Origin of the sequence: Lactococcus garvieae (genome assembly GCF_016027715.1) — a bacterium.
Classification (GTDB): domain Bacteria; phylum Bacillota; class Bacilli; order Lactobacillales; family Streptococcaceae; genus Lactococcus; species Lactococcus garvieae_A.
In genome coordinates this window covers 461,371-576,713 of sequence record NZ_CP065691.1, presented here as the reverse complement: position 1 = coordinate 576,713, position 115,343 = coordinate 461,371, and the positions used below count along the sequence as shown (strand labels likewise).

103 protein-coding genes, 1 pseudogene and 1 other annotated feature (2 of these 105 only partly in view) are annotated in these 115,343 nt (G+C 38.8%); of the genes and pseudogenes, 20 read left to right on the top strand and 84 right to left on the bottom strand.

What is annotated here, in order from left to right; genetic code table 11:
- The 11 genes from I6G50_RS02970 to I6G50_RS02920 all read right to left on the bottom strand — a co-directional run.
- Positions 1-462 carry the beginning of a DUF3048 domain-containing protein gene (locus I6G50_RS02970; RefSeq protein WP_197909115.1) on the bottom strand. The gene continues 579 nt to the left of window position 1, outside the view, so the window shows 462 of its 1,041 coding nt (coding positions 1-462); the start codon lies at positions 460-462; its stop codon lies beyond the left edge, outside the window.
- A gap of 98 nt (positions 463-560) precedes the next feature.
- Positions 561-1,232, bottom strand: coding sequence for a beta-phosphoglucomutase (gene pgmB, locus I6G50_RS02965; RefSeq protein WP_197909114.1), 672 nt, complete (start codon positions 1,230-1,232; stop codon positions 561-563).
- Between the two features lie 9 nt (positions 1,233-1,241).
- Positions 1,242-2,390: a glycerate kinase gene (locus I6G50_RS02960; protein WP_197909113.1), complete on the bottom strand. Its 1,149-nt coding sequence runs from the start codon at positions 2,388-2,390 to the stop codon at positions 1,242-1,244.
- Positions 2,391-2,402: 12 nt separating this feature from the next.
- Positions 2,403-4,082, bottom strand: a complete 1,680-nt coding sequence (locus I6G50_RS02955) for a sugar phosphorylase (RefSeq protein WP_197909112.1) — start codon at positions 4,080-4,082, stop codon at positions 2,403-2,405.
- A gap of 8 nt (positions 4,083-4,090) precedes the next feature.
- A complete protein-coding gene (locus I6G50_RS02950; protein WP_197909111.1) occupies positions 4,091-6,271 on the bottom strand; it encodes a glycoside hydrolase family 65 protein in 2,181 nt (726 codons plus the stop codon).
- Complete coding sequence (locus I6G50_RS02945) at positions 6,261-7,298, bottom strand: Gfo/Idh/MocA family protein (RefSeq protein ID WP_197909110.1); 1,038 nt, start codon at positions 7,296-7,298, stop codon at positions 6,261-6,263. Before I6G50_RS02945 ends, I6G50_RS02950 begins: the two co-directional genes overlap by 11 nt.
- A 122-nt stretch (positions 7,299-7,420) precedes the next feature.
- Complete coding sequence (locus tag I6G50_RS02940; protein ID WP_197909109.1) at positions 7,421-8,218, bottom strand: sugar phosphate isomerase/epimerase family protein; 798 nt, start codon at positions 8,216-8,218, stop codon at positions 7,421-7,423.
- 11 nt (positions 8,219-8,229) lie between these two features.
- The gene (locus I6G50_RS02935) at positions 8,230-9,282 is read right to left on the bottom strand and encodes a zinc-dependent alcohol dehydrogenase (protein WP_003134750.1); all 1,053 of its coding nucleotides are present in this window, start codon (positions 9,280-9,282) and stop codon (positions 8,230-8,232) included.
- Between the two features lie 107 nt (positions 9,283-9,389).
- Positions 9,390-10,229, bottom strand: a complete 840-nt coding sequence (locus I6G50_RS02930) for a carbohydrate ABC transporter permease (RefSeq protein ID WP_197909108.1) — start codon at positions 10,227-10,229, stop codon at positions 9,390-9,392.
- On the bottom strand, positions 10,222-11,094 hold the full coding sequence (locus tag I6G50_RS02925) for a carbohydrate ABC transporter permease (protein WP_197909107.1): 873 nt from the start codon (positions 11,092-11,094) through the stop codon (positions 10,222-10,224). Before I6G50_RS02925 ends, I6G50_RS02930 begins: the two co-directional genes overlap by 8 nt.
- A 158-nt stretch (positions 11,095-11,252) precedes the next feature.
- Entirely contained in the window at positions 11,253-12,554 is a 1,302-nt protein-coding gene (locus tag I6G50_RS02920; protein WP_197909106.1) for an ABC transporter substrate-binding protein, read from the bottom strand.
- 377 nt (positions 12,555-12,931) lie between these two features.
- Between I6G50_RS02920 and I6G50_RS02915 the strand changes: the two genes are divergently transcribed.
- Positions 12,932-14,071, top strand: a complete 1,140-nt coding sequence (locus I6G50_RS02915; RefSeq protein ID WP_081165260.1) for an ABC transporter ATP-binding protein — start codon at positions 12,932-12,934, stop codon at positions 14,069-14,071.
- A 230-nt stretch (positions 14,072-14,301) separates the two neighbouring features.
- On the opposite strand, the gene lepA is transcribed toward I6G50_RS02915, so the two are convergent.
- From lepA to I6G50_RS02870, 8 genes are all read right to left on the bottom strand, one after another.
- Positions 14,302-16,125 (bottom strand): translation elongation factor 4, encoded by a 1,824-nt coding sequence (lepA, locus tag I6G50_RS02905; protein ID WP_197909105.1) that lies wholly within the window; start codon positions 16,123-16,125, stop codon positions 14,302-14,304.
- 113 nt (positions 16,126-16,238) lie between these two features.
- Positions 16,239-18,086 (bottom strand): BglG family transcription antiterminator, encoded by a 1,848-nt coding sequence (locus I6G50_RS02900; protein WP_197909104.1) that lies wholly within the window; start codon positions 18,084-18,086, stop codon positions 16,239-16,241.
- Between the two features lie 81 nt (positions 18,087-18,167).
- Complete coding sequence (locus I6G50_RS02895; RefSeq protein WP_197909103.1) at positions 18,168-19,622, bottom strand: glycoside hydrolase family 1 protein; 1,455 nt, start codon at positions 19,620-19,622, stop codon at positions 18,168-18,170.
- A gap of 28 nt (positions 19,623-19,650) precedes the next feature.
- Positions 19,651-20,904 (bottom strand): PTS sugar transporter subunit IIC, encoded by a 1,254-nt coding sequence (locus I6G50_RS02890; protein ID WP_081167696.1) that lies wholly within the window; start codon positions 20,902-20,904, stop codon positions 19,651-19,653.
- Positions 20,897-21,244, bottom strand: coding sequence for a PTS lactose/cellobiose transporter subunit IIA (locus tag I6G50_RS02885; protein WP_197909102.1), 348 nt, complete (start codon positions 21,242-21,244; stop codon positions 20,897-20,899). Before I6G50_RS02885 ends, I6G50_RS02890 begins: the two co-directional genes overlap by 8 nt.
- 31 nt (positions 21,245-21,275) lie before the next feature.
- Positions 21,276-21,590, bottom strand: a complete 315-nt coding sequence (locus I6G50_RS02880) for a PTS sugar transporter subunit IIB (protein WP_003135858.1) — start codon at positions 21,588-21,590, stop codon at positions 21,276-21,278.
- A 304-nt stretch (positions 21,591-21,894) separates the two neighbouring features.
- A complete protein-coding gene (locus I6G50_RS02875) occupies positions 21,895-22,575 on the bottom strand; it encodes an acetolactate decarboxylase (protein ID WP_197909101.1) in 681 nt (226 codons plus the stop codon).
- 21 nt (positions 22,576-22,596) lie between these two features.
- The gene (locus tag I6G50_RS02870; protein WP_197909100.1) at positions 22,597-23,328 is read right to left on the bottom strand and encodes an epoxyqueuosine reductase QueH; all 732 of its coding nucleotides are present in this window, start codon (positions 23,326-23,328) and stop codon (positions 22,597-22,599) included.
- Between the two features lie 390 nt (positions 23,329-23,718).
- Here I6G50_RS02870 and murT point away from each other — a divergent pair, with 390 nt between their 5' ends.
- Both murT and gatD read left to right on the top strand, forming a co-directional pair.
- Complete coding sequence (murT, locus tag I6G50_RS02865; protein ID WP_003135855.1) at positions 23,719-25,068, top strand: lipid II isoglutaminyl synthase subunit MurT; 1,350 nt, start codon at positions 23,719-23,721, stop codon at positions 25,066-25,068.
- Positions 25,068-25,859 carry a lipid II isoglutaminyl synthase subunit GatD gene (gene gatD, locus I6G50_RS02860; protein ID WP_197909099.1) on the top strand — a complete coding sequence of 264 codons (792 nt, stop codon included), beginning with the start codon at positions 25,068-25,070 and terminating at the stop codon, positions 25,857-25,859. The genes murT and gatD overlap by 1 nt, the downstream gene beginning before the upstream one ends.
- Before the next feature lie 40 nt (positions 25,860-25,899).
- Here gatD and I6G50_RS02855 read toward each other — a convergent pair.
- From I6G50_RS02855 to I6G50_RS02835, 5 genes and pseudogenes are all read right to left on the bottom strand, one after another.
- Positions 25,900-28,523 (bottom strand): annotated as a pseudogene (locus I6G50_RS02855) (ABC transporter permease).
- Positions 28,524-28,527: 4 nt separating this feature from the next.
- A complete protein-coding gene (locus I6G50_RS02850; protein WP_003135852.1) occupies positions 28,528-29,229 on the bottom strand; it encodes an ABC transporter ATP-binding protein in 702 nt (233 codons plus the stop codon).
- A 124-nt stretch (positions 29,230-29,353) separates the two neighbouring features.
- Positions 29,354-30,178: an ammonia-dependent NAD(+) synthetase gene (gene nadE, locus I6G50_RS02845; RefSeq protein ID WP_197909098.1), complete on the bottom strand. Its 825-nt coding sequence runs from the start codon at positions 30,176-30,178 to the stop codon at positions 29,354-29,356.
- Positions 30,179-30,180: 2 nt separating this feature from the next.
- Complete coding sequence (locus I6G50_RS02840) at positions 30,181-30,669, bottom strand: GNAT family N-acetyltransferase (protein WP_081167681.1); 489 nt, start codon at positions 30,667-30,669, stop codon at positions 30,181-30,183.
- A 4-nt stretch (positions 30,670-30,673) separates the two neighbouring features.
- Positions 30,674-32,137 carry a nicotinate phosphoribosyltransferase gene (locus tag I6G50_RS02835; RefSeq protein ID WP_081167679.1) on the bottom strand — a complete coding sequence of 488 codons (1,464 nt, stop codon included), beginning with the start codon at positions 32,135-32,137 and terminating at the stop codon, positions 30,674-30,676.
- A 249-nt stretch (positions 32,138-32,386) separates the two neighbouring features.
- Here I6G50_RS02835 and I6G50_RS02830 point away from each other — a divergent pair, with 249 nt between their 5' ends.
- Positions 32,387-32,971 carry a nicotinate-nucleotide adenylyltransferase gene (locus tag I6G50_RS02830; protein WP_197909097.1) on the top strand — a complete coding sequence of 195 codons (585 nt, stop codon included), beginning with the start codon at positions 32,387-32,389 and terminating at the stop codon, positions 32,969-32,971.
- A 16-nt stretch (positions 32,972-32,987) separates the two neighbouring features.
- Here I6G50_RS02830 and rnr (I6G50_RS02825) read toward each other — a convergent pair whose 3' ends face one another.
- The 6 genes from rnr (I6G50_RS02825) to I6G50_RS02800 form a co-directional block, all read right to left on the bottom strand.
- The gene (rnr, locus tag I6G50_RS02825) at positions 32,988-34,991 is read right to left on the bottom strand and encodes a ribonuclease R (protein ID WP_197909096.1); all 2,004 of its coding nucleotides are present in this window, start codon (positions 34,989-34,991) and stop codon (positions 32,988-32,990) included.
- Between the two features lie 264 nt (positions 34,992-35,255).
- Positions 35,256-35,771: a dihydrofolate reductase family protein gene (locus tag I6G50_RS02820; RefSeq protein WP_197909095.1), complete on the bottom strand. Its 516-nt coding sequence runs from the start codon at positions 35,769-35,771 to the stop codon at positions 35,256-35,258.
- 206 nt (positions 35,772-35,977) lie between these two features.
- Complete coding sequence (locus tag I6G50_RS02815) at positions 35,978-36,145, bottom strand: hypothetical protein (protein ID WP_180376136.1); 168 nt, start codon at positions 36,143-36,145, stop codon at positions 35,978-35,980.
- Positions 36,146-36,163: 18 nt separating this feature from the next.
- The gene (obgE, locus tag I6G50_RS02810) at positions 36,164-37,477 is read right to left on the bottom strand and encodes a GTPase ObgE (RefSeq protein WP_003135842.1); all 1,314 of its coding nucleotides are present in this window, start codon (positions 37,475-37,477) and stop codon (positions 36,164-36,166) included.
- Between the two features lie 278 nt (positions 37,478-37,755).
- Complete coding sequence (locus I6G50_RS02805; protein WP_197909094.1) at positions 37,756-40,893, bottom strand: SbcC/MukB-like Walker B domain-containing protein; 3,138 nt, start codon at positions 40,891-40,893, stop codon at positions 37,756-37,758.
- A 3-nt stretch (positions 40,894-40,896) separates the two neighbouring features.
- Positions 40,897-42,069 (bottom strand): exonuclease SbcCD subunit D, encoded by a 1,173-nt coding sequence (locus I6G50_RS02800; protein WP_197909093.1) that lies wholly within the window; start codon positions 42,067-42,069, stop codon positions 40,897-40,899.
- A gap of 327 nt (positions 42,070-42,396) precedes the next feature.
- On the opposite strand from I6G50_RS02800, the gene I6G50_RS02795 reads away from it, so the two are divergent.
- Positions 42,397-44,010 (top strand): hypothetical protein, encoded by a 1,614-nt coding sequence (locus I6G50_RS02795; RefSeq protein ID WP_197909092.1) that lies wholly within the window; start codon positions 42,397-42,399, stop codon positions 44,008-44,010.
- Positions 44,011-44,086: 76 nt separating this feature from the next.
- On the opposite strand, the gene I6G50_RS10540 is transcribed toward I6G50_RS02795, so the two are convergent.
- The gene (locus I6G50_RS10540; protein WP_257617276.1) at positions 44,087-44,215 is read right to left on the bottom strand and encodes a hypothetical protein; all 129 of its coding nucleotides are present in this window, start codon (positions 44,213-44,215) and stop codon (positions 44,087-44,089) included.
- Positions 44,216-44,340: 125 nt separating this feature from the next.
- Between I6G50_RS10540 and I6G50_RS02790 the strand changes: the two genes are divergently transcribed.
- On the top strand, positions 44,341-45,282 hold the full coding sequence (locus tag I6G50_RS02790; RefSeq protein ID WP_197909091.1) for a UbiA family prenyltransferase: 942 nt from the start codon (positions 44,341-44,343) through the stop codon (positions 45,280-45,282).
- 59 nt (positions 45,283-45,341) lie between these two features.
- Here the strand turns inward: I6G50_RS02790 and I6G50_RS02785 are convergent, their stop codons facing one another.
- The 20 genes from I6G50_RS02785 to I6G50_RS02690 all read right to left on the bottom strand — a co-directional run bounded on the left by I6G50_RS02785 (position 45,342) and on the right by I6G50_RS02690 (position 70,466).
- On the bottom strand, positions 45,342-48,017 hold the full coding sequence (locus tag I6G50_RS02785) for a cation-translocating P-type ATPase (protein WP_197909090.1): 2,676 nt from the start codon (positions 48,015-48,017) through the stop codon (positions 45,342-45,344).
- Between the two features lie 266 nt (positions 48,018-48,283).
- Complete coding sequence (locus I6G50_RS02780; RefSeq protein ID WP_197909089.1) at positions 48,284-48,619, bottom strand: DUF2200 family protein; 336 nt, start codon at positions 48,617-48,619, stop codon at positions 48,284-48,286.
- A gap of 83 nt (positions 48,620-48,702) precedes the next feature.
- Complete coding sequence (locus I6G50_RS02775; protein ID WP_197909088.1) at positions 48,703-49,599, bottom strand: ROK family protein; 897 nt, start codon at positions 49,597-49,599, stop codon at positions 48,703-48,705.
- Positions 49,583-50,962: a glycoside hydrolase family 1 protein gene (locus I6G50_RS02770; protein ID WP_197909087.1), complete on the bottom strand. Its 1,380-nt coding sequence runs from the start codon at positions 50,960-50,962 to the stop codon at positions 49,583-49,585. Before I6G50_RS02770 ends, I6G50_RS02775 begins: the two co-directional genes overlap by 17 nt.
- A 12-nt stretch (positions 50,963-50,974) precedes the next feature.
- Positions 50,975-51,772 carry a MurR/RpiR family transcriptional regulator gene (locus I6G50_RS02765; RefSeq protein WP_197909086.1) on the bottom strand — a complete coding sequence of 266 codons (798 nt, stop codon included), beginning with the start codon at positions 51,770-51,772 and terminating at the stop codon, positions 50,975-50,977.
- Positions 51,773-51,781: 9 nt separating this feature from the next.
- On the bottom strand, positions 51,782-54,400 hold the full coding sequence (locus I6G50_RS02760) for a glycoside hydrolase family 38 C-terminal domain-containing protein (protein ID WP_197909085.1): 2,619 nt from the start codon (positions 54,398-54,400) through the stop codon (positions 51,782-51,784).
- A gap of 57 nt (positions 54,401-54,457) precedes the next feature.
- Entirely contained in the window at positions 54,458-54,910 is a 453-nt protein-coding gene (locus I6G50_RS02755; RefSeq protein ID WP_197909084.1) for a PTS sugar transporter subunit IIA, read from the bottom strand.
- Positions 54,911-54,941: 31 nt separating this feature from the next.
- Entirely contained in the window at positions 54,942-56,417 is a 1,476-nt protein-coding gene (locus I6G50_RS02750) for a PTS fructose transporter subunit IIC (protein WP_197909083.1), read from the bottom strand.
- Between the two features lie 250 nt (positions 56,418-56,667).
- Positions 56,668-57,405: an MIP/aquaporin family protein gene (locus I6G50_RS02745; protein WP_081167634.1), complete on the bottom strand. Its 738-nt coding sequence runs from the start codon at positions 57,403-57,405 to the stop codon at positions 56,668-56,670.
- A gap of 43 nt (positions 57,406-57,448) precedes the next feature.
- Positions 57,449-59,278, bottom strand: a complete 1,830-nt coding sequence (glpO, locus tag I6G50_RS02740; protein WP_197909082.1) for a type 1 glycerol-3-phosphate oxidase — start codon at positions 59,276-59,278, stop codon at positions 57,449-57,451.
- 22 nt (positions 59,279-59,300) lie between these two features.
- Entirely contained in the window at positions 59,301-60,797 is a 1,497-nt protein-coding gene (glpK, locus tag I6G50_RS02735) for a glycerol kinase GlpK (protein ID WP_197909081.1), read from the bottom strand.
- A gap of 255 nt (positions 60,798-61,052) precedes the next feature.
- Entirely contained in the window at positions 61,053-61,397 is a 345-nt protein-coding gene (locus I6G50_RS02730) for a YxeA family protein (protein WP_197909080.1), read from the bottom strand.
- Between the two features lie 158 nt (positions 61,398-61,555).
- Complete coding sequence (locus I6G50_RS02725) at positions 61,556-63,022, bottom strand: helix-turn-helix domain-containing protein (protein ID WP_197909079.1); 1,467 nt, start codon at positions 63,020-63,022, stop codon at positions 61,556-61,558.
- A 158-nt stretch (positions 63,023-63,180) separates the two neighbouring features.
- Positions 63,181-64,392 carry a chloride channel protein gene (locus I6G50_RS02720; protein ID WP_003136369.1) on the bottom strand — a complete coding sequence of 404 codons (1,212 nt, stop codon included), beginning with the start codon at positions 64,390-64,392 and terminating at the stop codon, positions 63,181-63,183.
- A 49-nt stretch (positions 64,393-64,441) separates the two neighbouring features.
- A complete protein-coding gene (locus I6G50_RS02715) occupies positions 64,442-64,681 on the bottom strand; it encodes a DUF896 domain-containing protein (RefSeq protein WP_003136368.1) in 240 nt (79 codons plus the stop codon).
- A gap of 11 nt (positions 64,682-64,692) precedes the next feature.
- Positions 64,693-66,726: a glycine--tRNA ligase subunit beta gene (gene glyS, locus I6G50_RS02710; RefSeq protein ID WP_197909078.1), complete on the bottom strand. Its 2,034-nt coding sequence runs from the start codon at positions 66,724-66,726 to the stop codon at positions 64,693-64,695.
- Positions 66,726-67,694, bottom strand: coding sequence for a glycine--tRNA ligase subunit alpha (gene glyQ / locus I6G50_RS02705; protein ID WP_003136366.1), 969 nt, complete (start codon positions 67,692-67,694; stop codon positions 66,726-66,728). The genes glyS and glyQ overlap by 1 nt, the downstream gene beginning before the upstream one ends.
- Entirely contained in the window at positions 67,684-68,481 is a 798-nt protein-coding gene (locus tag I6G50_RS02700; RefSeq protein WP_003136365.1) for a formate/nitrite transporter family protein, read from the bottom strand. Before I6G50_RS02700 ends, glyQ begins: the two co-directional genes overlap by 11 nt.
- A 326-nt stretch (positions 68,482-68,807) precedes the next feature.
- Complete coding sequence (locus tag I6G50_RS02695) at positions 68,808-69,830, bottom strand: DUF475 domain-containing protein (protein WP_003136363.1); 1,023 nt, start codon at positions 69,828-69,830, stop codon at positions 68,808-68,810.
- Positions 69,831-69,842: 12 nt separating this feature from the next.
- Entirely contained in the window at positions 69,843-70,466 is a 624-nt protein-coding gene (locus I6G50_RS02690; protein WP_197909077.1) for a YigZ family protein, read from the bottom strand.
- Between the two features lie 228 nt (positions 70,467-70,694).
- Between I6G50_RS02690 and I6G50_RS02685 the strand changes: the two genes are divergently transcribed.
- Together I6G50_RS02685 and I6G50_RS02680 are read left to right on the top strand one after the other, a co-directional pair.
- A complete protein-coding gene (locus I6G50_RS02685; RefSeq protein WP_197909403.1) occupies positions 70,695-71,951 on the top strand; it encodes a DEAD/DEAH box helicase in 1,257 nt (418 codons plus the stop codon).
- Positions 71,948-72,592 carry a ComF family protein gene (locus tag I6G50_RS02680; RefSeq protein WP_197909076.1) on the top strand — a complete coding sequence of 215 codons (645 nt, stop codon included), beginning with the start codon at positions 71,948-71,950 and terminating at the stop codon, positions 72,590-72,592. Before I6G50_RS02685 ends, I6G50_RS02680 begins: the two co-directional genes overlap by 4 nt.
- 1 nt (position 72,593) lies before the next feature.
- On the opposite strand, the gene I6G50_RS02675 is transcribed toward I6G50_RS02680, so the two are convergent.
- The 11 genes from I6G50_RS02675 to I6G50_RS02625 form a co-directional block, all read right to left on the bottom strand.
- A complete protein-coding gene (locus tag I6G50_RS02675) occupies positions 72,594-73,055 on the bottom strand; it encodes a diacylglycerol kinase family protein (protein WP_269668695.1) in 462 nt (153 codons plus the stop codon).
- Positions 73,039-73,527, bottom strand: coding sequence for an rRNA maturation RNase YbeY (gene ybeY / locus I6G50_RS02670; RefSeq protein WP_003136350.1), 489 nt, complete (start codon positions 73,525-73,527; stop codon positions 73,039-73,041). The genes I6G50_RS02675 and ybeY overlap by 17 nt, the downstream gene beginning before the upstream one ends.
- A gap of 9 nt (positions 73,528-73,536) precedes the next feature.
- The gene (locus I6G50_RS02665) at positions 73,537-74,010 is read right to left on the bottom strand and encodes an NUDIX hydrolase (protein WP_003136348.1); all 474 of its coding nucleotides are present in this window, start codon (positions 74,008-74,010) and stop codon (positions 73,537-73,539) included.
- A 1-nt stretch (position 74,011) separates the two neighbouring features.
- Positions 74,012-74,971 (bottom strand): PhoH family protein, encoded by a 960-nt coding sequence (locus I6G50_RS02660; RefSeq protein WP_081167613.1) that lies wholly within the window; start codon positions 74,969-74,971, stop codon positions 74,012-74,014.
- 126 nt (positions 74,972-75,097) lie between these two features.
- A complete protein-coding gene (locus I6G50_RS02655; protein ID WP_197909075.1) occupies positions 75,098-76,204 on the bottom strand; it encodes an alanine dehydrogenase in 1,107 nt (368 codons plus the stop codon).
- Positions 76,205-76,516: 312 nt separating this feature from the next.
- On the bottom strand, positions 76,517-76,801 hold the full coding sequence (gene rpmA / locus I6G50_RS02650; protein ID WP_003136340.1) for a 50S ribosomal protein L27: 285 nt from the start codon (positions 76,799-76,801) through the stop codon (positions 76,517-76,519).
- Positions 76,794-77,138: a ribosomal-processing cysteine protease Prp gene (locus I6G50_RS02645; RefSeq protein WP_003136339.1), complete on the bottom strand. Its 345-nt coding sequence runs from the start codon at positions 77,136-77,138 to the stop codon at positions 76,794-76,796. Before I6G50_RS02645 ends, rpmA begins: the two co-directional genes overlap by 8 nt.
- A gap of 3 nt (positions 77,139-77,141) precedes the next feature.
- A complete protein-coding gene (rplU, locus tag I6G50_RS02640; protein ID WP_003136338.1) occupies positions 77,142-77,456 on the bottom strand; it encodes a 50S ribosomal protein L21 in 315 nt (104 codons plus the stop codon).
- A 33-nt stretch (positions 77,457-77,489) separates the two neighbouring features.
- Positions 77,490-77,562: a sequence feature (ribosomal protein L21 leader region), on the bottom strand.
- A 75-nt stretch (positions 77,563-77,637) separates the two neighbouring features.
- The gene (locus tag I6G50_RS02635) at positions 77,638-78,552 is read right to left on the bottom strand and encodes a diacylglycerol/lipid kinase family protein (RefSeq protein WP_197909074.1); all 915 of its coding nucleotides are present in this window, start codon (positions 78,550-78,552) and stop codon (positions 77,638-77,640) included.
- Between the two features lie 123 nt (positions 78,553-78,675).
- On the bottom strand, positions 78,676-79,845 hold the full coding sequence (locus I6G50_RS02630) for a DUF998 domain-containing protein (RefSeq protein WP_197909073.1): 1,170 nt from the start codon (positions 79,843-79,845) through the stop codon (positions 78,676-78,678).
- 2 nt (positions 79,846-79,847) lie between these two features.
- Positions 79,848-80,225 (bottom strand): DUF1934 domain-containing protein, encoded by a 378-nt coding sequence (locus tag I6G50_RS02625; RefSeq protein WP_081167605.1) that lies wholly within the window; start codon positions 80,223-80,225, stop codon positions 79,848-79,850.
- Positions 80,226-80,401: 176 nt separating this feature from the next.
- On the opposite strand from I6G50_RS02625, the gene I6G50_RS02620 reads away from it, so the two are divergent.
- Genes I6G50_RS02620 through I6G50_RS02610 form a run of 3 tightly spaced genes read left to right on the top strand, consistent with a single transcriptional unit; the run spans position 80,402 to position 82,896 of the window.
- Positions 80,402-81,700 (top strand): HD domain-containing protein, encoded by a 1,299-nt coding sequence (locus I6G50_RS02620; protein ID WP_003136330.1) that lies wholly within the window; start codon positions 80,402-80,404, stop codon positions 81,698-81,700.
- A gap of 22 nt (positions 81,701-81,722) precedes the next feature.
- On the top strand, positions 81,723-82,535 hold the full coding sequence (gene yidA, locus I6G50_RS02615; RefSeq protein ID WP_003136329.1) for a sugar-phosphatase: 813 nt from the start codon (positions 81,723-81,725) through the stop codon (positions 82,533-82,535).
- Positions 82,528-82,896, top strand: coding sequence for a hypothetical protein (locus I6G50_RS02610; protein WP_197909072.1), 369 nt, complete (start codon positions 82,528-82,530; stop codon positions 82,894-82,896). Before yidA ends, I6G50_RS02610 begins: the two co-directional genes overlap by 8 nt.
- Positions 82,897-82,916: 20 nt before the next feature.
- On the opposite strand, the gene I6G50_RS02605 is transcribed toward I6G50_RS02610, so the two are convergent.
- The 4 genes from I6G50_RS02605 to I6G50_RS02590 all read right to left on the bottom strand — a co-directional run bounded on the left by I6G50_RS02605 (position 82,917) and on the right by I6G50_RS02590 (position 85,326).
- Complete coding sequence (locus I6G50_RS02605) at positions 82,917-83,930, bottom strand: rhodanese-related sulfurtransferase (protein WP_003136326.1); 1,014 nt, start codon at positions 83,928-83,930, stop codon at positions 82,917-82,919.
- An 88-nt stretch (positions 83,931-84,018) separates the two neighbouring features.
- Positions 84,019-84,471, bottom strand: a complete 453-nt coding sequence (locus tag I6G50_RS02600) for a hypothetical protein (RefSeq protein ID WP_003136324.1) — start codon at positions 84,469-84,471, stop codon at positions 84,019-84,021.
- 107 nt (positions 84,472-84,578) lie between these two features.
- Complete coding sequence (locus I6G50_RS02595; RefSeq protein ID WP_003136322.1) at positions 84,579-84,956, bottom strand: pyridoxamine 5'-phosphate oxidase family protein; 378 nt, start codon at positions 84,954-84,956, stop codon at positions 84,579-84,581.
- 40 nt (positions 84,957-84,996) lie between these two features.
- Positions 84,997-85,326, bottom strand: coding sequence for an iron chaperone (locus tag I6G50_RS02590; RefSeq protein WP_197909071.1), 330 nt, complete (start codon positions 85,324-85,326; stop codon positions 84,997-84,999).
- A 174-nt stretch (positions 85,327-85,500) separates the two neighbouring features.
- On the opposite strand from I6G50_RS02590, the gene I6G50_RS02585 reads away from it, so the two are divergent.
- Together I6G50_RS02585 and I6G50_RS02580 are read left to right on the top strand one after the other, a co-directional pair.
- Positions 85,501-86,379 carry a phosphoesterase gene (locus tag I6G50_RS02585; RefSeq protein WP_232252369.1) on the top strand — a complete coding sequence of 293 codons (879 nt, stop codon included), beginning with the start codon at positions 85,501-85,503 and terminating at the stop codon, positions 86,377-86,379.
- A gap of 72 nt (positions 86,380-86,451) precedes the next feature.
- Positions 86,452-86,982, top strand: a complete 531-nt coding sequence (locus I6G50_RS02580) for a DUF402 domain-containing protein (RefSeq protein WP_081167591.1) — start codon at positions 86,452-86,454, stop codon at positions 86,980-86,982.
- A gap of 20 nt (positions 86,983-87,002) precedes the next feature.
- Here the strand turns inward: I6G50_RS02580 and I6G50_RS02575 are convergent, their stop codons facing one another.
- Both I6G50_RS02575 and I6G50_RS02570 read right to left on the bottom strand, forming a co-directional pair.
- A complete protein-coding gene (locus tag I6G50_RS02575; protein ID WP_197909070.1) occupies positions 87,003-88,643 on the bottom strand; it encodes an ABC transporter permease in 1,641 nt (546 codons plus the stop codon).
- Between the two features lie 12 nt (positions 88,644-88,655).
- A complete protein-coding gene (locus I6G50_RS02570; RefSeq protein ID WP_197909069.1) occupies positions 88,656-89,534 on the bottom strand; it encodes an ABC transporter ATP-binding protein in 879 nt (292 codons plus the stop codon).
- Between the two features lie 132 nt (positions 89,535-89,666).
- Here I6G50_RS02570 and I6G50_RS02565 point away from each other — a divergent pair, with 132 nt between their 5' ends.
- Entirely contained in the window at positions 89,667-90,233 is a 567-nt protein-coding gene (locus tag I6G50_RS02565) for a TetR/AcrR family transcriptional regulator (RefSeq protein WP_197909068.1), read from the top strand.
- Here I6G50_RS02565 and whiA read toward each other — a convergent pair.
- The 7 genes from whiA to I6G50_RS02530 all read right to left on the bottom strand — a co-directional run bounded on the left by whiA (position 90,230) and on the right by I6G50_RS02530 (position 98,191).
- On the bottom strand, positions 90,230-91,150 hold the full coding sequence (whiA, locus tag I6G50_RS02560) for a DNA-binding protein WhiA (RefSeq protein WP_042753254.1): 921 nt from the start codon (positions 91,148-91,150) through the stop codon (positions 90,230-90,232). The genes I6G50_RS02565 and whiA overlap by 4 nt on opposite strands.
- On the bottom strand, positions 91,134-92,132 hold the full coding sequence (locus I6G50_RS02555) for a gluconeogenesis factor YvcK family protein (protein ID WP_197909067.1): 999 nt from the start codon (positions 92,130-92,132) through the stop codon (positions 91,134-91,136). The genes whiA and I6G50_RS02555 overlap by 17 nt, the downstream gene beginning before the upstream one ends.
- Positions 92,129-93,019, bottom strand: coding sequence for an RNase adapter RapZ (rapZ, locus tag I6G50_RS02550; RefSeq protein WP_003136306.1), 891 nt, complete (start codon positions 93,017-93,019; stop codon positions 92,129-92,131). The genes I6G50_RS02555 and rapZ overlap by 4 nt, the downstream gene beginning before the upstream one ends.
- 55 nt (positions 93,020-93,074) lie before the next feature.
- Positions 93,075-94,520: a cardiolipin synthase gene (gene cls, locus I6G50_RS02545; protein ID WP_081167576.1), complete on the bottom strand. Its 1,446-nt coding sequence runs from the start codon at positions 94,518-94,520 to the stop codon at positions 93,075-93,077.
- Between the two features lie 320 nt (positions 94,521-94,840).
- Positions 94,841-96,334 carry an Lsa family ABC-F type ribosomal protection protein gene (gene lsa(D), locus I6G50_RS02540; protein WP_197909066.1) on the bottom strand — a complete coding sequence of 498 codons (1,494 nt, stop codon included), beginning with the start codon at positions 96,332-96,334 and terminating at the stop codon, positions 94,841-94,843.
- 77 nt (positions 96,335-96,411) lie between these two features.
- Positions 96,412-96,573, bottom strand: coding sequence for a hypothetical protein (locus I6G50_RS02535; protein ID WP_180376135.1), 162 nt, complete (start codon positions 96,571-96,573; stop codon positions 96,412-96,414).
- A gap of 283 nt (positions 96,574-96,856) precedes the next feature.
- Positions 96,857-98,191 (bottom strand): amino acid permease, encoded by a 1,335-nt coding sequence (locus tag I6G50_RS02530; protein ID WP_197909065.1) that lies wholly within the window; start codon positions 98,189-98,191, stop codon positions 96,857-96,859.
- Positions 98,192-98,663: 472 nt separating this feature from the next.
- Here I6G50_RS02530 and I6G50_RS02525 point away from each other — a divergent pair, with 472 nt between their 5' ends.
- Both I6G50_RS02525 and I6G50_RS02520 read left to right on the top strand, forming a co-directional pair.
- On the top strand, positions 98,664-99,473 hold the full coding sequence (locus tag I6G50_RS02525; RefSeq protein WP_197909064.1) for a Cof-type HAD-IIB family hydrolase: 810 nt from the start codon (positions 98,664-98,666) through the stop codon (positions 99,471-99,473).
- Positions 99,470-100,393, top strand: a complete 924-nt coding sequence (locus I6G50_RS02520; protein ID WP_197909063.1) for a LacI family DNA-binding transcriptional regulator — start codon at positions 99,470-99,472, stop codon at positions 100,391-100,393. The genes I6G50_RS02525 and I6G50_RS02520 overlap by 4 nt, the downstream gene beginning before the upstream one ends.
- 150 nt (positions 100,394-100,543) lie before the next feature.
- Here the strand turns inward: I6G50_RS02520 and I6G50_RS02515 are convergent, their stop codons facing one another.
- Positions 100,544-101,260 (bottom strand): DUF1295 domain-containing protein, encoded by a 717-nt coding sequence (locus tag I6G50_RS02515; protein ID WP_197909062.1) that lies wholly within the window; start codon positions 101,258-101,260, stop codon positions 100,544-100,546.
- A 122-nt stretch (positions 101,261-101,382) separates the two neighbouring features.
- Entirely contained in the window at positions 101,383-101,625 is a 243-nt protein-coding gene (locus I6G50_RS02510) for a GlsB/YeaQ/YmgE family stress response membrane protein (RefSeq protein ID WP_003136293.1), read from the bottom strand.
- Between the two features lie 214 nt (positions 101,626-101,839).
- Between I6G50_RS02510 and I6G50_RS02505 the strand changes: the two genes are divergently transcribed.
- Complete coding sequence (locus I6G50_RS02505; protein ID WP_197909061.1) at positions 101,840-102,379, top strand: hypothetical protein; 540 nt, start codon at positions 101,840-101,842, stop codon at positions 102,377-102,379.
- 71 nt (positions 102,380-102,450) lie between these two features.
- Here I6G50_RS02505 and I6G50_RS02500 read toward each other — a convergent pair whose 3' ends face one another.
- The 5 genes from I6G50_RS02500 to yjeM form a co-directional block, all read right to left on the bottom strand.
- Entirely contained in the window at positions 102,451-104,025 is a 1,575-nt protein-coding gene (locus tag I6G50_RS02500) for a zinc ABC transporter substrate-binding protein AdcA (RefSeq protein ID WP_197909060.1), read from the bottom strand.
- Positions 104,026-104,292: 267 nt separating this feature from the next.
- Complete coding sequence (locus I6G50_RS02495) at positions 104,293-104,874, bottom strand: isochorismatase family protein (RefSeq protein ID WP_197909059.1); 582 nt, start codon at positions 104,872-104,874, stop codon at positions 104,293-104,295.
- A 27-nt stretch (positions 104,875-104,901) separates the two neighbouring features.
- Positions 104,902-107,340, bottom strand: a complete 2,439-nt coding sequence (rnr, locus tag I6G50_RS02490; protein WP_197909058.1) for a ribonuclease R — start codon at positions 107,338-107,340, stop codon at positions 104,902-104,904.
- Between the two features lie 263 nt (positions 107,341-107,603).
- Positions 107,604-108,224 (bottom strand): NUDIX hydrolase N-terminal domain-containing protein, encoded by a 621-nt coding sequence (locus I6G50_RS02485; RefSeq protein ID WP_197909057.1) that lies wholly within the window; start codon positions 108,222-108,224, stop codon positions 107,604-107,606.
- 424 nt (positions 108,225-108,648) lie between these two features.
- A complete protein-coding gene (gene yjeM, locus I6G50_RS02480) occupies positions 108,649-110,178 on the bottom strand; it encodes a glutamate/gamma-aminobutyrate family transporter YjeM (RefSeq protein WP_197909056.1) in 1,530 nt (509 codons plus the stop codon).
- 155 nt (positions 110,179-110,333) lie between these two features.
- Here yjeM and I6G50_RS02475 point away from each other — a divergent pair, with 155 nt between their 5' ends.
- The gene (locus I6G50_RS02475) at positions 110,334-111,323 is read left to right on the top strand and encodes a hypothetical protein (RefSeq protein ID WP_197909055.1); all 990 of its coding nucleotides are present in this window, start codon (positions 110,334-110,336) and stop codon (positions 111,321-111,323) included.
- A 63-nt stretch (positions 111,324-111,386) separates the two neighbouring features.
- Here the strand turns inward: I6G50_RS02475 and I6G50_RS02470 are convergent, their stop codons facing one another.
- The gene (locus tag I6G50_RS02470) at positions 111,387-112,337 is read right to left on the bottom strand and encodes a DUF4822 domain-containing protein (protein WP_197909054.1); all 951 of its coding nucleotides are present in this window, start codon (positions 112,335-112,337) and stop codon (positions 111,387-111,389) included.
- A gap of 112 nt (positions 112,338-112,449) precedes the next feature.
- Here I6G50_RS02470 and I6G50_RS02465 point away from each other — a divergent pair, with 112 nt between their 5' ends.
- Together I6G50_RS02465 and I6G50_RS02460 are read left to right on the top strand one after the other, a co-directional pair.
- Positions 112,450-113,916 (top strand): sensor histidine kinase, encoded by a 1,467-nt coding sequence (locus I6G50_RS02465; RefSeq protein ID WP_197909053.1) that lies wholly within the window; start codon positions 112,450-112,452, stop codon positions 113,914-113,916.
- Positions 113,917-113,925: 9 nt separating this feature from the next.
- Complete coding sequence (locus tag I6G50_RS02460) at positions 113,926-114,615, top strand: response regulator transcription factor (protein ID WP_003136274.1); 690 nt, start codon at positions 113,926-113,928, stop codon at positions 114,613-114,615.
- Between the two features lie 45 nt (positions 114,616-114,660).
- Here I6G50_RS02460 and I6G50_RS02455 read toward each other — a convergent pair whose 3' ends face one another.
- Positions 114,661-115,343: the 3' portion of a VOC family protein gene (locus tag I6G50_RS02455; RefSeq protein ID WP_197909052.1), read on the bottom strand. 490 nt of this gene lie beyond the right edge of the window; only the last 683 of its 1,173 coding nucleotides appear in the window; its start codon lies off the right edge, out of view; the stop codon is at positions 114,661-114,663.

Genomic DNA, 115,343 nt, shown 5'->3' with positions numbered 1-115,343 from the left:
GTCCAAATCTGCCACGTAGTCTCCCGACTTCACCATATTTAGAGCTAACTCTGAGCCACCCACATGAGCCAAGCCCGCATCAAATCCTGCCGCCCACTCTACGAAGTAAGGACGAATCGAGCGAACGGGGCCGATCAGATCAGGCTGAGCTTCTTGATAGAGAGCAACAAAGCGTGTGATGCCCCCTTCAGCTACAGCTTCAAAAACGGCACCTGCTTCTTTGAGTCCTGACTGAGGCCTGGCTTCTGGCGAGTTCTCTATCATGACCGCAGTAATCGGGCGCTTTGCCTTTTCTGCAGTTGTTTCTAAACCTGTCAAAGCTGATCTGACAGGTTGTGCTTTTTCCTCTTCTTTAACTTCTTCCTGTGCCGTCTTTGGTGCAAAAACTTTAGACTGCCAAGCGAAAGCCCCAGCAGCTGCAACCAAAAGCACAGCAATGATAGCGATTACTTTTTTATTCATAACTTCATTATATCAAAAAAGAATTTTAACAAAAATGTTATGGGGTTATAAAAAAGCTTATGTACTATAAGACATAGGCTTTTATTTGAGGATAAAGTTTAGTACGTGTGTTTCTCCCAAACCTGAGCCAGATACTCAAGAGACAAATAGCTGGTATCCGCTACCAAAGCAATCTCTTTGCCTAAGTCAGCTGCCTGCCCCACCCCTACAGGAAGCGCCCCAGCTGCTTTAATAGCTGCAATACCAGCTTGAGCATCTTCGATACCTATTGTTTCAAAAATGGGCGTGTTGACTCCTGCGGCCGCTGCTAAAAAGATATCTGGAGCAGGCTTGGATGCTGCTACTTCTGCGGGGTTCGCTATATAGTCAAAATAGCTCATCAACTCCATCCGTTCCAGAAGAAATGGGCCATTTTTAGATGCTGAAGCTAATGCGACTTTGATTTCTTTCGCTTTCAAATCTTTGAGTAATTCGATAATCCCAGGATAAACTTCTTTTGGAGTAATTTTTTGAATCATTCTTACATAAGTATCATTTTTTTGTTTAGCCAAAGCTGCGAGTTCTTCATCTGAATAATCCCTCTCACCTTCTGCGAGTGTAAGGATTTTCTGCAGAGAGTCCTCACGTGATACTCCTTTTAGCTGTTCGTTGAACTTACGGTCAACACCTTGAATGTTAATAGACTCAGCCAAGGATTTCCACGCTTGATAATGATATTCTGCTGTATCCGTAATAACTCCGTCCAAGTCGAAAAGTACTGCTTTAAACATAATTTTCCTTTACTTAAGCAAGCTGAGCATGCCTGCAATATTTTTTCCAATCAATTCCAGATTACTTTTGGCATAATCTGGTGAAATCGCTATTTCTAAGGTTGTCACTTCGCGCTGGATAGCATAGGCAGCGATTAAGTGATTTTCTAAATCCCCAAGATCTTCATCCCGTCTACCAGCAACAGCAAGAGCAGGTATCCCCTGGTCTTTTGCCAAAGTCGCAACTTTCATCGGTACTTTGCCTTGCGCAGACTGAGCATCTAATGAGCCTTCCCCTGTAATGATCAAGTCAGCATCGGCCATTTTAACAGACAGTCCTGTCAAGTCAGCGATAATATCAAAGCCTGAGCGTGCCTTCCCTCCCAATAAAGCAAATGCTCCACCCAAACCTCCAGCTGCGCCAGATCCCTCATAAGTATTCAAATCAATATTGACTTGTGCTTTAAACAACTCATTTATAACGGTCATTTGTTTATTAAAATTAGTAATCTGTTCTGGAGTTGCACCTTTCTGTTTACCAAAAACTGCCTGCGCTCCATTTGGCCCCGTGTAGGGATTGGTTACATCTGAGCCAATAATGATCTCTAAGCCACTAAAGTCTTCTAAAACTTTTTCTAAGTTTTTAATATCTATAATATTTTGGGACAAAAGGTTTTTCCGACTGTGTACAATTTGCCCATCTTCCTCTAAAAAGTGGACGCCTAATGCCTGAAGGAAACCTCCTCCTCCATCACTGCTACCTGTGCCACCAAGAAAGACAATAATTTTTTCAAGACCATCTTCCTTAAGAGCCTGAATCAATAGCCCAAGACCATAGGAACTGGCCGCTTCTACCGATGTCGAATCAGCAGAGACCAAATTCAAACCTAGTAAATCAGCAGACTCCACGATAGCAGTCTTTTTGCCGAGATCCTGTCCAATCAAAACTTTAGATTCATATTCACGTCCTAATAAATCACAGGATATTATCGTCTGTACTGCAAAATCTGGACGAGCTGCAAGAATCGCAGATAGACTTCCTTCTCCACCATCTGCAATTTCTGAGTAAGCTACTTTTAACTGAGGATTTTTAGCCAGTAAGCCTACGGTCAAACTTTCGGCTACTTCTTTTGAGCTTACTGATCCTTTAAATGAATCAGAAGCGATAAAAATTTTCATATCAATAGTCCCTTATTTTATCCAAGCGTACGCATAAGCTGGCAAGTGTAACGTTCCTGTGGTTTTTTCTCCTGTCAGGAGATTTGTGCCCTGAATATTCATCAACGTTACTGCTTGATCTGAAACATTGGTCAAAGATAAGACGGTTGCTCCTGTCTTAGAATTGTGACGTTTGACCGCGAAAATACGTGCGTCCAAATCCAATATTTCTTGTGTCCCATAAGGATTAAAGGCAGTCTGTGTACTGCGCACATCTAACATTTCTATTAAGCCGTTGAAAATTCCTTTGCGATAAGGATTATGGAGAAGTTCTTCGGCCAGAGTTGGACCATCCAACTTCTCTCGGTTAATGCGGCGATTAATACCTGAGGATTCTAGTCCGACATAGTCATTGCGTGATCCAAAGAGAGAGTGGTAATAGATAGCAGGAACGCCTAAAACACTAAGCAGAATACTGTGTGCCGCCTTCATCTTCTGAACAGCTGTAGCATCATCTTCTCCTGCGTTACGCAAAGCATCCGAGTAGTTGATATTCATCTCGTAAACAGTTTGAGTGCCATCTGGGTTACTCTTATAGGAGATTCGTCCGCCCTGCATTTTGACTTTGGCAACGAGCGTTTCACGCTCTTCTTCGGTCAAGATACCTTCAGTTGGACGCATCCCAATACCATCGTGACTAGCCAAAAAGTTAAAATAAGTTTCATTCTCGCCCACATGATCAATCTTTTTGGCCCACTCCGAGAGCTTTTCTGCATTTCCAACGGTAAAAGCATGTAAAGTCAGAGGGGGTAGCGGGAACTGATACACTTGATTGGCTTCGTCATTTTGACCAAAGTAAGAAATATTTTCAGCATGAGGAACATTGGTTTCCGTGATAATTTGGGTATGAGGCGCTATTTCATCAAGGAGCAAACGCCAAATCTTAATGATCTCGTGAGTCTGCTCCAAATGCATAGATGTCGTACCAGATTCCTTCCAGAGAAAACCGATTGCGTCTAAACGGATACTTGCTGCGCCTTTAGCTGCATAGTCCAAAAGGACCTTTGTCAACCGTGCAAACATAGCAGGATCCTGGATATTGACATCGACTTGATCCTCAGAAAAAGTAGACCAAGCACGCTTAGTTATCCCTTTCTCTCCAACATACTCATGGAAAAGCGGGGAAGTACGAGGACGGGTAGTTTTTGAGCTGTCAAAGTTTTCATCATAGGTTACAAACGCATCTTCAAAGCCAGGAACATCATTAAGGTAGTTTTGAAACCACTGGCTCGACCGAGACATATGATTTGCCACAAAGTCAAACATGAGTCTGTAGTCTTGACTAAGCGATTCAATATGAGACCAGTCTCCATATTCTGGATTAATCACTTCGTAGTCCGTCACTGAGAAGCCATCATCTGAAGTATAAGGAAACATCGGTAATAAATGGACATCTGATATACTGCCTTTAATCTTAGCCTTGAGTAAGTCATGTAAGGCGGTCAAAGGACTTTTACCTGTTTCTTGGATAGCATCACCATAAGTGATTAAGTAGGCTGTTTTTTGTGTCAAAGGTGCTTTCGGTGCAAAGTCTGAAAGAGAGAATTCATCTAAAATACTTTGCAAAGCTTCGATAGTAGTTTGAGCCTGGTCTCCATAGAGACAATTGATTTTTTCTATAATTGCATATGAGGCATCTTTTGAAATTTTCATGGGTTTCCTTAATAATTCACAGTTAATTCTTGAATAAGTTCGTAATCCTTGCCCACGATTGTCAATGGCAACGGAGTAACTGAAGATTTAGTGATGCTGATGGTGTCATGTGTAAGTTTAAAATGTAATTTTTGATTGCGCCAAATAAAGTCATGTTCCAGACTGGTCCAAGCACTTGGTAGTTTAGGATTAATTTCTAACCCTTCAGACTTAACGAGTCCCGCAAAGCCAAAAACAGTGGCCAACCAAATCGCCCCTTGGCTAGCTGCATGTATACCGTCATCTGACTTGTGTGGCATATCATTGAGATCAATAGCACATGCGGATTGGAACATATCATATGCCCAATCGGCCTCACCAATACGAGCTGCTACGATGGCATGAATAGCTTTGGAGAGTGACGAATCATGAATAGTTTTATCTTCATAATAGTACAAGTTTTTCTTCATTGTCTCTTCATCAAAAAGGTAGGGCATTAAATAGAAGAGCATCACTAGATCTGCTTGCTTAAGAATTTGCATATCAACGACTTCTTCACGGCTATAGTCCAAAAGGATAGATTGTGAACCTGCTGTGGCTTTGTATTTAGTGAGGTCAATAATGACCTTACTCAAAAAAGTATCGTCTTGCGGGATTAGTCCTTCTTCATTTGGAACAGGAAGATAAACATTATTCAAAAAATGAACCGCATCTTGTGAAAACTTTTCATCTTCTTCATTAAATTGTAAAGCTGTACGTACATTTTCAGCCGCCATATAGTTTGTATAAGCATTATTATCGATGTGTTCTGTATACTCATCTGGACCAATAACATCTAGAATTTCTAAGCGTCCATTTTTCTCAACTGTACGAGAAATCCAAAATTCTGCTGTTTCTTTAAGTAGTTTTTTGCCTTTGGAGTTCATGAAAGTTTCGTCCTTAGTGGCTTGGTAGTAATCCTTGACTGCATAGGCGATATCAGACACGATATGATGTTCTGCTTGGGCAGAGGCAATGATCTGACGACGCCCTGTTTTAATATTAATAGCTGCATAGTGTGGTGTCTCTTCAAAGCCAGTCAAGGCTGATTCCCACGGGAATTGCGCACCTTTATAGCCATTATCCGCCGCCTTATCACGTGCCCCAGCTAGACGCAAAGATCGATATTCGAGAAGTTTCCTTGCTGCCTCCGGCTCATGATGTAAATAAAAAGGAAGCAAAAAGATTTCTGTATCCCAGAATACATGGCCTTTATAGCCTTCACCAGTTAGCCCCTTTGCCCCGATAGAGAAACCCTTGGCAAATGGCAAATGGTCATTGGGCAGCATGATTTTCATATGGTAGAGAGCAAAGTCAAGAGCTTCTTGATCTTTAGGATTAGTAGAATCAACGACAATCCGGTGTGATGCCCAGTACTTCTCCCAATGCTTACTCGCTTCTTCTAAAACTTGATTATAGGAAACCTTAATGACTGAATCAGCACGTGCGGCCTCATAAGGTTTGGGCGTTTCATGTGAGGAATAGACGTGAACGAGTTTTTCAAAGACGAATGTTTCTTTTATCTGGACTTGTCCAGTAATGGTTCCCTGTGTCTTACGATTTTTAGCCGTCATAATTGCAGGCGAGTTAAAACGCATAGAAAGTCCGATACCAATATCTGTGTCCATCGTGTCAAATTTAACAGCGATCACATCGTCAGTGACTAGAACTTCACGTTCAAGCAAATGCTGAACACCTCCGTTTGAAACTTGAGCGTTGAAGCCAGCTTTTATAGAAAGGCTTACTGGAGCATCTATGGGTGTTATTTCACTTCTAAATGCTACCTGGTGGACATTTTCAGGATTAACAATACGTTTGTTTACAATAAGATATCGCTTCCCAGTAGCGTCTTTCCAAGTAAGCTTTCTGATGAGCTGCCCCGTAGTATAGTCTAAGCTTCGCTCGAAGTCAGTGATTCTTTCAGGCCAGATGGAAACTACTTCGTCATTTAAACGAACTTCGTCCTCAATAAAATCAGGAAGATTAACCAAATCCGAAGTTTCTTGTCCTATACCTCGGTCGTAAACTCCCCGTATGAAGAAACCACGATCCTGGTTTCGATAATTTTCTTCATGTGTGGCTCGTAAGCCTAAAAATCCATTCCCTTGAGCCATGAGTGTGGCTTCTTTGTTTAGTAATTCTGTATCAAAGTTAGTAATTTTATAGTGCATAAGGAATTTTTTCTCCACTTTCTGCTGCTTGGTAAAGTGCCTCAATGAGGCGTTGAATAGTGTAACCTTGGCTGGCATTTGCTATTGGAGCTTGACTGTTGCCTAAAACAGCATCTGTAAAAGTCGCCATGGAACGGAAATGTATATTTTCGGACGTTGAGGGAACTTCTTTGAGCATTTGAAGTTCTCCTTCATAATCTCGATATATTTTTCCTGGATATAAACTCGCACCTGCTTCATCGCCACAGAGTTGAATGTCAAATATTTTTTCAGGTTGGATATTGAGAGCAAATGAAGTATTAATTCGGATAATACCACCATTTTTCAGTTCAATGACTCCAAAAATAGCATCCTCCACTGTATATTTTGTGGGGTCCCACGTACCAAAGGTGCCTTTTGACTTTTTAGTACCAATCTTCTGAAAAGAATGCGCTTGGACGGCTGAGATTTCTGGATAATCCAGAAGGTACAAAGTAGTGTCCAACATATGAATTCCATAATCGATAAGTGGCCCACCGCCCTGTAATTCTTTGTCAATGAAGTTGCCCCATCCTGGTACACCGGAGCGACGAAGGGCCATTGCATCCACAAAGTAAACTTCACCCAGTTTGTCAATATGAGATTTAATCATCTGTGTTTCATCAGAATAGCGATGCTGAAAATCATATGCCAGAATCACTTTTTTTTCAGTAGCTTTTTCTGCCATTTTAAGAGCTTGCGCGCTAGTCATGGCAGGTGGTTTCTCACAAAAGACATGGCAACCAGCTTCTAAAGCCATCATAACATTTTCATAGTGAAAACGGTTGGGAGTACATACGGAGACAATATCTGGCTTTTCTATTGTAAGCATCTCCTTCATATCAGAGTAAGCTTTTGCAACATTATTTTTTTTTGCAAAATTTTCCCCAACCTCAAGTCGAGGATCAACCACAGCGACTATTTTGTAAGTTTCTGGTTGTGTGTTGTAATAAGCGGCATGTACAGTTTCAGCGATTTGCCCTGCACCAATCAACGCTACTTTTTTCATAGTATTCAAATTCCTTTAATAATAAATATGGTCAGTCAGACTCAGACAACAGATAATCGCTTTTTGTTACTCTATCAATTATCCACTCTCTAAGACTGACTCAGTCAGTCTTTTTTTTTTTCTTAGGCTTCGGCCCACGCTTGCTTGATGAAATCGATAGATTCCTTGTAAGTGGCATCAAAATTCTCTCCACGCATCAGACATTCATAAACCAGCCAACCTTTATAGTCGTTAGATTTTAAGACACTAAACAGTCCTTTAAAGTCAATATCACCAGTACCAGGAGCATAACGATGGTTGTCTGCCAAGTGAACGTGCCCTAGTTTTTCTCTTTGCTCCTCTAAAGCAATTTTTGAGTCAGACTCTTCCATGTTCATGTGGTAAAAATCAGCAATAACTTCCACGTTTTCAAAGCCATTTTTATCAATGTATCTTCGTGAATCAGCGAGAACATTAATCATATGATCTTGATAGCGATTAAGCGGCTCCAAGTAAATTTTCGTACCCGTACGACCAGCCACTGCATCTAATACTTTCAAAGAATCAGAAACTATAGCAAAATCTTCTTCTGCAGTACGTGGGAAAGCTTCAAAGTGCGGGTAAGACCACATACCCCAAGCTGCGGGCACTACAATCCCAGTTCCGCCTACTTCAGATAAAGCTTCTAAAATAGCCGTGATTTCTTTAAGACCATTTTGTCGACGCTTCTCGTCCGTATCACCAATCCACCCTGTATAACCATTACATGTAGAGGATATAGGCAAGCCAGTAGCTTCTACAGCTGCTTTAACAGCTGCTAAATTTTCTACGAGAACTTTACCGTCGATTTCGAAGCCATTAAAGCCGATATCTTTTAAGTACTGAAATTTTTCAGTCAAATTTTTTGGGAAAAATGCTTGGTCTTGTGTTGCGATTTTCATGTGTGCTCTCCTTAGAATTGTACGCCAAATTTAACAGACAAGGCTGGATTCTTGTCGATATAAGTTTCATAAGCTTCGGGGCTCTCAACGACTGGTACGATTGGGGCTACAATCTCTTCACAGTCCAAATAGCCACTCATTAAAAGATCCCAGCAAGTATCTTCAATGCGCTTGCGGTCCCAACGTGGGTATTCAGGGTTTGGTTCACTAGAAGCACGGGCAAAGATGATTTGTGCATTATTAAAATGTGCTTCACGTCCAAAGTTGAGGGCAGCTTCAGGGAAGGGCTTAGCAAAAGCTACATATGAGATAATTCCACCATAAGCAATACCCTTAAGTGATGCTTGCAGAGCTTGTGCTGCACCTGAAGTTTCAATCACAGAATCAACACCCATCTTGTTAGTCAACTCTTTCATGCGTAATCCTGCATCCTCATTGATTGGATCAATGGCATGTACTGCCCCCATCTTCAAGGCTAGCTCACGACGGTTAGCGATAGGATCCAGTGCAATGACTTTAGCACCCGCTTTAGCCGCGATTTGTACCGCAATCAAGCCAATCGCTCCAAGTCCAAAAATAGCTACCCAATCTCCCGCACGTACATTGGCTACACGAGTTCCTCCCATAGCGAACTGAGCTGGATCATAGCAGACAGCATTTTTCCAGTTGTCTAAACTTTCCATCTTGCGGAGCTTATAGTTATTTACCCCTTTTACAATAACGGTTTCCCGAATGGGACCATAGGTAGAGACTATATCTCCGACTTTGTATTCTGTAACCTCGCTACCAATTTCTGCTATTTCCCCCACTACTTGATTGCCTAAAGGCAAATCACCAAACTCAATACCACGAGGGGCATCTGCTGCTCTTGGCATGAACATATTCCACTCTGTATTAAATTCATCGTCCGCAAAAGGTGAAATCCCTTTAAAGTCTACGGATTCTGTTCCTGGCTTTGGTGAGCCGAATTTTACTGCAATGAGTACCTCATCTGCTTCAATAGCTCGTTCTTCATAATCTTTAAGACCAGCAACATGTGGGGCTAAAGCAACTAATTTTTTCATTTTATTTTCTCTCCATTGGGTCTACACCCATAATTTATTTTTTTCTATCTTTCGTTTAACATTTTGAAAAGATAGTTATTAATTTTAGTTAGGAAATACTATCACAGCTAACCTTTTACGCCACCTTCTGTAGCTCCTGACTTGATAAAGCGTTCTGAGAAAGCATACATAAGAACAACTGGAATTGCTGTTACAAGTGAAGCTGCCATCATGCGACCCCAAACATAGTCAGGAGTACTAAAGAGTGCATTCAAGCCGATTGGGAGTGTGAATTTGTCTGTGGATGACAGGAAGATGGAAGCAAATAAGAAATCATTCCAAGCCACCATGAAGCTATATACAAAGACAGATATAATTCCCGACATTGATAGCGGAACCATGATTTTCCATATAATTTGGAACCGTGAAAGTCCATCAATTCTAGCTGCTTCTTCAATATCTACTGGGATAGTCTCAAAGTATGAGCGTAGCATGAAGATTGCGGTTGGCAAAGTTTGGACAACCATAATGATAACTAAGGAAGTCAAAGTATCATAAAGGCCTAGATTTGCAATAATCTTAAACAAAGGTACAACAATTAAGATTCCTGAGAACATATAGACCGTATAGAAAGAGGCATTAATCTGCGTACGTCCTTTAAAATTCAAACGTGCGAGTGCATATGCTCCTCCAATACCGATAACAACCGCAATAAGTGCCGCGATAGTTGATGTAATCAAAGAGTTTTTGAAGTATTCAATAAACGGAAAGATATCAGGATTGAAGATGTCTACATAGTGTTCAAAAGTGAAATCATGTGGGAAAAAGGTTGGTGTCGTCGCAATCGCTTCAGTTTTTCCTTTAAATGAAGTCATAAGCATAATCAGAAAAGGGAAAAGATTGATGAAGAGGAAAGCAACCAGGAAGACGTAAAAGAGTATGTTTTTGATACGTTTTTTCTTAGCCATTGTTCAAATTCACTCGCTTTCTAGAGAAGAAGATAACCACCGCAATAATTAGGAAAAGAATAATTGAGATGGCCGAAGCCTTGCCAAGGTCGTTAAAGGCGAAGGCAGTTTTATAGAGGTAAACTCCTAAGATATTGACTTTATCAGTCAAAAGATAAACGTCCGCAAACATATAAAACATCCAAATCGAACGCAAGACGATAACGGTAAGGAGTACAGGTTTAATAGCCGGGAGTGTCACCACTTTGAATTTATCCCACCAAGTGGCACCATCAATATCCGCTGCTTCATATAAAGACTTGTCTACAGTCTGTAGTATAGCAAGGAGGGAGATGAAAGCGTATGGGAAGTAGCGCCAAATAGCAAAGAGGACAACCAACGCGAAGGAACTTTCTGGCTTATCAAACCATAAAGGGGCTCTGTCAAATATTCCTAAGATATCCACCAAAACATGATTTACAATGCCATAAGTATTGTTAAACATATACTTCCAAGCAAAAATAAGTGAGATAGAGGGAGTGACATAAGATAAGATAATCAAGGAACGAGAAAGACCACGAGATTTAAAGGGCCTGTTCAATGCCATTGCGACTCCTAATCCCAAGGCCGTTGATCCAAACACGACAAGCGCAGTGTAGGCAAAGGTCAAACCTAAAGATTTATAGAATTCAAGGTCAGTTAAAATTTCCACGTAGTTTTCAAGGCCAATCCAAGTGGATGGCAAGGTGACATTCAATGGAATCTTTTGGAAAGAGATGATGATGTTCTGCAACATAGGAAAGAATACCAGTACTGCAAGTAAAATCATACTCGGTGCAAGTAAGCCGATAGCTAACTTGGTGTCTGCATTATTGATTTTTTTCATGTTAATTTACTCATTTTTCATAAAGTTTATTATTGGATTCGAAAGCTTTTGGAGGACTGTACGAAATTTGACCAACTGCTTTCGTTTGGTGTGATACTTAAAAATCTAAATTTCAACCTGTGTCATTAAGCATATGCTTTTGACTGGGAAGCACTTTATTAATCTTCTTTTGTTGTTTTTTGAGCTTCAGCTTGAGCCTTTTCTAGGACTGGACCAACCGCATGATTACCAACCGTTACATCATGTACTGCACGCCCAATAATTCCTGCCGAGGTAATGTTACCCATTTTATTGAAGTTTTTCTCGCCAACTAAGCCAAAAACTTGAACTTTATCAAAGGAGTTAGCAATTTCTGTAGGAAGCTTACCAAAAGCTTGAATAACTTCATTGTTTTGGTAGGTGGACGAGTTAACAATATTCTTATTAACCGGTTGAGCTCCACCAGGGGACATCAATACCCATTTTTCCATGTTTTCTTGGCTTGAAAGATATGTGACAAATTCTTTTGCTGCTTCAGTTTTGTCATCTGACTTGTTAGCCGCAATAGTCAGACCAGACACTGTACCGTAAACTGCCTCACTCTTGTTAGTTGGAATAGCAAATCCGAGATTTTCCGCCTTACCTGCTTCAAAAATACCGGGAATGATATAAGTTGAATAGATGGCCATTGGCACCGTACCATTCATGAAAGCATCATTGATTTCGGTAACATCGTTAGAACCTGGCATAGTATACTGGGACAAATTTTGATAAAAACTTAAAGCTTCTTTCATTTCTGGAGTGTCAAATGTTACTTGACCTTGAGCATTTAAAACATTGGCTTTATTCGAGAGGGCAAATTGTGAAAAAGCTTGCTCAGACATTACAGAATCTGCGGTAGGCATCGCTATACCAAATTTTTTATTTTTTGGATCATTAAATGCCTTTGCCGCTGCTTCTACTTTTTCCCAAGAACTCAAATCAGTGATACCTTTTGTAGCGAGCTGTTTTTTGTCATACCAGATTCCTTGTACCCAACCAGAAATCGGGGCTGCAATATAATGCTGTCCATTTTCTGAACGAACCAGGCGTTTAGCACCATCATAGTAGGTATCCTCACCAACGTCAGACATAATTTCATCAACTGCTTCTTGGTTAATGAGTTGGTCTTTATCCATTACCTTGGCAAAGTCTTGCGAGACCTCTACCACTTCGGGCATCTTATTGGCACGAGCCAAGGTAACTACCTTAGTGTTATAGGCATTTTCATCAACTGGAACAACATTGACATGGATATCGGGATGTGTTTTTTCAAAACTACTAACCAGTTCATTAATGACAGCCAGTCGTTCTTGCTCAACCGATGAAGTCATAAATTCGATTTGAGTTTTACCAGCGTGTTGGTTATTACCACATGCCGCAAGCGTCATCGCGGCCAGAAGTGATAATGAACCTAAAACGATACTTTTTTTGAGTTTCATTGTTCTCCTTTAGTGCTGTTCTGATAGGGTAGAGAGATTCAGAACTTAAATTTTTCGCTTTAATTGTAAGCGTTTTCTGTATTATTGTATTCGCTTACATTATTTTGTAACTGCTTTCATTATATTTAATTTTCTTTTACTTGTCAATAGAAAATTAATTTTTTTTCTTTTTATTTATATTTTACTCTTTTATATCCTCTCCTAATCTTGCATTAATCATGTTTTTAAGCAGCTGTGAAAAAAAGGATTTTTTAGCTTCTTCTGAAATTGTGCACTTTGTATAATTTTTTTAAGCTAATCTTACATTGATTTAAGAAAGCGGATACATTAAAATGAAGTGGAAATCGAATTTGATTTGATAAGAAAAAGGAGACAATATGACGACGCTTAAACTAGACAAGGTTTACAAAAAATATCCCAACGCTACCCAATACTCTGTGGAAGACTTTAACTTAGACGTTAAAGACAAAGAATTTATCGTTTTTGTTGGGCCATCTGGATGTGGAAAATCGACTACTCTGCGTATGATTGCAGGACTTGAAGATATCACAGAAGGCGATTTTACCATTGATGGTAAACTTATGAACGATGTGGCGCCTAAAGATCGTGATATTGCGATGGTCTTTCAGAACTATGCCCTCTATCCTCATATGACTGTCTTTGATAACATGGCTTTTGGACTTAAACTGCGCAAGTATAAAAAGGAAGATATCAAAAAACGTGTTGAGGAAGCAGCCAATATTCTTGGCCTGACAGATCTTCTTGACCGTAAACCTGCGGATATGTCTGGGGGACAACGTCAGCGTGTAGCTATGGGACGTGCGATTGTACGTGATGCCAAGGTCTTTCTCATGGATGAACCTTTATCAAATCTCGATGCCAAACTGCGTGTGTCCATGCGGACAGAGATTGCCAAAATTCACCGTCGTATTGGTGCCACAACCATTTATGTTACCCATGATCAGACCGAAGCGATGACCCTTGCGGATCGTATCGTTATCATGAGTTCAACACCAAATGCGGACAAGTCAGGAACTGTAGGGCGTATCGAACAGATTGGGACACCTCAAGAGTTATACAATGAACCTGCGACAAAATTTGTGGCTGGCTTTATCGGTAGTCCAGCTATGAATTTCCTCAATCTAAAAATCATTGACAATAAGCTTGTGGGTGAAGGCATCAGCTTAACGCTTCCAGAAGGGCAGCACAAGCTTTTGAAGGAGAAGGGCTACTCCTCTAAAGAAGTTATCATGGGGATCCGTCCAGAGGATATCTCTGCGTCTATCATTGCAGAGCAAGCATATCCTGAAGCACAAATAGAGGCTGAAGTGACCGTTTCAGAACTGTTAGGGGCTGAAACTATGCTTTATCTTAAAGCTGGTGAGGCAGAACTTGTCTCACGCGTCGAGGCAAGAGATTTCCGTCAACCTGGAGAAAAAATCACGGTCACACTTAACCTCAATAAAGCACACTTCTTTGACAAACAAACAGAAGTTCGTATTGTGGAAGATAAATAAATATGGGAGATTTAAGTATAGAAAAGATTGTCCGATAAGTATAATCTCAGTTTTAACTCAAAAAGCAAATTCCTCCAGTTCGGAATTTGCTATTTTCTAACGTTAAACACACGATTCGTCGGACACTTATTAGCTCTTAGATATTTGATAATCTTTATTTACTTCTTTCCTCCAAAAAAAAGACAGTCATAACGACCGTCTTTTTTTATTTTTATATCCCTTTTTTCCTTTTAATCCTCATCCATAGACAAAACAGAAAGGAAAGCTTCTTGTGGAACTTCAACTGAACCGATTGATTTCATACGTTTTTTACCGGCTTTTTGTTTTTCGAGGAGTTTTCGTTTACGCGAAATATCTCCACCGTAACATTTAGCCAAGACATTTTTACGTAGGGCTTTAATGTCACTACGGGCAACAATTTTTTGGCCGATCGTGGCTTGGATTGGTACTTCAAATTGTTGGCGTGGAATCAGCTTTTTCAATTTTTCAACGATTATTTTGCCGCGCTCGTAAGCAAAGTCTTTGTGAACGATAAAGCTGAGTGCATCGACTTTTTCTGCATTCAAGAGTATATCCATCTTCACAAGGCGTGATGGGCGATAGTCAGAAATTTCGTAGTCAAAGCTTGCATAACCACGTGTAGAAGATTTGAGTTTATCAAAGAAATCAAACACAATCTCACTCAAAGGGATATGATAGATGACATTGACACGGTTAGCATCAAGATAGTCCATCGTCACGAACTCCCCACGTTTACGCTGAGCCAGCTCCATCACAGCACCGACAAATTCGTTAGGCACCATGATTTGTGCTTTGACAAAAGGTTCTTCAATACTTTCGATACGTGTAGGGTCTGGAAACTCGCTTGGGTTAGCAACTTCCATTAATTCACCGTCTGTTGTATTGACCTGATAGATTACAGATGGTGCTGTCATGATAAGGTCAAGGTTAAACTCACGCTCTAAGCGCTCTTGGATAACGTCCATGTGTAAGAGTCCAAGGAAACCACAACGGAAACCAAAGCCAAGAGCTTGAGATGTTTCAGGTTCAAACTGTAAGCTGGCATCATTGAGCTGCAAACGTTCAAGCGCTTCCCGAAGATCATTATAACGGTTCGAATCAATCGGATAGAGACCACAGAAAACCATCGGGTTCATCTTTTTATAACCATCAAGGGCTTCTTCTGCTGGGTTGTTCGCTAAAGTAATCGTATCACCAACACGAGTGTCAGCAACGGTCTTAATAGCAGCAGCGAGATAACCCACATCACCAGCCATAAGGAAATCACGCGCCACAGCTTTCGGCGTGAAAATACCGACTTCAGTAACGATAAACTCCTTGCCATTAGACATCAGTTGAATCGTATCACCAACCTTTACAGAACCATCCATGACACGGATTTGTAAGATAACACCGCGATAAGCATCATAGACGGAGTCAAAAATAAGGGCTTTGAGTGGCGCTTCAACATCTCCTTGAGGTGCTGGCACTTTTTCAACCACCTGCTCCAATATTTCCTCAATACCAATACCCGCTTTTGCCGAAGCAAGGACTGCTTCTGAAGCATCCAGACCGATGACATCTTCAACCTCTGTACGCACACGTTCTGGATCTGCAGCAGGGAGGTCAATTTTGTTAATAACAGGCAAGATTTCTAAATCATTGTCCAAAGCTAAATAAACATTTGCCAAGGTTTGGGCTTCAATACCTTGAGCAGCATCCACGACAAGAATAGCACCTTCACAAGCCGCCAATGAGCGGGACACTTCATAAGTAAAGTCGACGTGTCCTGGGGTATCAATCAAGTGGAAAATATAAGTTTCTCCATCTTTTGCAGTATATTCTAACTCGATGGCATTCAGTTTAATCGTAATTCCACGTTCTCGCTCCAAATCCATACTGTCTAAAAGTTGAGCTTGCATCTCACGTTTTGAAACCGTCTCTGTCAACTCCAAAATACGGTCAGCCAGAGTTGATTTCCCATGGTCAATATGCGCAATAATTGAAAAGTTACGGATTTTTTCCTTGCGCGCGTTCATTTCTTGTATATTCATAATTATTTCCTTAATAAAAAGTCTATTACCATCTATTATAGCATAAAGTTACTTTCTCAATTTAAAGAAATATACAAATACACTTAATTAGCCAAATATCTATTCATTTCACCTTATCGAGAAAGGAGTTCAATCATTCTTTCAAGTATTTCCTCTCTATTTTCACTTCTTCTCAAATAATCGACATGATATCCTTCAGTCAAAATCTCGATGAGATGCGGAAAGAGTTGGTTGAAGTATGTAGAATCATCTGGGTTAATCGTGAAACTTAAAATGAGATAAATATCTTGCCCATCCCATGTCAGTGGTTCTTCTGGTTTAAGGACGAGCATGCCGGTTTTGTTTCCCTCATATCTAATTGAGTGAGGGACAGCAATTCCGCTGTTGAAGGATGTTGGAGACAAACTTTCACGTTCAAATAATTTCTTAGAAAAGCCTTGATCAGCAAATTTATTTTCCAAAAACCAGGTCCCAATCTTTTCAAAAGCTTCAGCTTTTGTGGGCTTTCCTTTGAGAGTCAAAAAGGCATTTTTCGGAATTAATTGTGGTAAAAAAGTCCCCAGAAAATGGCGGTATTTCTTGTTTTTGACACGTTCGATTGCCTCACGAATGTGTGTGAAATCTTTCTCTGTTAAAAATTCATGAATTAGTACACTTTCATAATACGCACTTTCAGTAATCTTTTCCGTAGAAAGAACAAGTTCAAGTTGCTCTTCATTTTCAGTGCTGTTTTTCAGAAATAACAATTCGTCATCAAAACGTTTTTGCAAACCTTCAAGCACTATTTCTTCTCGATTAAGATAGCCCGACATTTTAAGTTGAGTACGTATTTTATGAGAATTTTGTTTTTGCTCATCTAAAAAAGAGCCGAGATGAAGTGCCAAAAAAGCAATCTCATCTTCTGCGATTTCAATATCTAAATCCGTAGCAATCAATGATGACAGATAAACTGCAATATCAAATAAAATAGGATAGCGAACTTTGATTTCAATAGCACTTAAATTTCTCTTAATCTTCTTGTCTTTTACACGTGTATAGAGATTTTGGGTGTGTAGAAGCAACCGCGTAAGGAATTTCTCGTCTGTGAAGTCGATTAAGAAAACATCACTGATTTCCTGCAAAGCTCGATGAAGACTTTCTGCTATTTCATTGGCAACATAGGATTCGACTTGGGGGTTATGATGTCCTTTTTCTCCATCACAAAGTAGAGCAAGTTCAAACTTATCTTCCCCACCTAAAGAGACACTATAATTTTCATAAAGCCAATGTGAAATTTCCTCAATCATCTCCAAAGATGGACTAGTAAACTTTTGTATTTGGGTTGTTCTTTGTTGATGTAGAGCAATGATTAAATGCAGGATAAAGTTTTGGAAAAAATAATTATTCGTGTAAAAGCGATAACGTTTAAAAATAGAGGCGCAAGCTTCTGCGACTTCTGATAAGGGAATTTCACCTAAAAATTTTTGCATTTCCTCTTCTAAGCTATGCGTGTTGGCTCCTTGTTGTCGGATTAAACGCATGATAAGCTGTCGCTTCTCGTCATAATTGCCCTTTAAGTAATAAGAAAAATCATGTTGCCTGATATGTAGCCCTTCATTTTGAATCATTTTTTGTAATATAGCAATATCCTGACGAATTGTTGCCTCAGAGACCCATAATTTTTCTGCCAAATCAAAAAGATTCACTCCTGCTCCACCATTTTTCAGTAAAGTTTGCAAGATTGAGAAGCGACGACTATTGATGGAGCCATCTCCTGTTTCATCTAAATCTTGTTGGGCATTATACTTATATCCTTCTCGACTGGTTTCGATAATCTTTGGTGTTTCTTCATTAAGTTGTTTCACGTAATAACGAATACTCCGATCGGTTACATCCAACATCTTGGATAACTCTGTACTTGAAATGAAGTTTTGGTTTTTATTCTTTTTCAAATATTTTAAAAGAATTTCTTTTTTCTTCATCAATCACTCCTGTTTCTTTATCTTAAAAGAACGTATTTCGTCAAATAGAGGATGATACGCCAAAAAGGAGTTAAAAACTCCTTAAATTTCTGTACCGTTTGTGGCGATAACATTTTGATACCACTTAAAGCTGTCTTTTTTCAAGCGCTCACGAGAGCCATTTCCCTCATCATCAATATCCACATAAATGAAGCCATAACGTTTAGACATCTGTTGAGAAGAACAGCTGACAATATCAATCGGCCCCCATACACAATAAGCGAGGACTTCTGCTCCTTCATAGATTGCATGACCAACCTGTTCGATATGGGCGCTTAAATAAGCTGAGCGATAGTCATCATGAATCTGACCATCTATTACCTCATCGTACATGCCAAAGCCATTTTCCGCAATGAGTATCGGTTTCTCATACCGATCCCAGTATTGTGATAATGTATTGTAAAGCCCTTTAGGGTCAATATTCCAGCCCCATGGATTTGCTTCTAGATATTCATTGTTGGTAATGTCATAAGGAATGTAATCATTTTTGGATGAATCTACCATTTGTGAGAAATAGTAGGAGATGGCTAAATAGTCCATCGTATTCTCACGGAGTATACGTTTTTCTTCCTCCGTGATTTCAATATTTAAGTCTTTTTCTGCAAAATAATTTAAAGCAAACTTAGGATAGACTCCTCGGAACTGCACATCTGTGAACAAGTACTGCATGCGGTTGTGCCATAAGGCAAGAGCGACATCATCCGGTTTGCATGAAGCTGGGTAGGCCGTACCATCAGCAACCATCGTACCAATATGAAGATCTGGCAAGTTCAAGGTTTTAGCATATTCTTGAATTAAGGCAGAAGCGACCATTTGGTTATGAACTCCCTGATACTGAGCCTCTTCTTCCTTCTCATATTGATCTTTGCAAATTCCAAGAGAGAGGAATGGCTCTACTTGAATCATATTGATTTGATTGATTACAATCCAATACTTCACCTTTTCTCCAAAACGGTCGAGCAAGGTTTTACCATAACGCGCAAACATATCAATCACTTTCTTGTTTGCCCAGCCACCGTACTCTAGAGTTAAGTGAATGGGAGTTTCATAATGAAGCATTGTGATAATAGGCTCCATACCCACTTCACGGATTTTGTCAATAATTTTACCATAATGTTCAAGCGCTGCTTCGTTAGGTTCTAACTCATCGCCTTTAGGGAAGACACGCGCCCAATCAATGGATGTACGAAAGGCTTTCATTCCTGTTTCTGCCAGCATTTCTAAGTCTTGTTCGTAAGTGTTATAGAAATCGATACCATGCCGTTTGGGATAAAAATGGTCTGTGTCGGTGAGAGCTTTATGCACTTGCTCCAAGGTCATTCCTTCTTGTTCCAGGCGCTGGATTTCCATATTATCTAAGCCTTTATGATAAGGCTGGACATCCGAAGAATTCGGCATTTTCCCGTCTTGTTCATAAGCGCCATCAGCCTGTGAAGCTGCTTGAGCTCCAGCCCAAAGGAAATTTTCTGGGAAATGTGGGAATTGATTGTTTTTCATTTTACGCTCCTATTCATAGTAATTTGTATTAAGCCTCGTCTTCCTCAGCCCATTCTAAGTCCTGCTGTACAGCTTGCTTATCATAGACTTTGAAAAATGGATAGTAGATGAGCCATGAGATGGCAAAGATAACTAAGACAAAGATAAGGCCAGAGATTGATTTAGTAATAATCCATCCTGCAATTGGTCCGGGGGTATACCACATCTGGAAAGGCTCACTTGGGATAGGCACAAGGTGAAGCTTCATAGTCACCCAGAGAATCATGGGTGTAATCAGGCCCGTAATCCAAAAAGGAATCATCAGAATAGGATTAAAAGCAATCGGTGCCCCAAAAACAAGCGGTTCGTTGATATTAAAGATCGAAGGTACAAGTGAGGCTTTACCAATCATTCGTAAGCGTGATGATTTAGCGAGAAAAGCCAGCATAATACAAAGGGAGAGTGTGGCTCCACCACCACCCAGTAAAATCAAGGTTACAGCTTCAACGGTAAAAATATTAGTGGGTGCATTTCCTGCTGCTACTGCTGCTTGATTAGCGGCAATACCGGGAAGTTCTATGGCATACACTACGGGTGTAAGCACCCAGCTTGAAATCCCAAAGGAATAAAGAAATGAGAATCCCAGGAAAATGAGGATTGTTAACCCCCAGAAACTTTGACCAAGTCGTGTCAGAGGTTCAAATACAGCATTAATGCCTTCATAAAGATTAAAATGTAGTTGGAAAGTAAAGAACCAACCGACTAAAAGAATCACAATTATCGGTAGCAAAGTATTAAACCAGATAGCTACAAAATCAGGTAAACCCGACTCATCACTAATGAACTTTATCTTTGTAAACAAGTTCATGACAAAGCCAACAAATAAACCAGCGAGGAGAGCTGCAATCATTCCTCCTGTACCAAAAGCATTGCTGTCAAAACTTATCACGCCTGTGGTTGCTTCAAGCTTGGGATAAATTAAAATCATGAAGAAAGCTAAACCTGCGAGTCCTGCTTGTTTTGATATATCTGAGTGCTTCTTTTGTTTCATGACAGCATCTGGAATCAAGTAAGAAAGAAAAACAGAAAAGAGACCGAACGAGAAAGTGCCAATCATCGAAAAGTCTGGAAAACCTTTAACGTAGATGTTCACAAGACTTAAAACAGTCGCAAAAGAGCCAATTAGAATCATCGGCATAGCCGCCATGATTGCATCTTGTATCGCAGCTACCCAGGCATTTTTAGCAAACTTATTGACTTTAGGCGCGAATGAGTCCGTCATCCAGCTCATAAATTTATCCATTTTCTTTTTCCTCCAATCGTTTATAGAGTTTAATAATTTCTTTTACTAAATTATGCTCTGTTTTTACAGTCATAACATGATCTTGAGCATGCCCAAACAGTGATGAATATGGTATCTCAATACCTTCCGCCTCTTTTTGTAGCGTTGATGTTTGCGCGCGATGCGCCTCGACAAGTTCGGCATTTGCTTTTTGCATGAGCTCGTCTGCTTGAATAAATTCACCTTGCGCAGCTTTATCTGCCGCTTTGAAAATAGCTTCACGTGCATTTCCTGCATGCAGTATTGCTCCCATTGACACTATCGCAAGATCATCTCTTTCAACAGCTTCCGTGTTTTCCATGTTCTCTCCTTTAACTTTTTAGCTTACATTTTTATTCTGTCTCAAACTGTTTGAGAGCAAATTCGATAAGACCTTTTCCATCAAGGGAACCGTAAACGCGCTGAGGAATAACATTATATTTAACGTTATTAGCCTGACACAGTTCTTTGACTTCATCAATCATATATTTCAGGTGTGGAGCAACTAAGAGCAAGTCGATTTCGGGAAGAAGTGTGGGAACTTCAGTTTCACTTTTTGCTTTTACTTCAACATCAGCACCAAGTTTCTTTGCGGCCTTACGTGCCGCTGCTGCCATAAAACCTGATGATGCTCCAGCGCCACATGTTAAGAGGATTTGTTTTGTCATAATCTTTCTCCTTTTTCTTTCACTAAGTTTTCACTTGTGGAAGCTTTCTTTTGATGATTTTATTCTACCATGATATGTTAGCGCTATCTTCTATTTTTATTTCCTACCATTAGGAAATTTTTCTCTAAAAATCCACTCCGCCTTTTTTGGGACTGAACCACTCACAAAAACAGATAGAGTTGGTGCTCAAGTCATATTTACTAAGACCTCCATGCATCGTTGCTCGAAGTATTTTTTGTCATGGTTATTCTTAAATACAAAAAAAGCTACCTCTTTTTAAAGGTAGCTTATACTTTCTGTTATTTTAGTCAAAACGCATTGCTTTGAAATTCTCATTTTCTTGTGGAAACTCCTGTTTCATTTCCCCAACTTGGCCAACTTCGATAGTAATCGCCCCTGACAGAAATTCTGTCAAATGGCCACCAAAAGTCTTATCATCACTTAGAAAATGTAAGTGAGCACCATCGCCATACAAATCTTCTAAAAACTTAGGCGACCAAACACCAACAATGGTTCCCGAAACATTATTCTTTGTAAAATGCGGCTGTTCAGCCAATATTTCTAAATAATTTTTCGTGTTTTTTGCTGGTTTTGAACTGATTTCAACCGAATCAAAGAAACCGGTCATTTTTAAGCTGTAGGCTGTATTACGCGTCGGAAACTGCTCTGTTAAGTCATGCAAGGTTTTCATCGTCAAGCCATTGACTTTATAAGTCGCAAAGGGTTGATGATCTATCACTGCAACGTACGGCAAGGTTTCTTCTGCTTTAACTAAGCGTACTTGATTTTCTGAATTTCCATGATAAGCTGTGCCATCAAGGATAATTACTTCTCCATCCGCACCATCTAATGTGCCGATACCAATTTGTCCATACTTTAAAGCTTCTCCAGCAGTTATGGTTCCTTCGTAAAACCCACCATAAAGGGTGTTAAAAGAACCATGCTGAAAAATTGCACTCATTTTATTTATAAAACTTTTAACCATGAAACAATTATAGCATGTTCTTTATTTTTTGTCTTCTACTTTATTTATAAACTGTATGGCATTTTTATTTATTTCTTTAAGATCAATACCTTGCTGGCGTGCTGCAAAGACGCATCCACAGTAACATTGGCGATAAATGTCGTATTCCCTGCACATCTCAACGGAACGTTTCCAACCATTATTTTTCTTGAAATCACTGGGTAAGTACTGGACAGAATAGATTTTTTGCATGTCCAAACCTATTTCATTGATAAGCTGCCCATTCTTTTTAGGACTTAGCGTTAGTGCTGAGCCAAAGTAGTCATAACCGAGTTCTTGTGCTTGCTCTGCCACAATATCTAGCCGCATCTGGAAACAAGCTGTACAGCGTGATCCACCTTCTGGCTCCTCTGCTAGATTATGTATTTTTACCATCTGCATAAACTTACTGGGTTCATAAGGAGCTGCAATGAACTGAACATGATTCCCTGTTCTTGCATTAAAATCTTTAACAAAATCAGCTTGCACTCTCTCACGCCGTTCATACTCAGCTCGCGGGTGAATATTGGAGTTGGAAAAATAAATCGTCACATCGGCATTTTGACAAAGGTATTCTAAACTATAGGTGGAGCAAGGTGCACAGCATGAATGAAGCAGAATTTTAGGACGAAACCCCTCAGCCTCCCAACTTTCACGCATTTTTTGATAAACCCTATCATAATTTACTTTTTGGTTAGGATTCATTTTTTGCAGAATTTCAGTCGCATTTTTCATGCTTTTATTTTAGCATAATTTGAGAATGCTTTGGTTACAGATTAAAGCCAGCAAAACTTACATCTTTCAATTTTATGCTTTTTATATTATACTAAGAGTAGGAACTCTCAAAACTCCTACACCCAGCTCTTGGCAATGTCCAAGAGCTTTTTTTATTGAAAGAGATTGTCTTACAACATCTAAAAAATTTTTTACTAACGTAAAATTTTCCGATAGTAGACATATGATGCATCATAATTAATGATTACAGTGGTTAATAAAAATGAAAAATCTACGGAAGTCAAGTCGCCCAACACAACTTCTTCTTATCATATTTACCAGCAAGAAAATGTCTTCTACAACAAGAAGTTTATCCTCCTACACCCTGCAATCTATGGTATAATATTTCTTATGACTATGAAAACTTCATTCGCAACTTTGGCAGGAAAGAGTTCACGCTTGGTTTTAGAAAAAATCTTTAAGCGTGGAAGTACCCTACCTGGTAAGATTGCTTTAAAATTTGACCCTGAAATCTTAGCTACTTTAACTAAAGATTATGAAATTATCGTTATCACAGGAACAAATGGTAAAACATTGACTACTGCTCTGACTGTCGGAATCTTGGAAAAAGCTTTTGGCAAGGTTGTAACGAACACTTCGGGTGCCAATATGATTACAGGGATTACCGCTACTTTCCTGACTGCTCCTAAGGTTAAAAAAGGAAAGAAAGGTTTTGCTGTTCTTGAGATTGATGAGGCTTCATTGCCCAAAATAACCGAATATATCAAGCCTTCGCTTTTTGTTTTCACAAATATCTTTCGAGATCAGATGGATCGCTATGGTGAGATTTATACAACCTATGACTTTATCGTTAAAGGCGCTGCTAATGCACCCGAAGCGACTGTCATGCTCAATGGCGATAGTCCCCTCTTCCATTCCCGTCAGTTAGTAAATCCAGTTAAATATTATGGTTTTGATCATGAAAGCCACGCACCTGAGCGTGCACATTATAATACTGAAGGTGTCGTGTGTCCTGCATGTCAACATATCTTAGACTACAAACTCAATACTTATGCTAATCTGGGGGATTATATCTGTCAAAACTGTGGCTTTAAACGTCCAGAGTTAGACTATCGTTTATCAGAACTCACGGAGATTACGAATACTTCTTCTCAGTTTGTGATTGACAATAATTCATATAAGATTAATGTTGGTGGACTTTACAATATTTACAATGCTCTAGCTGCAGTTTCTGTTGCTGAATTTTATGGCGTACCTGCGGAAACCATCAAGGCAGGGTTTGAGCAGTCAAAAGCTGTCTTTGGACGTCAAGAGACATTCAAAATAGGTGAAAAATCAGCTACAATCGTTTTGATTAAAAATCCAGTGGGAGCCAATCAAGCTCTCGAAATGATGAAACTGGCTGAATATCCCTTTACTTTAGTCAGTCTCCTGAATGCCAACTATGCGGATGGTATCGATACAAGTTGGATTTGGGATGCTAACTTTGAGTTAGTACATGACATGGATATTGATCAAATCTTTGTCGGAGGCGTACGTCATAGTGAAATGGCTAGACGTTATCGTGTATCTGGCTTTGAGGAAAGTAAGATTCATGAATTAGACTCTCTCAATAAAATTCTTGACGCCATTAAGAACCAAGCAGATGAGCATATCTATATCCTTGCAACCTATACTGCTATGCTCGAAATGCGTGAATTACTCGCCCAAAATAATCTGATTGGAAAGGAGATGTACTAATGGTTTATACTTCTTTAATTTCAAATTTAGAAAACCCTAAATATGAACTCCGTGTTGCCCATCTCTATGGGGATTTAATGAACACCTACGGTGACAACGGCAATATCCTCATGTTAAAATATGTCGGCGAGAAATTAGGCGCTGAAATGACTTTTGATATTGTCTCTTTAGAAGATAAGTTTGATCAAGATCTTTATGATTTGGTCTTCTGGGGAGGTGGACAAGACTATGAGCAAGAAATTATTGCAGACAGTTTTAAAAATCTAACTGAACCACTCAAATCTTATATTGAAGCGGAAAAACCAATGCTTGCTATCTGTGGTGGCTACCAAATGCTCGGCCAATACTACATCAATGCTGCAGGCAATAAAATTGATTGTACTGGAATTTTGCCTCATTATACGAAAAATCTCGGCAACGATCGTTTTATTGGTGATATCCAAATCCACAATGAAGAATTTGGTGAAACATACTATGGTTTTGAAAACCATTCGGGAATCACTTATCTTGGGGCAGGCGAAAAAGCTTTAGGCAAAGTCATTTACGGTGGTGGAAACAATCTAGAAGATGACACTGAAGGCCTCCACTATAAAAATACTTTTGGAACATACTTCCATGGCCCTATTCTTTCTCGTAACGCGCGCTTGGCATATCGTTTGGTAACCACTGCCTTGTATCAAAAATATGGTCAAGAATTGGAACTTCCAGCTTTTGAAGATATTTTAGCACACGAGGAAAAAGGACAACAAGTCGCGGACCTCAAACGTAAGATTGACAAGTACGAACATTGAGTATATAAAAAAACTGTAGAATACCTACAGTTTTTTTATTTTAATCAATAGATTTGAGAGCTCCTAGCATATCAACATTTTTTAGTTTTAAATGGACAACTACACTCAAAGCAAGAGATTGCTTCCTAAGAGAATCGGATTAAACATAATCAAATCGGTCGGAAGCATTGTGATAATCACGTGATGGAAATAGGAGCCAAGACCAAAACCAACCAGAATCCCCATGAAGCTCAACAAAATCGTTTCACGGTAAATATAAAGTGTTACTTCACGATCATAAAAGCCAAGAACTTTAATGGTCGAGAGCTCCCTGATACGCTCGGAGACGTTAATGTTGGTTAAATTATAGATAACCACAATAGCCAATAATATCGCACAGCCTATCAGGACAAACATAACACTGTTGATACCGTGTAAAAAGGCATCGATGGTATTTTGTAAATCATTATTTTGTGATACGGTAAGCGTGCCTGAGCTTCGCATAAAGTCTGCCGCGATTGCTTGGCTTCGTTCATTAGAGGTATCTTGAAGTTTCAACACATTCGCATTAGCTGTAAAGTTTTCATCAAAAATCTTCTTATAAAGATTTTGGTTCATGAAGATATAGTGCCCCATGTACATCTCTGTGATACCTGCTACTTTAACTTCTATCGCTTTGTCTTGATTTGTCTTTAATGAAACAGTATCACCGGCTTTTACTTTAAGCAATTTAGCCAGTTTTTCACTAATTATTGCTCCGTCATCAGATAAATTGAGTTCTTCTTGACTTACCCGGTTTCTTAAAGTAACAAAGTTTGCAAATTCTTCATCATTTGCAGGAACCATGAGACTGATATCCTGTCTATTATCATTAACTGTCTGATGCAGCTGTTCAAAATGCACAGCTTCATGAGCTTTAACATCTTCCGAGTTTAGTAAACTTTCTCGTTCTTTTTCTTCCTGAGCTGTGAGCTTATCTTCTGAAACCACCAACATATTATAATGTAAGATTTCACCAAATTGCCGCTGGCCGAGTCCCGAGATGGAGTCACGAATACCAAATCCCATCACGAGAAGGGCGGTACAACCTGCCACCCCGACTATCGTCATAAGCATCCGCTGTTTATAGCGAAAGAGATTTCGTGCCGTTACCTTATATGTAAAGCTCATCCGCGTCCAGATAGGTTTGATACGCTCTAAAAAGATGCGAGATCCAGCTTTAGGTGGTTTGGCTAAAAAGAGGGCTGCTGGTGCACCACGCAGTTCAGATTGTGCTACCAGGTAAGCTGGTAATACGGTACAGGCAAGGGCTATCACATAGGAAAGAAGCGTCCACAGTGGGGAGAAAGTCAAGATTAAATTAGAAAAAGTTGACGAAGCCGAGTAAGCATTAAAAACAACATAAGGAAGTACCACATGGCCTAAAATTACACCTAGTGTAGCCCCTGCACAGGCCGAAACAGCGCCATAAACGATAAATTTTCTTCTAATCTGAGCATTTGAATACCCCAGTGCTTTGAGCAGTCCCATATTCCCCCGCTCTTCTTCTACAAAACGTGTCATTGTGGTCAAACTCACAAGAACAGCAATGGCAAAGAGGACAACAGGGAAAATATTGGAAAGCGTGTCGATGCGTGTTGAGTTATCAATAAAAGTCTGATATCCAGGGTTGCCTTCTTTCCGGTTATTGACTGTATATACGGGAAGAGAAATAGAGGCGAGCTCTTCTTTTTTATTTTGCAACTGGCTTTTGCTTTCGGCAAGCTTCTGTTTGCCCGCATCCAGCCTTTCTTGCATTACTTGAAGTTGAGGGTTGTCGCCTATTATAGCTTTTTGTTGATTGAGTTCTGCTTGTGATTGACTGAGTTTTGCTTCTTCAACACTTAGCTGGGCTTGAGCCTGCTTTAACTGAGCTTGAGGTTCCCTTTTTATTTCAGCCAAGCGTTTTTGCGGCTGATCAGCTAATAAGTTTTTTAGCGCTTCTTGATAATGATCCGAGCGTTCTGTAAATTGACTATCATAAGGACTAAGTCCCTGCGTGGAGTTAAATGTGAGACGTGCAATCATGTACACATCTGACTGAAAAACATCTGGTGAAACGACGGCATAACCATTCAGCTGGCCTGTCCCAATATTTGTCTGTCTATACAGACTTTTATCCACAAACTCGCTTGACTTCACAAAACCCACCAGTTTAAACTCATGTGTTTTAAGAATATAAGAGCCGTTACTTTTTTCTTCGGTCACACGAATAGTGTCCCCAAGTTTATACTTCTCTTGATAAAGGAAATCCAGAGCAATTTCATTATCTTTAGTGGGCATACTTCCCGACATGAGCTCATAAGTTGATAGATTTTCTGCTTGAGAAAAAAGGCGAAGAGAAGTCATTTTATCAGGCAACATAACATCACGAAAATAACCGAATTCTACTTTTTTTGTACCTTGCGCCTGACGTATAAGTTCTTGATCAGAGGTATCCAAACCCACACTTGAAGTAATACTCATATCTGCCAAATGATGGCGTGCATAGAATTCTTCTGCTGTTGCACGCATATTGGGGCCAGATAATTTCAGACCAACAAAAGCAAAGACTCCCAGAGTCATAAGTGAAAAAATGGAGAAAAAACGTCCTAAAGAGCCTGTAATTGAACGCTTAATATCTTTATTGAGTATTTTTGTTTTCATCACATCACCACTCAATCGTTTCAATATCCAAAGGCTTTTCATTCATTTTAATCTCTTTGACACTTCCGTCGTGGACGTGAATGATACGATCGGCAATTTGGCTAATTGCCGCGTTATGCGTCACGATGATTACTGTCGTTCCCTGAACACGTGCCATATCTTGTAAGATTTTTAGAACATGTTTTCCTGTGTGATAATCAAGGGCACCTGTAGGTTCATCGCAAAGAAGAATTTTAGGATTTTTAGCGATGGCACGCGCTATTGCTACACGCTGCTGCTCCCCACCTGAAAGCTGTGAAGGGAAATTATCTAAACGATGTCCTAAGCCGACATTTTTTAAAACTTCCACAGGATCCATTGCATTTTCAACTATTTCTGAAGCCAGTTCTACATTTTCTTTTGTCGTTAGATTATTGATTAAATTATAAAACTGAAAAACAAAACCTACATCTCGTCTGCGATAAGTAATCAACTCTTTTGGTGAAAGCTCAGCAATATTTGTTCCATCAATAATAACTTGCCCCTCATCACTGGAGTCCATGCCACCCAAGATATTCAAAATAGTCGACTTTCCTGCTCCGGAAGTTCCTAGGATTACTGCTAATTCACCTTTTTCAATAGCAAAGTTCACGTGATCATTTGCATATATCTTTTCTCCACCAGATTGATAAATTTTTGACTCTTCTATTATTTCGATGTAGGGCATAATATTCCTCCTGTAAGCGTTTATATTATTTAATTATAACATACTCTAATACTTTGCTTTATTGATTTAAGTAAAAAAAAGACGTCCGCAAAATGCTAACGTCTTTATTGCAAAAATTCTCATTTTATTTCCAAAAATCATCAAAAACGGTAATCGGCAGGTGACGTTTATGTTCAGTCTTAAGATACCAGTTTTCAATTTTTTCCTTAGCTTCAGGAGAAACAGAACGGCCTTCTGTATAGTTGTCAATATCATCATAAGTTACACCTAAAGCAACTTCGTCTGCTAAGCCAGGCTTACCGTCTTCTAAATCCGCTGTTGGCACTTTTTCATAAAGAGCAGGAACCGCTCCTAAAGCTGCCAGAAGCATCTTCCCTTGACGTTTATTTAGACGGAAAAGGGGAAGAAGGTCTGCGCCGCCATCACCATATTTCGTATAAAAGCCAGTGATATTTTCTGCAGCATGGTCTGTACCCAATACAGCGCCCTGCATACCACCAGCGATGCCATATTGGCTAATCATACGTTGACGCGCTTTGATATTACCCTTATTAAAATCAGAGATTTCCACACCAGTTGCCTCTAATGCTGCAACTTGGGCATCCACAGCATCTTTAATATTTACGACTAAACTTTTGTCAGGCTTAATGAATTTGAGTGCTCTTTGCGCATCTTCTTCATCAGCTTGAACGCCATAAGGCAAGCGAATAGCCACAAATGTGTATGCATCATCTCCTGTCTCAGCACGCATTTCTTCAATCGCAATTTGTCCCAAACGTCCAGCTAATGTCGAATCTTGTCCGCCAGAAATACCTAAAACGTAAGTTTTTATAAAAGGATATTTTTTTAAATAATCTTTGAGAAAATCGACCGACTTGCGGATTTCTTCTTGTGCATTTATATTTGGCTTAACACCTAATTCTTTGATAATTTTTTCTTGTAAAGACATATTCACTCCAATATTTTAGCCATGTAAAATTCATCAACCAACTCATCATTGATTTTGAGAGACTGGCTCCGAACTCCTTCAATAATAAAACCATTCGTTTTATAACAAGAGATAGCTGCACTGTTGTTCATTGCAACCGTGAGTTCTAAACGCGTAATTTGGTTTTTTCTTGCCCATTCTTCTAATTCAGCAAAGAGCTGGCTGGCAATACCCTGACGGCGATAAGACTTGCGCACCGCAATAACAAGTGACACTCTATGCTGAACTCGCCGATAAGCGCCACGATAAGCAGCAAGATATGCAACTAATTCTCCCTTGTCATTATCAGCGCCTATCATGAAGTCTGCTGAAGCAATCTGATTTGCTAACTCGTGCAGTTTTGTCTTCTGCTCATCGGGCTCAATTAGCATAAAGTTATTTTCTTGATAAATTTCTTTTTGTAATTGCCCAAAAGCTTCCGCATGGGCTAGCTCTATATTTTTTATTCTCATAGTATCAATCCAATTTCATTCCAGAAACTTTTGTGCGTACTTGACTAATCAGACGCATCTTATGGTTCCATAGTTCTTGTGACAGATCAACAGGATATGGCTGAGGATTGAGATTACGTTTGTATTCATCCCAAAGCTCTGTTAAGTTCGCTTCAGCAAAATTTTTGATTTCTTCTAAAGTAGGAAGTGTATAAACTTGCTGACCGTTAACAAAGATTTCATTGAGTAAAGGTTTTGCCGTGAAATCACGTACATTTTTATTGATAAAAGTATGAACAGGGTGGAACATATAGATTTCGTCACTCTGATCTGGTCTTTCATCATCAAAAGTAATGTAATCTCCTTCTGACTTACCATCGCTTTCTCTTGTGATGCGCCAAATTTGTTTCTTGCCTGGTGTTGAAACTTTTTCAGCATTGCTAGACAGCTTGATTGTGTCTTGCATTTCACCTTGATCATCTTCCATAGAAACAAGTTTATACACCGCACCTAAGGCAGGCTGATCATAGGCTGTGATGAGTTTTGTCCCCACACCCCAAACATCAATCTTAGCTCTTTGCATCTTTAAATTCAAAATAGTTGCTTCATCCAAGTCGTTAGAAGCATAGATCTTAGCATCCGTAAATCCTGCTTCATCCAATTGTTTACGCACTTTTTTCGAGATATAAGCCATGTCGCCAGAGTCGATACGCACACCTTGGAAGTTAATCTTATCACCAAACTCACGCGCCACGCGAATCGCAGATGGCACTCCGATATTTAATGTATCATAAGTATCGACAAGGAAAACACAATCTTTATGTGTCTGTGCGTAGGCTTTAAAGGCCTCATAATCATTCCCATAGCTTTGAACTAAAGCATGCGCGTGTGTACCACTTGGCTTAATCCCAAAAATTTTAGCGGCACGAACATTACTTGTCGCATCAGCACCACCAATATAAGCGGCCCGTGTCCCCCAGATGGCAGCATCCATTTCCTGTGCCCGTCGTGTCCCAAACTCCAACAAAGGGTCATCGCCAATCACTGATTTGATACGTGAAGCCTTTGTTGCAATTAAAGTTTGGAAATTAATAATATTGAGTACAGCTGTCTCAATAAGTTGACATTCCGCCAAAGGTCCTTCAATTTGTACCAGAGGTTCATTCGCAAAAACAAGCTCGCCTTCTTGAACAGAGCGAACTGTTCCGGTGAAACGTAGCTCAGCAAGGTATTTCAAAAAGTCTTCCGGATAATCAAGTTCACGAAGATAAGATATATCTGTTTCTGTAAAGCGCAACTCCTTTAAGTAGTCTACCATGCGTTCCAGACCAGCAAAAATAGCATAGCCATTTTCAAAAGGCATTGAGCGGAAAAAGACTTCAAAAACAGAATTTCGGTTATGGCGACCAAGCTGCCAGTAGGTCTGCATCATGTTGATTTGATAAAGATCTGTATGTAAAGTTAAACTATCATCTGGATATAGTGACATGGTGACTCCTTTTATGAGTAGCAAATTATATTCTAAGTCTATTTTAACAAAATTTAACAGTAAATTGTATTGTCATCTCTTTCATTTTTAAAATATTCAGATACAGTTATAAATTTATTTTTTATCCAATAATATTATTAATTAAAAATCACTAAAATATCATTATTCTAATATTTATGATGAAAAGCACTTCTCTCGTTTTTCTGCTATAATATGGAAAGAATCAAAAAGGAGCCTACACATCCACGAATGGAAAAAGTAAAAAAGAAGAAAATCGGTATCCTCGGCGGTAACTTTAACCCGGTCCATTTTACTCATCTTATGATGGCAGATCAAGTGGCACAACAGCTTGAATTAGACAAAGTCTGGCTTATGCCTGAAGCCTTGCCCCCGCATGTGGATGAAAAAACAACGATTTCAGCAAAACATCGTGTAAATATGCTCGCACTTGCAATCGCTGGAAATCCTCGCTTATCGCTTGAACTTGGAGAAGTTGAACGTGGAGGCAAGTCCTATACTTACGACACGATGAAACTTCTAACACAACAATATCCTGACACTGATTTTTATTTTATTATTGGAAGTGATATGGTCGACTATCTGCCTAAATGGTATAATATTGATTTATTGATTAAGATGGTCCACTTTGTTGCTATTGAGCGTTCAACGACACCGTGTGAAAGTGCTTATCCTGTCCAGTGGTTAGACTTGCCTCTTTCTTCAGTTTCAAGTACTTCCTTAAGAAATATGTTTAAATCTGGCATTGAGCCGACTTACCTCATGCCGCAAGCAGTTATTGAATATATTCAAAAAAATAAGCTTTATCAAGACTGATAAAGCTTATTTTTGTTTATTCTTCTTCTTTGAGTTCTTCGAAATCGACTGTTCCTTTGCGCTTGTTTGCTGAAAGAACACGAATTTTGAGGACATCACCCATACGGTAAGTTTTTTCTGATTTCTTACCTTTGAATAAATCTTCTTCCTCGTCAAATTCGATCGCTTCTTCAACTCCAGTATGCAGATTTACAGTACGAATCAAACCTTGAACAGTATTTTCCAGTTCCATAAAGAGACCGAACTTTTGGACCCCTGTAACTGTAGCATTATACACTTCGCCAATATGGTCTTCCATATATTCCGCTTTCTTCATGGCATCCACGATACGCTCTGTGACGACAGCACGGTGCTCCATGTCTGAAGATTGTTTTGCAATTTCCGGCAAACGCTCTTTCCATTCTTCTTTCGTGCGATTCGAGTGATCTGCAGGATAAAGATGGAGCAAACGATGGACAATCAAGTCAGGATAACGACGAATAGGACTTGTAAAGTGCGTATAATCTGTCGCTGCCAAGCCGTAATGTTGCGTGTTTTTTTCCGAATAAAGAGCTGTGGACATTGTATGACGTAACTGATAAGTTAACGTTTTTTCATAAGCTGTCCCTTTGATTTCCTCGGCAAAGTAGTTTACAGCTTCATGAGAGTTAGAACTTAAGCTAAACCCAGCATCAGCTGCTTTTTCCATGAGCTTGGCAAAAGCTTTTTCTTTTGGCTTGTCATGCACACGATAAAGTGAAGGAAGCTTTTTCTTCTGGAAATCCAAGGCAACTGTCTCATTGGCTGCCAGCATGAAGGATTCGATCATCCGTTCGGCTGTTCCACGCTCACGTTTAACAACATCTACAGCATGACCTTTTTCATCCAAAATTACCTTGGCTTCACTCTCGTCAAATTCGATCATACCACGATCATGTCGCATATCTTCTAAAAGAGCATGAAGTTCACCCGCAACGGCTACAGAATCAACAATTTTAGGGAATTGCTCGAGACTTTCTCGGTGTCCTTCTTGGCCTTTATTCAACATTTTATTTACTGTTGAATAAGTCATACGGTAAGTTGTTTTGATTACTGAGGGACCGATTTTATAGCTTACGATTTTGCCTGAGTTATTGATTTCCATCACACAAGACATAGTCAAACGTTCTTGTGCCTCATTCAGTGAACAAAGATTATTAGAAAGTTTGACAGGTAGCATTGGAACAACACGATCTGTCACATAGACGGATGTAGCCCGTTCAAATGCTTCTTTGTCTAAGGGAGATCCGTCCGTAACATAATGAGAAACATCGGCGATATGCACTCCAAGTTCAAAGTGACCATTGTCTAATTTTTTGACATGAATGGCATCATCTAAGTCTTTAGAATCTTCACCATCAATAGTATAAGTAATCTCAGAGCGATAGTCCTCACGGCCTGCAAAATCTTCCTCAGTTAGTTCTTCTGGAATAGCTTCTGTTTGTGCTATTGTTTCAGGCGTAAACTCTTGCGGAATCTTCATGGCACAGAGCACTTCCAAGATATCAATGCCGATATCATCTTTATGTCCGATAATTTCCAGCATTTGTCCTTCAAAAGTTTTATTTTCATCTGGATGTTGTGTAACTTTTACACGAACAACATCTCCTTCTTGGATCTCAGGCAAGGGTTGTTTGATGTACAACGGATCCGTTATTTTATCATTGTAAAGTTGAATCGTTCCTTTGTAGCCCGTTAGTTTGCTTTGGCGACTAGATAAGCTTTGATAGCTCCCCACAGTCTCCGTCACTGAGCGTTTGGTAATTTTGATAATTTGTCCATCTGCACCACGCTTAGCATTTTTTTGGTGAAGCACACGAACAATGACGGTATCTCCATCCATAGCGGACTTCGTGAATTTAGGGGAAATGAAGATATCATTGCTTTTATCAATAGCATCAAGAGGATTTACAAATCCAAATCCCTTAGGATGCTTGTGAAAAATACCTTCAACTTCGTTTTTTTCTGGGGTGTTAATAATTAAATCTGATATTTTGGCCATTCTTTTCTTTCTGTTTTTTAAATCTATCTTTTCTATTATAACATAACTCAGGATACGATATTCAGTAAGCACGACCTTCCTCAGCGAAAACACTTATTTTTCGCTGAGGAAGGGGAAATACTCCAGCAAAACCACTTTGAGCTTTGCGCTTGAGCGTATACGTCTTATCATTTGACTGGTAGTGAGGATTAAAACAAAAAAGCAGCAAAGCTGCTTGTTATTCATATCGGACATTCCCTCACTCAGCACAAAAAGTATCTTTTTTTATTTTTTCTTACTCTTATATGCAAGTTCTACAAATTGGCCATAAGTTGTCGTTCCTTGGAACTCCAAATTTGCTGTATAATTTCCTTGCGGAAAGAGTGGAATACCTTCACCTAGTAAAACAGGTGCCATCGTCACTCGATATTCATCAATTAAGTCCGCTTCCAAGAAAGCTTTAATCAACTGACCCCCACCCACTAACCAGATTTCTCCTTGGAGTTTTGCAATGAACTCGGTAAGATTGTCCGGGTGAACAAATTTAATGTTGGCCTGGTCTTCCCATTGTCTTTTAGAGAAAACATAGGTCATTTTGTCCTCATAGGGCCAACTCTCTAGCTTTTGATCCAATAGCCACTGATAGGTTCTGCTGCCCATGATAATGATATCAATCGGTTTCAAAAATCGGGAAATCCCATTGTCCCCTTCTCCTTGGACGGCCATTAACCAATCGAGATTGTCATGCTTGTCCGCAATATATCCATCTAAAGTTTGTGCAATAAAAAGTTTTACAGCCATCAGTCTCTCCTTCTTTGTTCTCTGCTCCAATTAGCTTAACAAGAATAAAAAGGAAATTCAAGTGTAATAGCTTACCGCTCCCTTAAGCCTGATTTGTACAGTCTCCCCACTGTTCACAGCAACTTAGAGCAGTAGGTAAAAATCCCCCTATTGCAACAGACTTGTATTTTCAAAAATAGAGGTACTCTTGCAAGTCCTCTCATTTTTTATTCTTCTTCTTTTTCAGTTTTTTCTTGTGCAGCTTTGGAGAGACGGAGCTTACCCGTTGGATTATACTTTTTAATCAGAGCATCAATCCGCTCATCTGTCCAAAAATCTGCTGAAGCGATAAATTCCCCATTTTCATCACGGTCAGAAATAATTTTAAAACCCATATAATCCCCTTTCCATTTTTAGTCTACAAACTCGAATTCAAATTTCTCAATACGTACGAGGTCACCATCGTGTGCACCAGCTGCACGTAATTGCTCATCAACACCCATCGAACGAAGCTGACGTGCAAATTTCATGACAGACTCATCACGGTCAAAATTCGTCATCTTGAAGAGTTTCTCAATCTTAGTACCAGACAAGCGCCAAGCGGCATCATCATCACGCGAAATACTGAATGGTTTTTCTTCTTCTTCAAAGCCATAGTATGCTTCTTCATCGATGAACTCATCATCTTCATAAAGCAAGAATTCTGGTGTTTCTGCCAAGAGCTCACTCGTGCGAGCCAAAAGACCCTGCAAACCTGTTTTAGTTAAACCAGAAACTTCAAAAATCTGTGGCATTTCTTCGCCTTCAGGCAAGTTTTCTGCAAGTTTTTTCTTGAATTCTGCAAGGATTTCAGGTGCATCTGGCATATCCATCTTATTTGCCACAATTAACTGTGGTCGTTCAAGCAAACGGAGATTATAACTTTCCAATTCGTTGTTAATAGTCACATAGTCTTCGTAAGGATCACGTTCTTCAATACCTGACATGTCTAGAATATGTAAAAGCACACGTGTACGTTCAATATGACGTAAAAACTGGATACCAAGGCCTGCTCCAGAGTGAGCCCCTTCAATCAGACCCGGCATATCCGCCATAACGAAACTATCTCCATAGCCCACTTGAACCATACCAATATTTGGCGTAATTGTTGTAAAGTGATAAGCACCGATTTTTGGACGGGCATTGGAAACAACACTCAATAGCGTTGATTTACCAACAGAAGGGAAACCAACCAAACCAACGTCAGCAAGAACACGCAATTCAAGCATGAGCCATCTCTGCTCGCCAGGTTCACCATTTTCCGCAACTTCAGGTGCTGGGTTACGCGGTGTGGCAAAACGTATGTTCCCACGACCACCACGACCGCCCTTAGCCACGACAAACTCTTGACCTTTGTCAATTAAGTCAACAATAACTTGACCTGTTTCATTGTCTTTAACTGTTGTTCCTTGAGGGACTTTAACGATCAAGTCCTCAGCTCCACGACCATGCATTCCTTTGTTCATACCTTTTTCACCAGGTTTAGCACGGAAAATACGGTTGTATTTAAAGTCCATCAGTGTTGATAAACCTTCGTCAACGCGGAAGATGATATCACCACCACGTCCGCCATCACCACCGGCAGGCCCGCCATCTGGTACATATTTTTCACGGCGGAAAGCAACTGCTCCATCCCCACCTTTACCAGCTCTTACTTCAATTCTAGCTGTATCTAAAAATAAGCTCATTTTTTATTTTTCCTATTTCTTCCTAAAAGCAAATGCTCTTCTATTTTGGTTCAAGTTCGATTTTTCCAGCAGATTTAAACTTAGTCATCTTTTACTGCTGTTTGCTGGAAAAATCCCTTTCCCCATACTATCTCACTCCACGCTCTTTGTCAGAGTTAGGGTTTTGAACTCTCCTATTTTATCATATTTCATAGTTTTTCACAAAAGGCGACTTTTACTTTTAGGAGAGCTAAATTTCTAAGAATCTTTTTTATCCACTATTTTAAGAAAAACAAACATTATTTAGTATAAAAGCGTACGCGACTTCTTCCATCTCCTAACTTTTCAATTAAAAGTTGTTGAGCGATTGAATCTTTCATTTCTTCCACGTGACTGATTAAACCGACAAGTCGGTTTTCCCCGATTTGTTCCAAAGCGGACATGGCTTTTTGTAAAGTTTCCTGATCAAGAGAGCCAAAACCTTCATCGACAAACAAGGCTTCTATTTGCACTCCTTGGGCAGAGTTTTGAACCACTTCACTCAAGGCTAGGGCAATGGACAAGGCTGCAATAAAGGTTTCTCCTCCAGACAAGGTGTTTGAAGGTCGGGAAGATCCTGTTTCATTATCATAGATACTAATGTCTAAGCCATGATCTCTCCTCTTATCTGCAAACTCTTGCGCCAACTCAAAGCGATAACGATTATTCGACAGTTGGTTAATAAAGTGCGTGTTCGCATATTCTAAAACTTTTTCTAGATAATGCTGAACCACAAAAGTTTCCAGTTTTAACTTGTCAGCCGTTTTCCCTGCTATTGCATGATAAAGTTTTCTTATCTCATGCGCTTTAGCAGCTGCCTTTCCTTGTTTTTGGAGGACCTCTTCTATTCTATTGAGAACAAGCTCAAGCTGCTTGCATGTAGCTTCTAATCCGATGAGCTCTTTTTGAATGAGGTTGTAGGACTCTTTCACGTCTTGTTTTTGATTTTTAAGTTCAAGTAGATTAGGGCGTTTTGCTTTTCCTAATTTTTCCTCTTGCTCCTTAAGCTCTGCGGTCAGTCGTGCTGCTTCTAATTCATAGTTATTAATGGATTTAGAAATTTCTGAGATATCATCTTCTGAGAGCCATTTTTTCAAAGTCTCCAATTCATTTGTCCAAGCATCTGGAGCCTGGAGTGTTTCAGTGATATGTTGTTGATGTTTTTGGATCTTCTGCTTCTGTTCTTCGATCTGCGCAATGCGCTCAGTATGTTTCGCTTTTTGTTCAGCATAAAACCTTTCGAGCTCGTTCACTTTATTATTTAGTGACTGAACTTCATCTGAATAGCTTTCGACTTCTTGATTAAGTTTTGTTTTCTCAGATTTAAGACTGTGACTTGATGGGAGCAAAGCAAAGGTAGATAAGCTAGCAGTAACTGCATCAATCTGTGTTTTGATTTGTGCCACTTCATATTGCTTGTCTTGTCGCTCTTTATCTAGGCTCTCTAAAGTTTTACTGAGATTTTCCAGTTCACTTTTTATTTCCTTATTTTTCTGGATATTGTGGTTAATGTCATCCTTTGCTTTGTGGAGAATCGAGCGAATGGGTTCGTCATCATATTCCTTTGGAAAGTCTTCCTTACTGTGCTGACAGAACTGCTGATAGCTTTGCTCCAACTTGAGTTTCTTTGTTGTATATTCGGCTTCTTTTTCTTGTGCTTTTATTTTTCCTGCTTCAACTTCTTTTTGAGCTTTGGTTAACCGTTCCTCACTCGCAGCATAGTCTTCTTGGGCTTTGTCTACTTGAGACATGGCTTCTCTAAGCTCCTCATCAGAAACTTCAGAGACTTGGTGCGACAAAGGATGTTCCACAGCACCACAGACTTTACAAGGTAAGCCGTCTTCAAGCTCCTTTTGCAACTGAGCTATCATCAGTCCTTGACGCAATTCTCTTTTTGCTACATAAAGAGCTTGTTTTTTCAAACACTCCTGCTTCAAGCTTTCGACTTTTACAAGAGCTTCCTGCACGGAGTGTTCAGCTTCAAGTTGCTCTTTTTTGCAACGTGCTAGATCATCTGCTAAAGGAGAAAGTTGACCATGAAAATCCAATTCAACATGGCTCAATTCCTCTTTTTTTGTCTGTAACAGTTCTTCATCCATAAGTTGTGCTTGGGTGTCCATAAAAGTTATTTCTGCTTCTTGATAAGGCTTATTGATTTCTCTTATGGAAATTTCTAGAAGATGAAGTCTCTTTTCTAGTTCTTGTTGTTCTCGCTTAAGCTTTTCCGCATACTCGGCTTGGGGAATTTGACTCGTCAGTTCTTCTATTCTCTTAATCTTGTTATCAATCTGACTCTTCTGAGCTTTAAGCTCTAACTCCCGTGCTTTGGTCCTTTCCAGGGTCTGCTTGTCTTTTTCAGCATTTGACCGATAAGTTCCCTCTCGCTCTTGGTTTACGTGCAGACTGGCTTGTAATTCTTCTAAATCATGAAGAACTTCTTTCGACTGCTGCGCCCAAACCCGAGCCGCATAATCCTTTTTCTGCTGCTGGTAAAAACGTGCATGATCTAAGATTTTTTCTTGGTACTCTCTTTTCGTTTGGTCATGGCGAGAGAAAGCTTGTTCTAATAATAAAGCTTCTTCATATATTTTCTCGATTTCGGCCACTTCTTGGCGCGCATCTTTAGCCTTGGCAAAAACCTGATTTTTTTGCTTTTTCTTTTCTTCAAAAAAGTCCTTTGCTTTATTAGGTTTTTCATTATCTGGTGTTTCTTCTAAGGTTTTAATTTCCTCTTCTGACCACACTGAGGCATTATATTGGCTTTGTAAAAGCGCATCATGCTTTTCATTTTCTTGGTTCACTTTCAAGTATTGGTCACGAATTTCTTCAGAGAAAGAGGTGAAAACAGCAGTTCCGAAAATTTTCTTTAAAATCTTTTCTTTTTCATTTGTATCTGATTTTAAAAATTTAGAAAAATCATTCTGTGGGAGCAAAATAATTTTCTTAAACTGTTCAGCAGAGAGATTTAAGAGGTTTTCAATCTCGTTAACCACTTCTACCGGTTTAGTAGCGAGGCTTGCGCGTTCTAAGCCAAAAACAGTATCCACGATTGCGAGACTGGCTTGACTTTTCGAGGTTGTGGTCCCTGTTCCTCTTTTCTTAAACAGCTCTTGCTCTGGGCGACGCGTGATTTTATAGAGAAAATTTCCTTGTTCAAAGTAAAAGGTAACTTCAGTCACTTGATCGGGTTGGGCAAATTGGCTCCGCATAGCTTTTGCCTCACGGTCTCCAGTGGTTTTATCAAAGAGGGCATAAGTCATAGCATCAAAAATTGTTGATTTTCCCGCACCTGTATCACCGCTTATTAAAAATAAGGGTGCCTCGTCCAATTCACGAAAATCAATCTCGGAGTGAGCATGTGGACCGAAAAAATTCATTTCTAAATAGATTGGTTTCATCGCTTATTTCTCCCCTCTTAAACGGATAAAAGCAGTATCTACTTGCGACTCTTGAAAGTCAGTAAGTGCCTCTCCCGTAACTTTTTTGTAAAATTCCTGAACTATTTCTTCTGCACTCATCATTTCGATATTTTTTTTATTATCGCTTGTATAAACATGTTCTTTTTCTTCAAAATCAAGTTCAACAATTGTTCCATATATTTTTTGAAGATAGGCTCGTAAATTTTGTCCGGCATGTGCCAAGCGGTCAAAATTTTTGATGCGTATAGCAAACCAAGCTTGGTTAAGCGGCTGTGTTTGATAAAAATTAGAATCGATAAGTTTTTCCCACTCCTCTTCTAGGACAATCAAGTCTGTTTGAGGCTGTAATTCAACAAATTCTGTTTTTACATCGTCAGTAATATTTACAATGTAAAAGCCTTTTTTACTTTTTGATTCTTTGATGTTAAATTTCACTGGGCTTCCTGAATAACGTACATTCTGGCTCGGCGAGGCATGATGTGTGTGTATATGTCCCAAAGCGACATAATCAAAACCAAAAAACTGCTGCACCGCTACTGTGGCCAATCCCCCGACTTTGGACTGGGTTTCGCTGGTCAGCTCGATCTCTTGTTCAGCAGAAGGACTAACGGCAAAATGTGTCACCAAAACCTGCTTTTTATCAGGATTAAAGTGTGTTCTTATCTTCGTAAGAACTTTATCTAAAGCATTTGACAAAGTTTTGATTGCTCTAACTTCTTCTTCTGGTAGTCCTTCTTGTAAAAAATAAACACGAGCATCCGCAGGGTCAAAGAAAGGAAGCAAAAATATTTGTACTTCTTCTGTTTCAATAGGCACAAAAGCTTCCTCTAATAAAGTATTAAGATGCAGCTGGTTAAAGCCCATCCATTCACGCCCATAATTTAAACGCCTTGATCCATCATGATTTCCGGCAATAGCATAGACGGGAAAGTTCTCCTTAATATTCATTTCTTGCAGCATCTGATTAAAAGTTGTCACTGCCTCAGCACTTGGTACTGTGCGGTCATAAAGATCGCCCGCAATAATAATACCGTCCACTTTTTCTTTCTTAGCTACAGCTAGAATTTCCTTGAAGGCATGTTTTTGTTCTTCCAAAAGACTCCAACCATTTAGAGTTCTTCCTATATGCCAGTCTGACGTATGTAAAAATTTCAATATTCTTAGCCTTCCTCTACTTTTCTCTTTTTCTATTATACCTCATAAAATTCAATGGAGCTAAAAGTGGCGATGTTTTTATTTCCCCCCAAGAGCATCCTTTCGTAATCTTAACGAAATCATTTTAACCAGAAAGAAATAAATGTTAAAATAGTATGAGAGTACTTTTAGTTTATTTTAAAAAATAAGATGAGGTAAAAGCAATAATTTATAAGCAGGCAGTGCAACACACTGTAAGTTCTGCCTACCACAAAATGCTTTAACTCGCATGAGCACTAAAGATTATATCGAAATATACAAAACTTAAGAAAAAGAAAGGGTATCACTATGACACCAGAAAAGAAAAAGAACCGGAGATTACGCAACTCCGTCCTCCTCTCCCTCCTCTTGCTCCTCATCGGAGGCACCTATGCTTTTACCGCCTTTAACCAGCGGGCCATCAATGACCGAGAAAACCAAATCGAGATTAACGTGGGTGGTCGTGTTCACGACTACTATAACCGTGACACCGAAAACAAAGATGTCTTTGTCGAAAACTATGGCGAACGTCCCATCATGGCCCGTATCCGCTTGTCGGAGTTTTTAGAAACCCGCCAAACAGGTCAAGACAGCTGGACCCAGCTGGTCTCAGGCACAGAACGTAACAACTTGGACTCATGGACCACATGGATGCCCAACGCGACCAATATCAATGACCGACTGAACACCGACCCGTCCAACGCTTTTGACCGCTACGCCCGCTTGACCTTTGGCTGGAGCCGGGAAGGCCGAGATGCCCCATGGTACATGCCGACTTTTAACCATGACAACATGGATCAGATGACGGCAGCCGCAGGGCATGCCCGGGACTACATCGCAGGAGGTGGTGCAACAGACGGTACCACTGATGGTGCGACGCATCCCGGAGATGGGACCGATGATTACTGGACGGAAGGTAACAGCTTTGATAACGGCGCAGGCACATGGCCGGGCGAAACCATCATCAATGATGCGGCACAAAATCTCCACCAACAACGTGCCCCAATGACCATCGAGCAGTGGGCGCAACTTCAACCTTACCAACAAATCGGAGACTTCTGGGTCGTAGACCACCAAACAGGCTGGGCTTACTGGGCCTCACTCCTTGAACCTGGCGAAGCGACTTCTTACCTGCTTGATGCCGCAGAGATGACGGCGGCTATCGAAGACACGGTTTTCAATGGCTCTTACTATTATGGTATCCATGTGGAGAGTGGACTGGTCAGTCCTGACAACAGTGACGACTTCCTGCCTGATGGGCATGACCGCTTAGCCGACTTCCTCACAGGTATTCGAAATAACTCCATGATTGACAGTGGCAACCCACGCCCAGATATTGACTCTCCCCCTTCCGATTTTAACTTTGACGCCATGCATCCGGGCCGTGTATTTACCATGGCAGGCGAACAATACCGTTATCTGGAAGACATGGGCAATGGCAACCACATGATTATTCGTAACAATGCCATCCGTAATGTGTCTTGGAACGACCAAGAAGCAGAACTTGCCACTTGGTATAGCACTCTTGGCAGTGCCGTCCAAGCCATAGTTCAGCCTGTCGCCAATAGCTTTACGACAGGAGAAGTTGCGGATGAAGATGTGTCCTTTACTGGTAACAGATGGATTCCTAACAACTTAGCAGGCCAAATTGCGGCCGACATCACTCAAGTTGAACCAAGCGGAACAGCACGTGCCTTTGCGCTATCTCTGGCGGATGTGGCTCGTTTATCTGGGGAAGGTTTAGGTTTCCCGTATAAAGAACAACGTAGTACCATTACATTGGGGTGGTGGTTGCTACGTACCCCCGCTCCTAGCTACATTGCTTGGGTTGTGGACACCAATGGTACGTTGGTGGTAGGTCCTCCTCATACGGAGAGCAGTACTAATGGCGGTGTTCGTCCTGCCCTAATCATTCATCAATAATTCTTAGATATACCATCCCACTTAAAGGACAAAAGGCAAAAAAACTTCCCTCTAGGGAAGTAAAATGTCACCGTAATTATGATAAAAACATATAAAGTGCAGTCAGTGCTTGTACAGTAAGAATCACCACGATAGGTGACATAATCACTAAAACAACTAAACCAGGGCCTGTTAACCACTCTTCTTTCTTCTTATCTTTCATCATTTCACCTCTAATTTAATATAATAATTAGACCATATTTTGCACAATATGTAAAGGATAAAATCCAAAGTATAGCACATGATGTTACAGAAGAAAAGTCAAGTTTTAATTTATGCTATAATTTTTTTATGAACTTCAAAACTTTTCTTAATTTTACTCGGATACAAACCCTGCCTGTAGCTCTTCTTTCCCCCCTCGCAGGAATTATGTTCTCACTTTGGTACTTTCAATCGTTTCATTTTTGGCCCACACTCCTTTTTTTAATAGGTCTCGCAGCCATCAATCTTTTTGTTTCTGCTTGGAATAACCTCATGGATTATCATAAAGCATTAGACCCAGAGTATAAAGTGCACCAAAATATTATCAGTAATCGTAATATTAGTCCTGCCTTCGCAATGAAAATATGCCTTTTTCTCTTAGCCATTGATGTGCTCGTCGGAATAGCTGTACTGGCTATCACTAACTTAGCCATTTTACCCATAGGTGGGCTTTGTTTCCTTATCGCTATCTTCTACACATATGGTCCATTTGCTTTTAGCCGTTTTCCTTTAGGCGAGGCTTTAGCTGGACTTTGTGAAGGTTTCTTCGGTTTTTTCCTAGCTGTCTATATTAATTCTTATAATCTTCAGTATTTCTTTATTCAATTTGACGGGTGGAAAATGAACTGGACTTGGGATTTTTCACAGCTTCTACCGATAGTTTTAGTAGGTATTGTGTGCTTTTGTCAAAATTTCAATGTTATGCTTTCAGATAATATTTGCGACTTAGAACAGGATATCCGTAATCAGCGCTATATCTTGCCTTACTATCTCAAAGTACCTGCTAGTCTTGTGCTTTACAAAGTTATGTATCTTATTCCTCTGATTTGTGTGGCATTCGCCATCTTCTTAGAAATATTACCGCTTTGGTCAGTTTTAATGCTGATCATCCTCTTTGAATTAATACCTAACATGAAAAAATTCCTGAAAAAACAAGTAAAAAGCGAAACGTTTCATTACCAAATCAAAAATTTAGTGCTCTATAATGGGAGTTTAGCTCTAACTCTTCTCCTCGGCATCTTCTTCAAATAAAAAAACCTAGTGATGACACTAGAGTTTTTTATTTGAATTCAAGTTTTATTAGCTTCTATTTATCCTAACTTTTTAATACTTACTTTAGCTTTTTTCTGGCTCGTAAGAACACGAAGTGCTTTAATGATTTCCATCATGATAACTGCAGCCAAGGCAAGGCCTGCTGCCAACAACCAGTGATTCATGTCAAAACTTGCTGGAATGCTGAAGAACTCACGTGTGAAAGGTAAGGTTGTCAAACTATAGAGACCCAAACAGAAAGCGACTGCTCCTAGGACATACTTATTAGAAAAGAGTCCTAAAGAAATGATAGTTTGAGAGTTTGAACGAGCTGTAAATGTTTGTAAGCTACGTGCCAAAATCAAGGTTGTGAAGGCCATAGCCACACCCAACTCATTTGAAACTTGCATACCAATGTATTGAGAGATGATAGCTGCTATACCAATCAAAGAACCACGTACAGCAACACTTGCCATCAGGCCACCTTCGAAGATACCTTCGTTAGAAGGACGTGGTTTTTTATTCATCACGTTTGGCTCAGCCTTTTCCATACCTAAAGCAATAGCTGGAACAGAGTCGTTAACCAGATTGATAAAGAGCAGTTGCAGAGCTGTAAAAGGACTAGCCCAGTTCATAATCAAGGCAAATACGATAGTGATAATCGCCCCTAAGTTACCAGAGAACAAGTAACCAATTGATTTTTTAATATTCTCATAGACAGTACGACCAACAGCCACTGCATTAACTATAGAAACAAAGTTGTCATCGGTCAGAATCATTGATGAGGCATCTTTTGCAACGTCAGTACCTGAACCCATAGCAATACCGATATTGGCTTGTTTCAAGGCTGGCGCATCATTTACTCCATCACCCGTCATGGCTGTAACTTTGGCTTTTTTCTGCCAAGCACGAACGATACGGATTTTGTTTTCTGGTGATACACGCGCATAGACTGAAATTTTAGCCAAATTATCGTCCAACTCTTGTTCAGACATGGCATCAAGTTCTTGCCCTGTAACAGCGATATCATTTTCACCAAAGAGACCGATATCTTGACCAATCGCTCGAGCAGTTGTTTTGTGGTCTCCGGTAATCATAACTGTACGGATACCCGCTTTTTTCGCTTCAACAATTGAGGCATAAACAGCTTCACGTGGCGGATCGATCATGGCTGTCAAACCAATCAAGATAAGTTCATTTTCATCTTCCAGATCCAAAACTTCTTTGTCTTGTCCTAAAGGTTTATAGGCATAGGCCAAGACACGTAAAGCTTTATTACTGAATGCTTCGTTTTCTTTTTGGAATTCTGCTTTTAATTCCTCGGTAAACTCTTTTACTTCACCGTTGATAAGCACTTTGCTACAACGTGCAAACACGACATCAGGACCACCTTTAGTGAGCATAAGTTTTGCATCATCAATAAGGTTAATAGTAGACATGAGTTTACGATCAGAGTCGAAAGGTAGTTCTGCTAAGCGCGGATAAGCCTCACGTACCTCCTTATAAGGTTTACCTACTTTGTTACTGAAAGCAATAAGAGCAACTTCAGTCGGATCACCAAGTTCTTGGCCATCCTCGTTTATACTAGAGTCATTACAAAGAACAGCTGCTTGAATGAGACGAGCTTCGTCATTTGTCCAAGCTTCGGGTTGATCGGGGAAGCTCTCTTTTTTATCGCCAGGTAAGAAGTAATCGACAACAGTCATTTTATTTTGGGTCAATGTTCCCGTTTTGTCTGTACAGATAACACTTGTAGAACCTAATGTTTCTACAGCAGGCAACTTACGAATAATCGCATGCTGCTTAGCCATTTTATTCGTACCTACGGAAAGCACGATTGTAACGATTGAAGAAAGGGCTTCTGGTATAGCTGCTACCGCTACTGCTACCGCAAACATGAAAGCATCCAACATCTTCACTTCAATATTTGCACCATCTCCAGCAAGGAAGATACGAGCAGCTTGAATAGCAAAGATAGCTACGGAAAGAATCAAAATCGCAATACCAAGTTGCTTACTGAATTTTTCCAGCTTCAATTGCAGAGGAGTTTGTTTCTCTTCGGCAGTTTCAAGCAAGGTAGCAATCTTACCTATCTCAGTCTGACTCCCTATACCTGTAACGATGAATTCACCACGTCCATAGACTGTGAGTGCACCACTGTAAAGCATATTCTTACGATCACCTAAAGGAAGTTCGCCTTCAAGAGCTTCATCTGTTTTTTCAACAGCTTCTGACTCACCTGTCAGCATACCTTCTTCCACTCGAAGGCTCTTACAGGTTAGGATGCGCCCATCTGCTGGAACAAAATCCCCCGCTTCAAGTAAAACAAGATCGCCAACAACCAACTCACGTGCAGGAATCGTAATCTTTTCTCCACCACGCGCCACTTTTGCATGTGGAGCAGAAATCTGCTTCAAGGCATCCAATGAACTTTCCGCCTTTTTCGTCTGAATCACAGTCACAATAGAACTGATCAATACCACCCCAAGGATGATACAGGCTTCCACTACTTCCCCTAAAGCAAGCTGAACCATGGTAACAATCAGTAAGACAATAACCATAGGATCTTTAAAAGTATCGAGTAATATTTTCCAAGTGGGAACTTTGTCTTTACTCTTTAATTCATTAAAGCCATCTCGCTCCTGTCTCGCTTTGACTTCTTGCTCCGTCAAACCTTCAGCTGAAGCCTGCAACTCGACAAGGACAAGTTCAGTTTCTTTATTATAGAATTCCATTTTAGCTCCTTTTTTCAATATTTGAATAATAAAAGACCCCTGCCAAAAAAATGGCAAAGGTCTTGCTAAACATGCATATTCATGTCAACAAAGCCGGTGAGTATAATGCTCACGTAATGACGACTTTGTTTCGGCTTACACCGACGCTACTCCCCTTTGGGAATTCATATTCATTATTGTTACTTCATGATAACAAATTCCTCTGTTAAATGCAAGAATCTCATCTCCACAGACCAAGTAAAATTAAGATATTTTATCTTTTTTTATTATTGCCTTTTTATTTTTTCCAGACTTTTACCCTTGGCAAGTTCGTCTACTACCTTATCCATGTAGCGAAGTTTTTGCATGAAGCTATCTTCTATTTCTTCTACACGGATGCCACAAATGAGTCCTGTAATTTGAGTAGCCGCACTATTAAAAGATTGATTTTCAATCAGCTGGCTCAGGCTTCCAGTGAGTTGTCCGGGCTTTTCATAACCGGTTAGCCAGGTTAAAATGTCATCCAGTTCTTCTTTACTTCGCCCCTTTTTTTCAACTTTTGCTAAGTAAAGCGGATAAATTGTCTCGAATTTCATCTGTTTTACACGGTCGATATTTGCCATAGTTTACCTCTTTGCTCTTTAATCAGAGTTGAACTTTTGTCGCTACTTGCTTGTTTTTAGTATACCCAGTCTCTCTCTTATTGTCAAATTATCTCAGGGCCGTTCTCAAAACAATTTTTGAAATTCAGGGCAGCACCAATCAGATTCGCATTATTCAGGTATTGGCATCTATAAATTTTAGGCATAATTTTCTCTACGTCGTTATTTTCAAGGCGCTCAAATAACTTTTCCTGTAAAACAGTTGCTAAATCATCCCGAGCTGACATACCGCCACCGACAACAATGGTATCTGGATCAAGTGAGACTTGGATGTTATACAAATAATCAGAAATATTCTCCATCATATTTTCTATCAGCAAGTTAGCAAAGGAATCCTTACGGTCTTTTAATTCGAATAATTCTTTACCAGAAATTTTCTTCCCTGTTTCTTTTTGATATAACTCTGCTGCCTTAACCAAGGGACCAGTTTCACTAAAAGTTTTATTTCTAATATCTTTCATTAGCCCAAATTCACCAGCAAAAAGATGGGAACCTTTATAAAGTCTGCGATTAATAAAGATTGCTCCGCCAACTCCAGTACCTATAACTATAAAGACAGCATTTTGTGCTTCCTTACCCGCACCATAGTCAATTTCACAAATACCGGCACAATTTGCATCATTTTCTATCGAAACAGGCAGGTTAAACATCTCTTCAAGTTCATCAAATATGGGGCGATTGTGAAGATAAGGTACAGCACTCACTCCCTCGATTCTCCTCGTGATGCTATTTACAGCACCTGGAGAAGAGATAGCGACACCTTGAACGGGAGAAAATTCCTCTATTATAAGCTTCATTTGCGCAGCAAGTTTTACAAAACTTGAAGGTGTGGGGAAAGAAGAATTTTTTAAAAGATTTTTTCCATCCCATAATCCATACTTTACAGCTGTTCCCCCAATATCAAAAACTACTAGATTCTGTCCCTTATGCTTCATATCCATTATTCTCACTTAGTTTTTTATACCAAATCCCACTCTTTTTCACGGCACGCTTATAATTATCCTCCAAATCAACCCTGTAAAATCCATAACGGTTGCGATAACCATTTAGCCAAGACCAACAGTCAAGAAAAGTCCACGTGTGGTAGCCAAAACAATTGCTCCCTTCTTCAATAGCTTGATGAAGATAGTTGAGATGATCTTTCATAAAATCAATACGGTAATCGTCTTGTATCATGCCCGACTCATCCATAAATCGTTCTTCATCGGCTACTCCCATACCATTTTCACTTACAAACCACGGAAGATTATGGTATTCGTTTTTCATCATCATAGCCACATCATAGATAGCTTGAGGATAAATCTCCCAACCTCGATAAGGGTTTATTTTCTTTTCGGGCCAGTCATAAGGTTGATAAAAATCATCTAAGTTTTTTGCAGGAAATTCTGCATTCTCTGGTGCTTGAACTCGGCTTGGCTGATAATAATTTAAACCAATAAAGTCAACGGTATTTTCCGCTATCTCTTTTCGGTCTTCTGGCAGAATTTCAGGTAGGAGTTGATGCTTTTGGAGAAGCTCAACCAAATCTTGATTAAGCTCTCCAAGTACTGTTGGATCAAGAAAACTCTTTGTATTGAGCAAATCGGCTGCTTTTTTAGCTTCTAAGTCTGCGACGGATGTACTTCGTGCATAACTTGGAGAAACGTTGAGAATGATTCCGATAGAACCATTAGGTAAAACTTTCCTAAATTCTTGAACAGCTTTTACATGAGCCATTAATGTATGATAGCCGACTTGTACTGCCTTTTTTAAGTCAACAATGGCAGGATAATGAAAGCCTTGCAAATAACCACATTCCACATGAACCATTGGCTCATTGAATGTCGTCCAATTTTGAACCAAATCGCCAAAGCATTCAAAAGCTGTTTTAGCATAAAAAGTAAAAGCCTCAACTGCTTCTCGTGTTTCCCAGCCTCCTTTCTCCATCAGCCACATCGGCATGTCAAAATGAAAAAGATTGATGATAGGTTGTACGCCATTTTCTTTCATTTTTTTAAAGTAGTCTCTATAGAAAGCTACGGCCTTAGGATTGACTGTCTTTCCGTCAGGGAGCAGTCGGGTCCACTGTATCGAAGTTCGGATAGAATTTAAGCCGATAGCTTTCATTCGTTGACAATCCTCAGGATAATATTCATAAAGATTAGAGGTCATTTCTGGCCCTTGGTCTTCATTAAACTTTTCAGGACTTTCTTTAAACCAGTAGTCCCAAGTAGAAGCTGATTTTCCTTCTTTCAAAGAATAGCCTTCCGTTTGTGGCCCTGATAAGGCAGAGCCCCACAAAAAGCCTTCGGGAAATTTTTTCATTTTTAAACCTTCTTATTTTTTATTTTTATGTAAAATTTCTTCTGATTTTAGCCATTTCTTTACAGAATCAGAAAAGAGATGAAGATAACGCTCGTAAAGTATATCGAGTTGAATCAGAATCGGAATTTGCGGAGAGATATTTCCTATCGATTCTTCATGCGTAAGGCCAGCTGAGAGCAAAGTGATGTCTGCTTGTTTTATCAAGTGTGAGTTCGGATTAGAAGTTATAAGTGCTGTGGGGATATTTTTTCCCTTTGTTATCGTCATTGCTTCTAAGAGATTACGGTCGTTTCCTCTTAAGGAAGCCACGAGAATCATCTCCCCCTCACGTGCAAACTCTGCGGACATTAAAATTGATTTTTCCTCCGAGATTACACGGACATATTTTCCAAAGCGCGAAAACTTGAAGGAAAAATCAGCTCCTGTATAGCTATTAAATCCCTTACCAAAGAAATGGATAATATTGTGATTCTTTATCAAAGCACAAAGTTTATCCACTTCAGCTTCAGAATAAGTATTATCACTTCGTGTGGCTAAGGCATGGTAGATAGCGGTCACCGCTGATGAAATCGATGGCTCTTCTTTTTTGTCTAAAGAAAGATTGTACAAAAACATTAATTCTTTATAATTATCTAATCCTATTTTTTTGCAAAATCGTGTAATGGATGCCTTAGAAACAGCTAAAGTTTGTGCTAATTTATCTATATTCAGAGGCGCCCTTTTGCTTATAAAATAATTAGCGATTATTTCCTCAACATAGGTTAATTCTAAACGGTGTGATTCAATTAGTATAAAAATATCTTCTCTCATGCTTTTTCCTTAATCTATGAAGTGGACTGTTTTGATTTGTCCTGCTCTAAAATCCCCCAAATTAATTTTACTATTTTTTTGACGCTCAGTCAGAGCAATCCCTTTCAGATTCACAAATTCATAGAAAAGCTCCCGCTCCGCAAGTATAAAATTCTCTCCCTTAACAGTTTCATAACTCGGATTGTACACCCGTAAATCCCACCCACCATAAAGTTTATTCTTACGAAGTGAACTAAAGACTAAATTAGGGGCTTGTAAGCGGATATTTTTGGGGCAAGAAATCTTTTCTTTCAAACTGTTAGACACAAAATATTTCAAAGTCGTTGTAAAAAGGTTAAGATTCTGAATCTGATAAAAAGGGAGTGACAAGGCGTAATCAAGATATTCTTTGTTAATTTGTGCAGGTTTATAGTCCTGATCCATATTGATTGCGAATTTAAAGGTTAATTTTTCAAGCAACTGACTATCGGGTGTGGGGATATATTTAAAGGCATTTCCCGAAGCCACACCCGGACGTCTTAGCAAGTCTGGACGTCCCAAAAATCCTACACTTCGAAACAGAGTCAAAGCTAACTGACGATGTTCCTCTCCGATGAGTTGATATTCTTTGATACCTTTGGCAAAGATTGTCCAGCTCTCATTACTATCATGGACATTGACCCATTTTAGCATGGGGTAAATCGAAGTAGGTTCTTCTCGCCAGCCGATTTCCTGCCAATCTTTCAGGTGTGGATCTTCTGCCTCACGTTGAATCGTTCCAAAAGGAGTGTCAGTATAAGAATATTGATTCGCACTGGGAAGGTTTATCACGGCACGCATACGATGATCCATAACCTGATTATCGATCACCAAATGGCACTCCACTTGTTTGCTTCCCTTTTTTAAAGCAATTTTTAACTCATACTCTTGTCTCTGATTAAGCGCTCCTTCTTTACGAGCCATCAAGTCTTGAGGAAGTTTCCAGTAGCCCATCAACACCATCTCTTGATACAAATCACCACAAAGAATCGTACGTTGGCTTTTCTCAAGAGTCAGTGTAAAGACACGATCATCATGTGCGGGCGAGTAATCATAGGTATCTCCCTCATCGCCACCATCCTCAAAGGAGAGAATATTTTGATAAGTTTGCTGCGTTTTCTTATCCAGCAGCTGAAGTTGACCATCGGTAAAGCTGACTTGAAAATAATTATTTTCAATATAATCTTGTTCACTTGGGCTCAGAGCTTCGGCAATAGCTGTGTCTTCTTCAACTTGATAGTTCACAAAGCTTAGAGAAGGAACTGTAACCTCTACAGCTATCTCATGGATATAATAGAATTTATCAGGGTCTCTCTCACTCTCCTCCCGACGAATCTCGCCAGAATATTCTTTTCTTGTATGTAAAAGATCAAAGCTCACGGATTTATCTTCTGAGTTTTTCAACTGGATATGCTTAAAATCTGTTGAAACTTGAATTTTTACTGTCTTTGAAACTTCCCAAGGAAGAGTGTTAAAAATGCTGAGCTGATTGTGAGTGACTTGTATCTGTGATTCACTAATTTTTCTCGTGAGGTAGTCTACGACAGAGTAGGAAAGCTGATCGGCCTCAATAAAGCGCTCCCGAATAATTCGATTGGTTTTATCGCTGTTACACCCACCTGCACTGTCATGGGCTTGATTTTTCGCGAGTAATTTCCATATCCTATCAATTAATCCTTGTTTATGAGGAATACCAAGTTTTTCAGCCATTAAAACAAGAGGCTCTACCTGATAAATCATACGTCGCTCAAGCTTATCATTTAAATATTTGTGATCATAACGTGAGGAATAGATAGAGCGGTGTATCTTTGATACAGAGCTAGAAATAAATTCTCCTTCAATTGTGCTCAAATCCTCTTTTTCGAGTTCAGAAAAAAGTTTGTCATAGTTACTTTCTTCTAATTCATAGTCAGTCAGCTGTTTATTGTAAAAATCAATCCTCTCACGGAGATTAAAATCGACATAACGTTGATCGCCACCAACGGGTAAAACAAGATTTTGACCTACTGCTCCATCTTCGATTTGTGACATCAGATCTTGGGCTTGGTCACTGTAGATGAGCCCCACGCCTACAAAATAGCCATCTTTGATATTAGAAGCCAAAACACTTGAGCCATCTTCAGCTTGCCAATGGAATTCTCGATCCTTTGTTTTTTCCTCTGGTAAACCACGCCAAAACACTGTACGGTCAATGCCTAAGCCCTTATATATTTTAGGCATATCTTTACTCTGACCAAAGGAATCAGGAAGATAACCAATATTCATATAACTGCCTAAATCCTCAGCCAACTCCATACCCAAAGTTAAGTTTCTGATGATGGACTCCCCACTTACTATTAGCTCATCCGTTTGGGTATACCACGGACCAATCCATAATTTTTGAGCTTGAACCAGTTTTTTAATACGGGTCTTCTGCTCAGGGAAACTCTGAAGATATTCATCCAAAATACTCATTTGTCCGTCTAAGAGGTAGTAAGAAATCTCATTAGTTTCTAAGGCCCGCATTACTTCATCCATATGATAGGACAATTGAACAAAGGATTCGTTGCTGGTAAAATACCATTCCAAATCCCAGTGGGTGTGGTGAATAACGTGTACTTTTTTCTTCATTTTTATTTCCTTATTCATTTTTTCAAAAGGCCAAATCAAGATGATTTGACCTTTGTATTAGAAATCAATTTTATCAATAATCGCAGTCAAATTAATCGGGTCATTCTCTGACAAAATAGCTTCACGAAACTGATCATCGATTAATTTTCTAGCAATTAAGCTTAAAAGCTTCAAATGCTCGTTCGCTCCTTCTTCAGGAATTGTCAGAGCAAGTGCTACCTTGACAGGTTTTCCATCTAAAGAGTTCCATGGTATTTCGTTGGCAAATCTCACAAAAAACATACCTGGCTTTAAATTTGTTTTGTGTTTGCAATGAGGGATGGCAATATGATCTTTAAATCCGGTTGTAGCTTCGGCTTCTCTTTCTTTAAGCCCATCCAAATATGCAGCTTTATTATCTACAAATCCTAAAGAATGTGCAAACGCAGCAATTACTTCAAAGGCTTCTTGCTGAGAGTGCGCGGTTGTATCGAAGAGGATATGTTCTTTGTTGAAAACGTCTTTATTCATCTTTTTTCACTTTCTTATTTTGCAGTGGCTTTTACTCTTTTTTAAATTCAAAGCCTCGAGTAAATCCAATAAGTAATGCCGTTGTTAAGATACCTGCACATACACATAATATCCAAGTTACAAAAGGTATCGGTTGCTCTATATAGCCGATAAAGGTTCCGAGTGGGGAGCCAATTCCCCCATAAAATTTCGAACCCGTTGCCGAGATAAGCCCGCCTGCTACGGCCGATCCCACAACATTTGAGAATATCATTCGTACGGGATGTGCTGCTACAAATGGGATAGCTCCCTCCGTAACACCTACAATTCCCATACCGAAGGCTGCACTGGCTGCGATTTTTTCATCTTTTGAGAATTTATTTTTAAATAAAATTGTGGCAAGCCATACCCCTAGAGGCGCGACAGAAATTGCTGCTTGCGTTGCTGTCCCTGGGACAAAGTTTGCGCCTTCTATCCCGTATTTTGTCATGGTATCGGTAAATATAGCTGTACCAAAGACTAAGGCCGTTTTATTAATCGGTCCCCCTAAGTCAAAGCCAATCATCGCTCCACAGATAGCTCCGATAATGATTGGTGCTCCTGCGTAATTATTATTCAAACTTGTCAAACCATCATACATTGCATCCATTCCTATAGAAATTGGATTCCCGATAATATAGAGAACGACAAGACTGATTACAGCCGTTGCAATAAAGGGGATAATCATGATAGGAACGATAGGCATAACAAGCTTCGGCCATTTTATTTTCTTCAGACCTTTGACCATGTAACCTACAAGAAAAGCGACGATAATAGCTCCGATAAATCCACCTCCTGCTTCTGCCCCTAAAAACTCAGGGTCATTCACAAGATAGGCACCAATCATTGCAGGAGCAATAGCTGGTTTGTCGGCAATGGAATTAGCGACAAAACCTGCAAAAAGTGGAATCATCAGTTTAAAACCCATCTGTCCCACATAAAAAAGTTTTTCCATGAGGAAGCCCATTTGGGTCTTGTTATCAAAGCCCCAATTTACGATACGTCCTAAGTCATCTCTCTGAAAGGCATACAGATTAGCAATCGTAAGTAGTAGCCCGGCTGCAATAACCATAGGCACCATATAGGAAATCCCGCTCATCACGTGTGTCAAAAAGGTGACTTTGTCTTTATCATTCCCAATTTGAATATTTCCGACCTTGCTGCCTTTTTTCCCGAATACTTCCGCCTCATCAAAAGCTTTTTTAATCAAGGCTTCAGAATCCTCAATAGCAGGAATCGATTTTGTTACATAGAGCGGTTTACCTGTAAAACGAATAGGGTCAATCTTAATATCGGAAGCGATGAGAACTAAATCTGCATTTTCAATATCTTCTGAAGTCAAGACATTTTCAGCACCAATAGCACCGTTGGTTTCCACCTTAACTTCATAACCCATTTTTTTAGCCGCGCGTTCAATAGACTCCGCCGCCATATAGGTATGAGCTATTCCAGCAGCACAAGCCGTAACAGCTACTACTTTTTTCGACATTTTGTTTCCTCCAAAATTTTTCTTTTTGTTATATTTGTAATATAGCACATCTTATTTTCAAAAGAAAGAGAAAGGTAAGCGTTTTCTTTGTTTAGATTTTATTCCCATATGTACTCTCTGCAATGATATTTTTTTCATGAGTAAAAAGAGTTTATTTTAAAAGCTATGTAGGTCTTCATCCTCATCTTCACATTTGTATACAAAAAGAGCCAGACTGATGTCTAGCTCCATTTTTATACTTTATTAATATTTATTTACTTGCAAACTGGATAACCATATTAAAGAGAACTGCACCTAAGCTCCCACCAATGATAGGGCCTACCACGGGAATCCACGCGTATGACCAGTCTGAATCGCCTTTACCTTTGATCGGTAAGAGCGCATGCATGATACGGGGTCCTAGGTCACGGGCAGGATTCAAAGAGTAGCCTGTAGTGGCTCCAAGTGATAAACCAATAGCAGTGATAATCGCACCCACTAATAATGGTGAAACCCCAGAAGTTTGCGTGATAGCATACTGACCAAAGGCGAGGATACCTGTCGTTAATACTGCAGTTCCTACAACCTCACTCAGTAGGTTTGAACCCGTCTGGCGAATAGCAGGCCCCGTAGAGAAAGTTCCTAAGATATCTGCTGGGTTTTCAGTTTCGGCATAGTGAGGGTAAAACATGAGATAGAGAATGATGCTGGCTACCATTGCTCCAAGCATTTGAGCGAGGATATAAGGAAGAACTAAGCTCCAGCTAAAACTGCCAATCATCGCCATCGCTATAGTTACTGCAGGGTTCAGATGGGCAGGTGACATAAATCCTGAGACATAAACGCCCATCATTACAGCAAACCCCCAACCAAGTGTAATAGCTACCCAACCTGCTCCAGTTGCTTTTGTTTTGTTCAGGACAACCCCTGAGACAATTCCGTTACCGAGGAGAATTAAAATGAAAGTTCCTAGAAATTCACCGAGTAATTGTACCATTTCTGAGTGCATAGTGACTCCTTTTTCTATTATTTTTTATATAATGGGTCGAAATTTAACCCTTGAGGTCTGTCAAATCTGATTCACGAAGTGCATTCTCTAACATCTTTTCTTGGTTTGCTTTTTCTTCAGCAGACCAACCGAGAAAATCTGACATTACATTCACAACATGAACTTTGATAGAATCTACACCTTCACGCATAAACAAGATATGATTAGTGCGGCGCAGCAAGTAGTCAACAGGAGTCAATATCATTTCATCTTCAAGTGCATAGCGAAGACGGGCTGATTCTGCGAGAGATAGACCTTCATAAGCATCCATTTCAGAAGCATAGGCAAATACTTTGAGCGAATTCATACCATAAAAGTCTGCGATGTATTTGGCTTCTTCTTCACTCAGACCAGCAGTCACACCGACTTGCATATTTTCAGCGATAACTTCTTCCACCTTGGTTGGGTCAAACTCCCCCCCAGAAATTTGATAGTTTTTGGAATCCACAGGTTCGTATTTCAAACCGTAGTCTTCTTCAAGCAGTTGGCAAATGAGCTCCATCGCTCCAGCTGCCATCTTACGGTAATCTGTGATTTTTCCACCAGCCAGAGTAATTAAACCGTCAGTTTCACGTTCGAGGGAGCTACCTCGTGACACAGATGATGGTGCATCTCCTTTTTCAGAGAGACTTGATTCCATATGATTGAGCAGATGCTCCACTTCTGCTTTTGTTGCTGTTTTATTCTTATAGCGCAACACTGCCTCTACTACTGAGTTGAAACTTGCTTCCGAAACGGCGCCATTATCTCCGCCATTATAGTCTGAGCCTGAGTTGCCGCCTAATAATGGTCGTAAGCCCGCCCAGGAAGCTTCAATATCATTAATGGTTATGTTCGCTTCTGGGTAGCGGAAGTTAATGACCTCCAAGAGATAGTCTACATCTTCTTGCGTAACTTTAGGATCAATAAAATCACCATGATAGTCTGTATCCGTTGTTCCAAAGTAAGTTTTATTTTCACGAGGAATAGCAAATACCATACGTTTATCATGTTTGCCTGTGTCGAAATATGTAGGCTGTGGCACAGGTAACTTAGAGGCGTCAACGACAAGATGAACACCTTTTGTTGGACGCATTTTTGGCACGATAGGTCGTGTAAAATTCAGGTAGCGGATTTTGTCAACCCAAGGGCCACTGGTATTAATGACCAGCTTTGCTTTGACCTCAATCACTTCATCTGTAAGCAAATCACGCGCACGCACACCCGAGATTTGACCGTCTGTATAAGTAAAATCAATAACTTTCATTTTACTGATAGCTTGTGCCCCATCTTCTACCGCTTTTTTAATATTGTCAATTACTAAACGTGCATCATTATTACGGTAGTCAAGATAAACACCTGCACCTTGCAGCCCTTTTTTCTTGATTAAAGGTTCACGACGCAATACTTCTTCTGGAGATATCGTATAGTTTGCATAAGGCGAGTTTTCGTCAATACCAGCTAATCGGTCGTAGAGATCCATTGCGATTTTGACGGAGAACATGTCAAAAGTTGTGGTTCCTTCGTCATCATAAATCGGAAGCAACATGGGATCCGGTTTTGGAATATGAGGGGCAATTCCTTGGACAACAGCTCGCTCTGATACTGTATCCGAAACTACTTCCACATCAAAGTTTTTAAGGTAGCGGATACCACCATGTACAAGTTTTGTTGAACGTGATGACGTTCCTTCGGAGAAGTCCTGCATTTCGAGTACAGCAACTTTCATCCCTGCTGCGGCCGCTTGTAGAGTGAGACCCGCTCCAGTAATACCACCACCAATAACGAGTAAATCTAACGTTTCGTCTTGTATTTTCTTTATTGATTCTTGTCTTGTTTTTTTAGAAAAAGCCATTTCTATCTCTCCTTTTATGTCCCTATTTAAAAGCGCGCGTTGCATTTACGGCTTTTTTCCAACCGGAATAGAGCTCTTCTCTGCGTTCTTCTTGCATCTGCGTTTGGAATATTTTTCCTGGTTCATAAGACTCTTTGAGTTCTTCAATATCTTTCCAGAAGCCCACAGCAAGTCCTGCTAGAAAAGCTGCACCTAGTGCCGTTGTTTCCAAATCACCCGCACGTTGAATTGGAATATTCAAAATATCCGCTTGGAACTGCATCAAGTATTCATTATTTGCAGCGCCACCATCTACTTTAAGGACTGACATATTTATGCCTGTATCATCTTTCATCGTACTCACTACATCACGCACCTGATAAGCAATGCCTTGTAAGGTTGCTTTCACAATATCTTCTTTAGTTGTTCCACGCGTTAAACCAAACATCGCTCCACGAGCCTCTTGATCCCAGTAGGGTGCGCCCAGTCCAACAAAGGCGGGAACGACATAGACTTCGTCTTGACTTCTTGACTGCAGTGCCACTTCTTCTGAATCGCTCGCCCGTTCTAGCATTTTCAATCCATCACGAAGCCACTGAATAGAAGAACCAGCAACGAATATACTTCCCTCTAAGGCATAATAAACTTTGCCATTTATGCCATAACCAATGGTTGTAAGCAGGTTGTTTTTTGAAATATGTGGTTTTTCACCGGTGTTCATGACGATGAACGATCCAGTACCATAAGTGTTTTTTATCATGCCGGGTTCAAAAGCCATTTGGCCAAAGAGGGCTGCTTGCTGGTCACCCGCCATCCCTGAAATCGGAACTTCTGAACCAAAGAAATGGAAGCCTTTCGTCACGCCATACACTTCAGAATTCGATTTTACTTGGGGAAGAAGTGAGGTTGGGATATTTAGGATTTCAAGGATTTCTTCGTCCCATTTTAACTCATGAATATTGTAAAGCATAGTACGACTGGCATTCGAATAATCGGTATTGTGCACTTCTCCATCTGTTAATTTCCATAAAAGCCAAGTATCAATTGTGCCAAAAAGGAGTTCGCCTTTCTCTGCACGCTCTTGGGCCCCTTCCACATGGTCCAAAATCCATCGAATTTTTGTAGCTGAGAAATACGAATCAACGATAAGGCCTGTCTTTTTATGGAAAAGCTCTTCATGTCCTTCATCTTTTAAGGAATTTGCGATGTCCGAAGATTGACGAGATTGCCAAACAATTGCATGATAGATTGGTCTTCCCGTCTCCTTATCCCAGATAACAGTTGTTTCACGCTGGTTAGTTATGCCGATTCCTGCGACTTGTGCAGGCTTAATGCCGGATTCAATAAAGGCACCTGCAATAACGGACTGAACAGAATTCCAAATCTCGTTTGCATCATGTTCGACCCAACCCTCTTTAGGAAAATATTGTGTGAATTCCTTTTGCGAACTTCCAATGTGCTTACCTTGTTTATCAAATATTATGGCTCTGGAGCTTGTTGTTCCTTGATCGATCGCCATGATGTAAGAAGTTTCTGTCATTTTCTTTCTCCTTTGTAAACGCTTTCTATATTTTATATTATAGCATCTTGCCCACCTTAAATACTTTCATTTTTTACTGAATTTATAAAAAAACTGAAAGTGTTACTAAAAAATAAAAAAGCTATTCATATGAGAATGGCAATCAAGCGGTATTAAGAAAAAGGTATGTAAAGTCGCAGGAAACATGTTTGAGCAAGGCTTTTTTATACAAAAAATCCAAGTACTTTTTTACTTGGATAACGAGTTATTTTTCTTTTATATTTTACTTAAAACTTTTTCAGGTATGTCGTTTCTTTGGACCTCTTCCCAACTTATCACACCTTTTTTATTGTTGTTCAGTACTTTCAAATAAGCTTCATGTCTTAAGTTATGATGGGACATGAACTCAAGCTCTTTCTTCTTACCCTTCGAGTCTAAACCATCCATCTTATAGTTGTACCGCGTGAGTTGCTGACCGCCATCACTGGAGAGTTTTACTACCTCCCCATCCTCACGGATTTTAACATAGTAGCTCGTACCTCCATAACTAGCATGATACCATGAGTATCCGCCTCCAATCAACACTAAAGCTGCAGCCAATATCAATAATATTTTTTTCATTTTTGTACCTCTTTTATTCTATACTTGTTCATACCTATTATACCCTGCTATACCATACTTCTTCTTACACTTCTGTAATAAAAAAATCCCTTCCCACTATCAGTTAATTCCAATATTGGTAGGGATGGGGCTCAAAAAAATATATATACTAGAGTTGTTCAAGTGAGAATAGCTCTGGTTTGAAATTTTTCTTTTTTGAGTGATTCGATTCGTCCAACGAGTTTTTCAATATCATAATCACCGGAAAACTCAGAAAGTATATAGACAAATTGGCGACTATCATTTCTTTTACTGGAAATAAGTAAATCGTAGCTTTGCCCTTCATGATAATGTTCCAGTTTTATTTTTTCGACGCCCCGGAGACGAACTTTTAGAAATTGTTCTAATGGAATCTGATAGGCCGGTGTCTCTGATAAATCATAAGCTACTATAAGTTTTTGGGCAGATAAAAGTTCTAACAACATGAGAGCATTGCTATAGCCAAAGAGGAGTTCTGGTAGATCCTGTTCTTTGGGAATATAGCTCAAAGCAATCTTTTTTAAGTTGTCAAGCAGTGCTTGGAAACTTTTATCTACTAAGTTTTGTTTCTGCTCCATCAAAGCTTCTTGACTACTCGTAAAGAGACTTCCTTGGAAAAAAGAAAATTTATTATTGACTTGTGACAGCTGATAGTTAATCATTTTTTCTTCTTCAAATCCCAGACGATGTGGGCGGTAGTAGCTCAGCATCCGCTCTCGGAGAGAAATATTAAGCAAGGCAGTCGGTATTTTCTTACTTCTAAATATATCAAAACGATAATAACTTTCCTTATCTAAAATAAAAAAGGAAAGCAGGAAACTGTAAAAAAAGATTGTCTCGCACCTATCATTGCTTTGCTCATCATAGATTTTTTGATAAAAAATCGAGTCCAATAATTGATAGAGATGATCGTCTTGATAAATTTTCTTTGTTTTCAAGGAGTTTTTGACGTGTATATCATTGATTGTTCTTCTTTTTTCAGTGATTGCCAACCAACGATAAATCTTATCCTGACTGCTTTTTGAAAAGTCCACTTTCAAGGTTTCTTCCAACTGAGTGACAAACTCAACTTGTAATTTTGTAACTTGAAGCATTTCTGGTCGAAATTTTGGATTTATTGATTCGAATAAAAAATAGTAAAAATAACGGATTTGGCTTTCTTCGCCCACCAGCTTATTGTTTTTAACTTGGAGCTCAAACTCGGCTAAGAGTTTGTTTAACTCTTTGATTTTACGAAACAATGTCGATTCACTGATAAGTAGTTCCTCAGCTAAATCAATAATCATGTAGTTTTTCTGATTTAAAAGAAGAATAAGCAGGCGGTATTTTATACTGTCGTGAATCAGAAAGCTGATGATTTCATCCAAGCTTTGATTATCCTTCATTTCAAGAATAATCTTATTATCTTGGCGCAAAATCTCCATTGGCCTACCCATCATTCGCCCTAGAAATGAAATTTCATCTAAATAACTTTCGACTGATGGACGCGACAAATTCACCCAGTCACTCAACTCGTGGACAGTAATTTTTTTATTCTTTAGAACCAACTGACGAAGAATCTCGACCTGTATTTGCTCTTTTTTCTCAAGTAAAGCTTCAATGTTCACAGCTGCTCCAATCTATGTTTATACTCAATTCCTTTAATAAATGATATTAATATCTAACTATATTCTATCACTTCACTAAATTTTGTAGTTCGAAATTGCTCAGACCATGGGCAAAAATTTACAATAAAAAGGATAAGACTAAAAGCCTTATCCCTTTTTTAAATCTCTAAATTCAGTTTACCTTGAGCATAGATAGAAGCATTTCCATTAAGAAGGTAAGCAATAGTTACCACCGGTAAAATATATTGTACCGAACCAAAGCCAAAAACCTCGGCTGCAATAAATATCGAAGCAAAGTAGCTGTTAGTTGCGGAAGAAAAGACCGAAACATAGCCTGCTGCAGCGATAAGTCCTACAGGTAAGCCTAAAAGCAATGCCAATGTTGCTCCCAGACTTGCACCAATAGCAAAAAGCGGTGTGACTTCCCCACCTTGAAAACCAGCTGAAATACTTAAAATTGTAAAGAGTAACTTCAAGAGCCAGTCATAAGCATTAATATGTTGACCGTTAAAGCTCATCGAAATTAGATTAGTCCCTAAGCCCGCATAACGATCCAAATGAATGAAAATCAAACCTAAACTCAGTATGACCCCCATAATCAAAATTCTGCGATAAGGATTGCTGAGTTTCTCAGCCATATAAGTTTTCATAAAAGCTAGTCCTTGCGCGAACACACGCCCTACTAAACCAAAACACACCGCAACCACTAAGAGTTTCACAATAATGAGGGAATTTATATTGAGATTTGTATTAACTGCAAAGGAAAATTTTTCTAAACCTAAAGCATGGGAAGTCGCACTCGCTACATAAGAAGCAACCAATGCTGGGAAAAGAGCGATATACTCTATCTTTCCTACCATTAATATCTCAATAGCAAAGAAAGTTGCAGCTATAGGCGTTTGAAATAAACCTGCAAACCCAGCAGCCATACCGGTAATTAAAAGTATCTTTTGTGCTTCCTTAGAGGAAAGCTTGCCTCCTACGGTATGTCCGATTGTAGCACCGATTTGGACCGCTACTCCTTCTCGACCAACACTTGCTCCAAATAAATGGGATAGCCATGTTGAAAAAATAATCAAGGGCACTAAGCGTTTCGGAATATCTTTTCGCCCTTTGTTCCCTGCTTCGAAGATGAGACCCATCCCCTTTTGGCTATCTTTGCCATAGTGCTGATAAAGATAAACAATCAAAAGCCCTGCGAGGGCTAAAAAAGGGAGGAAATACAAAGGATGTAAGTCCCGTATCTCTGTAATATATATCAGGCCACGTCCAAATAGAGCATCTACGGCGCCGACCACTGCACCAATCCCAAGTGCTAAAACCGCATAGAGCAGAGCCCAACGTGATACCCCTATTTTCATATTTTTCACTAAAAACCTCCTACTTAAAAAACATGCCGAGCTTATCGCCCGCGCATGCTTAATCGCGCATTCCTTTGGCGCGTTGAATCTCTTTCAGTTTTTCTGGTGTGATGTCTTTTCCTTCTTCATCAACCAATTTAACGGATTCAACTTGACCACGGAGGTTTTCACGTACACTGTCGAGATAGATACGACGGAGTTCCGCACGTTCTTCTGTTTCTGCTTCGGTTAATCCTTCAGCTTTATGTTTACGTGCCAATTCATTGATACGTTCAACTTGTTCATTTGTGATTGCCATTATTTTCCTCCTTATTTTGTATTAATTAAACTAAAGTCAGCCATTGTTGCTGTGAGTGAAGATAAGTCAAACAAGATAGCCAAACGGTTATTACGCACTCTTTCATCTTCAGCCATAACCATGACATTTTCAAAGAAAGTACTAATAGCGGGTACACCTTCATTAACCAGAATATCATATTTCTCAGATGCTGACAAATCAGTCCACTGATTTTTTATTGTTTCTGTAACTTTATACAGTGTTTGTTCAGCATCATTTTCAAAAAGTTCTGAATCAACCGTACCAGACTTTTCGACTTTTTTAGCCAAGTTTATCACACGTGAAATATTTTCTATGGCTGGCTTAAATTCTTCTTCATCTTTGTGGCTATTTAGCATTGGGGCAACAGTCATCATGTTGGCAATATCCATTGTATTTGTCGCAATTGTAGCTTCCACAATATCATGACGAATTTTCTTGTCCAAAAGAAGTTTTTGCACACGACCTTTAAGGAAATCAATAACTTGTTCTTTATTTTCATAATCAAGTGCAGCAATGAAATCAGAGAAATCAAAGTGCCAGTCAAATTTTTCAATAATACGTGTCAAACCTTGAGCCGCCCGACGAAGTGCGTAAGGGTCGTTTGAACCTGAAGGAATCAGACCTGCACTAAAGAAAGAGAGAATACTATCAATTTTATCAGCAGCTGCTAAGACACTACCAACAGCTGTCTCAGGCAATGCACCTTCAGCTGAGGTAGGCATATAATGTTCACGGACTGCAGCCGCAACATTTGTATTTTCACCTGCTAAAAGTGCATACTTCTCACCCATCACACCCTGCAATTCATCAAACTCGCCAACCATACCTGTCAAAAGGTCAAATTTGTAAATGTCAGCTGCACGTGCAACATCATTCTTTTCTGATTCTGTTAGTTGTGCAATATCGGCTAAATGTGCAGCAATAGCTTTTGTACGAGCCATGTGTTCTGTGATTGAACCAATCTTTGCATGGAAGGTTACATTTTCAAGTTTCTTAACGAGAGATGCAATTTCTAATTTTTGATCTTCTTTCCAGAAGAACTCTGCATCTTCTAAGCGCGCAACGAGAACTTTTTCGTTACCTAAGATAACATTTTTCATACCTTCAGCATTACCATTCCGGACTGAAATAAAGTGAGGGGCAAGTTTGCCTTCAGTGGTATAAACTTCAAAATAACGTTGGTTATCACGCATTGATGTAACCAGAACTTCTTCAGGAACAGTCAGATATTTTTCGTCAAAACTTCCTACAAAAGCTGTTGGATATTCAACTAGATTATTAACTTCTTCTAGAAGCTCCACATGTTTTTCATCCGTGAGCTCAACAGACCAATTATTATCTGTGGCAATTTCTTTAATTTGTTTGCTGATTTCAGCCTTACGTGCTGCAGCATCGACCATCACAAAATTATCTGTTAAAACATGTGCATAATCAGCAGCTTCTGCAATTGTAATTTCCGTATTTGACAAGAAGCGATGACCACGTGTGACATTGCTAGCAGTAACATCAAGGATTGTAAATGGCACAACTTCTGAATCCAGTAAAGAAATCATCCATTGGATGGGACGGACAAAGAGGAAACTATTATTGCCCCATTTCATATAGGTTTTGAATTGCATTTTACTGATGACTTCGTCACCAACTTTCGCCAAAATTTCTTTTGCAGCAACTCCCGCAATATGTTTATTGGCAAAATAATAATCACCCTTAAGCACTAAATCATCTGGTGTCAAGCCTTGACCACGTGAGAAACCTTGGATAGCCTTCGACCAGTTTCCTTCAGCATCTTTCGCAATTTTAGCTGATGGGCCTTTAACTTCTTCATCCATAGCTTCTGAATTTTCGGCAAGCCCTTCCACAACGACTGCCAAACGACGAGGAGTAGAATATTTACGGATAGCCTCAAAATCTAAACGGTTTTCATTCAAAAAGTCTGAAAGACGTTCTGCCAATTGATTGACTGCAGGTGTGACCAAATGAGCTGGCATTTCCTCCAAGCCAATTTCTAGTAAGTAATTTGCCATTATTTTGCCTCCTGTTCTTCTGCCATTTGTGCCAGAATTTTTGTGTATTTTCCTTTTTCGCCCAAGTATTTGTCACGCAAGACTTCATCTTTTAAGAGTGGGAAGCCAAGCTTAGCACGTTCTTCAATAAATGTTTTCGCAACTTTACGTGCCATTGTACGCACACGGTGCAAATAACCTGCACGCTCTGTTACGGAAACAGCACCACGCGCATCCAATAGGTTAAATGTATGTGAGCTCTTCAAAATAAAGTCATAAGCGGGGTGGACCAAGCCAAGATCCAACAATTTTAGTGCTTCTGCTTCATACTTATTAAAAAGATCTAAAAGCATATCTTGATCAGATTCTTCAAAAGCAAATTTTGAATGTTCATATTCTGGCTCAGTAAAGATGTCTCCATAAAGTACGCCGTTACCCCATTCAAGATCATAAACGCTGTCGACTTCTTGAATAGCAGTAGCCAGGCGTTCTAAACCATAAGTAATTTCTGACGTTACAGAGTCAACCTCAATACCACCAACTTGTTGGAAATATGTAAATTGCGTACATTCTTGACCATCAATCCAAACTTCCCAACCGATACCTGCGCAACCCATTGAAGGATTTTCCCAGTTGTCTTCTACAAAGCGAATATCATGTTCTAAGGCATCAATTCCAAGAGCTGCCAAGCTTTCCAGATAAAGTTCTTGAATATTTTTTGGTGATGGCTTCATAACCACTTGAAACTGGTGATGTTGGAAAAGACGGTTAGGATTTTCTCCGTAACGTCCATCTGCTGGACGACGTGAAGGTTGAACATAGGCTGCTGCCCAAGGTTCTGGACCATTTGAACGCAAGAAAGTATAAGGACTCATTGTTCCTGCACCTACTTCATTATCGTAGGCTTGCATCAAGTTTGCTCCCTGCTTCGACCAAAATGCTTGCAGGGTCAGAATCATATCTTGAAATGATAATTTATTATTTGACATTTAATTCTCCTTTATTATGTTCATTCATTTGACGCTTATATCCTAAGAAATAGAAACCGGCAACAAAAATTGCTCCGCCAATAATATTTCCTGAATAAACGAGGCTAAAGTTACGGATGAATTCCATCCAAGTCGCTCCACCTTCAAAAATTGCTGCGGGAATAGCAAAAGCATTTGCCACGCTGTGCTGAAAGCCAATAGCTACAAAGGCCATTGTAGGGAACCAGATTACCATTAATTTCCCAGCGGTGTCTTTTGCCCCATAAGAGAGCCACATAGCGAGTCCAACAAACCAGTTACACCCAATGCCAGAGACTAAAGACTGAATCCAGGTTGCATTAATTTTTGAGTCTGCAATGGTAAAAAGTTCCTCACGGTAGACGCCTGAGCTGGTCAGTCCTACAATGTGAGCAAAAAAGAAAGCAACAAAGAAGGCCCCAAGAAGATTGAAAATAGTGATGACAATCCAGTTTTTAAGTAAATCTGAAAACTTTACTTTTTTAGCAAAAAAAGATACTGATACAGCAGTCATATTTGAGGTAATCAGCTCACCACCACCCATTAAAATAACAATCAAACCAATCGGAAAAACTGCTGCGCCAATAAAGCTCGCTAAACTTCCTAAATCATCTACCACACTCGAAATCACACGGATATAAAGCAGATAACCCATAGAGATTAAAGCCCCTCCGATAAAACCAAGTACGGCTTTTTCCAACAGCGGTCTTTTGACCTTTTCTTGTCCATGGTGAATAGTTGCAGCCAATATTTCTGCTGGATTCATCATAATGTCTACTCCTTAAAAATAATATAAAAACCGTACAATACACCTGTCCTAAGACAAAGGGTGCTATGCACGGTTCCACCTTTATTTTTTACTTCATTCGTATTGTAATGATTTATGGGGCCATTTTTGTTCTCGGCTTGCACTATCCCGAGTCGCTTTCTTTACTATAAGATTGTAGTTCTTTTTGGTAAAAATGTCAAGAGAATACTGTAATTAAGACTCAACCAAAATTTTTTTGAATAATTAAAAAGATAATTATAAATAAAAAAGCGAAAGAGCTTATCTTCACGCTGTTTTATTTAACTACGATTTTTTTATTCAGAAACTCAGTGTGTCCGGCTATAAATGACACTTGAAACAAAAGAGAGGATGATAATCAAGCCGCCAAGCAGCCCAGTAACGGCCTCCCCAATCTCCCAGTGGATACTCGCCAAAATGAGAATTGCAAGAGTCAATATCGCCCAGTGCGCGCCATGTTCTAAGTATACCAGCTCATTGAGCGTTCCCTTTTCAACTAAATAAAGCGTAAGAGAACGAACAAACATTGCTCCGATCACACCCAACCCCAATAAAATGATGATAGGATCGGAAGTGATAGCAAATGCACCAATAACACCATCAAAACTAAAGGAGGCATCAATAACTTCGAGATAAATAAAGAGTGAAAAGGCAGCCCGACCCACGGCATATGTCGTTTCACCAGCAGCACTCTCAGGCATATGTTCTGTCATCATGTCGCCAAAACCACTCACCAGCATATAAGTAATGATTCCTAGAACACCTGAAAAAAGAACCGTATGTGCGTCCTCTGCTATAAATTCTGCTGTTAAAAGAAGAATTATCATTGAAATAATGGCATTAGCTGCGGGGAAATGTCCAACTTGCTGCAGAACTTTTTCTGGTAGTTTCAACCAGGTATGGGCTCTCTGATCAAAGAAAAAGGCCAAAGCAAGCATTAATAGAAACATACCGCCAAATGCAGCTATCGATGGATGTGCATGATGTAATATATAACCATAGGTCCCAGGAATTGATGGGTCTCCCTTTTCTAAGGCCAAGCGCATAGCACTGATTGGATCTAACTGCGCAGACACACCTACAATCAAAAGAGGAAATACCAACCGCATACCAACAACAGCAATTATTATCCCTACTGTAAGAAATATTTTACGCCAAGCATGACTCATACGTTCCAAAATACGTGCATTGACAATAGCGTTATCCATGGAAAGTGAAATTTCTAAGACAGCAAGGATAGCTGTAATCATCAGACCATCCCAACCTGCATATACATAAGCTACAATCAGCGCAATAATACTCACAATAAATGAGCTTCTAAAAATCTTCATAAATTCCTTTTTCTAAATAGCAACTTCGACAAGTTGCTTTTCTCCTTTACTTGCAGAAATTTTTCCACTAAACTGTTCTACTAAATCCGCAAGTAACTGCTCAACTTTGTCTAAGTCTACAAATAATTTAACCGTGACATCTGCTAAAAATTCACTTTCAGAAATAACCAATCCTTGATTAACTAAGAAACGCTGCAAGCTATCAAAATTACCATAATCCAAGGTCAATATTAATTCTTCCTGAGTGACAAATCGAACCAAACCTACCTGATCTAGTGCGTGACCTACACTGCCCGCATAAGCACGGATTAAACCTCCTGCACCCAGTTTAATCCCACCAAAATACCGTGTGACTACTGCACAAACATTTGTAATTTCTCTTTTTTTCAAAATTTCTAGCATAGGTACACCGGCCGTTCCAGATGGTTCCCCATCATCACTGGAACGTTGAATTTCTTGGCGATCACCTAAGGTAAAAGCTGAACAATTATGATTGGCTTTGTAGTGCTCCTTTTTTATACTTGTAATAAAAGCTCTCGCCTCTTCTTCAGTATAAACGCGCTTCAAATGGCAAATGAAGCGCGACTTTTTGATTTCTTCTTCCGCAGTAAAATCTGTTTTTATAGTAATCGTCATAAGTATTATCCAATTCTCTTCGATTTTCTCACTTTACTTCTTAATGGAAAATAACCATTAGCTTCTCGATATTTGAACAAGTTACATTATAACATATTTGATAAAATCTCATTAATTCGCAGGACTGGCTATACTAAGATAAAAGTCTTTTGCACTAACCTCTATATTCACATAATTTTATTTAACTTTCCCATAGTGAAACTAAAGGATGCTTTTCGTCCTAATAGTATGGATGAATTATATGGGAGACTCCTCCTAAAAAAAGATTTAAAAACTGTTCCTAGTCAAGCTATCGTTTTTGAGAGTATGAATAAAATAACCAAAAGCAAAATGAGATGCAATCGCTGTGGTCAAGTTAGCGAAGAAAAGTTAATTAGGCTCCCTATAGGGTATCATTATTGCCCGCATTGTATCCAAATGGGTCGTGTTCGCTCAGACGAGAAGCTTTACCACCTCCCTCAACAAGATTTTGAAGGTGCTTCTTACCTCAGGTGGCAAGGTAACTTGACTACACTACAAAAAGATATATCTGAACGTTTGATCCAGTTCAGTCACACTCATAAAAATATTCTCGTCCAAGCTGTGACAGGTGCTGGAAAGACCGAAATGATATACCCAATAATCAATGAAGCTTTAAAAAAAGGAAAGGCTGTTGGACTTACGAGTCCTCGAATCGATGTTTGTCTAGAACTTCACCGTCGCTTAAGTCGAGACTTTTCTTGTCCTATCGCCCTTTTGCATGGTCAAGGTGAGGCCTATACACGCACACCACTTGTTATTGCGACTACACATCAGCTTTTGCGTTTTCATGCTGCCTTTGAATTGCTTATTTTGGACGAAGTTGATGCTTTTCCTTTTACGGATAACAAAATGCTTACTTTTGCTCTTAACAAAGCGCGAACAGATACTTCTCGATTAGTTTACCTCACAGCGACACCTACAAATGAGTTAGAAAAACAAGTTAAGTGTGGACAGATAAAAAAATTGCAACTGGCACGCCGTTTTCACGGTTTCCCCCTTGTACTGCCTCAATTTATTTGGCAAAGTAAGTTTTACTTTAAGCTTAAAGAGCAGAGAGCTACAGCTTTTCCCCTTCTCATATTTGTCCCCAAAATAAAACAAGGGGAGGAACTTCTTCAAATTTTAAAAAAAGCTTTCCCTAAGGAAGCTATTGCTTTTGTGGCTTCTACAAGCATCGATCGACTTGATAGTGTAGAAAAATTTCGAAAAGGAGAAATTTCTATTCTCATTTCAACGACAATACTCGAACGTGGTGTAACTTTTCCGAAAGTCGATGTTTTTGTTTTTCATAGTCATCACCATAATTTCACAAGTTCAAGTTTAATTCAAATTGCTGGACGTGTAGGTCGTAGTACAGATAGGCCAGAAGGTAAAGTCTATTTTTTTCATCAGGGAAAAACAAAAAGGATGGTAGAGGCCTACAGAAATATAAAGAAAATGAATCAAATTGGAGGATTTATATGAAATGTTTGCTTTGTCATTCTGATTTTTCTCCCGTCCCTTATTTTCATCAGCTTTTTCTTTTAGCTCCCTCTTTGCCTACCCTTTGTACTTTATGTGATTCTAAATTCCAGCTTATAAACGCACCACACTGTGAACGGTGTTATAAAGCCGAAATAAATGGGGTTTGTTCAGATTGTCTTCGATGGGAAAGAAAAGGTTTGAGTGTCAACCATCGCGCAGTGTTCACTTATAATCCCGCTATGGAGGAATATTTTAGCCTTTATAAATTTATGGGTGATTATCGCTTACGTAAAGCATTTAGTCATTATTTCAAGGCAGAAAAAAACTATACTCTCGTTCCCATACCTGTAAGTACAGAGCGTTATCACGAAAGAGGATTTAATCAGGTTCTTGGCTTTCTAGAGCATCTTAACTACACAAACCTTTTAGTAAAAAAAGATACAGCAGCTCAAAGTAGTTTGTCTAGAGCTGAAAGATTAAAAAATAAAAATACCTTCACGATAAAAGCGAAGGTAAAAATCCCTAAAAAGGTTTTACTTGTGGATGATATCTATACAACGGGTAACACCATACAGCAGGCTATAGCCATTCTAAAAAGTGCGGGTGTCCAAGAAATCAAAAGTTTTTCCCTCTGTCGCTAGTCTAAAATAAAAGACTCCAAATCTTCGGCAGAAAAATAAAGACAGCAACAAGTAAGGCAAAGCCAGATATCACTAAGACAGCTCCCGCAGCCATATCTTTGGATCTTTTAGCGCGTAAATGAAACTGATAATCTGCAGCCAAATCAACTACATTTTCAATTGCTGAATTTAATAACTCAGCTGTAAAGACCAAAAAAATAGCAAGAAAAAGGAAGAGCCATTCAAATTCATGAATGTGAAAAACTATACCAAAAATCAAAGCCAGAACAGCTGAGAAAGCATGTTTGCGCATGTTTCTTTCTTCTTTAAAAGCTGTCCAAATACCAGTGATGGCAAATTCCATACTGGAAATAACATTGGTATTCTTCCACCGTTTTCGCTCTGAACTCTCAGGGACTTCTCCATCCGCAAAATCTTCTTTGTTGAAAATTTTTACATCTTTTTCATTATCTTTTGAGCCCATACGCAGTCAAAATCTCCTCTTGAAGTCCGAACATCTCTGCTTCTTCTTCTGGGGTATAATGATCGTAGCCATTAATATGTAAGAAGCCATGAACGGATAACCAGCCATATTCACGTTCAAGTGAATGACCATATTCTGCTGCTTGCTCTGCAGCTTTATCAATTGAAATAAAAAGTTCACCGATAAAAGGATCTAACTCCTCCATCAATTCTTCTGGGATGTCCATATCTTCATCAAAGAAGAACTCTGCTTCATCTGGTTTATATTCCAGAGAGATAACATCTGTGGGTGCATCTTTTTCTCTATATTCCAAATTAATTTCTTGTGAACGTGCATTATCGACAAAAGTCACAGACATTTCTTTTGAATCTGCAAGTTTGATATAATCCGCAGCAAATTCTAATAACTTCTCTGTTTGTTCAATAATTTCTTTTGAAACTTGCTTCGTCTCATCAACTAATTCTATATACATTATTTTCCTTTATATATGCTTATTCTGTTCTAACATTTGCTTCGCAAAATTTAAGAGAGGCGTTTTTGTAGATGTCATGATATTTTCTGGCAATTGATCAAAAGGAAACCACTTTGCATCCAGAACTTCACTTTCTTCCAAAATCATTTGTCCTGTAAAATCATTGCTCGCATAAACAATATCAATCACATGGACTTCATCTCCATTAGGATAGCAAAAATGCTGTTCTTCTCCAGAACATACTGTAAACAAATCCATGCTTTCTACAGTCAATCCTACCTCTTCAAAAAGTTCTCTGCTCGCTGCTTCTTCCGATGTTTCACCCGGTTCAATAGAACCTCCATGGTAAGACCAGTTTCCGGTATCTTTACGTTTTTGTAGTAAAATCCCATCTTCATTATAGATAATGAGGCTGGCACAAGCAACGACAAGTGGACGAGAACCGAGTATTTTACGTAAATCAAGAACGTAACCTTCAGACATCTTACTCCCCTTTTTTCTCGTACGCATTGATGATTTGAGCCACCACAGGATGACGAACCACATCCTTAGCTGTGAAATAAACAAAATCAATACTATTTATGCCCAAAAGCTTTTCTTTAGCATCAATCAAACCTGATTTAGCCTTGGAAGGTAAGTCAATCTGTGAAATATCGCCATTAACAATCATCTTGGAGTTAAATCCTAATCGTGTCAAGAACATTTTCATTTGCATGGTTGTTGTATTTTGTGCTTCATCTAAGATGACAAAAGCATCATCCAAAGTACGCCCACGCATATATGCTAAGGGCGCGATTTCGATGATTCCTCTCTCCATCATTCGCTCTGTTGCACTTTTTCCTAAAATCTGAAATAAGGCATCATAAACTGGACGTAAATAAGGATCTACTTTTTCTTGTAAGTCACCAGGTAAGAAGCCTAGATTTTCACCAGCTTCTACGGCAGGGCGAGTCAAGATAATACGTTTAACTTGACCATTCCGTAAAGCCTGAACGGCCATAACAACGGCAAGAAAAGTCTTCCCTGTACCCGCAGGCCCAATCCCAAATACTACATCATGTTGTTTTACGCTATCAACATAAAGTTTCTGACCTACATTTTTCAAACGAATAGGTGTACCGACTGCATCTTTAGTCAACTCAATTTCATACAGGGTTATGAAATTTTCGATATTATCTTCCAGCATCATTTTGACAGCAATCATCGCATCTGAACTGTGCACGGGTAAACCACGTGAAATCAAGACTAAAAGTGCTTGTAACACCTTGCGTGCTTGTTCAGGCGCGAGCTCATTGTCAGCCATAATCTGAACCATCTCACCACGATAGTTAATATCAACGCCGAGCTGAGATTCTATCAACTGCGCATTTTTATCTTGTGAACCAAAAAGTAAAACTGCATCTTCTGGATTATCCAACTTAAATTCTACGGAATGTCTAGCCAAACAAATACCTTCCTGTTCTCTTATTTATAATCTTTGTCTCATTATATCATATTTCAGAGGCTATACGCTTTCATACCTCCCTTCCAAATAAAAAAAGTCATGGAGCTGTGCCCAATGACTTTTACTTTATTTTTTCTCTGTGTAAGTAAGATTTATAGAATCTGATAAAGCACGAGAAACTATCTGTCCTTTATAAACACTCATTCCAGAAGTAAGAGAAGTACTTCCTGCTAAAGCTTTATCTAATCCCTGATCTGCAATGAGCTTCAGGTACTCAATATTTCCTTTAGACATTACTAATGTTGATGTCCTTGGTGTAGCTCCTGGCATATTTGGCACAGCATAATGAATAACGTTGTGCTTTATAAACACAGGATCTGCGTGGCTTGTTGCATGTTCAATCGTCTCAACTGTCCCACCCTGATCAATTGCAATATCAACAATTACTGATCCTGCTTTCATGGACTTAACCATATATTCTTTCACAAGTTTCGGAGGCTTAGCGCCTGGGATGAGAATTGTCGAGATAAAGACATCAGCTTCCTTGATATGCTCTTCCAAAGCTTCAGTCGTTGACTTGATAATCTGAATATTCTTTCCTGAGTAGTGTTTTTCCAGCTCTTGAATACGCTTATCATTCAACTCCAAAATAACCACAGAACACCCTATACTCAAAGCAATATCTGCTGCATTTTCGGCGGCAGTACCACCACCAAATATTACGATGTGTCCTGCTTCGATACCACTATCTGGGATACCTGGGAGAAGAATCCCTTGCCCACCATGTTGTTTTTCTAAATAATATTGCCCAAGGTTGACCGCACGTCTCCCTGCAATTGCACTCAAGGGTTTGAGTAATGGAAAAATTCCATCCGCAGCGATATTTTCAGCCGAAAAAGCAGTCACATTCATTTCTATCATTTTTTCAACACAAGCTTTGTTCGCAGGTAGATGTAAAAAACCCCAGATTATTTGTCCCTCTTTGAGATATTGATATTCTTCCTCTAAAGGCTCTTTTACGCGAACCATCATTTCTGCTTTCCAAGCTTTTTCACGTTCAACTATCTCGGCACCCGCTGCGATATACTGCTCATTTGGAAAGCCAGCACCAAAACCTGCATTATCTTCGACATACAGCGTATGCCCGGCTTCTACCAAAATTTTTACATTTTCCGGCGTCATACCGACACGTGATTCCCCTTGTTTCAAGTCTTTTACTACGGCAATTTTCATTATTTTCTCCTTCAATTCAATTCAAAATTATAGAGTAACTATACCATAAATAAAGCGCTTAACTTACAGAAAGGGAAAATAACACTATCTTTTTAGAATAATAAGATATTTTTGTTTTCTATTCTACAAGGTATATTTTTAGTGCGAAGTAAAATGTCCTAGACTTTAGGGAGGCACAAAAATTAGTCCAAGAAACTCAAGTGTTTTTGTAAAAAAAAGACATGAAACTGTCCATTAAGAGTGGGCTTTCCACATTGTCTTTTCTTTTATTTTTGCAAAAAAAAACCTCTCCCAAGAGAGGTTGGTTTACCATTATTTAGCTACTGCTGGGTAAACTGAAACATGTTTTTTACCACGTTTCATTTCAAATTTAACGTGTCCTTCGATTTTAGCGAAAAGAGTGTCATCGCCACCACGACCAACGTTAGTACCTGGATGGATATGTGTACCACGTTGACGGAAAAGGATTGAACCGCCGCTTACAAGTTCACCGTCAGATGCTTTAGCACCAAGACGTTTAGCTTGTGAGTCACGACCATTGGAAGTAGAACCCCCACCTTTTTTGTGGGCGAAGAGTTGCAGATTAAGTTCAAGCATTATATTGCCCTCCATTTTCAATTTTAAGTGTAATGTATTGGCTGTAATTATTTGATACTTCACGCATAGCATTTACAAATGCTTGAAGTAGTGTTTGAGCCAATTCGCCTTGTCTTTCAGGAGTACTCAAAGGTATTTCAACATAAAGATAACCATCTTCCATATTGGCAATGGGTTTAATCTTTGCCATTTCATAGAGGTTATTTGCTGTTGTAATTGACAACACGCTAACAGCTGCACAGACCACATCGTGACCATATTCGCCAGATTCAGCATGTCCCGAGATTTCATAGGAAACTATTTTATCTCGCTTTGTCCTGATAACCGCTTCAATCATGCCTTAAGCGTTGATTGATTTGATAACAACCTTAGTATAAGGTTGACGGTGACCTTGTTTACGGTGTGAGTGTTTTTTAGGTTTGTATTGGAAAGTAACAACTTTCTTTTGTTTACCATGTTTTTCAACTTCACCGACAACTGTTGCACCTGAAACGAGTGGAGCACCAACTTTAGTAGTAGCACCGCCGACAAGAACAACTTCGTCAAAAGTTACAGTTTGACCTGCTTCTACGTTAAGTTTTTCAACATAGATAACTTGTCCTTCTTCAACTTTGACTTGTTTACCACCAGTTTTGATGATTGCGTAGTTTGACATTGTGATTCCTCCTTGTTAGATTTTGTGCCGTAAAACGGCTGTAAGACTCGCCTTAGTCCGTGAGCTAATGCTACTTGAACGGTACTTCGTGCGGTTGTACTTTATGGGAGACCACAAAGACAACTATAACAGTATAACAGATTTATTTAATAATTTCAAGTGCTATGTAACGATAAATCCTCTACTTCTTTTCTGGTACAAGTGTTGTCAAAGCTTTTCGATAAACTTTAATGTCTAAAGGAAGGGGAGAACTCTTGTCTCCATCAATTCTTGAGTATGGAATATCTTTCTTTTTATTTGATAAAGCAGATATTTCAAGATGGTCTGTATCCAAGTAAGTTATTTCTGAGAAATTTTCTACTTTACCCTTACGCAGTCTATTTAAACGAAATAAAATCTTCCAAAGGTGAATTTCTTTTAGTGAATAAACTCTGACAAGGCCATCATCAACTTTAGCGTCTGGAGAGAGTGCTTGTCTGCCACCAATCGTATCGGTCATCGTGATCAGTAATAATTTTGTCTTTATTTCTTTTGTTTGCCCATTGTATTTCAAACAAATATGATAGGTTTTATTATGGCGAATAACCTTGTAAGCATCTTTAAGATAGGCTAAGGGACCAAATTTTTTCTTTTCTGTGCTGCTAACATTCTGGGCAATATCAGCTAATATACCTAATGTCATGCTAGAAATCATATAGTTGTCATTTACTTTAGCAATATCAAATTTTTGTTTTTTTCCTTGATTTATATTTTCAAGAGCTGCTTCTATATCTTGCGGGATATGTAAAGATTTTGATAGATTATTGACAGTGCCGTTTGGAATAATTCCTAAAAGTGACTTGCTTCCACCTTCAAAAACACCGCCACAAATTTTATTAATTGTTCCATCGCCACCAAGAGCTATGACTAAGTCTGTATTCTCTTGTGTTGCTTTTTTGGATAAGCGAATAGCATCTTCTGGACTTTCTGGATTAACAAACTCAACTTCAGTGTCCTGATTTTCCTTCCTATTAAAAAAATTCTTGATTGTTTTTAATACTGCATTTCCATCATTTTTTCCAGATTTTTCATTATAAAATACTTTTACTTTTTTCATTTTAATCTCCACATTTCATTCTAACATAGCTTGTTCCTAAGGTAAAAAATTATTTCTTCCAAACTAGTAATAAATAAAAAACAACAGAAACAAGGCCTGTAATTTTTCACTAATGTATATAATTTAGTCTTTTGATTCTTCTTTAAAAATTTCGGCATGATAAACAACACGGGGGTTGAACAGTATACGTACAAGAGTATTTATCAGAAGCATAATCCAAGCAAATGACAAACTAAATGAAAGAATCTCAAATGCCGTTAAGTTAAGGTAATACAGAGGATGCCATAAAAAATAGCCAAAGATAATCAAGGCGGCAAGCCCATAAGATACACGGTACAGGTTTTTATCTAAATCTGGCAAAAACCAACGTATACCTAAAATTGATAAACTCATAAATAGAACTATCAGCTGTGCTGCTACATCGTGCATAACATGTGCCAAACCCGTACCATTATTAGGGATTAGCCCTACCAAAGCAATGGACACTGCACACAAAGTCAACAAAATTTGTAAGATCATGAAACGAATTCGGTGGCCTAGTTTTTCACGAATAGAAACAAAGATATAGTCAAACAGAGCAATCATCAAGGCGGCCGACACTACTAAAGTCATGTTAAATTGCAGGCTGGTGTTTGATTCACTTGTTCCGAGTAGACTAAAGTTCTTTTGCCACCAATATTGGTTATTATTGGCTGCCATACTCGCTACAAGTCCACCGACGGAAACCATAATTAACATATTAATCATCATCTGAATAGAAAAAGTATCGACAGTAAAGATGAGCAAGTAATTCAAAATCGCCGAGAAAATAGCAAAAATCAGCATTGAAGTAAAAACATCAAAACTTAAGCCATAAAATAGCTGATTCAAAAACCAAAAAAGAGCAACCAGCGCTAAAGTTACAATAATAAAGACAGAAAGGATAACGGATGGAAATGTTCTCCAATAAACTCTTGGTCGCATTGTATGATAAAGTTCTTTGCGCTTTTTGATAAAGGCAATAATAAAGGAAGTCATCGCTACCACGTTCGCAATAACCAAAACCCCAGTAGAGATTGAAGCGGTACCCGAGAGATGAATTTGATTTAACTTCATAACTTGGCTGGCAATAAAGAAAAGAAAGGTACTGATAGCTGTCGGTATCAAGAAGACGCGGGCAGCATCTTCTTTTCGAGTAGGAGTTTTAGCCCGTATCGTAAAACTATTCCTATTATTTTCAACGACCTCAATTTCTTGTTCATCTGATAAATCCAGCTGGTCATAGAGCTCCTTCGGGAGAAATATTTTTTTCATTTTTAATTCTTTTTCCAATCAATTCTCATGCGATATTCACCTATAGGTATATCATTTTGAGCTAAGCGGTATTTTAACTTCACGTGTTTTAATTCTTCATCCATCTGTAAACCATCTGTCAAAATTTCTAAACGCCCTAATCCTTCATAGAGCGTATGTGTAGGTAACTCCTTGTGAAAACGCATAACTACTGGCTTTTCAGCATAACGTGTCATGCTCAACTCCGTTTCATCAAACTTTATAAGGACTTTTTCTTCCTCTGCATTTTTGTAGTACAAAGCAATTTTATTTCCTAATTTTTTTACATCACCTTCAAATGTTTCTCGAATAAATTCTTCTTGTCCATCAATGACAATACGATTCCTAATAATAATTTTCATAATTTTTATTTTACTACAAGTTCTACTATTAGTAAAATGGCAATTTACTCTAATTTCAGTTATAATTATATTGCAGCAATGCAAGAGTTGTCATAAAGTAATTGCCTGCGCTCGTTGGTAATTATTGGCAATTTTAGTTTTAAACTCACTTACTCTTGTCATGCAAAGGAGGTTTTATGGCACATCTCGAAAAAGTCTTTCGCGACCCCGTCCATGACTATATACATGTCGAAAATCAAACAATCTATGATTTAATTAACACTGCCGAATTTCAACGGCTTCGTCGTATCAAACAACTTGGAACTTCTTCTTATACCTTTCATGGTGCAGAGCATAGTCGTTTTTCTCATTGTATGGGCGTCTATCATATCGCTAAAACCATCACTGAATGGTTCACCAAAAGCTATCCCGAAATCTGGAACCCAGAAGAAAACTTAGTCACCCAATGTGCTGCTTTATTGCATGACGTTGGGCATGGGGCTTATTCTCATACCTTTGAAGGGCTTTTTGGAACAGATCATGAAGCTATGACACGTGAAATTATTACTTCACCAGAAACCGAGATTAATGCGGTATTGCGTCGTGTTAGCCCAAACTTTCCCGCACAGGTCGCATCAGTCATTTCACACGACTATCCTAATCCACAAGTTGTACAGCTTATTTCAAGTCAGATTGATGCCGACCGTATGGACTATCTACTGCGTGATGCTTACTATACTGGTGCTGTTTATGGGCAGTTTGATTTGACAAGAATTTTACGTGTCATTGCCCCCGATAAAAAAGGAATTGTCTTCAGAGTTTCGGGTATGCACGCGGTCGAGGATTATATTGTTAGTCGCTATCAAATGTATATGCAAGTTTATTTCCATCCTGCCAGTCGCTCTATGGAAGTTATCCTACAAAACCTACTGAAGAGAGCAAAAATCTTATATCAAACTGAGCAAGAATATTTTGCTCGAACAAGTCCATGCCTGGTGCCTTTCTTTGAAAACAAGCAAAACTTACATCACTATCTTTCACTAGATGATGGTGTCATGAATACTTATTTTCAGGCTTGGATGTCGCACGAAGATAAGATTTTATCTGAACTTGCCTGTATGTATATTAATCGTCATTTGCTCAAATCAGTAGAGTTCAATCAGGGACAAGAGCAACAGCTGGATTTGTTCAGTTCAGATGCTTCACTTCTGGATAAGCTCAGGGCATTGGTTGATAAGGCAGGATTTGATTCTCAATACTTCACTGGTACACATAGTAACTTTGATTTGCCTTATGATTTTTATCGTCCAAATTCCAATAAACCACGGACACAGATTGAGATTTTGAAGAAAGATGGGGGCTTAACCGAACTTTCTGAAGTTTCTCCCATTGTGGCTAGTCTTGCTGGAACAATACACGGGAACAGTCGCTTTTATTTTCCAAAAGTTATGCTTGATAATCCTGAATTTATGCACTTAATTCGCACAAATATTTAATTTAGAAAAGAGAAGAAAGAAAATGATTAAACTTATAGCAATTGACATTGATGGCACTTTACTAGATCCAGAACGTAAAATCACACCAGAAGTTAAGCAAGCAATCACTCAAGCAAAAGCTGCTGGGGTAAAAGTTGTTATCACAACAGGTCGTCCGCTTATGGGCGTACATGGAATTCTTGAAGAACTTGAGTTAACAGACTACAGTGACTATGTCATCACCTATAATGGTGCTTTGGTACAACGTGCGACGGGTGAAGAATTCATCATGGAGACTTTGGAAGCTGAAGATGTCCTTGATATTGATGCAGCGGCACGTAAAGTTGGCGTACATATGCACGCCATTACGAAAAAAGGTATCTATACAACAAACAGAGATATCGGCAAGTACACTATCCACGAGGCTTCTTTAGTTAATATGCCCCTCTACTTCCGTCAACCTGAAGAAATCGCTGCACTTGAAGTTGCAAAAGTGATGATGATTGATGAACCAGAAATTCTGGATGATGCCATTGCTTACTTGCCATTTGAGTTCTTTGAACGCTACAACATGGTTAAATCAACACCTTTCTACTTGGAATTTATGAATAAAAAAGCAAGTAAAGGAAATGCCGTACTCCATTTGGCTAAAAAACTTTTCCTTGAAGTGGATGAGCTGATGGCCATTGGCGACCAAGAAAATGACCGCTCAATGCTTGAAGCTGTGGGCAATCCTGTAGTTATGGGTAATGGTAAAGAAGACTTGAAAAAAATTGCGAAATATATTACTAAGTCTAATGCAGAATCAGGTGTGGCCCATGCAATTAATGAATGGGTTTTGAAAGATTATGAATAAGCTTTTTGAAGAAAGCTTTGGGATGAGCCAGCATATCTGGTATAAAGGGCTCAATCTTTATAAAGAAGGAAAAGATGCAAAAGAGCTTGTCCTCTTTGAAAATATCGAATGCCTTCTTTCACTGATTAAAAATGACCTGCAAGAAAAAAACAGTGCCGAATATTTTTGGTATATTTACGGAGAGCAGCATACACAAGATGCCTTATCGGAGAAGGTTCGCCCTAACTTAATGATTCGTTTTAAAGATAAGGAATTTCTCGTAAGATTAAATTTTGCTGATGCAGACTTTGCCTTAAGTGCAGGCTATATTTTAGATTTTGAAAAAGAATTAGCTGATAAATTAAAAAGAACAGTTTCTTAGAAAACTGTTCTTTTTTGGTTTTAACTTCTTCCTTTAGTAAAGAAAGTTGGGTCTGCTGTACGTTCGACGATAAGTGCATTTATCTCTTCATCGGATAAGCTGAGCTCCTCAATACAACTTTGTGAACAACACCCTTCAAAACGTTCCGCACAGTTGGCACACTGGATAAACAAGCGATGACATGCTTTATTTTTACAGTTTGTGTGCATATCACATGCTTCACCACATTGTGGGCATGTGGAGAGAACATCGTCTGTGATACGCTCTCCCATCCGTTCATCAAAGACAAAATTCTTACCGATAAATTCGACAGGCAAATCTTGCTCTTTGGCCTTACGTGCATATTCGATAATCCCACCTTCAACATGATAAACATTTTCAAAACCTTCATGTTTCATAAAAGCACTGGCTTTTTCACAACGGATACCTCCCGTGCAGTACATCACAATGTTTTTATCCTTGGCATCTTGGAGCATATCTACAGCCATAGGTAATTGTTCACGGAAAGTTGCTGAGGGAACTTCTACAGCGTTTTTAAAATGCCCTACTTCATATTCATAATGGTTACGCATGTCAACAAAGATAGTGTCTTCTTTCCCAAGCATTTCATTAACTTCATCTGCTTTGAGATAATGCCCAACATCTGAAGGGTCGAAAGTTGGGTCATCAATCCCATCTGCTACAATCTTGTTACGAACTTTCATACGCAATACCCAGAAAGACTTCCCATCATCGGTAATGGCATAATTGAGACGAAGTCCATCTAACTCAGGAGCAGTCTGATAAAGGGTTGCTTTGAAGTTTTCTAAATTTGAAGTAGGCACACTGATTTGTGCATTAATTCCTTCATTCGCGATATAAACACGTCCAAATACTTTTAAAGCTTCAAATTTCGTATACAAGTCATCACGAAATTGTTGCGGATCCGCAATATTAAAATATTTATAAAAAGAAATCGTTGTACGAGGCTCTGTTTCAGCTGCTAAACGTTCTTTTAATTCTTTATTGGAAATTTTATTATGTAAGATAGTCATGTTTCTATGGTAGCACAGCTTTATTTTTTTACTAAGAAATGCGCTTGTTTTTTACTGAACAAAGTAGAGAGTAAAAACACTACCATCGCTAAATAGTAGTGTTTTCTTCTGCTGCTAACTCTTCTAACTTTTTCATCCGACTCATCAGCTGTCTCTCACCAAGTAAAATAATGAGAAGGAGCAAGCCCCAACCAGCCATTATTCCAGCAGTTCGCATCAGTCCATCTCCTCGATAAGTTAAAAAGATACGTTCTGGATGTTTATTATCAACATATATTTTAATCTTAGAATCTACTGTACCTAAATTTCGGAAGTAAGTATCTAAAGGTCGTACTTGACGTTCAACACCTTCAAAAGTATAATTGACTTCTTTAAGTGCTTCATCTCCTCGAACAATCATTCCAGTTGTCTCTGTTTTTGTGAGATTTTTATTCGCCATATGTACCCCAGTAAAAAAGAGGGAGCCTGAGATTAATGCTAAACCAACTACGAGTAAGAGGATTCTTGAAATCCCTTGCAATATTTTTACTGTATTCTGCATATATAACCTATTATAAATTCTAGTCTTGTTTTTTTGTCTTTCTCTATTATAACAAAAAACACACAGATGTAAATTTCCTAAATAATAGAATAGTTTTAACGAACTTTTTATAAAAGCTGTTCTAACTCGATAGGTGTAATTTCTAATACTTCTCTCAAGAAGGGGTATTTTTCTTTCATCATTTCGAACTCTGTCCCTTCAGAAATAAAGCGTGCTTTTCCTGTTAGTCTAAAGCCTATACCCTGATAGCCATTTTTGCCTTCCACTTCTCTCACACCAAGCATCATAAAAATTGTATCATTCACTTTGATGTCTTTTTCAAGATGATGCATCCCCGCAGCAGGCGCAAGTAACCTTTCGTCAGAAGTGAGGTGCAAGTAGGAAATCCAAGTTCCCGTAACATGAGGTGTTTTTTCCGCTCCCCAAGAAGTAAGGGACACAGAACCTTCGTATTGCAGTGTTTCTTTAAATTTATTTGTTAACATTTTTTCTCTTTTCTATTTTTTGTAATCCGACCATTAAACATCAGTTATCCTGTTTTAAATTCCACAGTATAATCGTTTTTACTAATTCTTTAAGCTGTTTTTCACCAATATTATGAGTAATTTTTATTGTACCTTTACTGCAATTATAAGTTTTAGTTAAGTCTTCTAGATGTGAGGCAATAAATGCTGGGCGAGGATAAAGGCCCAAGTGTGCTTTGTGATTCTGGGCATAGAGAAGAACCCTCTTTCCATCAAACCAAGCAGGCATACCATAGGAAAGGCGTTCTTGAGCGTGGGGAAAGACTGCTAAAACTGTTTTTCTTACTAATCTCATGAGGTCATCGTCTTGAAAATAGTCTTCAAATTCCATATAGTTCTCGCTTTCTTATCCGCTATAATCCTATTTCTTCTCTCTTCGAATTGTATATTTTTCAGTAATAGCTGTCAAGGAAAACACTTACTTTTAACGGTTTCTTGGTAGTCCACTTTGACCTTTAAGTTACTTCTTTTAGAACATGGCTTGCGGTTCTGTTATAATTTAATTATGAAAAAATTAGCTCTGCTCTCAGATTTGCATTTAGATGTTAATAAATTTACAGATACTGAAGTACAAGTTTTAGTACGCACTTTACAAGAGCAAGGCGTCACAGATTTGCATTTGGTAGGCGATATGTCTAATGAATATAAAAAAATTACATTACCTTTTATAAATAAACTTTCTGATACTTTTGATATTAGTCATAATCTTGGTAATCATGATATGGTTCATTTATCTGAAAAAGAAATCAAGGCACAAGATTTTTCCCTTAAATATTTCGGTGATACCCTGCTTATTAGTTTCCATGGTTGGTATGACTATTCTTTTACGGATGCTTACTCCAATGATAACTTGCTCGCTTTTAAAAATAGCTTTTACTTTGATCGTAAGATTCATCGACAGTACAGTGATCCACGTACGACTAAGGACACGCTTTTTAGACTAGAAAAACTTCTTGATAACTTGGATTTTGATGGTCGGATAATTATTGCCATGCACTTTGTCCCTCACAAAGCCTTTACTATCAATACAGCTTATAAAAAATTTGAACGCTTCAATGCTTATCTTGGTTCTGAGGCTTTTCATCAGCTCTTTATCAAATATCCTCAAATTACAGATGTCATTTTTGGACATGCGCATCATCGAATTACTTCTCAATCTATTGACGGCATTCTTTATCATTCTCGTCCTTTAGGTTATACTTATGAGTGGCAAATGGTCAGTGATTTTTTACAGGAATTTCCCGAATATCGGATTGAGCAGGATTACCACCTCCGCAAAAGATATCAAGCTATCAAAGAGCTCAAACTATGGCAAGATTTTCGCTCTGAAAATCTGCCCAAGGAGTTTTTAAGCGGCCTGAGCTTTTTCGATCTCCCGCTCTAAGTTCAGAATATTTTCCAAAATTATGATATAATAATAAGCGAGAACTTTGAATTTTGGAAAGTTGGTGAAGCCTTGAATCTTCCGAAAGAAGGCGACCTAGTCACGATTCAAAGCTATAAACATGATGGCAGTCTACATCGTACCTGGAGAGATACGATGATACTGAAAACAAATGAAAATTCAATTATTGGTGTAAATGACCACACACTTGTAACCGAGTCAGACGACCGTCGTTGGGTCACACGTGAACCTGCAATCGTTTATTTCCACAAAAAGTTTTGGTTTAACATCATTGCTATGATTCGTGAGGAAGGCGTCAGCTACTACTGCAACCTTGCGAGCCCCTTTGTCTTAGACAACGAGGCACTAAAATACATCGACTATGATCTCGATGTAAAAGTATTTAAAGATGGCGAGAAAAAACTCCTAGATGTTGAAGAATATGAACGTCATAAAAGACAGATGAACTATTCTTCCGAGATTGACCACATTTTAAAAGAAAACGTCAAAATTCTTGTTGATTGGATCAATAACGAACGAGGACCTTTTTCAAAAGAGTATGTTGATATCTGGTACAATCGCTATCATCAATTAAAAAAATAGTCCAATGGACTATTTTTTTGTTAATCTCCTATCAAATCACGTTGACGATAAGCTAACATCCCCATAACTGCAAATATCAGAGCTAAGGCAAGTATCAGCATAAAGTTGTTCCAATCCATCGTTTCGACAGGAAGGCGTGAAATATGATGAAAAACATTCAGGTTATTAATCCATGCTGGCAAATCTAAGAGATTACCTATATAACTCATGAAAAAAGTAAATCCAAGATAAGCCCAGATTAATGAACTTACACGCGGAACAAAAGCCATCAAGAGTCCTAGCAGACCAAGAACAAAGAAGATTCCAACCGTCCACGCCATACCGGCTTGCGCCACCTTTAGAAAACTGAGAGCCTCTTCATTACCTGCTTGGGCGATGTAAATCCCTATAACAACTGCAAATTGTGCCAAGGCTCCTAATATCCAAGAAATAATCATATAGTTAGCATAGACCTTATAACGACTTAGCGAAAAAGCGTAGAGTTGCTCTTGGCGGTTTTTCCTTTCCTCAGAAACCATTCGTGATAAGGAGGTCACAGCAAAACAACTGACCATTACAGCACATATCATAAAGATTGTGGACATAAAGCTCTCGACCATTGCTTTACTAGCAGCCTGACTGGCTTCATTTGCCAAGTTTGGATCAATATTGAAAAGTTTCGAAATCGTAGGGCTAGATTCTACAAAGCCTCCGATTTGATTAATCATCGAACCATAGGTAATGCCTAGAACAAAGAGACCAAATAGCCATCCCATACTCGCTGTACGTTGTTGACGAAGCGTTAGACCGGTAAAACTGAGTAAGCTTTTAGGAGCCCTTTCTTTCCCTTTTGCTTCAGGGATATATCCTGCGTTAACATCGCGCCTTATTTCAAGAATGTAAGCGATAATAAGTAAAAAGAAACTCAACACCACTGCTAATAATATCGGAAGCCAATGATTGTCAATATAGGGAGCTGTCAAATAAGACCAGCTCAGTGGATTCCAATATCCTAAGTTCACATTCTGTGTATCTGTCCACATCCGAATCAAATAAAGCATGCCTAATATGCCAAATGTTGCACCTTTAGCACTTCCTGATTCAGAAAAAATCTGTGCAAAAACCAGAGCAATCATTCCCCAAAGGAAACCTTGAGTGGCAATGCTTGAGGCAAAGAGCAAGTTTACAGAAAAATCTGCCATTCCTGTAACATTCTGGAGTTGAATGGAAGCTGCTAAGATAAGGCTCAACAACACATGTAAAAAGAATAGTTCGATGACAACTGCTGTTGTACTTGCTAATTTCCCGACTTGGAAAGAGCGAAAAACTTCTGTAATTCCGTCTTCTTCTTCCTTCCGAGTACGGTTAATCACATAAATAACGGAAACAATAGCAAAGGTAATTGCGGTAATCAAGGGCATGGTTGTCCCATAAGCTGCTGCAGCCGTGAAGTCTGGTCCTTGATTTACTGTCATCGGCCCAAAGAGTGCCGTCATAGCTGGCCCCCGAAAAACATTAAACATCGTTTCCCGCTGACTGTCCGTTTGCATCATCAGTTCAAACTTGCCAACACCCGAAGCTGCAAAGGCTAAAACAGCAATAATCCACAAAGACAGCTTAAGCCAGTCCCTCTTAAGTAAAGCGCCTAACAACTGGATTGTTTTATTTAATGGTTTATCCATAATCCCCGCCTCCTACTCATAGTGGTGCATGAAGAGCTCTTCCAAAGTTGGTGGTGTGGATTCTAACTTTTTCACCCCATACTGCAAGAGTGTTTTTAAAATCACATCGGTTTTATCTGAATCCACTTGGAAGATGGCTTTATTTCCATTCATTTGGAGATCATGTATCCCTTCTAGTTCACGAAGACCTTCTGCAGTCTGGATTGTTTCAACTTTAAATGTGTCTCGTGTAAGGTGTCGCAAATCTTCAAGGGTTCCCGTTTCTACAATCTCACCTTTTCGGATAACGGCAACACGATCAGCGAGACGTTCCACCTCAGATAAAATATGACTGGAAAGAATGATAGCTTTCCCCGCTTTTTTCAGGCGTTGAACTTCTTCTTGAAATATGGATTCCATCAATGGGTCCAAGCCACTGGTTGGTTCATCAAATATATAAAGTTCTGAATCTGTTGCTAAAGCCGCAATCAAGGCAATTTTTTGTCGATTTCCTTTGGAGTAACTGCGGGCCTTTTTCTTGGGGTCCAGCTCAAATTTTGCTATCAACTCATCACGCTTTTGCAAATCCGCGTTACCGTGAAGCTTCAAAAAGAGATCAATAATTTCTCCACCAGAAAGATTCGGCCAAAGATATATATCTCCTGGGACATAGGCGATTTTTTTATGAATTTCAATCGCTTGGGTCCAAACATCTTTACCAAAGATACAGGCTGAGCCACCACTCCCTTTAATTATTCCTAAAAGAACACGGATCGTTGTTGACTTTCCTGAACCATTAGGTCCAATATAGCCTAAAACTTCACCTGCATAGACGTCCAGCGTGACATCTTTCAGCGCTTGAAAATTACCAAAGTTCTTTTGCAGATTTTTTATTTCAATTACTTTTTCCATTTTTTTCTCCTTGCTGATTAAGGAATTTGAACTTTATTTGTTTTTATAGTTCATATTGTACTATTTAAGTTGAAATAGTACAAATAAAACGCTATAATTTTTATAAAGAATTCTTTTAACGGAGATAAGTAAATGAATCAGACAGAAAAAAAGAAAAAAGCCATTCTAGAAGTGACTTCAAAACTATTACGAGAGCGCTTGATTTCTGATATTTCTATGGATGAAATTGCCGAGCTTGCTCACGTCTCTAAAGTCACAATTTTTAAGTATTATGAAAGTAAAAATAGCTTGATGAATTTGGTTATCCGAAGAGAACTTGACTTTATGGTTCAAGAAATACAGAAGATTATTGAGCATGATACGGACTTCCGCGAAACTTTTCGCCAAGTTTCTCAATTTAAAATCAAACAGGTTCATTTAATGACCGATAGCTTCCTACAAAATATGATGAAGCAATATGCGACAGAACCAAGTTTCTTTGATACAGATACACGTCAGCTTCAACATCTTGTTTATCAAAAACTTTTTAGCAAAGGACGGGCTGAGGGAGAAATTAGCTCGGAATATACCGATGAAGACCTTATCCTATTTATCGATATTATGAGTGAGGGTATGAAGACTATCCCTGTAGAAAGGGCTCTAAAACGTCCTGAAATTCTCACTGAAATGTTTTTAAATGCATTGAAAAAAGCGGATTAATTACCGCTTTTTTTTAGTTCTTCCGCTAAGGCTGTGAGCTTTCTCAATCTATGGTTCACCCCAGATTTTCCTAAAGGAGGGTCTAATAATTGCCCCAGTTCTTTAATCGTAGCCTCAGGATGGGCTATGCGGGCGTGTGCTACTTCTGTAAGGGATGGGGGTAGATTTTCTAATTCTTTTTTTTCTGCCAAATATTTAACAGCGGAAATAACATCTTGTGCCGCTGAAACTGATTTATTGATATTAGCTGATTCAAAGTTTGATTGACGATTAGCCAATCCTCGTAACTCCCGCATAATTTTGGCATCTTCAAATTTAAGACGTGCCTTCATAGCGCCTATTAAGGTCAGAAAGTCCATGATTTCTTCTGCTTTTGATAAATACAAAATATATCGGTTCTTTCGTGCAATTACACGCGCGTCAAAGCCGAAGTTATGAAAGATATCTTGTAAATCCTCCGCATGCTCTTGATACACACTAGAAATAGAAAGCTGATAATCTCCTTTTTCTGGATTATGCATTGAACCGCTTGAAAGAAAGGCTCCCCGCATATAGTCTTCTTGAGCTTGTTGGTCATATTTCACAGATTCAGGAATCCCTGAGTCCAAAAACATGAGCGAATCGGACAATTGTAGCTCATTGAGTAGTTCATTCACTTTGTCTTCAATAAATACAGTATAAACACGATTCTTGGACAGTGTCGTTTTTTGATGTACTCGAATTTCTGCTCGTATCTGATAGATTTCAAGCAGCATTTGATAAACGTATTTGGCTGTGGCAGCATTTTCAGTAGAGAGGGATAAAGTTAATCCCCCAGAAATTCCTAAAGAGCCATTCATTCGGATCAAGGCCAATAAAGTACCTCGACTCGCTTTTTGGCTAGTCAACTCTTTTTTTATGTCACTCGTGAAACTCATCGTTTTTTCTCTCGTATCGATCACTAATTTCCATAATTTCTGCCGCAATGGCATCTCCATTATGGAAGGCACCGCCATTGACTAACTCTAAGAAATCATTAGAAATAATATTAACTTCTTCTTCTTGTAAGGCTTTAAAATCATGTACAACCTGTACGAGGTACTCGTCAAATTTGTTGGAATTCATGTATTCTTCTGGTACTACAGCACTGTTCACTAACACAGTATCAATAATACGTGTACCGAGGTGTTCATGGAGCACACGAACATGGTCTGCATCACTAAAATGTTCCGTTTCGCCGCGTTGCGTCATAATATTGCAGACATAAATGATACGGGCCTTTGTTTTCAAAAGTGCTTCACAAATTTCAGGGATCACAATATTAGGTAGGATTGAAGTAAAAAGTGAACCTGGTCCTAAAACAATAGTGTCTGCTTCCATGATGGATTGAACCACTTTCTCAGATGCACGTGGACTTTTACCTGTGTTTGTTTCGGTCAGATAAACATGATGAATCAACCCTTTATAACCAGCAATGTTGCTCTCTCCTTCGACTATATGCCCATCATTAAAGACAGCATGCAAAGTTAAAGCAGCATCACTTGAGGGATAGACATGACCTTTGACATGGAAGAAACGTGCTAAAGTTTGTACTGCTTGGTAGGTTGAGCCTTGCATTTCTCCAATGGCAGCGATAATAAGGTTTCCCAAAGGATGTCCGGCTAGTTCACCGTCGCTTTTATCAAAGCGATACTGTAAAATATCGGCATAAAATTTAGGCATATCACTCATGGCAATAAGCACGTTCCGCAAATCACCTGGTGGAGCAATATTAATAGCTGAGCGTAAACGTCCTGAAGAGCCGCCATCATCAGCCACGGTGACGATAGCCGAAAGCTCAATATTTTCCTTTCGGAGGGATTTCAAAATGACGGGTATACCTGTCCCACCGCCAATAACAACTATTTTTGATTTTGTCATGAGCGGTTAACCGTTTCTTTCCGTTTGTCTTTGTCTCTATGGCTTGTATTCAAATGCCAATCTTCTTTAAGGAGTGCTTTTGAAACACGCTCAGCAAAGGCAACTGAACGGTGTTGTCCCCCTGTACATCCAAAGGCAATTGTCAAAACTGACTTGCCTTCTTTTTGGTAAGCTGGAATTATCGGTAAGAGCATATTCATTAAGTTTTTGTAAAAATCTTCAGATTCGGGCTGACTCATGACATAGTTAAAGACCTCTTTATCTTGGCCTGTCTTATCTCTCAACTCAGGTATGTAGTGAGGGTTGGGAAGAAAACGTACATCAAAAACAAGGTCCGCATCCATAGGGAGACCATATTTGAAACCAAAAGAAAGTACTTCTATACGAAACGGTGCTTCTTTTGTCTCAGAAAAACGCTCCAAAATACGGGCGCGCAAGTTACGTGGTGTAAGCTCACTCGTATTGATAACCACTTCTGCTAGAGCTTTAATATCAGAAAGAATTTCACGCTCTTGCGTAATTCCATCCAAGACACGGCCATCAATCGCTAGTGGGTGTGAACGGCGTGTTTCTTTATAACGCGCGACCAATTCCACATCATTTGCATCAAGGAATAAAAGTTTAAAATTTACTTCTGGTATGTTAGAAAGCTCTGCCACAATCCCACGCAAACGGTCAAAGAAAATACGGGAGCGCATATCAACGACCATGGCAACTTTGTTAATTTTACTGTCTGGTGTGTTGAGAAGCTCCACGAATTTCTCAATCAAGTTGGGTGGCATATTGTCCACTGCGAAATAGCCCATGTCCTCAAAAGATTGGATAGCGACAGTTTTACCTGCACCTGACATACCTGTGATAATAACAATATTTAGTTTGTTATCCATGTTTTCTCCTCTTTCTTTTCAAATTAATAAGTAGAAACGTTTCATTCTGGCTATTCTACAGCATTGGACTAATCAGTCTTGCCAAGCCTTCTTTAAAGCGAATACTTCTGCTACGTTCTTCATAAATCTCAATCGTCAGACGCTTGCTGACTTCCAGATCTTTCTTAAAGTCTTCGCGTAATTTTTGAGAAATGTCATAATCATAGAGTGCCATATTTCCTTCAAAACACAGCTGTAAGCTACGGTTGTCAAAGTTTGCAGACCCTACGGATGAATACTCTCCATCAATGATGAGTGTCTTAGAATGAACGAAGCCTTTCTCATAAGTATAAACCTTTGCCCCCCTTTTAAGCAAGTCAGCTGCGTAATAATAAGTGGCCCAGTAAACTAACGGATGATCCGGTTTATTTGGAATCATTAAACGAACTTCAACTCCGGATAAGAGCGCTAATTTCAGAGATTCGTGTAACGCATCATCTGGAACGTAATACGGAGTTTGGATAATAATTTCACGTTCCGCACTGTTAATCATCTTCATATAAGTCATCTTGATTTGTTCTTTCACTTCGTCTGGCCCTGAAGTAACAAACTGTGTGATAACTCGATCTCGTTCTAAAGCTGCGGGGAAATATTCTGCAGCTTCTAAAATTTCAAACTTATGCTGACTGTTCCAGTCTAGGATAAATCTATTTTGCAGTGAGTACACTACATCGCCGGTCAAGCGTAGGTGCGTATCCCGCCAGTAACCAAACTTTTCTGTTTCCGTTGCATATTCATCACCGACATTAAAACCTCCTGTATATCCGATCTGACCATCGATAACCACGATCTTTCGATGCAGGCGATAATTTGTGCGAGGGTTAATTAATGACAAAATCAGCGGGAAGAAATAAGAAACTTCACCCCCTGCTTTTATCAAGCCTTCAAACTCCCTTATTTTCGTTTTATTACTCCCCCACGCATCTATGAGAACTCTTACTTCAACTCCCCGATGCGCGGCATCGATCAAAGCCTCTGTGAGTTCTCTTCCTAGATTATCCATTCGAAAAATATAGTATTCTAAATGAATATGATGCTTCGCTTTTCGAATATCGTCAAGGAGTGCATCAAACTTTGCCCGGCCATCCGTAAATATTTTTACACCTGTGTTTGAAGATATGACAGCTTTTTCTTCCACAAATAGCATATGGATCAGCTGAGTTATTCCATGATTGCGCGTGATTTTTTGTATAAAGCCTTCTTCTTCATAAACTCTCCATGTACGTTTGAGTTGTTCTTCAAAGCCTACCCGAAAAGACCGCTGCACTTTAAAAATTCGGTAGTGAGCAATCCCACGTCCAACTAAAAGATACAGGATAAAACCAAAAACAGGCAAAAGATTAACGACAAAAAGCCAAGCCCATGTCGTTGATGTACTTTTTCGTTCCCTGAAAATAATTGTCATTGATAAAAAGAGGTTTACAGCAAAAATAGATAATTCAATTATGGCAATAAGGCCCAAAATAAAAATCCTTTTCTAAAATTATTCTTATCTAATTATAACACAGGCCGTATATAAAAAATTGTTTTAATCATTTATCCTCACACTCGACCCAAACAAAAATGACCGTAAGTGATACGGCCATTTCTGCTTTTGTAAACATTTTATAGGAAAGTTCTGGTCTCTAAATAGAGAACAGTTTGTCTTCTTAAATCGCACGCACGTAAAACGCTTTCATTTCTTCCGACCTCTTTAGTATACAGGAATAAAAAGGGTGTGTCAAGATATATCTATAAAATATTTACACTTTATTAACCTTCTATTAAAAAACAAAGAGTGAATTACTCTCTGCTTTTTAATAACTCTATTTTTATATCTGACACTTGGTCTACAAAGTACTGATCGTGCTCAATGACAAGCATACTTGGCTTTGATCTTTTTATCATCTCAATAATCTGTTCTTGATTAAAAACATCTAAGTAATTTAGAGGCTCATCCCAGAGATAAAGGTGGGCGGGCTGAGTTAAAGCTCTTGCTAGTTCGATTTTACGCTGTTGCCCTTGGCTCATATGCTCAATTTTTTGTTCAAAAACTTTGCGCTCAACACCAAGTTTACGAAGATTTTTAAGAAAAGTTTCCAAGTTGATGTTTTCTTCTTTCGCAAAGTCATTCAGATACCCTTTATTGTCGGCTATTTGGCGGACTTGTGAAAGGATGAGATTATGTGCGAGTTCAAAATGCCCCTGAGAGTTACCTGTAAATTCCCCTGTTAAAACTTTCATAAGTGAGGACTTCCCAATGCCGTTAGCTCCTGTTAAGGCTATCACTTGCCCTTGGTCTAATTCAAAACTAACCGGTTGAAAGAGCGCATTTTCAAAACCAGCCGTTAGATTTTCAACTTTGAGCAGTCGTTTTTGATGATTATTTAAAACATTCATTTCCAAACCAGGTACTTCTTCCCAATTTTTAAGCAGTTTTTCCTTGTCTGTTATATCTTCTTTCATGCGCTTTTCAAGATTTTTCGATTTCTGCATCATATTGGCTGCCTTGCGACCGATAAAGCCTTTGTCGACACGCTTAGTCTCGGAGTCAAATCCTCGTTTTTTGCGTGATTTTGTCGCCTCAAGATTACGCGACCATGCTTCTTTTTCACGTGCCGTCTGCTTCAGGCGTCCGATTTCTTTTTTGAGTTTATCGTCTTGGGCTTTTTCAGTAATATCCCGTAGTCGTTTCTCTTCTTCATAGACTGCAAAATTCCCAGCATATACATGCAAGTCTGCACGTTCTATAGCAAGAGTATGGTCTGTGGTTTGATTAAGAAAGTTTCTGTCATGAGAAACCAAGATATAACCTGACTTTTCTTGTAGATAACGGGCAACTTTGTCTCGCGAAAGCTTATCTAAGTGATTTGTTGGTTCATCAATCAAAGGAAAATTCTGCTCATCCAAGAATAAAACAGCTAATAAGGCTTTTGTTTGTTCACCTCCAGATAAACTCATAAAAGGACGCCAAAGGATATTTAAATCCACTTCCATTAAAGTTAATTCACGCTCCAACTCCCATTGTTCAAAGTTGGCTAACTCTTGTAGGATAAAGAGAGTGAGCTGCTCCTTGTCTTTTATTTCCTGTGGGAAATAAACAAAGCTTTTACTGGTTTTTACATCAATCTTTGCTTCCGTCTCACCCATGAGAATTTTAAGGAGTGTCGTCTTACCACGTCCGTTTCTTCCCACTAGTCCCAGTTTCCATTTGTCATCAATATTGATATTGACATTATCAAATATCAACTGGTCTGTATACCCGAATGTTAAATTATTTATTTTAATGTTAGACATTTATCTCCTGTTCTAAAAAACTTATCTCAATAGCATGCTACAGATGACAAGTTTTTGCTCGCTCCTATAACAGTCTCTTAGTTAAATCCTATGGAATAATGCTGAGAAGTGTTATGGGGTTTAGTCGCATGCTTCAGACTTTTTGACTGCACCTTTTTACCTGTTTGGACAGTCATTTTTTGCTGTTTTTGTTTAATTTTTTGCAATTTATCTTGCAATTCTTTTTGTTTTTGATTCAAAATAAAAACTCCTTTTCTCTATTTTCGCATTCACAAAAATAGAGAAAAAGAGTTCAAAATTAGCCCACAAAAAGGCTTTATCTTTGAAAGTCTATTTTCTATAAATCATGAATACGAAAAAACATTTGCGGCAGAGATGGTTTACCCGCTTCTAATATTTTTTCAATTTTCATGACTTATAATTTCAATAGACCTTACCTCGCTTTTATTATTAAAATAAGTTTACCAAAACAAAAAAGGACTGTCAAGAAAAATACTTGACAGTCTATTATTTTATTACAATTTAGGATACTTTTTTGCGATAGCTTAAAAGGCTAAGTAGGCAAACGATGAGCGCAAATATAGAGATTCCCCAAGAGTTAGAAATCACTAGATTGTAGCCTACGATAAGGAGGATAAGCAATGTAAGAATAGAAACTATCTTGATAAACCAGCCCCCAAGTCCTGTCTTGAAGTAAAAGATAATCGCCGAAATAAGAAGCATCATCCATACTACCAGAATTGTGTAAGAAATCGAACCGGCTAGATAGACAAATAGATTATCTCCAAAAATATATGAAAGAAGCGCACCAAGGAAGAGCATCCCCGAGCAGAAAATAATAGCTGCAACCGGAACTTGTCGTTTTGAGAGCTTTCCAAGTGTCTTTCCAATCATACCATTTGCACCTTTTGCACGTGAAAAAACAGAACGTGACGTTGCGTAGATAGCCGAATTAATAACAGAAAACAGTGCCAAGATAATGACAAGATTGACAATTAAAGCAGCGCCTGGAATACCAAGCTTTTCAAAAATAAGAACGAAGGGACTTTCTTGAGTTGTACTCAAGAATTTCCATGAATACAGCTCAACAAAGATAAACATAGGCAAAACATAGAATGAGAAAATACGTAAAATCACACCGCGAATTGCTCGAGGAATTGCTTGTTTGGGATTCTCTACTTCTGCAACAGTCAAAGCAATAAGCTCAGAACCCCCATACGAGTAAATAACGATAAGCATGGAGTTGAACACCCCTTGCATCCCGTGTGGCATAAAGCCACCGTAGGTATTCATTTTACCGAGCCCCTCACTGATACCCAGGTGAAAAACCTGTGTAGCTACTAAGTAAAGTCCCACTACAATAAGAATAAGTATAACAATAATTTTTGTCCAGGCTAACCAGTACTCTGTTTCAGCAAAGACACGTACGGAATATAGATTAAGGCCAAGGGTTATAATTGCCACACTAAGTACAAATACCCAAGACGGAACTTGGGGAAGCCATACGCCTAAAAATTGAGCTATGGCTGCCGATTCCGCTACCATGACTGCCATCCAAAGTGACCAGTAGACCCAGTCTGTAAAGTGAGCAAAACGTTTGCCCACATAAGGAGAAATGATGCCAGCTAAGCCCACAGCATTTTCTTCTTGATGCATGATAATCTGTCCCACACCGTGCATCACCACATATAAAATCACGCCCGCTAAAAGATAGGCTATCATTACAGCTGGTCCTGCTGCTTGTATAGCATTGCTTGATCCAGCAAATAGTCCCGCTCCAATAGCGCCACCGAGTGATAACATGATCACATGTCTTGTCTTCATTGAAGACTTTAGTTCTTGATTAGAATTTTCCAAGTAAAATCCCTCATTTCTATTATTTTTTGTCTTTTAGTTTTTTATAAAAAAGATAAAGCCCTGCTTGGGGTCACTGAGTGACTAGCTTTAATAATTTGATAAACTAAAAAACTTTTAAACTCAAAAAAGAAAAAGCCGGGTAAGCTACCCGGCTTTTTAATCACGGGCACAGATACTTTTTGAGAATACTCAAAAGTTGTATCCATGCCAAGCATAAACACAACTTATCTGCGCCAAAAGTAAAAGACTGTTGATGTTAATGTTTTGCTCATGTGATTTTCTCCTCTTTGAATTTAAAGCTTATTATACGTTAAAATATTTTAAATTGCAAGAATTTATGTGAAATTATATAAAAAATTACAAATCAAGGGAATCCTCTCTCAGTTATTTTATGAAAAGCTTCTTACTTGACATGGAACGCGTTTCATAATTTACAATAAAATTATCAAAAAAACATAAAGGAGAATTAACAATGATCAAACACATTTTTACAGACATGGATGGAACACTGCTCGATACACGAGGTAGCCTTTCTGATACAAACCGTTGGTCAGTCTGCCTGAGTGATGTACCTGTTACTCTCGTTTCAGCACGTAGTCCGTTTGAAATGTCTAGAACAGTCGACAAACTGCAACTTCAAACACCACAGATTGCTTTCAATGGGAACTTGACTTTTACTCAAAATGAATTCGGCATTCAGGTTATGGAAAAACATACTTTGCCTTCCCATACGGTGTCGGAACTTCTAGATTATATTTCTTCAAACTTTCCAAATGTTAGTCTCAGTTGGTATAGCTTGGCCCACTGGTACATTAAGAAACAAGACAAGGCTGTCTTTCTCCAAAAAACACTTACAGGAGCTGAACCCCGTATCAAAGACTTTGATGGTAAGTCAGAAATATATAAAATTATGCTCATGACTTTTGATCAAGCTGAAATGGCGGAAATCCAAGATACGCTTAATAGTTTAAATATTCCTGGTATTCATATTACAAAGTCTACAGCCCATACTTTGGAGATAACATCCGACCACAAAACAAAAGCCGATGCGGCTCAAGCAATTTTAGAGGAGAAAGAACTAACTTTCGAAGAGGCTGCTGCTATCGGAGACAGTCACAATGATATTCCGCTCTTAAAAGCTGCTGGGCTACCTATTGCGGTAGATAATGCTAGCGCAGAAGTTAAGGCTCATGTTAAAATGGTAGTAGCAAAAAATACTGACCACGGCGTGACTGAAGCTCTTTCAGCGATTCGTGAAATTAATGAACAGGTAACCCTATGACCTCTCTTTCTGATATTGCCAAACTTACCGGATACTCAAAAGCGACCGTTTCTCGAGTTCTTTCTGGTAATGGCTATGCTTCAAAAAAAGCATGTGAAGAAATCTTAAAAACTGCAGCCGATTTAGATTATGCGACAAATGCGATAGCACAAGAGCTGGCACATGGTGCGACCCGGAATATCGGTGTGGTGCTCCCTTATATTAAAGCTCCTTTTTTCAGTAAGATTCTCGAAGGTATTTTAGAAAAAAGTTTTGAAACAGGATATAAAATTATTATTTTGCCTTCAAACTATAATGAAGAACTCGAGATTCAGTACTTAGAAAAACTACGTAAAAAAGCCTTTGAAGCTATCATCTTCACTTCTCGCCAAGTTTCCGAAGAAACGATTCTAAAATATCAGAAGTATGGACCTATCGTGCTCTGTCATCGACCAAATAACAGAAACATTCCCGCGACATATGCTAACCGTATTCCGGCCTACCGTGAAGCTTTCCAATGGCTTAAAGCACAAGGGTGCACAAATATCGGCTTTCTTTTGTCACGGGGCAAAAGCCCCACTATATCAACGACTTTGCAAGCATATAGAGATGTTTACAAACGAGATGCTAACTCCGAACAGATAAAGTCGGGGTTAATCTCCCCAGAAGATGCTTATCAGCTGTCACCAGAACTGACACAGTTTGATGGAATCTTTGCCAACTCGGACGAGATTGCTGCAAATGTTTGGCGTTGGTTTGATGAGCAGAAGCTCTCCAAGCCTATCATTGTAGGACAAGAGCGACTGCTTTCAGGACAGCTCCTTAAACTACCTACTGTGGACAATCATTGTCGAAAAGTTGGCCGTATGGCCTTTGAACAGGCTCTTTCTCAAACAATAGAGCAGTCCTCCATCAACTCTGAGTTTATCCTTGAACGTTAGACAGCTTAAACCCCCAAGAACTATAATTCTTGGGGGTTTTTATATGAGTAAAGTGTATAAGAATATCTTGGTAAAATTGAGAATGTCTTCTACCTATAAACCTTTCCTTCCAATAAAAGAAATAAACTTTGAAGTATCTGTAACATACATCTAGAAATCCTTACTTTTCCTATACTTTTGCTCCATAGGCGGCACACCTGAGACAAACAAGAGTAAAAAAGTGACGAATATAGGGCTAATAATTAACCAAATATCTGCCCACCGAGTGACGCTGATGAGAAAAATCCCCCACCAGCATATTGCCTCTCCAAAATATTTAGGATGACATGTCAAGGACCATAAACCTGTAGTCAGCAATTTTCCTTTGTTTTCAGGAATGCGTTTGAAGCTTTTTAGTTGCCTGTCTCCGATAACTTCAAAGAAAAAACCAGTTATCCATATTAATACCCCAATCAGTTGCCACCAAAAAATTTGGGGCGCAGGGCGATAGTTACTTTGTATAATCGGTAAACTGATGATGATTACTAAGAAGTATCTCACCATAAAAAGAGTAAAGAAGGCTTTAGTCTTTGGAAACTTAATTCCCCATCTCTTGTGTATGCTTTTATAGGGAAATTCCTCAGGTTTATCCCAATCTTGCTTTGCCAAGTGTACAAATAAGCGGACACCCCAAAGTGCAACAAGTACTAAAATAGCTCTGTTTTGCATGGTAATTTGTGCATTAAGGAAGAAGCTTAGGCAGGCTGTAAGGACAAAACCTCCTCCCCATGCTATATTAACGAGTCCATAGTTTTTCTTGTGACTAGCAATGATAAACCAGCATATAAAATACGCAAGTAGAACGATTAAAACTGTTTTATATATCATACTTCTTCCCTCTTTATACCAGTATTTACTACATTTTCAACTCTGTTTAGTCATTTAAGATAAAATAAAAAACAAGGTTCATCCTTGTTTTTTATATTGAAATAATAGAAGATTCCTAATTGTTAATCGTGCATTCTGCTAAGGAAGAAAGATACAACAGCTACCACGATTACCGCACCAATTATAGAAGGGATAAGCGCCATCCCAGCTAAGCTAGGACCCCATGAGCCGAGCAATGCTTGACCAACTGCTGACCCTACGAGACCTGCTAAGATGTTTGCAATCCATCCCATAGATTTACCTTTGCTCGTGATTGCTCCAGCAATCACACCAATAATTGCACCAACGATTAATGACCAAATCATAAAGCACCTCTTTCTATTAATATATTATTATTTTATTTGTTTCTCTATAATATATTCTAACAAATTTAAAAAATGCTTACAAACTTTTTAACTTAAAACTTTCAAACTGCTCAAAAGTCTTTCAAAATTACATTTTAGAAATAAGTGACTAAGTTTTTAACTTACAATATGTTATACTGTAAATAACAAAGGAATATTAAAGGAGTCTTAAACTATGAAAAAATTTAAATTATCATTACTAGTAGTTGCTTCATTTGCAGCTGCCTTACTTCTTACAGCCTGTGGCAATAATGCCAATGCAAAGAAAGATACAACAACTGAAACTTCTAGCTCTGTTCAAAGTTCTTCATCAGATGAAGCCAAAACTAGTAATTCAGAAACAGAAACATCTGAGAGTTCAGCAACTTCAACTTCAACTGACTCAACAGCTTCATCTGACTCATCAACAGCTGCTTCTGAGCAAACACCTGCATCAAGCACCACTGAGAGTTCAGATCCTGGTTGGGTTGATAACTCTAATAATCCTGTAGAAAACAACGGAGCTGGTGGACATAGCCCACAAACTGGTCCGAATGCTAGTCAACCTAACGCAGAAACAGATACAAGTGGTCATGCTTGGGTATTGGTTTACATTGATAAGGCTGGCAATAAACATGAATCGACAGTTTCATCATCTTATAAAGAACTTCAAGATAAAGCAAATGCTTTACTCGCCTCAGGCGAAGCATCATCCTATTATTTCATTCAAAAATAATTGAATCACATCGCATAAAAAATAAAGCCTTAGATTTGATCTAATGGCTTTTTTTACTATCTATAATTGTCTTAATGTGCCAGCATCTCTTGTGCTACTTCTTGAGGAGATAAACTTTCTGGATAGTATGTTGGCCAATTTTCCAGCTCTTCGAGAACCTTCTCCTGGCTCTCTCCCCCATGAAAGATATGAAAATGAGCGGTCTTCTCAGGTGAGATATTATGATCACTAAACTGGACGTACTTGAATTCACCAGCGTCTTTATCCTCTGTCTCGAAAAGATACCTTACACCCCGGTTTCCTTTTTCATAGTTTAAAATTTTATAACCTGCATACTTATATTTATATGTATACTCTACATCATTTTTCGTAAAAGTTATCGTATCACTATTTATCGAAATATTGCTGACGTCACTTTTATAACCATTTTCGTAGTATTTCTTATACTCAGAGGCGGTTTTATCTTTTTGTATTTTTGATTTATAATCAAATACTTGATCCAAGCTCCCTTTTTGTAATAAGGGATAAACGGATTGCCACTCTCCTGTGTAGTCAGATAATGACCGATCTTTGACAGCATCATCAGAAAAATAGCCGTTTGCTATATTTTGTGTAGTTTCTGATGGGGCCTCTGATTGGATATCTTTTCCTTTGATTGAAGTTGATTTCTTAAGTGATTTCAGATTTTCCTCCATCACCGAGATATAATTTTCTCCTTCATCGATTTGCTTACTTGTCAGACTTTCTAAAGGGTTTAAGACAGCCATTTGCACTTTGGCTTCAGTGGCTAAAGTTTTGGCGAACTTATTATTCGCGTTATTTTCGAAGTAAATATAGTGAATATCATTTTGTTCAACATATTTTTTTAGCTCAGCTAACCGTGCGGCAGACGGCTCTTGGTCAGGGTTTAGACCTGATATTGGAATTTGATTTAACCCATAATCTAAAGCGAGATAGCGGAATGCAGCATGTTGTGTCACAAAACTTTTCTGTTTTGCATTTTTTAACTCAGAGCTGAATTTTTCATCTAACTTTTTTAGACTGTTTATGTACTTTGTAGCATTATTGCTGAAAGTCTTAGCTTTTTGCGGATATAAAGCTTTCAGCTGTTTTTCTATAACTTCAACTTCTTTTATGGCCATCTTGGGCGAGAGCCATGTGTGAGGGTCATAGTCATGATGGTGATCTTCTCCACCATGATCATGGTCCTCTTCTTCAGATCCAGGAAGTAACAGCAGACCTTTTGTGCCTTCAATAATTTTTGGCTCATCTTTTTTCCATAATTTTTGAGACTTGTCAACCCAAGTCTCCATGTTTTCATTATGATATACAAAAACATCTGAATTACTAATCATCTTCATATCTTTTGCTGATGGCTCATAATCGTGTGGTTCTGTTCCTGCAGGAACCAATAATTTCACATCGGCTTCATTTCCTACAATATTTTTCGTAAACTCATATACGGGATAAAAACTCGTAACAATAGACAACTTTTCATCTTCTTCCTGAGATGAGGTTTGAGTACTCGACGTGTGACAAGCAGTGAGTAAACTGAGTGCTGCAAGACCTGCTAGTACAACTCCTACTGTTTTCTTATGTTTAAACTTTCTACTTTTCTTTCTCCCATTAAAAAAAACCAATTGCATTCCCCTTTAACTTTTTTCCTTATATTAAAGACAGTATTTTGAGTAAATTCTTATCTTTAGTTGTGCTCCATCAACCGTTTTGATTATTTTCCTACGTGCCCTCCTTATAGAATTTTATTTTATATTTAATAAAATAAAATTAGTTTACTGGTTAAGTATAAAATATTTATATAAGATTGTCAACCAGTTAAGTATTTTGAGTAAAAAAAACATTAGGATTATTCCTAATGTTTTCCAGTTAATAATGCGAGAGAAAATTGCTCATCTCTATTTTATCATTTCCAAAACTTCTTCTGTAGAGCGCACACGACCTAAGCGTTTGAAAATACCTTCGACAATCCCTGTATGCAAGTCAGCATTAAAGTCAGTCATGGCATCTTCAACAGCAATTACATTATAACCATGTTGATAGGCTTCACGCGCAGTGGTATCACAACCGATGGTTGTTGCGATACCAGTTAAGATAACATTCTCAATCCCACGTCTTCGCAGTTGCACATCAAGATCCGTCCCATAGAAAGCCCCCCAATTATGCTTTTTAACATGAATTTTATTTTTTATCTCAGCATCATAAGCCAAGGGAGAAACAAAATCGCTAAAGTCTTGTGGCACCGTACCAGAAGCAATAGGAGCAGCATCGGTCACAGGTTTTAAAGTTTCTGGTCCATAATTTTTCACATGTACAAAAACGATAAGCGCATCCGTATTTTTAAGTTCTGCTAAAAGCAACTCATTTTTTTTGAGAATTTCATCTCGACTGTATGGCTCAAGATGAGGACGATTGACAATCCCCTTTTGTAAATCAATCATAACCAGAGCAGTCTTTTTTAAATCCAAACTATCTGACATTAAGTTCCCTCCATTAATTTAGTAAAATCACTTTTTCTTCTTCTTAGAGTTACCAAATTTTCCTTTGGCTGCAGCAGCATAGAAAGGCTTTTTCTTCTTTTTAGATTTTTTATCATAACTGTTATTCGAACCCTTGCCTCGGCTCTCACGTTCTTCGTCTTTATTCTTACTGCTGTATTTTTTACCCTTAGAATTTTCGGAACGATGCTGACCATGTCTCGAAGACTTAGGCTCATCCTTTTTATCAGAGCGGTTAGCTTTTGGACGGCGGCGCGAATCCTTTTCCTTTTTGGACTTCAGATTGCTTTCCACGACATCAAGATCACTTTTAATATATTCAAAATCAATATCACCAGTTACTTTATCAGCCTTTGTTACTTGAATTTTGATTGGTTGTCCGATACGGAAAACAAGTCCTGTCCGTTCACCAACCAGGGCCATCATACGCTCATGGAAATTCATGTATTCGCCTTTTATCGTTGAAATATGGACTAAGCCCTCGATAGTATTCTCAAGCTCAATAAACATACCAAAACGTGTGACACTGGCAATAACTCCTTCGAATTCTTCGCCCACATGTTTTTCCATGAATTCAGCTTTTTTCATCTTTTCAACTTCACGTTCTGCATCCACTGCACGACGTTCACGGTTACTTGACTGTTGAGCGATTTCGGGGATTTTTTCAGCCCAATATTCAATTGTTTTAGGGCTTGGTTGTGCCATCTCGCGGATTAAGCGATGAACGATGAGGTCGGGATATCGACGAATCGGGCTTGTGAAGTGTGTATAGTTTTCTGCGGCCAAACCAAAGTGGCCATAATTATCTTCAGAGTAACGCGCCTGTTGCATTGAACGCAAAAGCATTGTTGATAGGACTAACTCTCCAGGCTGACCTTTAACTTTCTTCAAAAACTCTTGTAAAGCTTTTTGGCTGACTTCTGTTGAAGTTCCTTTCACTTGTAGCCCAAAAGTTGCAGCGAAGTCAAGGAAACGTGTCATTTTTTCTTCTTTAGGATGCTCGTGAATACGATAAAGCCCTGGCAAATGACGTGTTTCAAAACTTGTAGCAACAGTTTCATTTGCAACAAGCATGAAGGACTCAATCATGCGCTCGGCAGTACCACGACTTCGTTTACGAATCTCAATAGGCAAGCCGTTTTCATCAACAATGATTCGTGCTTCCATCGTTTCAAAGTCAATCGCTCCACGACGACGGCGCATGGCAGCTAAGATTTCATGGAGTTCAGACATTACTTCTACTGATTCTTTGATTGCCTCGTATTTTGTTAGAGCTTCTTGATCACCATCAAGCATCAAGTTGACATCGTCATAGGTCATGCGCTCTGTTGTTTTGATAATAGAGGGACCGATTTGTGAGTGGAGTACTTTTCCTTCGGCATTAATCTCCATTACACAAGACTGCGTGAGACGATTTACACGCGGATTGAGGGAACAGATACCATTTGATAAACGTTCAGGAAGCATTGGCACTACACGATCCGCAACATATACAGAGGTGCCTCGTTCAAATGCTTCACGATCGAGAGGTGAATTTTCGGTCACATAATGTGAGACATCGGCAATATGCACACCGAGTTCAAAATTTCCGTTTCCTAGACGTTTAATGTGCACCGCATCATCCAAGTCTTTCGCATCAGCACCATCAATAGTAAAGGTAATTTCATTACGGTAATCCACTCGTCCCATAATATCTTTATCATTTACTTCTTCTGGTACTGCATCTGCTTGGGCCAGAACATCTGCTGGAAATTCGGAACGAATACCTAATGAAGCTAAAACTTCTAAGACATCGATTCCTTTATCACCTGCTTCACCAACAATTTCTGTAGCGAGTCCTTGCATACTTTTAGGATTTTTCTTATCCGGATAAGCGGTAATATCTACACGGACGATGGCTTTATCTTCTGGTTGCAAACCTTTATCTGTTAAAAAGACATGATAAGGAATTTTTTTATTTCGTGATTTAACATAACCTATACGGTCAAATTCTTTACGTTCTTTTTCATCAAACTTCACAAAAGTTCCCACAAGTTGTGTGACTGCCCGTTTAAGAACCTCTGTAACTACCCCTTCGGCACTTGTTCCTTTTAATGGATTAGCATTTGTTTTAAGCTCGACTTTTACTTCATCTCCATCAAGAGCAAATGCTGTCCTACCTTTCGGAATAAAGACATCTGGCTCATCAGAGTCTACTGTTACAAAGCCAAAACCGTTAGCATTCGCACGAAAGACGCCTACAAGTTCTGCTTTAACTTCGGATAGTTTCACTTTGCCGTTTTTAGTAAACTCCAGTAGCCCCTCGCCTTCTAAGGAAGCCAAAGTTTTCACAAAAAACTTAAAATCTGCAGCTTTTGTGAGGTCTAGCTCCATCGCTAGTTCTTCTACTGCATAGGCGCGACTGGGATGTTCTTTTAAGTAATCCAAAATAACTTCTTTTATTTTCATATTTCTCCAATATTCTTTTTTACTGTATTAAATGATAGTTTAAACTATCTTTATTTCTTTTATTCATCTTTAGAAAGTAAAATACGGACTGCCAACAGCCCGCTACTTTTTGTTTTGATAAACGATAAAACCATAAGGTAGTGGCTTCAGAAATCGCTTATACAAAGGGGGCAATAATCCTAAACAGCCCAATTATTATCGTCCGCATGGAATAATGCTATTATAACATATTTGATATTCTGATGATTTTAGAACACTCTTTTTTAGTCAAATTGTGCACCTGGGAAAGGGTGCTTATGGTACTCAAAGGCATCCAGAAGATCCTCTAGAGTGTTCCGAGCAAAGGAGATATTATCTAATGCCAATATTTCCTCCCGCGTAAAAAACCTTGCTTCAGATGTTTCTAGTCCTGTTTCTACTGCAAAATTATCAGTGACACAATAGAAGAAAATCTTATATACATAGTTCAGACTTCGAGGATAACTGTGCTTGGCCTTGTCTATAACCTTAAAAAGGCTCACTGGTGTGACCTCTAAACCACTTTCTTCCTTCACTTCTTTTTTTGCTATTTCTGAAGCAGAATAACCCACATCAGCCCACCCTCCTGGCAAGGACCATCTTTCTTCCATTTTTTCTTTTACTAATAAAAGCTGATTGTCATGAAAAACAATGGCTCGGACGTCCACTTTGGGTGTGACATATCCTAGTTCTTCATTAAAAAAGGGTTCAAGTTCTTCGATAGAGTAGCTTGTGGTTTCTTGCGTCAGGTCAAGAAGAAGTGTCTTCATCTCCTCTAATCTTTCTTTGTCATAAGCATCTTTTGTATAGTAGAGTGAGGTGTCGACTAGCGCTTTCAGCTTTGCTAGAGTCTGAATCATATCCATAATACTATTCTCCTTTTCTCCATTCTATCACAAGAAAAAAATAAAAGAGCACTCACCAAATCCACAAGTGGAAAAGAGTGCTCCTGTTACATTTACTATTTAAAACGTTGACCGCGTTTACGCCTGATTAATCTAATCACTACACCTGATATCCCACAAAACAAAGCCCCAACAGTAGCAAGAGCTCCTAAGCCCTCCAAAAATAATTTGTTAGAGTTCACCCCATAACTAAACAAAACAATACCCACTGATATGATGATAAGCCAAGTATTACTCATTCTAATTCGATCGTCCATAATATTCCTCAAATATTTTATTGGATATTATTATAGCATATAATAAGTCTAATTTTTTCATTAAATAAAATTTTTTGCTATTTTTTAGTGCAATCGTTAGGAATCTACTTTAGGAGCTCTGACTTTTCCTATCTTGTGTCGACTTTTTTATAATTTTTAATCAGCCACCAGCCCAAAATACTGAAGATGACTGGCCCAGCAACCATCGAAATAATATCTGAATAAACACTGCCTAAAGAAATTTCTGTAGGTGTTTGTAAATAATTGATAATCGGTTCAATAATGGTAAAAAAGTCAGCCATAATAATCATCAGCGCTGCGACCCAAGAAATACCTATCGCGAAATGGTCGTTTTTCATAATCACAAAAGGTTTCTTAATCGCTTTATTTTTTTTGAATTTAATATAAGCAAAGACAATAAACACATAAGGAAGGCTTGAAGCGATATTGCTCATGTTAGTAATAACTAAGAAGAATTTATCTGCTGCCCCTTTATTAATAAGGGAAATCACCATATTGAGCAAAATCATAAAAGTAACAATTAGAAATTGTGCTTTCATCGCATTCTTAGGTACACCCTCTTCTATTTTTCCAAGTTTTCCCGGCCAAACTTTCTCTGGCGTTCCTTCCATCAGTTGTTTGAGAGGCGAATATATGAGAGTGAAAAGTGCCCCTGTGAGTGATAAAAACATGGTAAGACCAACATACCGTGCAAAAATCGTCCCCCAAGTATGTACTGCTGAGGGAGAGAGGTTGAAAGCTGTTGCTAATTTTTCTCCTAAGCTTTGCATCATGAAGTAAGTAATATTACCTTGGTTGACTGAGCCATCAAGTATTCCCGGGATCCAGTCTTTTTCAAAATTAACGAAAAAACCTGTACAAAGAATCATAAATGAATAACCAATCCCGATAATCATAGCTGAAAGTAAAATACCTCTGGGGAAATTCTTCTTCGGTTCAATTGTTTCATCCACGAGTCCCCCAACAGATTCAACACCTGCATATGCAAAAATCGCATAAACTAAAAAGGCGATAAAAGTGACAAAGTTAGCCGGTTGCAGTGTAGGATTAGGCGTTGAAACGAAAGCTTCCATTGTCAAAGGCGTTGCAGGATGAAAACCATTTTTGGCCAAAATAAAGAAAGCTCCAATGATGAGAATAAAATTGAGTGAAACAACCGCAATCCCTCCGATAGAAGCAACTTTTTTAATCGTTTCTAAACCTCGGAGAGACACAAAGGTAACTATAAACATAATGGCAATAGCTAAAAACGAAACCATTACTGTACTCGGCAAAACCGTCGTACCAAAAATCATGTTGGAAATAGGCACTAATATCCGATTTCCTACGGAAACAAACCAGATAACCCACGACATATACCACATAAGTGTACCAATCATGGCGAAGGATGAGCCCACAGATCTTTCCATCCATTTGTAAATCCCTCCTTTTTCGGAGTTGAATGCTGATCCAAATTCAGTCACCATAAGTGAAAAGGGGACAAAAAACACCAAAGCACTGATTATGTACCAGATGATTGAGCCGTATCCCATCTGTAAAAAGGCCAAGGGTACGTTACCAAAGCCATATACAGACGTAAAAATCATCAAGGCTAAAGAAATTGCTGTGAGTTTATTTTTGTTAAGTTGCGATGACATAGTAATCCTTCTTCTACTTTAATACGACACTTATTATATATTTTCTTGTATAATTATTCAAGTTTTTGCATAAACAGATTTAAAATAATGCCTACAACTTGACTTTGTGAAAATATTATCTTAAAATTAACTGAAACTTAAATTAAGGAGCCCTCATGAAAAAATCCCTATTAATTGGCGCAGCAATCTTTACAAGTTTTACCTTAGCTGCTTGTTCTAATTCCAAATCGCCCAAGCAAACTTACATTGATAATTATTCTTCCTTAAGCAATCAATCTAAAAACTATAATTCTCAAGATATTACTATAAAATTTGAGAGTTTTGATATGCAAGGTGAGGCTGCAAGTGAAGATATTAATAAACTTTTTGATAACTCCTCACTTAATATTAAGGCAAATGTTGATTATAAAAATAAAGCAGTGGCCGTTAATACGGAAACAAAAATTTCAGACCAAGATGTCAAGCTCAATATGCTTCTTGGTAAAGAAGGGATTTATTTCGAAAACTCTCAAATCAAATCCCTCATCGACCAGTTCCAAACAGAAAATCCTTATATCGGGTTTTACGGGGCATTTCTAGGGCAACTTGAACAAAAATATCTCCTTATCGATAGCAAATCAATGGAAAGCGGCATGGCTTCCCAAACAGGCGCCGATGATACATGGTCCACAACTTATAATCAGTTATTCAAAGAATCAAAGGTAAATAAAGAAGAGATTGAAAAAAATTTCAAAGATATTCCCGAAAAAGCTTTCACTAAATCAGGGGATAAAACGACCATGAAGCTTTCTGGTGATGGTGACGATGTGCTTGCTTATTTAAAAAAGAGCTTGACTGACACTAACAAAGCACAAATCCAACCGATGATTGATAATCTAGAAAAATATACGGATATCAAGTCTCTAGATGTTGAAACTACTTTAAATGCTAAAACACATGAGTCTGAAGCTAAGATTCGAGGAAATATTCAGTCGAAAGATGGCAAAACAAGTGCTCAATTTAAAATCTCCACTACTGCTAAAGCAAGCAAGTCCAAGGCTTCTATCACAGAACCCTCTGCCAAAGATGCCATGGCCGTATCACAATTATTATCTGGACTAAATGATGCGATGACAGATACCTCACAAGATGTGAATGCATATTAATCCTCCCGTGACAAAACAAAACACCATCTAGAAAGTACAATTTTCTAGATGGTGTTTTTTGAGTTAAAAGGTGAATCCAGGTTGTAAAGTACCCTTGTAAGGTTCATGTTCCACGTAAACAACAATATCCTTCCCTGCTGCATCTTTACCCATGCGTTTATATGTAAATTTCTTCGAATTAAGCTCTGTAATCTCTAGAACGGCTCCATATTTATTTTGTCCGATAGATACATGGCTTCTTATTTTATTTTTGAAGATAACATCAAAGTATCCAAAATCACCACGCGTAACCCCTGTGCTTTTATCAAAGAATTCATATCTACTGGTTTTAGCATCAAATTTTGCTAAACTAATAAACATTTGATTTTCTTTGGTCACATCATTACCTTTTTCATCAAGCACAACTGTTCCATTCCAGAGAGTTTTTCCTAGAATCTGGCTGCCAGGGCGGGATTTGTCGATTTTTCCTGTTTGCGTTTTTAATTTTTCACGTCCATGCGTAAATTTCAGATTTTTAGCTTTATAAGGTACATGCTCAACATAAACTTCAACCGCTTGCCCCTTTTTATCTACACCCATGCGTTTATAAGTAAACTTACGAGAGTTTAATTCGGTGATATCCACGACTGCTTGATAATTTTGAGTCGAAGAGATCAAGACACGTTTCGCACCATCGTTTGTGACAAAGAATGTCCCTTCATCTCCTCGGGTTTTGCCGGTAGTTTTGTCAAAGAATTCATAAAAGCCTGTCTTGCTGTCGTACTTCGCAAGCCCAATGAAATTGCTGTTTTCTGCGGTTAAGTCATTGCCACGCGCATCATAAACTCTCGTCCCTTGCCAGTTTGTCTGTGACAAAGTTTTTTCGTAGTGCTCCCCCAGACTTGTGTGCTGTTTCGGGTTTGATGCAAGTTGTGAGACATGATTGGCTTGTACCACTTCCTGAGACAGATAGTCATCTGCAAGAACGCCAAGGGCTAACACGGATGAAAGTAAAACTATTTTTTGAATTTTCATAAAATCTCCTCCTCTTTTATTGTATAATTAATTATAACAAGTAAAAATAAACTCCAAATGTCTAAATTATAAACAAAATATAAACTTATAGCCTATCAATTAAGGACAGTGTATGACCATAAAAAATCGATTTATCACGACCTATATAAGTGCCATAGCAGTAACATTAATTTCTATATTTTTAATCTTTTCTGTTGTTTCTTACAGTACCTTAGGTCAAGTCCCTTCTCTCAAAACAATATACAGCATACTGACTACGAAGCATCCTTTTACCGAGGAAGAAAGAGAAAGTTTCCTTGACATGCAAAAGTTTGTCAAAAATTCTCCTGATTTACTTGAACCCCCTCTCCATGACGAAACAAAAAAAGTAATCCAAGATATTGAAAGTAAAAACTTAAATATCGTTATTCGAAAGGGTAACGAAATAACATATCATTCTCACACCTTAAGAACTTCTTCTCTCTATGTTCATATTCCTGAATACGATGAAAGTAATCTCGACTCGGCAGGAACCGTTGATAATAATGGTCGCTTTTACAATTATATTAAATATAATTTCATGTATAAGGACGGTACATACGGTGATTTTATGATTTTGAAAAGACAAAATAACTTATTTGAATTCTTTATTCGCTGGGGTATATGGATGATTTTGTTTATTTTTATCTTAGCACTCCTTATTTTCTGGTTCATCAGCAAACGTCTCTCGAAAACAGTTATAAATCCTCTGATTAATCTCGAAAAAGATGCACGCTATCTTGTGAATCAAAACGGTGAGCTAACAGAAAATCCCTTCTCTGATTCAACCAAAGGGGCAAAAGAAGTCGAACAACTAAAAGAAAGTCTCTATCAGATGTGGAGCGACTTACAAGAGTCTCGAAAAGTGCAAAAAAAATATGAAGAGAATCGCAAAGAATTGATGGCCAATATCTCCCATGATTTAAAGACTCCAATCACGTCCATCCTCGGTTATGTAGAAGGCCTGCAGGAAAATATTGCAAATACACCCGAAAAAAGAGAGAACTATTTAGAAACAATCCATGAAAAAAGCCTCATCTTGAATGAATTAATCGATGAACTCTTCTTGTATTCCAAGCTAGATATTGACAGTCTCAACTTAAATTATAGTAAAATTAATTTTATATCCTACTTGCAGAAATATGTAGATGAACTTTCATGGACCGATGATGTCCGGGTGATGACACATTTTCCTGAAAAGGACATCTATGTTATGCTTGATGTCTCTTACTTTGATCGGGTCATGCAAAACTTGATACAAAATAGTCTAAAGTTCCGCAGTAGCGCCCATGATTTACAACTTACTTTCACTCTTACTCAGACTACTAAGGGTATCAAATTTACTTTTGAAGACAATGGCATCGGCATAGCGGATGAAGATATTCCTCATGTTTTTGATCGCTTATACCGCTCGGACAAGTCAAGAAGCTCTCAAATCAAGGGCAGTGGTTTAGGCTTGAGTATTGTAAAACAAATTATTGAACAGCATAAAGGATCAATTCATGTAGAAAGTACCTTAAGCAAAGGAACACGGTTTATTATTATACTGCCAGAAATATGAGGAGTCTGTATGAAAGATAGAATATTGATTATTGAAGATGACTTCAGTATTGCCAACTTGCAAAAAGATTATTTAGAAATCAATGATATGGAAGCTGTTATCGAAACGGATGGACGAGCGGGTTTAGAAGCTGCTCTAAATCTTGATTTTGATATGATTTTGGTGGATGTCATGTTACCCGGCATTAATGGCTTTGACATCTGTAAAGCTATTCGTGAAGAAAAGCAAACTCCGATTATGATTGTCTCAGCAAAGAAGGAAGATATCGATAAAATTCGTGGTCTGGGCTTAGGAGCAAACGATTATATGATTAAACCCTTCAGTCCTAACGAACTGGTGGCGCGCGTGAAAGCGCACATTCATAACTATAAACTTTTGAAACCTGAAGCTTCTCAAGACACTATTAGCCACACCAATCTTTCAATCAACAAATCCTCCCATAAAGTATATGTGTTTGAAAAAGAAATAGTCATGACTAAAAAGGAATTTCAATTGCTTCTTTTTCTGATGGAGCATCCCAATCGTGTCTGGAGTAAGGAAAGCCTGTTTGAACAAATCTGGGACATGGATATTTTCGATACAGATGTAGCTACTGTAGTCGTACATGTAAAAAGAATCAGAGAAAAGCTCAAAAAAGCAGGATTAGCTACCATACCTATCGAGACCGTCTGGGGTGTCGGCTATCGCTTTAATCTTTAATAATAAAAAAATGGAACGGCCTTATCGGTCAGTTCCATTTTTATTTTACGCTTGGCCAATGTAGCGTTTTTCAAAACCTTCTAGGCTTTCTCCTTCTTTGCGTTCAACAACTTTTTCGACGGTCCATAATTCATCTTGACGACGGTCACGCATCGTATCTGAAGTATCTAGCGGACGTAAGCTCGCTGCTGTACGTGCTTTAACCGCCTCATCTTCTGGGAAAAGATGTGGAGGTAAGCTTAAATCTTTACCCGCTTCTTCTTTTGTTTCATCAATCCAGAAACCTGAAGTAATCAAAGCTTCTTCATAACTGTCAACAGCGCCTTCACCAGACTCTGCCATATCAAGAGCGCCAATACCTGGCGTATATGTAGCAATCTCAAAGAGAACCCCTGGTGCTACACGTACATATTCACTTGAAAAATAGAAACGATCAACTAAGCCTGAGTGAGGCAAACGGAAAGCTTGAATACGGTCAATCCAGTATTTCAAAGTATCAGGATTTGTCGTGCCCAAAGCCAGATGGTGAATCGTACCATAACCTTGATAAGCAAAACGTTCGTTCTCTTCCGCTTCTTCAATAATCAAGGCGGCACCATTGCCTCCATTTGCAACTTCGAAAAGATGCAATTTATTTTCTTGACCAGCATAACGGAAACCAAAGACCGTTTCCAAAATCGTACGAAGGTTATAAGTATCCGTTACTTTTACAAAAACTGGTCCCATCC

Coding starts and splice junctions, on each gene's coding strand:
- I6G50_RS02500 (WP_197909060.1), bottom strand. CDS start 104,025: ATGCAATTGGTTTTTTTTAATGGGAGAAAGAAAAGTAGAAAGTTTAAA.
- yjeM (WP_197909056.1), bottom strand. CDS start 110,178: ATGTCATCGCAACTTAACAAAAATAAACTCACAGCAATTTCTTTAGCC.
- I6G50_RS10540 (WP_257617276.1), bottom strand. CDS start 44,215: ATGATGAAAGATAAGAAGAAAGAAGAGTGGTTAACAGGCCCTGGTTTA.
- I6G50_RS02495 (WP_197909059.1), bottom strand. CDS start 104,874: ATGTCAGATAGTTTGGATTTAAAAAAGACTGCTCTGGTTATGATTGAT.
- I6G50_RS02890 (WP_081167696.1), bottom strand. CDS start 20,904: ATGGATAAATTTATGAGCTGGATGACGGACTCATTCGCGCCTAAAGTC.
- I6G50_RS02645 (WP_003136339.1), bottom strand. CDS start 77,138: ATGATTGAAGCGGTTATCAGGACAAAGCGAGATAAAATAGTTTCCTAT.
- I6G50_RS02520 (WP_197909063.1), top strand. CDS start 99,470: ATGACCTCTCTTTCTGATATTGCCAAACTTACCGGATACTCAAAAGCG.
- I6G50_RS02755 (WP_197909084.1), bottom strand. CDS start 54,910: ATGAATAAAGACGTTTTCAACAAAGAACATATCCTCTTCGATACAACC.
- I6G50_RS02685 (WP_197909403.1), top strand. CDS start 70,695: ATGGATGAATTATATGGGAGACTCCTCCTAAAAAAAGATTTAAAAACT.
- I6G50_RS02515 (WP_197909062.1), bottom strand. CDS start 101,260: ATGATATATAAAACAGTTTTAATCGTTCTACTTGCGTATTTTATATGC.
- I6G50_RS02475 (WP_197909055.1), top strand. CDS start 110,334: ATGAAAAAATCCCTATTAATTGGCGCAGCAATCTTTACAAGTTTTACC.
- I6G50_RS02815 (WP_180376136.1), bottom strand. CDS start 36,145: ATGGGTTTTAAAATTATTTCTGACCGTGATGAAAATGGGGAATTTATC.
- glyQ (WP_003136366.1), bottom strand. CDS start 67,694: ATGTCAAATAATAAATTATCATTTCAAGATATGATTCTGACCCTGCAA.
- I6G50_RS02950 (WP_197909111.1), bottom strand. CDS start 6,271: ATGCACTATAAAATTACTAACTTTGATACAGAATTACTAAACAAAGAA.
- glyS (WP_197909078.1), bottom strand. CDS start 66,726: ATGGCAAATTACTTACTAGAAATTGGCTTGGAGGAAATGCCAGCTCAT.
- glpK (WP_197909081.1), bottom strand. CDS start 60,797: ATGACAGAAACTTCTTACATCATGGCGATCGATCAAGGAACAACAAGC.
- I6G50_RS02465 (WP_197909053.1), top strand. CDS start 112,450: ATGACCATAAAAAATCGATTTATCACGACCTATATAAGTGCCATAGCA.
- I6G50_RS02555 (WP_197909067.1), bottom strand. CDS start 92,132: ATGACAAAATCAAAAATAGTTGTTATTGGCGGTGGGACAGGTATACCC.
- I6G50_RS02620 (WP_003136330.1), top strand. CDS start 80,402: ATGGCACATCTCGAAAAAGTCTTTCGCGACCCCGTCCATGACTATATA.
- I6G50_RS02945 (WP_197909110.1), bottom strand. CDS start 7,298: ATGAAAAAAGTAGCGTTGATTGGTGCAGGGCAAATCGCTGAAACTGTA.
- I6G50_RS02780 (WP_197909089.1), bottom strand. CDS start 48,619: ATGGCAAATATCGACCGTGTAAAACAGATGAAATTCGAGACAATTTAT.
- I6G50_RS02760 (WP_197909085.1), bottom strand. CDS start 54,400: ATGAAGAAAAAAGTACACGTTATTCACCACACCCACTGGGATTTGGAA.
- I6G50_RS02655 (WP_197909075.1), bottom strand. CDS start 76,204: ATGAAAATTGCCGTAGTAAAAGACTTGAAACAAGGGGAATCACGTGTC.
- I6G50_RS02675 (WP_269668695.1), bottom strand. CDS start 73,055: ATGGGCTCAAAAGATAATGAAAAAGATGTAAAAATTTTCAACAAAGAA.
- I6G50_RS02665 (WP_003136348.1), bottom strand. CDS start 74,010: ATGTCTGAAGGTTACGTTCTTGATTTACGTAAAATACTCGGTTCTCGT.
- I6G50_RS02935 (WP_003134750.1), bottom strand. CDS start 9,282: ATGAAAAAATTAGTTGCTTTAGCCCCACATGTTGCTGGTCTTAAAGAT.
- I6G50_RS02955 (WP_197909112.1), bottom strand. CDS start 4,082: ATGAAAATTTCAAAAGATGCCTCATATGCAATTATAGAAAAAATCAAT.
- murT (WP_003135855.1), top strand. CDS start 23,719: ATGACTATGAAAACTTCATTCGCAACTTTGGCAGGAAAGAGTTCACGC.
- lepA (WP_197909105.1), bottom strand. CDS start 16,125: ATGAATATACAAGAAATGAACGCGCGCAAGGAAAAAATCCGTAACTTT.
- I6G50_RS02690 (WP_197909077.1), bottom strand. CDS start 70,466: ATGACGATTACTATAAAAACAGATTTTACTGCGGAAGAAGAAATCAAA.
- I6G50_RS02505 (WP_197909061.1), top strand. CDS start 101,840: ATGAAAAAATTTAAATTATCATTACTAGTAGTTGCTTCATTTGCAGCT.
- I6G50_RS02600 (WP_003136324.1), bottom strand. CDS start 84,471: ATGCAGAATACAGTAAAAATATTGCAAGGGATTTCAAGAATCCTCTTA.
- I6G50_RS02700 (WP_003136365.1), bottom strand. CDS start 68,481: ATGATGAATCCAGCAGAAATATTGGCTGCAACTATTCACCATGGACAA.
- rpmA (WP_003136340.1), bottom strand. CDS start 76,801: ATGCTTGAACTTAATCTGCAACTCTTCGCCCACAAAAAAGGTGGGGGT.
- rnr (WP_197909058.1), bottom strand. CDS start 107,340: ATGAAAATAAAAGAAGTTATTTTGGATTACTTAAAAGAACATCCCAGT.
- I6G50_RS02460 (WP_003136274.1), top strand. CDS start 113,926: ATGAAAGATAGAATATTGATTATTGAAGATGACTTCAGTATTGCCAAC.
- I6G50_RS02570 (WP_197909069.1), bottom strand. CDS start 89,534: ATGGAAAAAGTAATTGAAATAAAAAATCTGCAAAAGAACTTTGGTAAT.
- yidA (WP_003136329.1), top strand. CDS start 81,723: ATGATTAAACTTATAGCAATTGACATTGATGGCACTTTACTAGATCCA.
- ybeY (WP_003136350.1), bottom strand. CDS start 73,527: ATGTATATAGAATTAGTTGATGAGACGAAGCAAGTTTCAAAAGAAATT.
- I6G50_RS02630 (WP_197909073.1), bottom strand. CDS start 79,845: ATGAAAAAAATATTTCTCCCGAAGGAGCTCTATGACCAGCTGGATTTA.
- rplU (WP_003136338.1), bottom strand. CDS start 77,456: ATGTCAAACTACGCAATCATCAAAACTGGTGGTAAACAAGTCAAAGTT.
- nadE (WP_197909098.1), bottom strand. CDS start 30,178: ATGTCTTTACAAGAAAAAATTATCAAAGAATTAGGTGTTAAGCCAAAT.
- I6G50_RS02595 (WP_003136322.1), bottom strand. CDS start 84,956: ATGTTAACAAATAAATTTAAAGAAACACTGCAATACGAAGGTTCTGTG.
- I6G50_RS02790 (WP_197909091.1), top strand. CDS start 44,341: ATGAACTTCAAAACTTTTCTTAATTTTACTCGGATACAAACCCTGCCT.
- I6G50_RS02730 (WP_197909080.1), bottom strand. CDS start 61,397: ATGAAAAAAATATTATTGATATTGGCTGCAGCTTTAGTGTTGATTGGA.
- I6G50_RS02960 (WP_197909113.1), bottom strand. CDS start 2,390: ATGAAAATTTTTATCGCTTCTGATTCATTTAAAGGATCAGTAAGCTCA.
- I6G50_RS02880 (WP_003135858.1), bottom strand. CDS start 21,590: ATGACAAAACAAATCCTCTTAACATGTGGCGCTGGAGCATCATCAGGT.
- pgmB (WP_197909114.1), bottom strand. CDS start 1,232: ATGTTTAAAGCAGTACTTTTCGACTTGGACGGAGTTATTACGGATACA.
- I6G50_RS02625 (WP_081167605.1), bottom strand. CDS start 80,225: ATGAAAATTATTATTAGGAATCGTATTGTCATTGATGGACAAGAAGAA.
- I6G50_RS02695 (WP_003136363.1), bottom strand. CDS start 69,830: ATGAAGATTTTTAGAAGCTCATTTATTGTGAGTATTATTGCGCTGATT.
- I6G50_RS02765 (WP_197909086.1), bottom strand. CDS start 51,772: ATGAGAGAAGATATTTTTATACTAATTGAATCACACCGTTTAGAATTA.
- I6G50_RS02900 (WP_197909104.1), bottom strand. CDS start 18,086: ATGAAGAAAAAAGAAATTCTTTTAAAATATTTGAAAAAGAATAAAAAC.
- I6G50_RS02750 (WP_197909083.1), bottom strand. CDS start 56,417: ATGTCGAAAAAAGTAGTAGCTGTTACGGCTTGTGCTGCTGGAATAGCT.
- I6G50_RS02715 (WP_003136368.1), bottom strand. CDS start 64,681: ATGGCAATCACAAATGAACAAGTTGAACGTATCAATGAATTGGCACGT.
- I6G50_RS02635 (WP_197909074.1), bottom strand. CDS start 78,552: ATGAAAAAAGTAAAAGTATTTTATAATGAAAAATCTGGAAAAAATGAT.
- I6G50_RS02840 (WP_081167681.1), bottom strand. CDS start 30,669: ATGAGAATAAAAAATATAGAGCTAGCCCATGCGGAAGCTTTTGGGCAA.
- I6G50_RS02745 (WP_081167634.1), bottom strand. CDS start 57,405: ATGCACTCAGAAATGGTACAATTACTCGGTGAATTTCTAGGAACTTTC.
- I6G50_RS02565 (WP_197909068.1), top strand. CDS start 89,667: ATGAATCAGACAGAAAAAAAGAAAAAAGCCATTCTAGAAGTGACTTCA.
- I6G50_RS02895 (WP_197909103.1), bottom strand. CDS start 19,622: ATGAAAAACAATCAATTCCCACATTTCCCAGAAAATTTCCTTTGGGCT.
- gatD (WP_197909099.1), top strand. CDS start 25,068: ATGGTTTATACTTCTTTAATTTCAAATTTAGAAAACCCTAAATATGAA.
- I6G50_RS02805 (WP_197909094.1), bottom strand. CDS start 40,893: ATGAAACCAATCTATTTAGAAATGAATTTTTTCGGTCCACATGCTCAC.
- I6G50_RS02775 (WP_197909088.1), bottom strand. CDS start 49,599: ATGGATATGAAGCATAAGGGACAGAATCTAGTAGTTTTTGATATTGGG.
- whiA (WP_042753254.1), bottom strand. CDS start 91,150: ATGAGTTTCACGAGTGACATAAAAAAAGAGTTGACTAGCCAAAAAGCG.
- I6G50_RS02930 (WP_197909108.1), bottom strand. CDS start 10,229: ATGGCTAAGAAAAAACGTATCAAAAACATACTCTTTTACGTCTTCCTG.
- I6G50_RS02830 (WP_197909097.1), top strand. CDS start 32,387: ATGGAAAAAGTAAAAAAGAAGAAAATCGGTATCCTCGGCGGTAACTTT.
- I6G50_RS02585 (WP_232252369.1), top strand. CDS start 85,501: ATGAAAAAATTAGCTCTGCTCTCAGATTTGCATTTAGATGTTAATAAA.
- I6G50_RS02940 (WP_197909109.1), bottom strand. CDS start 8,218: ATGAAAATCGCAACACAAGACCAAGCATTTTTCCCAAAAAATTTGACT.
- I6G50_RS02795 (WP_197909092.1), top strand. CDS start 42,397: ATGACACCAGAAAAGAAAAAGAACCGGAGATTACGCAACTCCGTCCTC.
- I6G50_RS02485 (WP_197909057.1), bottom strand. CDS start 108,224: ATGGATATGATTCAGACTCTAGCAAAGCTGAAAGCGCTAGTCGACACC.
- obgE (WP_003135842.1), bottom strand. CDS start 37,477: ATGAGCTTATTTTTAGATACAGCTAGAATTGAAGTAAGAGCTGGTAAA.
- I6G50_RS02575 (WP_197909070.1), bottom strand. CDS start 88,643: ATGGATAAACCATTAAATAAAACAATCCAGTTGTTAGGCGCTTTACTT.
- I6G50_RS02510 (WP_003136293.1), bottom strand. CDS start 101,625: ATGATTTGGTCATTAATCGTTGGTGCAATTATTGGTGTGATTGCTGGA.
- glpO (WP_197909082.1), bottom strand. CDS start 59,278: ATGGCTTTTTCTAAAAAAACAAGACAAGAATCAATAAAGAAAATACAA.
- I6G50_RS02920 (WP_197909106.1), bottom strand. CDS start 12,554: ATGAAACTCAAAAAAAGTATCGTTTTAGGTTCATTATCACTTCTGGCC.
- I6G50_RS02875 (WP_197909101.1), bottom strand. CDS start 22,575: ATGGTTAAAAGTTTTATAAATAAAATGAGTGCAATTTTTCAGCATGGT.
- I6G50_RS02680 (WP_197909076.1), top strand. CDS start 71,948: ATGAAATGTTTGCTTTGTCATTCTGATTTTTCTCCCGTCCCTTATTTT.
- I6G50_RS02470 (WP_197909054.1), bottom strand. CDS start 112,337: ATGAAAATTCAAAAAATAGTTTTACTTTCATCCGTGTTAGCCCTTGGC.
- I6G50_RS02590 (WP_197909071.1), bottom strand. CDS start 85,326: ATGGAATTTGAAGACTATTTTCAAGACGATGACCTCATGAGATTAGTA.
- I6G50_RS02525 (WP_197909064.1), top strand. CDS start 98,664: ATGATCAAACACATTTTTACAGACATGGATGGAACACTGCTCGATACA.
- I6G50_RS02785 (WP_197909090.1), bottom strand. CDS start 48,017: ATGGAATTCTATAATAAAGAAACTGAACTTGTCCTTGTCGAGTTGCAG.
- I6G50_RS02885 (WP_197909102.1), bottom strand. CDS start 21,244: ATGGAAAACACGGAAGCTGTTGAAAGAGATGATCTTGCGATAGTGTCA.
- rapZ (WP_003136306.1), bottom strand. CDS start 93,019: ATGGATAACAAACTAAATATTGTTATTATCACAGGTATGTCAGGTGCA.
- I6G50_RS02925 (WP_197909107.1), bottom strand. CDS start 11,094: ATGAAAAAAATCAATAATGCAGACACCAAGTTAGCTATCGGCTTACTT.
- I6G50_RS02605 (WP_003136326.1), bottom strand. CDS start 83,930: ATGACTATCTTACATAATAAAATTTCCAATAAAGAATTAAAAGAACGT.
- I6G50_RS02915 (WP_081165260.1), top strand. CDS start 12,932: ATGACGACGCTTAAACTAGACAAGGTTTACAAAAAATATCCCAACGCT.
- I6G50_RS02835 (WP_081167679.1), bottom strand. CDS start 32,137: ATGTCACTATATCCAGATGATAGTTTAACTTTACATACAGATCTTTAT.
- I6G50_RS02610 (WP_197909072.1), top strand. CDS start 82,528: ATGAATAAGCTTTTTGAAGAAAGCTTTGGGATGAGCCAGCATATCTGG.
- I6G50_RS02770 (WP_197909087.1), bottom strand. CDS start 50,962: ATGAAAAAATTTCCCGAAGGCTTTTTGTGGGGCTCTGCCTTATCAGGG.
- I6G50_RS02850 (WP_003135852.1), bottom strand. CDS start 29,229: ATGCCCTACATCGAAATAATAGAAGAGTCAAAAATTTATCAATCTGGT.
- rnr (WP_197909096.1), bottom strand. CDS start 34,991: ATGGCCAAAATATCAGATTTAATTATTAACACCCCAGAAAAAAACGAA.
- I6G50_RS02870 (WP_197909100.1), bottom strand. CDS start 23,328: ATGAAAAATGCGACTGAAATTCTGCAAAAAATGAATCCTAACCAAAAA.
- I6G50_RS02820 (WP_197909095.1), bottom strand. CDS start 35,771: ATGGCTGTAAAACTTTTTATTGCACAAACTTTAGATGGATATATTGCG.